Annotated in this window: 100 protein-coding genes and 1 pseudogene (1 of these 101 running past the window's edge); 40 read left to right on the plus strand and 61 right to left on the minus strand. The window is 71.6% G+C overall.

Annotated features, from left to right (window positions below):
- Window positions 1-165: 165 nt before the first annotated feature.
- Window positions 166-636: pseudogene (locus ODJ79_RS47240) on the plus strand (cellulose-binding domain-containing protein); the annotation flags it as partial.
- 2252 nt (window positions 637-2888) lie between these two features.
- Window positions 2889-3341: a hypothetical protein gene (locus tag ODJ79_RS29240; protein WP_263026821.1), complete on the plus strand. Its 453-nt coding sequence runs from the start codon at window positions 2889-2891 to the stop codon at window positions 3339-3341.
- Between the two features lie 23 nt (window positions 3342-3364).
- On the opposite strand, the gene ODJ79_RS29245 is transcribed toward ODJ79_RS29240, so the two are convergent.
- Window positions 3365-3976 (minus strand): TetR/AcrR family transcriptional regulator, encoded by a 612-nt coding sequence (locus tag ODJ79_RS29245; protein WP_263026822.1) that lies wholly within the window; start codon window positions 3974-3976, stop codon window positions 3365-3367.
- 97 nt (window positions 3977-4073) lie between these two features.
- Between ODJ79_RS29245 and ODJ79_RS29250 the strand changes: the two genes are divergently transcribed.
- From ODJ79_RS29250 to ODJ79_RS29285, 8 genes are read left to right on the plus strand one after another with little or no spacing between them, the layout of a single operon-like run.
- Window positions 4074-5402: a cytochrome P450 gene (locus tag ODJ79_RS29250; protein ID WP_263026823.1), complete on the plus strand. Its 1329-nt coding sequence runs from the start codon at window positions 4074-4076 to the stop codon at window positions 5400-5402.
- Between the two features lie 9 nt (window positions 5403-5411).
- Window positions 5412-6995: a succinic semialdehyde dehydrogenase gene (locus tag ODJ79_RS29255; protein ID WP_263026824.1), complete on the plus strand. Its 1584-nt coding sequence runs from the start codon at window positions 5412-5414 to the stop codon at window positions 6993-6995.
- Window positions 6996-7005: 10 nt separating this feature from the next.
- Window positions 7006-8190 (plus strand): acyl-CoA dehydrogenase family protein, encoded by a 1185-nt coding sequence (locus ODJ79_RS29260; protein WP_263026825.1) that lies wholly within the window; start codon window positions 7006-7008, stop codon window positions 8188-8190.
- Window positions 8180-9214, plus strand: a complete 1035-nt coding sequence (locus ODJ79_RS29265; protein WP_263026826.1) for an acyl-CoA dehydrogenase family protein — start codon at window positions 8180-8182, stop codon at window positions 9212-9214. Before ODJ79_RS29260 ends, ODJ79_RS29265 begins: the two co-directional genes overlap by 11 nt.
- On the plus strand, window positions 9211-10704 hold the full coding sequence (locus ODJ79_RS29270) for a class I adenylate-forming enzyme family protein (RefSeq protein WP_263026827.1): 1494 nt from the start codon (window positions 9211-9213) through the stop codon (window positions 10702-10704). The genes ODJ79_RS29265 and ODJ79_RS29270 overlap by 4 nt, the downstream gene beginning before the upstream one ends.
- 2 nt (window positions 10705-10706) lie before the next feature.
- Window positions 10707-11549: an SDR family oxidoreductase gene (locus ODJ79_RS29275; protein WP_263026828.1), complete on the plus strand. Its 843-nt coding sequence runs from the start codon at window positions 10707-10709 to the stop codon at window positions 11547-11549.
- Window positions 11550-11584: 35 nt separating this feature from the next.
- The gene (locus ODJ79_RS29280) at window positions 11585-12802 is read left to right on the plus strand and encodes a cytochrome P450 (RefSeq protein ID WP_263026829.1); all 1218 of its coding nucleotides are present in this window, start codon (window positions 11585-11587) and stop codon (window positions 12800-12802) included.
- A 57-nt stretch (window positions 12803-12859) separates the two neighbouring features.
- Window positions 12860-14410 carry a M4 family metallopeptidase gene (locus tag ODJ79_RS29285; protein ID WP_263026830.1) on the plus strand — a complete coding sequence of 517 codons (1551 nt, stop codon included), beginning with the start codon at window positions 12860-12862 and terminating at the stop codon, window positions 14408-14410.
- A gap of 3 nt (window positions 14411-14413) precedes the next feature.
- Here ODJ79_RS29285 and ODJ79_RS29290 read toward each other — a convergent pair whose 3' ends face one another.
- Genes ODJ79_RS29290 through ODJ79_RS29340 form a run of 11 tightly spaced genes read right to left on the minus strand, consistent with a single transcriptional unit; the run spans window position 14414 to window position 27608 of the window.
- Complete coding sequence (locus ODJ79_RS29290) at window positions 14414-14947, minus strand: sarcosine oxidase subunit gamma (RefSeq protein ID WP_263026831.1); 534 nt, start codon at window positions 14945-14947, stop codon at window positions 14414-14416.
- On the minus strand, window positions 14940-17573 hold the full coding sequence (locus ODJ79_RS29295) for a 2Fe-2S iron-sulfur cluster-binding protein (RefSeq protein WP_263026832.1): 2634 nt from the start codon (window positions 17571-17573) through the stop codon (window positions 14940-14942). The genes ODJ79_RS29290 and ODJ79_RS29295 overlap by 8 nt, the downstream gene beginning before the upstream one ends.
- On the minus strand, window positions 17570-17815 hold the full coding sequence (locus ODJ79_RS29300) for a sarcosine oxidase subunit delta (protein ID WP_263026833.1): 246 nt from the start codon (window positions 17813-17815) through the stop codon (window positions 17570-17572). The genes ODJ79_RS29295 and ODJ79_RS29300 overlap by 4 nt, the downstream gene beginning before the upstream one ends.
- A gap of 15 nt (window positions 17816-17830) precedes the next feature.
- A complete protein-coding gene (locus ODJ79_RS29305; RefSeq protein ID WP_263026834.1) occupies window positions 17831-19042 on the minus strand; it encodes a sarcosine oxidase subunit beta family protein in 1212 nt (403 codons plus the stop codon).
- Window positions 19024-20001: an ABC transporter substrate-binding protein gene (locus ODJ79_RS29310; RefSeq protein ID WP_263026835.1), complete on the minus strand. Its 978-nt coding sequence runs from the start codon at window positions 19999-20001 to the stop codon at window positions 19024-19026. Before ODJ79_RS29310 ends, ODJ79_RS29305 begins: the two co-directional genes overlap by 19 nt.
- Entirely contained in the window at window positions 19998-21968 is a 1971-nt protein-coding gene (locus tag ODJ79_RS29315; RefSeq protein WP_263026836.1) for an ABC transporter permease, read from the minus strand. Before ODJ79_RS29315 ends, ODJ79_RS29310 begins: the two co-directional genes overlap by 4 nt.
- Window positions 21968-22987 (minus strand): glycine betaine/L-proline ABC transporter ATP-binding protein, encoded by a 1020-nt coding sequence (locus tag ODJ79_RS29320; protein WP_263026837.1) that lies wholly within the window; start codon window positions 22985-22987, stop codon window positions 21968-21970. Before ODJ79_RS29320 ends, ODJ79_RS29315 begins: the two co-directional genes overlap by 1 nt.
- Before the next feature lie 19 nt (window positions 22988-23006).
- Window positions 23007-24464 carry an aldehyde dehydrogenase family protein gene (locus ODJ79_RS29325; RefSeq protein WP_263026838.1) on the minus strand — a complete coding sequence of 486 codons (1458 nt, stop codon included), beginning with the start codon at window positions 24462-24464 and terminating at the stop codon, window positions 23007-23009.
- Window positions 24461-26119, minus strand: coding sequence for a choline dehydrogenase (gene betA, locus ODJ79_RS29330; protein WP_263026839.1), 1659 nt, complete (start codon window positions 26117-26119; stop codon window positions 24461-24463). The genes ODJ79_RS29325 and betA overlap by 4 nt, the downstream gene beginning before the upstream one ends.
- Window positions 26116-26421 (minus strand): bifunctional 3-phenylpropionate/cinnamic acid dioxygenase ferredoxin subunit, encoded by a 306-nt coding sequence (locus ODJ79_RS29335; protein WP_263026840.1) that lies wholly within the window; start codon window positions 26419-26421, stop codon window positions 26116-26118. Before ODJ79_RS29335 ends, betA begins: the two co-directional genes overlap by 4 nt.
- Window positions 26422-26441: 20 nt before the next feature.
- On the minus strand, window positions 26442-27608 hold the full coding sequence (locus ODJ79_RS29340) for an NAD(P)/FAD-dependent oxidoreductase (RefSeq protein WP_263026841.1): 1167 nt from the start codon (window positions 27606-27608) through the stop codon (window positions 26442-26444).
- Between the two features lie 112 nt (window positions 27609-27720).
- Between ODJ79_RS29340 and ODJ79_RS29345 the strand changes: the two genes are divergently transcribed.
- From ODJ79_RS29345 to ODJ79_RS29365, 5 genes are all read left to right on the plus strand, one after another.
- Window positions 27721-28491 (plus strand): IclR family transcriptional regulator, encoded by a 771-nt coding sequence (locus tag ODJ79_RS29345; protein ID WP_263026842.1) that lies wholly within the window; start codon window positions 27721-27723, stop codon window positions 28489-28491.
- A 74-nt stretch (window positions 28492-28565) separates the two neighbouring features.
- Complete coding sequence (locus ODJ79_RS29350; RefSeq protein ID WP_263026843.1) at window positions 28566-30965, plus strand: FAD-dependent oxidoreductase; 2400 nt, start codon at window positions 28566-28568, stop codon at window positions 30963-30965.
- A 14-nt stretch (window positions 30966-30979) separates the two neighbouring features.
- On the plus strand, window positions 30980-32110 hold the full coding sequence (locus ODJ79_RS29355; RefSeq protein WP_263026844.1) for an aromatic ring-hydroxylating oxygenase subunit alpha: 1131 nt from the start codon (window positions 30980-30982) through the stop codon (window positions 32108-32110).
- Window positions 32111-32131: 21 nt separating this feature from the next.
- Window positions 32132-32761, plus strand: coding sequence for a DUF1697 domain-containing protein (locus tag ODJ79_RS29360; RefSeq protein WP_263026845.1), 630 nt, complete (start codon window positions 32132-32134; stop codon window positions 32759-32761).
- Window positions 32762-32835: 74 nt separating this feature from the next.
- Complete coding sequence (locus ODJ79_RS29365; RefSeq protein WP_263026846.1) at window positions 32836-34152, plus strand: hypothetical protein; 1317 nt, start codon at window positions 32836-32838, stop codon at window positions 34150-34152.
- A gap of 291 nt (window positions 34153-34443) precedes the next feature.
- Here the strand turns inward: ODJ79_RS29365 and ODJ79_RS29370 are convergent, their stop codons facing one another.
- The 12 genes from ODJ79_RS29370 to ODJ79_RS29425 form a co-directional block, all read right to left on the minus strand.
- Window positions 34444-34893, minus strand: a complete 450-nt coding sequence (locus ODJ79_RS29370) for a BON domain-containing protein (RefSeq protein ID WP_263026847.1) — start codon at window positions 34891-34893, stop codon at window positions 34444-34446.
- 40 nt (window positions 34894-34933) lie between these two features.
- Window positions 34934-35971: an ABC transporter ATP-binding protein gene (locus ODJ79_RS29375; RefSeq protein WP_263026848.1), complete on the minus strand. Its 1038-nt coding sequence runs from the start codon at window positions 35969-35971 to the stop codon at window positions 34934-34936.
- Between the two features lie 3 nt (window positions 35972-35974).
- Window positions 35975-36787, minus strand: coding sequence for an ABC transporter permease (locus tag ODJ79_RS29380; RefSeq protein WP_263026849.1), 813 nt, complete (start codon window positions 36785-36787; stop codon window positions 35975-35977).
- Entirely contained in the window at window positions 36775-37620 is an 846-nt protein-coding gene (locus ODJ79_RS29385) for an ABC transporter permease (RefSeq protein ID WP_263026850.1), read from the minus strand. Before ODJ79_RS29385 ends, ODJ79_RS29380 begins: the two co-directional genes overlap by 13 nt.
- 2 nt (window positions 37621-37622) lie before the next feature.
- Entirely contained in the window at window positions 37623-38750 is a 1128-nt protein-coding gene (locus ODJ79_RS29390; RefSeq protein WP_263026851.1) for an ABC transporter substrate-binding protein, read from the minus strand.
- 91 nt (window positions 38751-38841) lie between these two features.
- Complete coding sequence (locus ODJ79_RS29395) at window positions 38842-39333, minus strand: hypothetical protein (RefSeq protein ID WP_263026852.1); 492 nt, start codon at window positions 39331-39333, stop codon at window positions 38842-38844.
- A gap of 15 nt (window positions 39334-39348) precedes the next feature.
- Window positions 39349-40605, minus strand: a complete 1257-nt coding sequence (locus ODJ79_RS29400; protein WP_263026853.1) for a WXG100 family type VII secretion target — start codon at window positions 40603-40605, stop codon at window positions 39349-39351.
- The gene (locus ODJ79_RS29405; RefSeq protein WP_263026854.1) at window positions 40602-40901 is read right to left on the minus strand and encodes a DUF6317 family protein; all 300 of its coding nucleotides are present in this window, start codon (window positions 40899-40901) and stop codon (window positions 40602-40604) included. The genes ODJ79_RS29400 and ODJ79_RS29405 overlap by 4 nt, the downstream gene beginning before the upstream one ends.
- On the minus strand, window positions 40901-41215 hold the full coding sequence (locus ODJ79_RS29410) for an SAV_915 family protein (RefSeq protein ID WP_263026855.1): 315 nt from the start codon (window positions 41213-41215) through the stop codon (window positions 40901-40903). The genes ODJ79_RS29405 and ODJ79_RS29410 overlap by 1 nt, the downstream gene beginning before the upstream one ends.
- A gap of 87 nt (window positions 41216-41302) precedes the next feature.
- A complete protein-coding gene (locus ODJ79_RS29415) occupies window positions 41303-42838 on the minus strand; it encodes a CocE/NonD family hydrolase (RefSeq protein ID WP_263026856.1) in 1536 nt (511 codons plus the stop codon).
- 145 nt (window positions 42839-42983) lie between these two features.
- Complete coding sequence (locus ODJ79_RS29420) at window positions 42984-44948, minus strand: Hsp70 family protein (protein ID WP_263026857.1); 1965 nt, start codon at window positions 44946-44948, stop codon at window positions 42984-42986.
- A 102-nt stretch (window positions 44949-45050) separates the two neighbouring features.
- On the minus strand, window positions 45051-45449 hold the full coding sequence (locus ODJ79_RS29425; protein ID WP_263026858.1) for a winged helix-turn-helix transcriptional regulator: 399 nt from the start codon (window positions 45447-45449) through the stop codon (window positions 45051-45053).
- Between the two features lie 108 nt (window positions 45450-45557).
- On the opposite strand from ODJ79_RS29425, the gene ODJ79_RS29430 reads away from it, so the two are divergent.
- A complete protein-coding gene (locus ODJ79_RS29430) occupies window positions 45558-46472 on the plus strand; it encodes an NADP-dependent oxidoreductase (protein ID WP_263026859.1) in 915 nt (304 codons plus the stop codon).
- A 3-nt stretch (window positions 46473-46475) separates the two neighbouring features.
- Here ODJ79_RS29430 and ODJ79_RS29435 read toward each other — a convergent pair whose 3' ends face one another.
- Entirely contained in the window at window positions 46476-47504 is a 1029-nt protein-coding gene (locus ODJ79_RS29435) for a nuclear transport factor 2 family protein (RefSeq protein ID WP_263026860.1), read from the minus strand.
- Between the two features lie 104 nt (window positions 47505-47608).
- On the opposite strand from ODJ79_RS29435, the gene ODJ79_RS29440 reads away from it, so the two are divergent.
- Together ODJ79_RS29440 and ODJ79_RS29445 are read left to right on the plus strand one after the other, a co-directional pair.
- Window positions 47609-48508, plus strand: a complete 900-nt coding sequence (locus ODJ79_RS29440; RefSeq protein WP_263026861.1) for a LysR family transcriptional regulator — start codon at window positions 47609-47611, stop codon at window positions 48506-48508.
- Entirely contained in the window at window positions 48505-49104 is a 600-nt protein-coding gene (locus ODJ79_RS29445) for a nucleotidyltransferase family protein (RefSeq protein WP_263026862.1), read from the plus strand. Before ODJ79_RS29440 ends, ODJ79_RS29445 begins: the two co-directional genes overlap by 4 nt.
- A gap of 194 nt (window positions 49105-49298) precedes the next feature.
- Here ODJ79_RS29445 and ODJ79_RS29450 read toward each other — a convergent pair whose 3' ends face one another.
- The 7 genes from ODJ79_RS29450 to ODJ79_RS29480 all read right to left on the minus strand — a co-directional run bounded on the left by ODJ79_RS29450 (window position 49299) and on the right by ODJ79_RS29480 (window position 55842).
- Entirely contained in the window at window positions 49299-50300 is a 1002-nt protein-coding gene (locus ODJ79_RS29450; RefSeq protein WP_263026863.1) for an ABC transporter substrate-binding protein, read from the minus strand.
- Window positions 50294-50893, minus strand: a complete 600-nt coding sequence (locus tag ODJ79_RS29455; protein ID WP_411267382.1) for a GTP-binding protein — start codon at window positions 50891-50893, stop codon at window positions 50294-50296. The genes ODJ79_RS29450 and ODJ79_RS29455 overlap by 7 nt, the downstream gene beginning before the upstream one ends.
- Window positions 50874-51242 (minus strand): DUF742 domain-containing protein, encoded by a 369-nt coding sequence (locus ODJ79_RS29460; RefSeq protein ID WP_317620716.1) that lies wholly within the window; start codon window positions 51240-51242, stop codon window positions 50874-50876. Before ODJ79_RS29460 ends, ODJ79_RS29455 begins: the two co-directional genes overlap by 20 nt.
- Before the next feature lie 47 nt (window positions 51243-51289).
- Window positions 51290-51715 carry a roadblock/LC7 domain-containing protein gene (locus ODJ79_RS29465; protein ID WP_263026866.1) on the minus strand — a complete coding sequence of 142 codons (426 nt, stop codon included), beginning with the start codon at window positions 51713-51715 and terminating at the stop codon, window positions 51290-51292.
- 36 nt (window positions 51716-51751) lie between these two features.
- On the minus strand, window positions 51752-54259 hold the full coding sequence (locus ODJ79_RS29470) for a nitrate- and nitrite sensing domain-containing protein (protein WP_263026867.1): 2508 nt from the start codon (window positions 54257-54259) through the stop codon (window positions 51752-51754).
- A 498-nt stretch (window positions 54260-54757) separates the two neighbouring features.
- Complete coding sequence (locus tag ODJ79_RS29475; RefSeq protein ID WP_263026868.1) at window positions 54758-54985, minus strand: hypothetical protein; 228 nt, start codon at window positions 54983-54985, stop codon at window positions 54758-54760.
- Window positions 54986-55014: 29 nt separating this feature from the next.
- The gene (locus ODJ79_RS29480; protein ID WP_263026869.1) at window positions 55015-55842 is read right to left on the minus strand and encodes an MBL fold metallo-hydrolase; all 828 of its coding nucleotides are present in this window, start codon (window positions 55840-55842) and stop codon (window positions 55015-55017) included.
- A gap of 131 nt (window positions 55843-55973) precedes the next feature.
- Between ODJ79_RS29480 and ODJ79_RS29485 the strand changes: the two genes are divergently transcribed.
- Window positions 55974-56288 (plus strand): hypothetical protein, encoded by a 315-nt coding sequence (locus ODJ79_RS29485; RefSeq protein ID WP_263026870.1) that lies wholly within the window; start codon window positions 55974-55976, stop codon window positions 56286-56288.
- Window positions 56289-56416: 128 nt separating this feature from the next.
- On the opposite strand, the gene ODJ79_RS29490 is transcribed toward ODJ79_RS29485, so the two are convergent.
- The gene (locus ODJ79_RS29490) at window positions 56417-57205 is read right to left on the minus strand and encodes a pectate lyase (RefSeq protein WP_263026871.1); all 789 of its coding nucleotides are present in this window, start codon (window positions 57203-57205) and stop codon (window positions 56417-56419) included.
- 287 nt (window positions 57206-57492) lie between these two features.
- Between ODJ79_RS29490 and ODJ79_RS29495 the strand changes: the two genes are divergently transcribed.
- Complete coding sequence (locus ODJ79_RS29495) at window positions 57493-58158, plus strand: esterase/lipase family protein (RefSeq protein ID WP_263026872.1); 666 nt, start codon at window positions 57493-57495, stop codon at window positions 58156-58158.
- A gap of 33 nt (window positions 58159-58191) precedes the next feature.
- Here the strand turns inward: ODJ79_RS29495 and ODJ79_RS29500 are convergent, their stop codons facing one another.
- The gene (locus ODJ79_RS29500; RefSeq protein WP_263026873.1) at window positions 58192-59844 is read right to left on the minus strand and encodes a fatty acid--CoA ligase; all 1653 of its coding nucleotides are present in this window, start codon (window positions 59842-59844) and stop codon (window positions 58192-58194) included.
- 54 nt (window positions 59845-59898) lie between these two features.
- On the opposite strand from ODJ79_RS29500, the gene ODJ79_RS29505 reads away from it, so the two are divergent.
- The 7 genes from ODJ79_RS29505 to ODJ79_RS29535 all read left to right on the plus strand — a co-directional run bounded on the left by ODJ79_RS29505 (window position 59899) and on the right by ODJ79_RS29535 (window position 67658).
- Complete coding sequence (locus ODJ79_RS29505) at window positions 59899-60564, plus strand: DNA alkylation repair protein (RefSeq protein WP_263026874.1); 666 nt, start codon at window positions 59899-59901, stop codon at window positions 60562-60564.
- Between the two features lie 128 nt (window positions 60565-60692).
- Window positions 60693-61940 (plus strand): acyltransferase family protein, encoded by a 1248-nt coding sequence (locus ODJ79_RS29510; RefSeq protein WP_263026875.1) that lies wholly within the window; start codon window positions 60693-60695, stop codon window positions 61938-61940.
- 84 nt (window positions 61941-62024) lie between these two features.
- Window positions 62025-63260 (plus strand): carbohydrate-binding protein, encoded by a 1236-nt coding sequence (locus ODJ79_RS29515; protein ID WP_263026876.1) that lies wholly within the window; start codon window positions 62025-62027, stop codon window positions 63258-63260.
- Window positions 63261-63298: 38 nt separating this feature from the next.
- A complete protein-coding gene (locus ODJ79_RS29520; protein ID WP_263026877.1) occupies window positions 63299-64153 on the plus strand; it encodes an SCO6745 family protein in 855 nt (284 codons plus the stop codon).
- A gap of 118 nt (window positions 64154-64271) precedes the next feature.
- Window positions 64272-64475, plus strand: coding sequence for a hypothetical protein (locus tag ODJ79_RS29525; RefSeq protein WP_263026878.1), 204 nt, complete (start codon window positions 64272-64274; stop codon window positions 64473-64475).
- Window positions 64442-67198, plus strand: a complete 2757-nt coding sequence (locus ODJ79_RS29530; protein WP_263026879.1) for an ATP-binding protein — start codon at window positions 64442-64444, stop codon at window positions 67196-67198. Before ODJ79_RS29525 ends, ODJ79_RS29530 begins: the two co-directional genes overlap by 34 nt.
- Window positions 67199-67202: 4 nt before the next feature.
- Window positions 67203-67658 carry a hypothetical protein gene (locus tag ODJ79_RS29535; protein WP_263026880.1) on the plus strand — a complete coding sequence of 152 codons (456 nt, stop codon included), beginning with the start codon at window positions 67203-67205 and terminating at the stop codon, window positions 67656-67658.
- Here the strand turns inward: ODJ79_RS29535 and ODJ79_RS29540 are convergent.
- The 4 genes from ODJ79_RS29540 to ODJ79_RS29555 form a co-directional block, all read right to left on the minus strand.
- Complete coding sequence (locus ODJ79_RS29540) at window positions 67625-71329, minus strand: 5'-nucleotidase C-terminal domain-containing protein (protein WP_263026881.1); 3705 nt, start codon at window positions 71327-71329, stop codon at window positions 67625-67627. The genes ODJ79_RS29535 and ODJ79_RS29540 overlap by 34 nt on opposite strands.
- Before the next feature lie 82 nt (window positions 71330-71411).
- Window positions 71412-71978 (minus strand): dihydrofolate reductase family protein, encoded by a 567-nt coding sequence (locus tag ODJ79_RS29545; RefSeq protein WP_263026882.1) that lies wholly within the window; start codon window positions 71976-71978, stop codon window positions 71412-71414.
- A gap of 103 nt (window positions 71979-72081) precedes the next feature.
- Complete coding sequence (locus ODJ79_RS29550) at window positions 72082-73008, minus strand: sigma-70 family RNA polymerase sigma factor (protein WP_411267380.1); 927 nt, start codon at window positions 73006-73008, stop codon at window positions 72082-72084.
- 28 nt (window positions 73009-73036) lie between these two features.
- On the minus strand, window positions 73037-74461 hold the full coding sequence (locus ODJ79_RS29555; RefSeq protein WP_263026884.1) for an NAD(P)/FAD-dependent oxidoreductase: 1425 nt from the start codon (window positions 74459-74461) through the stop codon (window positions 73037-73039).
- Window positions 74462-74542: 81 nt separating this feature from the next.
- Here ODJ79_RS29555 and ODJ79_RS29560 point away from each other — a divergent pair, with 81 nt between their 5' ends.
- The gene (locus tag ODJ79_RS29560; RefSeq protein ID WP_263026885.1) at window positions 74543-75262 is read left to right on the plus strand and encodes a TetR/AcrR family transcriptional regulator; all 720 of its coding nucleotides are present in this window, start codon (window positions 74543-74545) and stop codon (window positions 75260-75262) included.
- Here the strand turns inward: ODJ79_RS29560 and ODJ79_RS29565 are convergent.
- The 6 genes from ODJ79_RS29565 to ODJ79_RS29590 all read right to left on the minus strand — a co-directional run bounded on the left by ODJ79_RS29565 (window position 75213) and on the right by ODJ79_RS29590 (window position 80526).
- The gene (locus ODJ79_RS29565; protein WP_263026886.1) at window positions 75213-75878 is read right to left on the minus strand and encodes a response regulator; all 666 of its coding nucleotides are present in this window, start codon (window positions 75876-75878) and stop codon (window positions 75213-75215) included. The two genes, ODJ79_RS29560 and ODJ79_RS29565, sit on opposite strands and share 50 nt — an antisense overlap.
- Window positions 75879-75894: 16 nt before the next feature.
- Window positions 75895-77157 carry a sensor histidine kinase gene (locus ODJ79_RS29570; protein ID WP_263026887.1) on the minus strand — a complete coding sequence of 421 codons (1263 nt, stop codon included), beginning with the start codon at window positions 77155-77157 and terminating at the stop codon, window positions 75895-75897.
- A 135-nt stretch (window positions 77158-77292) separates the two neighbouring features.
- A complete protein-coding gene (locus ODJ79_RS29575; protein ID WP_263026888.1) occupies window positions 77293-78138 on the minus strand; it encodes an ABC transporter permease in 846 nt (281 codons plus the stop codon).
- Complete coding sequence (locus ODJ79_RS29580; protein WP_263026889.1) at window positions 78135-79061, minus strand: ABC transporter ATP-binding protein; 927 nt, start codon at window positions 79059-79061, stop codon at window positions 78135-78137. The genes ODJ79_RS29575 and ODJ79_RS29580 overlap by 4 nt, the downstream gene beginning before the upstream one ends.
- 24 nt (window positions 79062-79085) lie before the next feature.
- Complete coding sequence (locus ODJ79_RS29585; RefSeq protein ID WP_263026890.1) at window positions 79086-79637, minus strand: hypothetical protein; 552 nt, start codon at window positions 79635-79637, stop codon at window positions 79086-79088.
- A gap of 97 nt (window positions 79638-79734) precedes the next feature.
- Complete coding sequence (locus ODJ79_RS29590) at window positions 79735-80526, minus strand: SDR family NAD(P)-dependent oxidoreductase (RefSeq protein ID WP_263026891.1); 792 nt, start codon at window positions 80524-80526, stop codon at window positions 79735-79737.
- A 118-nt stretch (window positions 80527-80644) separates the two neighbouring features.
- Here ODJ79_RS29590 and ODJ79_RS29595 point away from each other — a divergent pair, with 118 nt between their 5' ends.
- Window positions 80645-81556 (plus strand): RNA polymerase subunit sigma-70, encoded by a 912-nt coding sequence (locus ODJ79_RS29595; RefSeq protein WP_263026892.1) that lies wholly within the window; start codon window positions 80645-80647, stop codon window positions 81554-81556.
- Here the strand turns inward: ODJ79_RS29595 and ODJ79_RS29600 are convergent.
- Genes ODJ79_RS29600 through ODJ79_RS29615 form a run of 4 tightly spaced genes read right to left on the minus strand, consistent with a single transcriptional unit; the run spans window position 81546 to window position 84158 of the window.
- Window positions 81546-82343: a VOC family protein gene (locus tag ODJ79_RS29600; RefSeq protein ID WP_263026893.1), complete on the minus strand. Its 798-nt coding sequence runs from the start codon at window positions 82341-82343 to the stop codon at window positions 81546-81548. The two genes, ODJ79_RS29595 and ODJ79_RS29600, sit on opposite strands and share 11 nt — an antisense overlap.
- On the minus strand, window positions 82340-83131 hold the full coding sequence (locus ODJ79_RS29605; protein ID WP_317620713.1) for a helix-turn-helix domain-containing protein: 792 nt from the start codon (window positions 83129-83131) through the stop codon (window positions 82340-82342). Before ODJ79_RS29605 ends, ODJ79_RS29600 begins: the two co-directional genes overlap by 4 nt.
- Window positions 83101-83667, minus strand: a complete 567-nt coding sequence (locus ODJ79_RS29610; protein WP_263026895.1) for a GNAT family N-acetyltransferase — start codon at window positions 83665-83667, stop codon at window positions 83101-83103. Before ODJ79_RS29610 ends, ODJ79_RS29605 begins: the two co-directional genes overlap by 31 nt.
- 14 nt (window positions 83668-83681) lie before the next feature.
- A complete protein-coding gene (locus ODJ79_RS29615) occupies window positions 83682-84158 on the minus strand; it encodes a YdeI/OmpD-associated family protein (RefSeq protein ID WP_263026896.1) in 477 nt (158 codons plus the stop codon).
- A gap of 174 nt (window positions 84159-84332) precedes the next feature.
- Here ODJ79_RS29615 and ODJ79_RS29620 point away from each other — a divergent pair, with 174 nt between their 5' ends.
- Window positions 84333-85334, plus strand: a complete 1002-nt coding sequence (locus tag ODJ79_RS29620) for an NAD(P)H-dependent glycerol-3-phosphate dehydrogenase (RefSeq protein ID WP_263026897.1) — start codon at window positions 84333-84335, stop codon at window positions 85332-85334.
- Window positions 85335-85349: 15 nt separating this feature from the next.
- Here the strand turns inward: ODJ79_RS29620 and ODJ79_RS29625 are convergent, their stop codons facing one another.
- Together ODJ79_RS29625 and ODJ79_RS29630 are read right to left on the minus strand one after the other, a co-directional pair.
- A complete protein-coding gene (locus ODJ79_RS29625) occupies window positions 85350-86180 on the minus strand; it encodes a GNAT family N-acetyltransferase (protein WP_263026898.1) in 831 nt (276 codons plus the stop codon).
- Window positions 86181-86228: 48 nt separating this feature from the next.
- Window positions 86229-87320: a glycoside hydrolase family 16 protein gene (locus tag ODJ79_RS29630; protein ID WP_263026899.1), complete on the minus strand. Its 1092-nt coding sequence runs from the start codon at window positions 87318-87320 to the stop codon at window positions 86229-86231.
- 272 nt (window positions 87321-87592) lie between these two features.
- On the opposite strand from ODJ79_RS29630, the gene ODJ79_RS29635 reads away from it, so the two are divergent.
- Genes ODJ79_RS29635 through ODJ79_RS29655 form a run of 4 tightly spaced genes read left to right on the plus strand, consistent with a single transcriptional unit; the run spans window position 87593 to window position 94795 of the window.
- Window positions 87593-89020, plus strand: a complete 1428-nt coding sequence (locus ODJ79_RS29635; protein WP_263026900.1) for a pyridoxal phosphate-dependent decarboxylase family protein — start codon at window positions 87593-87595, stop codon at window positions 89018-89020.
- Window positions 89020-90300: a lysine N(6)-hydroxylase/L-ornithine N(5)-oxygenase family protein gene (locus ODJ79_RS29640; RefSeq protein WP_263026901.1), complete on the plus strand. Its 1281-nt coding sequence runs from the start codon at window positions 89020-89022 to the stop codon at window positions 90298-90300. The genes ODJ79_RS29635 and ODJ79_RS29640 overlap by 1 nt, the downstream gene beginning before the upstream one ends.
- Window positions 90297-92501 carry a GNAT family N-acetyltransferase gene (locus tag ODJ79_RS29650; RefSeq protein WP_317620714.1) on the plus strand — a complete coding sequence of 735 codons (2205 nt, stop codon included), beginning with the start codon at window positions 90297-90299 and terminating at the stop codon, window positions 92499-92501. Before ODJ79_RS29640 ends, ODJ79_RS29650 begins: the two co-directional genes overlap by 4 nt.
- Window positions 92498-94795, plus strand: coding sequence for a GNAT family N-acetyltransferase (locus ODJ79_RS29655; RefSeq protein WP_263026902.1), 2298 nt, complete (start codon window positions 92498-92500; stop codon window positions 94793-94795). The genes ODJ79_RS29650 and ODJ79_RS29655 overlap by 4 nt, the downstream gene beginning before the upstream one ends.
- A 19-nt stretch (window positions 94796-94814) precedes the next feature.
- Here ODJ79_RS29655 and ODJ79_RS29660 read toward each other — a convergent pair whose 3' ends face one another.
- Both ODJ79_RS29660 and ODJ79_RS29665 read right to left on the minus strand, forming a co-directional pair.
- Entirely contained in the window at window positions 94815-95492 is a 678-nt protein-coding gene (locus tag ODJ79_RS29660) for a hypothetical protein (RefSeq protein WP_263026903.1), read from the minus strand.
- Between the two features lie 390 nt (window positions 95493-95882).
- On the minus strand, window positions 95883-101219 hold the full coding sequence (locus tag ODJ79_RS29665; RefSeq protein WP_263026904.1) for a diguanylate cyclase: 5337 nt from the start codon (window positions 101217-101219) through the stop codon (window positions 95883-95885).
- A 131-nt stretch (window positions 101220-101350) separates the two neighbouring features.
- Between ODJ79_RS29665 and ODJ79_RS29670 the strand changes: the two genes are divergently transcribed.
- Window positions 101351-102172, plus strand: a complete 822-nt coding sequence (locus ODJ79_RS29670) for an alpha/beta fold hydrolase (RefSeq protein WP_263026905.1) — start codon at window positions 101351-101353, stop codon at window positions 102170-102172.
- A 35-nt stretch (window positions 102173-102207) separates the two neighbouring features.
- On the opposite strand, the gene ODJ79_RS29675 is transcribed toward ODJ79_RS29670, so the two are convergent.
- From ODJ79_RS29675 to ODJ79_RS29685, 3 genes are all read right to left on the minus strand, one after another.
- Window positions 102208-103296 (minus strand): hypothetical protein, encoded by a 1089-nt coding sequence (locus ODJ79_RS29675; protein WP_263026906.1) that lies wholly within the window; start codon window positions 103294-103296, stop codon window positions 102208-102210.
- Between the two features lie 133 nt (window positions 103297-103429).
- Complete coding sequence (locus tag ODJ79_RS29680) at window positions 103430-103753, minus strand: TfoX/Sxy family protein (RefSeq protein ID WP_263026907.1); 324 nt, start codon at window positions 103751-103753, stop codon at window positions 103430-103432.
- Between the two features lie 9 nt (window positions 103754-103762).
- On the minus strand, window positions 103763-104443 hold the full coding sequence (locus tag ODJ79_RS29685) for a transcriptional regulator (protein WP_263026908.1): 681 nt from the start codon (window positions 104441-104443) through the stop codon (window positions 103763-103765).
- A gap of 90 nt (window positions 104444-104533) precedes the next feature.
- On the opposite strand from ODJ79_RS29685, the gene ODJ79_RS29690 reads away from it, so the two are divergent.
- A complete protein-coding gene (locus tag ODJ79_RS29690) occupies window positions 104534-104935 on the plus strand; it encodes a hypothetical protein (protein WP_263026909.1) in 402 nt (133 codons plus the stop codon).
- 66 nt (window positions 104936-105001) lie between these two features.
- Window positions 105002-105574, plus strand: a complete 573-nt coding sequence (locus ODJ79_RS29695) for a hypothetical protein (RefSeq protein WP_263026910.1) — start codon at window positions 105002-105004, stop codon at window positions 105572-105574.
- A gap of 1 nt (window position 105575) precedes the next feature.
- On the opposite strand, the gene ODJ79_RS29700 is transcribed toward ODJ79_RS29695, so the two are convergent.
- On the minus strand, window positions 105576-107012 hold the full coding sequence (locus tag ODJ79_RS29700; protein WP_263026911.1) for a GGDEF domain-containing protein: 1437 nt from the start codon (window positions 107010-107012) through the stop codon (window positions 105576-105578).
- Window positions 107013-107071: 59 nt separating this feature from the next.
- Window positions 107072-107446, minus strand: a complete 375-nt coding sequence (locus ODJ79_RS29705; protein ID WP_263026912.1) for a response regulator transcription factor — start codon at window positions 107444-107446, stop codon at window positions 107072-107074.
- A gap of 205 nt (window positions 107447-107651) precedes the next feature.
- Here ODJ79_RS29705 and ODJ79_RS29710 point away from each other — a divergent pair, with 205 nt between their 5' ends.
- The 3 genes from ODJ79_RS29710 to ODJ79_RS29720 all read left to right on the plus strand — a co-directional run bounded on the left by ODJ79_RS29710 (window position 107652) and on the right by ODJ79_RS29720 (window position 110325).
- On the plus strand, window positions 107652-107873 hold the full coding sequence (locus ODJ79_RS29710) for a hypothetical protein (protein WP_263026913.1): 222 nt from the start codon (window positions 107652-107654) through the stop codon (window positions 107871-107873).
- A gap of 215 nt (window positions 107874-108088) precedes the next feature.
- On the plus strand, window positions 108089-109906 hold the full coding sequence (locus ODJ79_RS29715; protein ID WP_317620715.1) for an anthranilate synthase family protein: 1818 nt from the start codon (window positions 108089-108091) through the stop codon (window positions 109904-109906).
- A 137-nt stretch (window positions 109907-110043) separates the two neighbouring features.
- Window positions 110044-110325 carry a hypothetical protein gene (locus ODJ79_RS29720; RefSeq protein WP_263026915.1) on the plus strand — a complete coding sequence of 94 codons (282 nt, stop codon included), beginning with the start codon at window positions 110044-110046 and terminating at the stop codon, window positions 110323-110325.
- 2 nt (window positions 110326-110327) lie between these two features.
- On the opposite strand, the gene ODJ79_RS29725 is transcribed toward ODJ79_RS29720, so the two are convergent.
- The 4 genes in view from ODJ79_RS29725 to ODJ79_RS29740 are tightly spaced (at most 17 nt apart) and all read right to left on the minus strand, a layout consistent with a single transcriptional unit that may run on beyond the window.
- Window positions 110328-110714 (minus strand): hypothetical protein, encoded by a 387-nt coding sequence (locus ODJ79_RS29725; RefSeq protein WP_263026916.1) that lies wholly within the window; start codon window positions 110712-110714, stop codon window positions 110328-110330.
- 17 nt (window positions 110715-110731) lie between these two features.
- The gene (locus ODJ79_RS29730) at window positions 110732-111565 is read right to left on the minus strand and encodes a heavy metal-binding domain-containing protein (protein ID WP_263026917.1); all 834 of its coding nucleotides are present in this window, start codon (window positions 111563-111565) and stop codon (window positions 110732-110734) included.
- Window positions 111562-112470 carry a heavy metal-binding domain-containing protein gene (locus tag ODJ79_RS29735; RefSeq protein ID WP_263026918.1) on the minus strand — a complete coding sequence of 303 codons (909 nt, stop codon included), beginning with the start codon at window positions 112468-112470 and terminating at the stop codon, window positions 111562-111564. Before ODJ79_RS29735 ends, ODJ79_RS29730 begins: the two co-directional genes overlap by 4 nt.
- Before the next feature lie 8 nt (window positions 112471-112478).
- On the minus strand, window positions 112479-112820 hold the final stretch of the coding sequence (locus ODJ79_RS29740; RefSeq protein WP_263026919.1) for an NAD(P)-dependent alcohol dehydrogenase. It continues 648 nt past the right edge of the window; only the last 342 of its 990 coding nucleotides appear in the window; its start codon lies beyond the right edge, outside the window; its stop codon occupies window positions 112479-112481.

Here is a 112820-nt window from a genome sequence, read left to right on the forward strand (position 1 = left end):
TGACCGAAAGTTTTCGGCAATCGGGCGGCTTCGCGCAACACGGCGATGCCGCCCGATCGCTATTTGCGGCTCAACCACTCTATTGATGATCATAGATGTGAGGTACCTTTCCGAAAAGGATTTCGGGAGGGGATCGACATGGCGAAGAGACGGCGCGTACTGGCGATGCTGCTCGCGGCCGGGCTCGGCACGACCCTCGCGGCCACGACGATGACCGCCCACGCCGCCGCGGCCGGCTGCCAGGTGGCGTACGCGGTCAGCTCGCAGTGGCAGGGCGGCTTCGGCGCCTCCGTGACGGTCACCAACCTCGGCGACCCGATCAGCGGGTGGACCCTGCGGTGGTCGTTCGGCGCCGGGCAGACCGTCACCCAGGCCTGGAACGCCACCGTGACGCAGTCCGGCGCGGCGGTCACCGCGGTCAGCATGGGCTACAACGCGGCGCTGGCCACCGGGGCGAGCACCTCGTTCGGCTTCAACGGCGCCTGGACCGGGTCGAACCCGGTGCCGACCGCCTTCGCCCTCAACGGCGTCGCCTGCACCGGCAGCACGACCACCACTCCCCCGACGACGATGCCGACAACGCCGACAACGACGCCGACCACCGCGCCGACGACGCCGCCCCCGGCGAGCGGCTCCTATCAGGGCCTGCCGGCCGTGGCGCCGAACGGCTGTCACAACGCGAGCCTGCCCCGCTCGTACGGCACCAACTTCAAGACCCCGTCCGACCCGTACGGGCAGGGCTACTCGAACCAGACCGCGATCGGCTGGGACGGCAACTACTGGCCGGCCTTCGAGTATCTCTCCGGCTCGTTCTTCGCCCGGGGTGTGAACAGCACGTACAACGCCGGCGGCACGACGATCTGCGGCGCCATGTATTCGTTCAGCGCCTACACGTACGGCGGTAACCCCGGCGCGCAGTCGGTGCAGTGGACCCAGGACGCGGGCTACCTGCCGGCCATGAAGACCACCCGCACCTCCGGGACCGTCGGCATCGCCATCAAGGACTTCGCCGACGAGGTGACCATCGGCGGCAACCCGTTCGTGCTGGTCTACGCCCGGGTCTCGATCACCAACAACGGCTCGTCGCCGGTCACCGTGCCGCCCGGCGGGAGCGGCCCGAATCTCCTGCGCCTGACGAGCTCCTCGCTCGACACCGTCGCGCCGGGCGCGACGAGCAACCACGACTTCGTCGTGGCGATCGACAACTTCGGTACGGGCGCCGCCCTGCCGACCGGGAGCACGCTGCAGGCGGGCGCGCCGGCATACGACACCGCGTACAGCCGGATGGTCTCGTATTGGAACGGCCGCCTGGCCGAGACCAACAGCTTCACGCTGCCGGACGTCGCGCTGCCGAACACCGGAGGCCTGGCCAACCCGGGCACCGCCATGGTCAACGCCTACCGGGCCGGCACCATCTACAACCTGATGATGCAGGTCGGGATGGCCGAGTTCAGCGCCGCGAACAACTACGCCTGGCTGCTCAACCACGACGTGCCGGGCGAGTTGACCGCGAAGTTCGAGACCGGCGACTTCCACGACGCGCAGAACCTGTTGCTCACCGCCCGCATCTCGGAGGCGACGAACTTCGACGAGGTCGGCGCGAACTGGTACTGGGACGGCGTCTGGAAGACGATGGGCGCGTGGGCGCAATACCTGGCCCAGACCGGCGACACCGCGTTCGTCAGCCAGTTCTTCCACGACGACGCCACCGGCAGCAGCGCGTGGGGGCCGAGCCTCTACACCATCGCGCGCAACCGATACCCCGTCCAGCTGGCGTCCGACGGCACCCTGGCGACCAACTTCGACAACGACTCCACCGGGCGCTGGCTGTTCAGCAACTTCTCGGCGTTGCAGATGCTGGCCTCGTACCGCTACATCGCCGGCCGGATCGGCGAGAGCGCGGAGGCGACCTGGGCGGACACCGCGTACAACAGCCTGCTGTCCGCCCTGAACACGGTGGTCGGGCGCAACCAGAGCACGAACGGCTTCAGCTACCTGCCGTGCGAGGTGGACAAGCCGAACACCGCCAACCGGTGTGCCACCTACAACGACGCCAACTGGGCCTCCCCGGGCTGGGTCGGGCAGAACCAGTGGTCGACCATGCTGGCCGGCGGAAGCCTGACCGGCATCATGGGCGATCCCGGCCAGATCGACCGGATGTACGCGTGGGGCTTCGCCCGGCTCTCCTCGAACGGCCTGCCGTACCCGACGTTCGGCGCGTTCAACGGCTACTCGACCGCGTACAACACCGCGTACGCGTCGGACGGCCTGTTCTCGAACAACTACCGCGACCTGCCGATCACCAGCTACGCCTGGCAGATCAAGACCACCACCGGCGGCCCGAACGCGTGGTGGGAGGCGAACGGCAGCGGCCCGAGCTCGGCCAACCCGTGGATCGGCAGCCACGCCGGCCCTCAGTTCGGCGCCTGCCCGTACGGGTGGCCGATCTCGGCCCAGCAGCAGGGCCTGCTGCAGTCGATCGCGGCCCGGGCGCTGAACGGGACGGTCCACGTGGGTCGCGGCGTGCCGAACGGCTGGATCACGGCCGGTCAGACGATCGCGGTGGCCAACCTGACCAACACCTACAACGTCACCTCCGGCGCCCGGTCGACGTACGGAGTGTCGATCCAGGTGACCAAGCCGGGCACCGGCCGGGTCGTCACGGTGACCCTGTCGGGCAGCGTCCCCGGCGGCGTCCAGATCCAGCTGCCGATCTTCCTGAGCGTCGGTGTCTCGTCGGTCACCGGTGGCAGCTACGACGCGACCACCCACACGGTGACGGCCGGCTCGGGCGCCACCACGATCGCGGTGACCCTGGCGTCCTGACCGGGGGGTGAGCCCGGTTGGTATCGTGCGCCTCCGACATTCTGATCATGGGGGAGACATCGATGTACCGGACTCGGATCGTCCTTTTGGGAGTTGCGGTCGCGGCGCTGGCCGGCTGCGACCCGCAACCCGGCTCGGCACCATCCGCAACCAAGGCGGCGCCCGCGGCCACCACGGCCACGAGCGCCGCCCCGGCGAACGACGCGGCCACCACGAAGGCCTGCGCCGACATCAAGCAGGACCTCAAGGACAACGCCACCAAGATTGCCAAGGCCCAGAAGATCGGGCCGCCGGCCGGGCACATCGCGGTCAGCGCCCAGTGGTTCGCCGGCTCGGCCGCCGTCATCGCGCATTCCATCGGCGCGAACGACACGGTCGGCGCCGCCGCCGACAAGGTGCAGAAGATCATGGCGGACCTGGCCGAGGAGACCAACAAGTCCGGCAACGCCAAGCCCAGCACGGCGAAGCTGGACGCCGCCGTCAAGGAGCTGACCGCGGCCTGCTCGGCGGCGTGACTTCAGCGGTGGATACCGTGATTTCAGCGGTAGATACCCAGTAGCGCCCGCGACGCGGCCTCGACAATCTCGTCCGTCGAGGCCGCGAGCGTGCCGTCCAGCCAGGCGGTGATCAGCTCGGCCATGCCGCCGATGAAGAGCATGCCGCCGATCTCGTCCTCGTTCGCGCTGCGGCCGGGCGAGCCGAGGAGCTTGCGCGACTCGACCGCCGACTGGTGGGCGAGGTGGCGCAGCAGCTCGGTGCGCCGCCGCCGCAGGGCCGGCACGGCCACCGACTCCACGATGGCGACCCGGCCCTTCCGCGGGTCGTCGAGCAGCAGCTGCATGAACGCCCGCACCGAGGCGTGCACCCGGGCCGCCGGGTCGTCGCCGGCGGCCTCGGCGGCCGCGCGGCTGGTCTGCTCGATCTCGGCGCCGATCTCGTCCATGACCGCCTCGAGCAGCGCGTCCAGCCCGGCGAAGCTCTCGTAGAAGTAGCGCTCGCTCAGGCCCGCCTCGGCGCAGACGGCGGTCATCGTCGTTCGCGTCGCCGGGTCGGCCCAGACCGTGAGGCCGGCGGCGAGCAGCCGGGAGCGCCGCTCGGCCGCCCGGTCGGCGGCGCTGACGCCCTTGTAGATCCCGGACTGCACCGCCATGAGGCCCACGATGCCACATGCCCGACGGGAAGGTTGACAGGAGGCCCTTCCCGAATAACGCTGAGCGGGAGCGAGGTGAGCCATGACGGTCAGCGCCTTGGAAACCAGACCCCTCCCGGTCCAGCGCCGCGAGGACCGTGGCCTGCCCTGGATCGGCCAGCTGCTCGCCTACCAGCGCGACCCGATCGGGCTCTACCGGCGGCATTGGGAGCACTACGGCCCAGTCGCACCGTCGCGCATGCTCGGCAAGGACACGGCGATGCTGCTCGGCCCGGACGCCTGCGGCGAGGCGCTGCAGAACCGGGACAAGGCGTTCGCCAACGAGCCGGCCTGGTCGCAGCTGGTCGGCCCGTTCTTCCACCGTGGACTGATGCTCATCGACTTCGACGACCACCACGACCATCGGCTGATCATGCAGGAGGCGTTCACCCGGCCCCGGCTGGACGGCTACACCCGGCGGCTGCACCCGGCCATCGAGCGCGGCCTGGCGAGCTGGCCGGCGGGCCGGGAGCTCCGGGCGCACTGGCGTCTCAAGCAGCTCACCCTCGACATCGCGGCCGACCTGTTCATGGGCGGCGCCCGGGACACCGGCAAGGCCGAGATGGACCGGGTCAACCAGGCGTTCATCACCTGCGTGCAGGCCGCGGCGGGGATCGTCCGGGCCGACGTGCCGCTCACCCGCTGGGGCCGGGCCTACCGCGCCCGCAAGGTGCTGGAGAGCTTCCTCCGCGGATACCTACCGGCCAAGCGGGCAACGGTGACCGACGACATCTTCTCGGTGCTCTGTCACATCGAGACCGAGGACGGCGCCCGCTTCACCGACGACGACGTCATCAACCACATGATCTTCCTGATGATGGCGGCGCACGACACGTCGACCATCACCACCTCGACGATGCTGCACTACCTCGGCCAGCACCCGGCATGGCAGGAACGCTGCCGGGCCGAGTCGATGGCCCTCGGGCCGGCCCCCGAGCGGGCCGAGCTCGAGTCGCTCGTCTCGATCGACCTGGTCATGCGCGAGGCGCTGCGCCTGCGGGCGCCGGTGCCGGTGCTGGTCCGGTACACCGTCAAGGACACCGTCGTGCAGGGCGTCCGCATCCCGGCCGACACCTTCTGCTCGCTCGGCATCCAGTTCACCCACCTGATGGAGGAGTACTGGACCAACCCGATGGTCTTCGACCCGGAACGCTTCGGGCCCGAGCGCCGCGAGGACCGCTCGCACCGGTTCGCCTGGGAGCCGTTCGGCGGCGGCGTGCACAAGTGCATCGGGCTCCACTTCGCCGGCCTCGAGGTCAAGGCGATCATGCACCGGCTGCTGCGCGGGTACCACTGGAGCGTCGACCCCGGGTACGTACCGCCGCTGGACAACCACTCGCTGCCGTTCCCCAAGGACGGTCAGCCGATCGTCCTGGTCCGGAACTGAGGGCCGAGCATGGTCACCGGACCGGTCAGCGCCCACCGCCCGGCCTGGCTGACCGACGCCCGGCTCGCCTCGCTGCGGCGCTGGGTCGCCGTTCCCGCCTCCGGCGGCGCCGGCACGACCACGGCGATCGCGCCGTACGACGCCCTGCCGACCGTCGGAGTCCCGGCCGGCACGCCGGACGACGTCGAAGCCGCGGCCGCCCGGGCCCGCGCGGCGCAGGAGCCGTGGGCCGGCCTGTCGTACGGCGCCCGCGCGCAGGTCGTGCTCCGCTTCCACGACCTGCTCGTCGAGCGGCAGGACGAGGTGCTCGACCTGATCCAGTGGGAGATGGGCAAGGCCCGCTTCCACGCCTGGCAGGAGGTCCTGCTGCTGGGCACGGTGGCCCGCCACTACGCCCGGCACGGGCAGACCTACCTCGAGGACCGGTCCGTCCGCCCGGCGATCCCGGTGGTCACCCGGGCCCGGGAGCTGCGCATCCCCAAGGGCGTCGTCGGGATCGTGTCGCCGTGGAACTACCCGCTCTTCCTCGGCGTCGGCGACCTGATCCCGGCGCTGCTCGCCGGGAACGCCGCCGTCAGCAAGGCGGACGAGCAGACGCCGCTCACCCTGCTGTGGGCCCGGGCCCTGCTGGCCGAGGCGGGGCTGCCGGAGAACGTCTGGCAGGTCGTCTCCGGCGACGGGCCGACGATCGGCGCGGCCGTCGTCGACAACGTCGACTACCTCTGCTTCACCGGCTCCACCGAAACCGGCCGGGTGGTGGCCGAGCGCGCCGGGCGTCGCCTGATCGGAGCCTCACTCGAACTGGGCGGCAAGAACCCCTTGATCGTACGGGCGGACGCCGACCTTGATCTTGCGGCCCGTGGCACCGCCGACGCCGCCTTCGCCAACAGCGGCCAGATGTGCATCCACATCGAACGCGTGATCGTGCACGTGGACGTGTACGACGCCTTCACCGCGGCGCTGCTGGCCGCCACCAGCGCGCAACGGCTGGGCCAGGGCCTCGGCTTCGGCTACGACGTCGGCCCGCTGGCCGGGCAGGCCCAGCTGGACAGGGTCAGCGCGCACGTGCGGGACGCGGTCGCGAAGGGCGCCACCGTGCTGGCCGGCGGCCGGGCCCGGCCCGACATCGGCCCGTACGCCTACCAGCCGACCGTCCTGGCCGACGTCACCGACGACATGGACGTCTGCCTCGGCGAGACCTTCGGGCCCGTCGTCGCGCTGCACCGGGTGACCGACGACGCGGCCGCGATCGCCGCCGCCAACCGCGGCCGCCACGGCCTGTCCGCCGGCATCTTCAGCCGGGACACCGCCACGGCGCAGGCGATGGCCCGCCGGATCCGGGCCCGCGCGGTCAACATCAACGACGGGGCCGGCCTCGCCATCGGCACGGTGGAGGCGCCGATGGGTGGGCGTGGCGACAGCGGTCTGGGCCGCCGGCACGGTGCCGAGGGCATTCGCAAGTACACCGACGCGCAGACCGTGGCCGTCTCCCGTCTCGGCCCGGTCGGACCGCCGCCGCACCGGCCGGTGGAGTCCTTTGTGGCGCTGGGCAACAGGCAACTACGGCTGCTGCGGCGGCTCGGGATCCGGTGAAGGGACCGTTATGGACTTCGACGACACCGTGGACGAGGCGGCCTGGCGCGCCGAGGTGCGCTCGTTCCTGGAGCGGCACGCGGACGAGCAGCGCGAGGACCCGCGGGCCTGGCAGGCCACCCTGTACGACGCCGGGTTCGTCGGCGTCACCTGGCCGGTCGAGGCCGGCGGCCGCGGTGGCACCCCGATGCAGCAGGCGATCGTCGACCAGGAGATGGACCGGCTCGGCCTCCCCCGTCTGATCAACCTGATCGGCATCGGCATGTGCGGCCCGACCGTGATCATGCACGGCAGCGACCGGCAGAAGGAGCGCTACCTCCGGCGGCTGCTGCGGGCCGACGACCTCTGGTGCCAGCTGTTCAGCGAGCCGTCCGCCGGCAGCGACCTGGCCGCGCTGCGGACCCGGGCCGTCCGGGGCGCGGACGGCGACTGGCGGATCGACGGGCAGAAGGTGTGGACGACGCTCGCGCACCTGGCCGACTACGGGATCCTGCTCACCCGTACCGATCCGGACGTTCCCAAACACCGTGGCCTGACGATGTTCGTGGTCGACCTGAAGGCGCCCGGCGTCACCGTCCGGCCGCTGCGGCAGATGAACGGCGAGGCGCACTTCAACGAGGTGTTCTTCGACGACGTGGTGGTGCCGGACGCCGAGCGGCTCGGCGAGGCCGGCGACGGCTGGCGGGTGGCGCTGACGACGCTGATGAGCGAGCGACTCTCGCTCGGTGGCGGCGGCACCTCGATCGGGCCGAAGCCCGAGACGGTGGCCCGGCACGTCGCCGAGCACCTCGGCGCGCTCTCCGCCGACCGGCAGGTGCTGGCCCGTCAGCAGCTGGGCCGCGGGTACGTCGCCGCGCTCGGCGCCCGCTACACCGGTTACCGCCAGCTCTCCAAGCTCAGCCGCGGCGAGCTGCCCGGGCCGGAGGCGTCGGCCGGGAAGTTGAGCGGCACCCGGTCGGCGCGCGATCTGGCCGACCTCGCGGTGCGCGTGCTCGGTGCCGACGCCCGCGTCGCGGCCACCCGGGACGGCGACGACACCTGGCAGACCGTGCAGGCGGTGCTGCCCGGCATGGCCATCGCCGGCGGCAGCGACCAGGTGCTGCGCAACATCATCGGCGAGCGGGTCCTCGGTCTGCCCGCCGAACCGCGGGCCGACAAGGGCGTCACCTTCAGGGAGAGCCTCAATGAACTTTGACCTGGATCAGGAGCACCTGGACCTGGCCGAGGGCGCCCGGGAGTTCCTGGCGGCCGCGGCCTCCTCCCCGGCGGCGGCCCGGGCGGCGCTCGACGAGGGCACCACCTCGGCCGGCGGCTCCGGCAACGCCGCCCGGCCGGCGCCCGCTCAGCCCGCCGTCCGGCCGGGGCGTGCGGAGCTGGTCAAGAGCGGTTTTGCGACGATCACGGTGCCGGAGAGCGCCGGCGGGGGCGGCGGCAGTGTCCTTCAGCTCGCCGTGGTGGCCGAGCAGGCCGGGCGGGTGCTCGCCGGCCCGTCGCTGGTGAGCTTCGCCCGCTCGGCCGCGCTCCTGGCCGGCGACCCGGACCGGCTGGCCGGCCTCGCGGACGGCAGCCTGGCCGTCGCGGTGGTCGACGACGGCGGCCCGGTCCTGGACGCGATCGGCGCCGACACCTTCCTGGCCCGGCGCGGCGGCGCCCTGGTCTGCGGGCCGGGCACGGTCACCGCCCGGGAGCCGATCGACCCGACCCGCGGCCTCGGCGACGTCACCCTGGGCGAGACCGTCGTGCTGGCGCCGGACGCCGCCGAGCTATGGCAGCGAGGTGAGCGCGTCGGGCGCACGATCCTCGCCGCCGAGGGTCTGGGCGCCGCCGCCCGCCTGCTGGAGATGGGCGTCGACTATGCGAAGCAGCGGCCGGCGTTCGGACGCCTGATCGGCTCGTACCAGGCCGTCAAGCACCTGCTCGTCGACGTGTACGTCGAGGTGGAGCAGCTGCGCTCGCTGGTCTGGTGGGCCGCCTGGGCCGCCGACCGCGCGCCCGCGGAGCTGCCCCTGGCCGCGGCCGCCGCCAAGGCCGCGGCGGCCACCACCCTCGAGCACGCGGCCGAGGCGGTGATCCAGGTGCACGGCGGCATCGGGTTCACCTGGGAGCACGACGCACATCTGTACTGGCGACGGGCCAAGGTGGACCGGTTCCTCCTCGGCGACGACGTGGCGGCCTTCGACGAGGTGGCCCGGCTGGCGATGGAGGCGGCGACGCGATGAGCGATCCTGGTGAGCACAACCTGGCCGTCCTCGCCGAGCGGGCGTTCGAGCGCCTCGGCGACTACGAGTCACTGCTCTTCGAGGGCAAGTGGGTGACCTCGGCCGAGATCCACGAGCGGTCGGCCCGGGTCGCCGGCGGACTACGCGCGGACGGGGTCCGCCCCGGCGACCGGGTGGTCGTGATGACGATGAACGCCCCCGAGGTGTTCATCTCCTACCGGGCGATCTGGCGGGCCGGCGCGGTGGCGACCCCGGTGATCTTCCTGCAGAGCGAGCCGGAACTGCGGCACATCCTCACCGATTCCGGCGCCACCGCGGCGATCATCAGCCCGGAACTCGTCCCGCTGTTCTCCGCCGCCGCCGACGGGCTGGACATCCGGCGGTACGTCATCGGCGACGACTACGCGAAGCTCGAGGCCGGTCCGCCGGCCGGGATCGAGCCGCGCGCGGACGACGACCTCGCGGCGCTCCTCTACACCGGGGGCACCACCGGCCGGGCGAAGGGCGTCATGCTCAGCCATCGCGGGCTGTGGGAGTGCGGCCACGCCCTGCACGCGGCCGCCGAGACGTCGGCCGCGACCCGGTCCTTGCTGCCGTTGCCGCTGTCGCACGCGTACGGCCTGATCGTCTCGATCGCCGAGCTGCACTCCGAGCGCCGCCGGGTCTCGGTGCTCCAGCGGTGGTTCGACCCGGTCGGCTGGCTGGACCTGGTGGCCGAGCACCGGTTGGAGACCAGCCCGGTCGTCCCCGCGATGCTGCAACTGCTGCTCGCCCAGCCGCGCGGCGACCGCGACCTGTCCTCGCTGCTGTACTTCGGCGCGGGTGGCGCGACCCTCCCGCCCGCGGTCCGGGTCGCCGCCGAGGAGGCGTTCGGCGTGACCGTCCTGCAGGGCTACGGCTGCACGGAGTCCAGCGGGGTGATCTCGTCGGAGACCATGACCGAACACCGGCCCGGCAGCGTCGGCAAGGCGATTTCGCAGGTCGAGGTGGCCATCGTCGACCTGGACGGAAACGCCGTGCCGGCGGGCGTGGACGGCGAGATCTGCGCCCGCGGCCCGGGCCTGATGCACGGCTACTGGAACGATCCCGACCTGACCGCGCGAACCCTGCGGGACGGATGGCTGCACACCGGCGACATCGGGCATCTCGACGAGGACGGCTACCTGTACATCGTGGACCGGATGAAGGACCTGATCATCCGGGGCGGCTTCAACGTCTTCCCGCGCGACGTCGAGGACGTGCTGCTCGAACACCCGGCGGTGCAGCTCGCCGCCTGCGTGGGCCGGCCGGACGAGGAGCACGGCGAGGAGGTGGTCGCCGTCGTGCAGCTCGTGCCGGGCCGGGAGGTCAGCGGCGCCGAGCTCGTCGAGTTCTGCCGGGCCCGGATGGCGAAATACAAATACCCCCGGGAGGTCACGGTGCTGCCCGCGGTCCCGCTGACCAGCGTCGGAAAGATCAATCGCAAGGCCGTACGGGACATGGTGAGGTAGCGATGAGCCGGAAGATCTCCGGAATGGCCGTGCTCGTCACCGGTGGCGCACGGGGCATCGGCCGGGCCACCGCCGAGCGCCTGGCCCGGCTCGGGGCCTCGGTCGCGATCGGCGACCTCGACGCCGACCTGGCGGCCACGGTCGCCGCGCCGTTCGGTGACCGGGTCACGGCCGCCCGGCTGGACGTCACCGATCCGGCCTCGTGGCGGGAGTTCCTGACCGAGGTCGGCCACCTGGGCCCGTGGGACGCGCTGGTCAACAACGCCGGCATCATGCCGCTCGGCTCGCTGCTCAAGGAGCCCGATCAGCTCACCCGGGCCATCTTCGACGTCAACGTGTTCGGGGTGATCAACGGGACGAAGGCGGTGGCGCCCGGGATGGTCGACCGCGGCCACGGCCACATCGTCAACGTGGCCTCGGCGGTGGGACGCCTCGCGGTCGCGAACGGGGCCAGCTACTCGGCCTCGAAGTTCGCCGTGGTCGGGTTCAGCGAGGCCATGCGGGCCGAGCTGGCCCCGGCCGGCGTCGACGTCACGCTCATCCTGCCGACCGTGGTGCAGACCGAGCTCTCCGCCGGGGTCCCGGCGGCGCGGGGTGTGAAACCGGTCACCCCCGAGGACGTGGCCAAGGTGATCGAACTTGCCCTGCGGAAGCCGCGCGCCGAGCTCTGGGTGCCTCGTTGGGTGCAGGGTCCGACAAAGGTCACGCAGGCCATGCCGCGTCGGGTGGCGGCCGCGCTGGACAGGCTCTCGGACGCCGGGAAGGTCCTGAGCCAGGCCGACCCGGTCGCCCGGCAGGCGTACGAGGAGCGCGCCCGGCGCGCCGTGGACGGGCATCCGACATAGATGTCGATCACTCGACTGGGTCAGAATCAACCACCATGAGCGAGCAAGCCGCGACCGTACGCGAATACGATCTGTTCACGCCCGAGGCGATGGCGAGTCCGGACGCGTTCCTGCACCGGGTGCGCGCCGAGAGTCCCCTCGCCTGGCTGCCCCGGCTCGATGCCTACCTGCTGACCCGGTACGCGGACGTCAGCGCGGCGCTGCGGGACAGGCGGATGGAGTCCGCCGACATGTCCCGGACCCTGCAGTGCCTGACGCCCGCGGAGCAGGAGGAGCTGGCCCCGATCCGCCGATCCATCGAGATGTGGATGGGGCACACCGTCCCGGCCGACCACGTCCGCTTCCAGAAGCTGCTCAAGCGCTACTTCACCCCGGCGATGGTCGACCGGCTGCGGCCGCGGGTGCGCGAGTTCACCCACGAGCTCCTCGGCGCGGTCGCCCCGAAAGGGCAGATGGACGTCGTCCACGACCTGGCGTACCCGCTGCCCGCGAACGTGATCGCCGAGATGCTCGGGATGCCGGTCAGCGACCGCGAGCAACTGCAGGCGTGGTCGCGCGACATCATCCCGGTCTTCGGCGACGGCGACGTCCAGCAACTGCGCGTGGCGCAGCGCAGCATCGTCGAGATGGAGGACTACCTGCGGGTCATCGCCGCCGAACGGCGCCGGCGTCCGGGCGAGGACGTGCTGAGCACGTTCATGGCCGCCGAGGCCGAGGGCGTCGTCACCGAGGACGAGGCGGTCGCCAACTGCGTACTGCTGCTCTTCGCCGGCCACGAGACCACCGCGAACCTGATCGCCAACGGCCTGGTTCTGCTCTTCGAGAACCCCGGCCAGATGACCCGGCTCCGGGAAAATCCCGATCTCATGCCGCTCGCCGTCGAGGAGATGCTGCGCTGCGACGGCCCGGTCGGCGTCATCGGCCGGGTCACCACCGAACCCGTCGACCTGGCCGGCCACCCGGTGCCGGCCGGCAAGCACGTCTATCTCGCGCTGATGGCCGCGAACCGCGACCCGGCGGTCTTCGCCGACCCGGACGTCGTCGACATCGGGCGCGAACGCAGCCGCGTCCTCAGCTTCGGCATGGGCACCTACTACTGCCTGGGCGCGGCGCTCGCCCGGATGGAGACCGACGAGTGCCTGCGGATCCTGCTGGACCGGTGCCCCGACCTCCGGCCCGCCTATCGGACACCGGACCGGCAGCCCAGCATGCCGATCGGCCACCGGCTCGGCTCGCTGCCGGTCGCCTTTTGATCCGAGGACCCGCGGGGTCCGTATTGATGGGTGCTGTCCCCATAAGGAGCACCCGCCGTGAACCGACGAATCCCCCTGATCATCGTGCTGGCGACCGCTACCGCCGGGTCGTTGACGATGGCCATCCTGTCCCATTCGGCCTCCGCGCAGCAGACCCCCACCGCTCCGGTCGACGCGGTCAAGCTGGCGAGGACGACGGCCGAGAGAGTGGTCGCCGGCCGCCCGCAGCTGCTGCGTGCCAGCAAGTGGGACGCCTATCAGCAGCAACAGGTGGTCAGTTACCACAACCTGAACTACGTCCCCTACACCCGGTCCTACAAGGGCGTGCCGGTTGCGGGCGGTGACTTCGTCGTGCAGACGACCGCCGCCGGCGAGGCGATCTACACCTCGGTGGCGCAGTCCGCCGAGATCGGTGACCTGTCGACGAGCCCGCGGCTGACCGCCGGCCAGGCCACCCGGATCGCGAAGGCGCAGCTCAAGACGGTGACCGGGGTGGAGGAGACCACGCTGGTGGTGGACGCGCTGGCCAGCCCGGCCCGGCTGGCCTGGTCGGCCACCGTGAACGGCACCGGCGCCCGGGGGCTCAGCCGCCTGACCGTGCTCGTCGACGCCCTGACCGGCGACGTGCTGAAGAAGACCGAGCACGTCACCGAGGCGACCGCGTCCGGGCAGGGCGCCATCTACGGCGCCGTCCAGTTCGAGACCACCCAGCGGGGCCAGCGGTTCTCCATGCGCGACCCGCAGGTGCCGACGCTGGTGTGCCAGGACGCGGCGAACAACCGCACGTTCACCAGCCGCAACAACCAGTTCGGCAACGGCGACGGCACCAACCGCGAGACCGGCTGCGTGGACGCCTTCTTCATGGCGCAGCAGCAGATCGCGATGCTGGCCCAGTGGCTGAACCGCAACGGCCAGGACGGCCGGGGCGGCTCCTTCCCGCTGCGCGTCGGCCTCCAGGACGAGAACGCGTTCTTCGACGGCACCCAGGTGCAGATCGGCTTCAACGTCAAGGGCGAGTTCCTCGGCTCGGCCGACGTGGTCGGGCACGAGCTGGGTCACTCGGTCGACGCCACCACCCCCGGCGGCATCTCCGGCGGGAACACCTCGGAGTTCGTCGCGGACACCTTCGGCGCGTCCACCGAGGCGTTCATCAACAGCCCGCTCGACCCGCCGGACTTCACCGTCGGCGAGGAGGTCAACCTGCTCGGCACCGGGGCGATCCGCGACATGCGCAACCCGGCCGCGCTCGGCAGCGACAACTGCTTCTCCGACCAGACCGCGCGGGAAGAGGTGCACGACGCCGCCGGCCCGGGCAACCACTGGTTCTTCCTGGTCTCCCAGGGCACCGGCGGCAACGGCCAGGGCGCCAGCCCGACCTGCAACAACAGCACGGTGACCGGCCTCGGCATCGAGAACGCCATGAAGATCATGTACGGCGCGATGCTGCTGAAGAACTCGAACTCGTCGTACCCGCAGTACCGGGTCCTGACGCTGCAGTCGGCCAAGACCCTGTTCCCGGGCAGCTGCACCCAGTTCGACACGGTCAAGGCGGCGTGGGACGCGGTCGCGGTGCCGCCCCAGAACGGCGAGCCGACCTGTAACGGGTAGGGCTCAGCCGGTGGTGTACTCGATGCACGCGTCCCGCAACCAGTCGGCCAGGTGGGCCGCGTAGGAGGCCCGGACGAGCACCCGGAAGCCCGGGTCGCGCCGGAGCAGCACCACCGGCGCGTGCGCGAGCTCGGTCTGCACGCAGTCGCCGGGCGCGAACACGCTCGGGTGCAGGTCGATGGCGCACCCCCCGGCCAGCAGGTCGCGGACCGCGGGGCCGCCGAGGTCCAGGGTGGTGCGCTGAGCGGAGACGTCCACGACGGACGCGTGCTCGGCGCCCACCGCGGCCCGCAGCCGCCCGGTCAGCCGCTGCTCGGCGCCGGGCGGCCCGACGACGAGCCACTCGTCGGGGCCGAGCCAGAGGAGGTCGGCGTCGTCCCATCGAGCACTCGTGCACGGCCGGGACGGCAACGGGAGGCCGGCCGCGGCGTCCGGGCTCACTCGCAGGGCGAGCTGGGTGAGGAACGGCACCTCGGCCATCGTGATCGGGCCGGTCACCTCGGCGAGGCCGGCCAACGGGGATCTCCGCTCAGCCATCGCGCCGCGCCCCCTCCGGGTCGTAGAGAACGGCGCCGGTGATCGTCACCGGCACCAGGTCGTCGCCGAGCGGCGCGTAGACCCGCTCACCGATCCGGTCCCGGCCATTCCGGATCAGCGCGAGCGCGAACGGGCGGCCCAGCGCGGCGCTGTGGTACGAGGACGTCACATGCCCCAGCGCCGGCAGCGACGACGGCGCCACCACGAGGTGGGCACCCTCGGGCAGCAGGGTCCGCCCGTCGTCGGGGAGCAGGCCGACCAGCTGCTTGCGGTCGCTCCGGGCGGTGTCCGCCCGGGTGAACGAACGCTTGCCGATGAAGTCGGCCTTCTTCTTCGAGACCGCCCACCCCAGACCGAGGTCGTACGGGGTGACCGTCCCGTCGGTGTCCTGCCCGATGATCGGGTATCCCTTCTCGGCGCGGAGCACGTGCATGGTCTCCGTCCCGTACGGCGTGATGCCGTGCCCGGCGCCCGCGGCGAGCACCGCCTCCCACAGCGCCACCGCGTCCCACCAGCTCACGTTCAGCTCGTAGGCCAGCTCGCCGGAGAAGCTGATCCGGCAGATTCGGCCGGGAAGGCCGGCGATGTCGGTGTCCCGCCAGGTCATGAACCCGAAGCCGGCCCGGCTCACGTCGAGGCCGGGGGCGAGCGCGGCAACCACGTCCCGGGAGCGCGGCCCGACCACCGCGGCGGTGGCCCACTGCTCGGTCACCGAGGTGCAGTGCACGCGCAGCTCCGGCCACTCGGTCTGCAGCCACTCCTCCATCCAGTCCAGCACCGCGGCGGCGTTGCCGGTCGTCGTGGTCACCAGGAACCGGTCCTCGGCGAGCCGGCTGACCGTCCCGTCGTCGAGCACCATCCCGTCCGGCCGGCACATCACGCCGTACCGGATGAAGCCGACCTCGAGCGTGCTCATCATGTTCGTGTACAGGCGGTCGAGCAGCACGGCCGCGTCCGGCCCACCCACTTCGATCTTGCCGAGGGTGGAGGCGTCCATCATCGCCACGCCCTCGCGGGCGGCCCGGCACTCGCGGAGCACCGCGGTGTGCATGTCCTCGCCGTCGCGCGGGTAGTACCACGGCCGTTTCCACTGGCCGACGTTCTCGAACGGCGCGCCCTGCGCGACGTGCCACTCGTGCAGGGCGGTCACCCGCACCGGGTCGTAGCGCATGCCCCGGTCGCGGCCGGCCAGCGCGGCGAAGCTGACCGGCGCGTACGGCGGCCGGAACGTGGTCGTGCCCAGCTCACCCACCTCGACGCCGAGCAGGCCCGCGACCACGCCGCTGGTCAGCGTGCCGGAGGTCTTGCCCTGGTCGTGCGCGGTGCCCGCGGTGGTGTACCGCTTGACGTGCTCGACCGAGCGCATGCCGGTGCCGGTGGCCCGCTCGATGTCGGCGACGGTCACGTCCCGCTGCAGGTCGACGAAGTGGGTGGCGTAGTCGGCCCCCGGCAGCGTCCAGACGGTGATGCCGGGCGTCGCCGGCGGCTCGACGACCCGCACGTTCTGCCGGCAGTCCCCGGCCGGGCGGAAGGCGCCCCGGTCCTCGTCGTAGGCGAGCGTCCCGCCGGCCTGGCTGTACAGCGCGACCACGGGGTTCCAGCCGCCCGACACCAGCAAGAGATCCGCCTCGAGATGCTGAGCGGTCTCAAGGCGGGTGAGGGTCACCGAGGAAACCCGTTCCTCCCCCAGCACCCGGGAAACGGCATAGCCGTTCAAAATCTCGATCCCGCGTTCGGCACAGCGTTGAGCCCACGCCGGGCTGCCCCCGGGCCGCAGGTCGGCGACCGCCGCGATCTCCACGCCGGCCGCGTGCAGGTCCAGCGCGGCGGCGTACGCGCTGTCGTTGGTGGTCATCACGACCGCGCGCCGGCCCGGACGGACGCCGTACCGGTTGACGTAGGTGCGGGCGGCCCCGGCCAGCATGACGCCGGGCCGGTCGTTGTCGGCGAACGCCAGCGAGCGCTCGTGGGCGCCGGTGGCGAGCACGACCTCCCGGGCGCGAATACGCCAGATCCGCTCCCGGGACAGGTGCGCCGGCGCGGACCGGCCGAGGTGGTTGGTGCGTCGCTCGACCGCGACGACGTAGTTGTCGTCGTAATAACCGAAGGCGGTGGTACGGCTGAGGAAGTGCACCGCGGGGTCGAGGTCGGGCACGCCCAGCGGCGGCCGCTCGTCGACGAGGATGACGCGGGCGCCGGCGGACGCGGCCGACGAGGCCTCGGCCAGCCCGGCCGGGCCGGCGCCGACGACGAGAACGTCGCAGTGCGCGTGCCTGGTGTCGTAGCGGGCCGGGTCGGGCTCGGCGGCCAACCGGCCCCGGCCGCTCAGTCCACGGGCGACCAGCCCGTCGTAGAGCTCGACGACCGTGGCCGGCAGCATCGGCTCCGGGAACGGCTCCTCGATCTGCACCAGCGCGTTCGGCTCCTCCACGCCGGCCGCGAAGATGCCCCGTGGCCGGCCGAGCCGGATGCTGGTCCCGGTCCGGTGCACGCCGTTGGCCAGCAGCGCCGAGGCCAGGGTGTCCCCCGCGTACCCCTCGTAGTCCTGCCCGTCGAACCGGAAGCGCAGCACCCGGCTGCGATCGACCAGCCCGCCCGCGGCCGTCCGGAACTCCTGGCCGGTCATGAGGCGACGATCTGGTTGGTCACGGTGTCGCGCACCAGGGTGAACCAGCGGCGGCAGCCCGCACGGTGACTCCACCGCTCGGCGAACGGGCCCTTCGGGTTGTCCCGGAAGAACAGGTACCGGGCCCACTCGGCGTCGGAGAGCGCGCCGGGATCGGCGGGGTAGGCCACGCCGGCCTGCCCGCCGTAGTGGAACTCGGACTCGTCCCGGGGACCGCACCAGGGGCAGGGGATGAGCATCATTGTTCGTCCTATGTATCAGTGGGCGACCGCGGCCGCGCCGTGCTCGTCGACGAGGGCGCCGGTGGTGAACCGGTCCAGGCTGAACGGCGCGTTCAGCGGGTGCGGCGAACCGTGCGCGACGGTGTGCGCGTAGCACCAGCCCACGCCGGGCGTCGCCTTGAAGCCGCCGGTGCCCCAGCCGCAGTTGAGATACAACCCGTCGACCGGGGTCAGGCCGACGATCGGGGACGCGTCCGGCGTGACGTCCACGATGCCGCCCCAGGTCCGCAGCAGGTGGGCGCGGGCGAAGACCGGGAACAGCTCCAGCGCCGCCGACATCTGCCGCTCGATGATGTGGAACGCGCCGCGCTGCCCGTACCCGTTGTAGCTGTCGATGCCGGCGCCCATCACCAGCTCGCCCTTGTGCGCCTGGCTGACGTAGACGTGCACGGCGTTCGACATGACCACGGTCGGGTGCACCGGCTCGAGCAGCTCGGAGACGAGCGCCTGCAGCGGGTGGCTCTGCAGGGGCAGCGGGATGCCGGCCATGGCGGCCACCACCGAGGTGTGTCCGGCCGCGCTGAGCGCGACCCGGCCGGCCCCGATGGTGCCCCGCGTCGTCTCCACCCCGGTGACCCGCCCGCCGGTCACGGACAGGCCGGTCACCTCGCAATGCTGGATCAGGTCGACGCCGAGCGCGTCGGCCGCCCGCGCGAAACCCCAGGCGACGTAGTCGTGCTTGGCGATGCCCGCGCGGGGCTGGTAGGTGGCACCGAGCACCGGGTAGCGCACGTCCGGCGAGATGTTGACGATCGGGCAGACCTCCTTGACCTGCCCCGGGTCGAGCCACTCCGCGTCGACGCCGTTGAGCCGGTTGGCGTGCACCCGGCGCACGCTGTCCCGGACGTCCTGCGGGCTGTGCGCGAGGTTGAGCACGCCCCGCTGGCTGAACAGGATCTCGTAGTCGAGCTCCTCCTCGAGCCCCTCCCAGAGCTTGAGCGCGTGCTCGTAGATGCCGGCGCTCTCGTCCCACAGGTAGTTGGACCGGATGATCGTGGTGTTGCGGGCCATGTTGCCGCCGGCCAGCCAGCCGCGTTCCAGCACCGCCACGTTCGTGATCCCGTGGTTCTTGGCGAGGTAGTACGCGGTGGCCAGGCCGTGCCCCCCGCCGCCCACGATCACAACATCGTAGGCGGCGCGGGGCTCGGGGTTGCGCCAGAGCCGACCGGTCAGCTCTGGGCCAACCATGCCTTGACCTTGTCCGGGTTGGCGTCCACCCACTTCTTCGCCGCGTCCTCGTCGCTCATCTTGTCCTCGGCGATGTACTTGGACACCGTGTTCTGGTCGTCGTTGGTCCAGTTGAACGCCTTGACCAGCTTGTAGGCGGGGCCGTTGGCGTCGGCGAACTTCTTGCTGACGATCTTGTCGAGGTCGTACTTCGGGTAGTCGCAGGCGACCTTGGCGGCGTCCGCGTCGCAGCCGGTGGTGTACGGGGGCAGGTTGACCTTGACGAGCTTGACCTCGGAGAGGAACCACTGCGGCTCGTAGAAGTAGCCGAGCAGCGGCGTCTTCTTCGCCTCCGCCTGCCGGAACGCCTGGATCAGCGCGGGCTCGCTACCGGCGTACACCACCTTGAAGTTGAGCTTGAGGTTCTTGACCAGGGCCTCGTCGTTGGTCACGTAGGACGGGTCGCCGTCGAGCAGCTGACCCTTGCCGCCGGACTCCGAGGTCTTGAACATCGACGCGTACTTGTTGAGGTTCTTCGAGTCGGTGATGTCGGGGTACTGGGTGGCCATCCACGGCGGCACGTACCAGCCGATGACGCCCTCGTTGCCGGTCTGGCCGGCCTCCACCGCCGTCTTCTGCTCCTCGATGTACTTCTTCTTGAGGTCGTCGTGGCCCCAGTTCTCCAGGATGGCGTCCACCTCACCGGTGCCGAAGCCCTGCCAGGAGACCTCCTCCTTGAGGTCCTTCTTGTTCACCGTGCAGCCGAGCTTCGTCTTGGCGAGGTACGCGACGACCGCGGCATCGGCCTCGTACCCGACCCACGGGTTGACGGCGAGGTTGAAGGTTCCGCAGTTGGCCGCCTGCGCGGACGAGCCACCGCCGGCATTGTTATCGCCCACCTTCGCGCCGCCGCAGGCGGTGAGCGCGAGGGTGAGGGTGGCGGCCACGACGAAGCGGCCGGATCTCGAGATGGGAATCATGGTTTTCGTCCTCCGTGACGGGGGTTATCAGCGCGGGCGATGCGGTCGAGCATGATGCCGAGGAGCACGATGGCCACCCCGGCGGCGAGTCCCTTGCCGTACAGCTCTCCTTGGGAGAAGCCGGCCACCACGTCGTAGCCGAGCGCGCCGGCCCCGACGAGCCCGCCGACCACGACCATGGAGAGCACATAGATCAAACCCTGGTTCGCCGCGAGTGTCAGCGACTGGCGCGCCATCGGCAGCTGCACCTTGGTGATCAGCTGCCAGGTGCTCGACCCCGCGGCGGTCGCGGCCTCGACCGTGGTGGGCGACACGCCGCGTACGCCATCGGCAATGATCTTGATCGCGACCGGCGCCGCGAAGACCACGGCCGCGACGATCGCGGTGAACCGGGTGGCCGCGAACAGTGCCAGGAAGGGCACCAGGTAGACGAAGGCCGGCATGGTCTGGCCGGCGTCGAGGAGGGGCCGGATGATCCGGTCCACGTGCCGGTTGCGTCCGATCCAGACCCCGAAGACCACGCCGAGCACCATCACCAGCAGGGTGGCCACGATGGTCATGGCCAGGGTGGTCATGCTGTCCTGCCACAACCCGGTGCCGACCAGCAGCCCGATGCAGATCGTCGTGGTGACCGCGGCGCGCCGGCTGCCCAGCAGCGCCGCCAGCACGATGGCCGCCGCGCCCACCAGCCACCACGGCGACTCGGTCAGCAGGGCCTGAAGCGGATCGACCAGCACCACGGTGACCGTGTTCTTGAGCGCCTGGGTCACCGTGGTCAGGTTGTCCTGCGCCCAGGTGGTCACGGTGTCGGCGCCCCGGGCCAGGGCGCTGCCGACGCCGGCGTCGTCCGGGAACTCCGCCGCCCACACGTACGTGTAGGACAGGTAGCAGCAGACCAGGGCCAGCACGCCGAGCAGCACCCGGACCGGCAGGCGGAAGCGGCTGGGCCGGCCGGCCCGGTCGACCCGGGCGGCCGCCGCGGTGGTGACCCGGTCCAGCACGATGGCCAGCACCACGATCGCGAGGCCGGCGTTGAACGCGGTGCCCACGTCCAGCGTCTGCAACGCCTTGACCACCGTCTTGCCGAGGCCGGGCGCGTCGATCAGGGCCGCGATGGTGACCATCGACAGGGCCGCCATGATCGTCTGGTTGACGCCGAGGACGATGGTGCGCTTCGACATCGGCAACAGCACCCCGGTGAGCGTCTGCCACCGGGTCGCCCCGAGCGACGCGGTCGCCTCGATCGGCGTCGCGGGCACCGACCGGATGCCGTGCGCGGTGATCCGGATGGCCGGCGGCATCGCGTAGATCAGCGTCGCGATCACCGCCGAGGCCGGTCCGATCAGGAACAGCAGGGTCAGCGGCGCCAGGTAGACGAAGGTGGGCATCGTCTGCATGAAGTCCAGGACCGGGGTGACCAGCCGGTTGAACCGGTCGGAGAGCCCCGCCCAGATCCCCAGCGGAATGCCGAGCAGCAGCGAGATCGCGACGGCGGTCAGGGTGAGCGCGAGGGTGTCCATGCTCTCCTGCCAGAGCCCCTGCAGGCCGAGGAACACGAACCCGCCCGCGGCCAGCAGCGCGATCCGCCAGCCGGCGAAGACCCAGGAGACGTACGCCACCACGGCGACCACCCCGAGCCAGCCCAGCACCGGCACCGGCCGGCCGTACGACGGCTGGGACAGCAGCGCCTGGACGAAGGTGGCGAAGCCGTCCACGACGGCCCGGATCTCGTTGACGAAGTACAGGAAGATCGGACTGCTGTTGCGGTTGGCGCCGACGGTGTCGTTCACGTCGTTCAGCCAGCGGTGCAGCGGGGTGAGGTCGGCGGGCGACAGGGCGAGCGTGTCGCGCCCGCGGACCAGCGGCCAGAGCGCCACCCAGACCGCCAGGACCGCGGCCGCCTGCACCGGCGTGCTCAACCGCCGCAGCGAACGGGCTCGTGGCGCCGCGGCCGTGGTCGTGCTCATCAGGCACCGGCCAGCACGGCAAAGATGTCGTCGCCGGTGACGACCCCGAGCAGCTTCCCGTCCTCGACGATCTTCACCGGTTTCCCCGCGTCCAGCACCGGGCGCGCGGCCTCGATCACCACCAGGTCCGGGCTCAGCTCCGGGCCGTCGAGCGGCTCGTCCGACCCCGGCGGCCGCATGATCCAGCGCAGCGTGAGCACCTGCGAGCGAGGGATGTCTTGGACGAAGTCGCGGACGTAGTCGTCGGCGGGGGCGCCGACCAGATCGGCGCCGGTGCCGCACTGCACCGTCATGCCGTCGCGCATGATGAGGATCCGGTCGCCGAGCTTCAACGCCTCGGACAGGTCGTGAGTGATGAAGACCATCGTCTTGCCGACCTCGCGGTGCAGCCGGATGACCTCGTTCTGCATGTCCCGGCGGATCAGCGGGTCCAGGGCCGAGAACGGCTCGTCGAAGAAGAGCACGTCCGGGTCGACGGCCAGCGCCCGGGCCAGCCCGACGCGCTGCTGCATGCCGCCGGACAACTGGTCGGGGTAGGAGTTCTCGTACCCGCCGAGGCCGACCAGCTCGATGACCTCCATGGCGCGGCGGGTCCGCTCCGCCCGGCCGGTGCCCCGGATCTCCAGACCGTAGGCGACGTTGTCGACGACCCGCCGGTACGGCAGCAGGCCGAAGTGCTGAAAGACCATCGAGAACTTCCGCCGGCGCAGCTCGCGCAGCCGCTTGCGGTCCGCGTGCAGGATGTCCTCGCCCTCGAAGACCACCTCGCCGGCGGTCGGCTCCACCAGCCGGGTGAGGCAGCGCACCAGGGTCGACTTGCCGGAGCCGGACAGCCCCATGACCACGAAGACCTCACCCGGCGCGACGTCGAACGAGATGTCGCGCACCGCCGCGGTGCAGCCGGCCCGGTCCAGCAGCTCCCGCCGGGAGAGTGCACTGAGCTCGGGCGACGCCGGCACCTGCGCGGCCTTGGGCCCGAACACCTTCCACAGGTCGCGGACCGAGATCACCCGGCTCATGAGAAACGCTCCAAAAGGGCTAGCCGCGGAACCAGCGCTGCGGCCGGGGGTCGATGTTCTGCCAGATGTGCTTGATCTCGCGATACTCGTCCAGGCCGGTCGGGCCGAGCTCCCGGCCGGTCCCGGATTGCCGGAAACCGCCCCACTCGGCCTGCGGCACGTATGGATGGTAGTCGTTGATCCAAATTGTGCCGTGGCGGAGTCGCCCGGCGATTCGCTGCGCCTTGCCCGCGTCCTGGGTCCAGACCGCGCCGGCCAGGCCGTAGTGGGTGTCGTTGGCGATGCGCACCGCGTCATCCTCCCCGGTAAACGTTTCCACCGTGAGCACCGGACCGAACGACTCCTCGCGCACCACGCTCATCCCCGCCCGGCACCGGTCGAGCACCGTCGGCCGGTAATAGAAGCCCGGCCCGGACGGCCGCCGTCCGCCGCAGCGCAGCACCGCCCCCTCGGCGACACCGGCCGCGACGTAACCCTCCACTTTGGCCAGATGCGCCGCCGAGATCAGCGGTCCGGTCTCCGCGTCGGGATCGAACGGGCCGCCCAGCCGGATCCGCTCGGCTCCGGCCACGACCGCGTCGACGAACGCGTCGTGCAGGGACTCCTCGACGATCAGCCGTGCACCGGCCGAGCAGACCTGCCCGGAGTGCAGGAAGACGGCGGTGAGCGCGAAGTCGACCGCGGTCTCGAAGTCGGCGTCGGCGAAGACCACGTTCGGGTTCTTGCCGCCGAGCTCCAGGCACACCCGCTTCACCGTGCCGGCGGCGGCCGCCATCAGGGCGCGCCCGGTCGCCAGACCACCGGTGAAGGAGATCAGATCCACGTCCGGGTGTACGCCGAGGGGCGCACCGACCTCGGCGCCGGCGCCCAGGACCAGGTTGGCGACGCCGGGCGGCAGCCCCGCCTCGTCGAGCAGCCGCATCAGGTGCACGGCCGTGGACGGGGTCAGCTCGCTGGGCTTCAGGACGAACGTGTTGCCGGCCGCCAGCGCCGGGGCGACCTTCCACGAGGTCTGCAGCAGCGGATAGTTCCACGGCGTGATGAGCCCGCACACCCCGACCGGCTCGTGCACGATCCGGCTGATCGCGTCCGTCCGGCCGGTGTCGATGACCCGCCCGGCCTCGGTCGCCGCGATCCCCGCGTAATAGCGGAAGCAGGCGGCGACGTCGTCCATGTCGTACTCGCTCTCGACCAGCCGCTTGCCGGTGTCGAGCGACTCCGCCCGGGCGAGCTCCGCCCGGTCCCGCGCGATCAGGCCGGCCACCCGGGACAGCAGCGCGGCCCGCTCGATCGCCGGGGTGCCCGGCCAGGGCCCGTCGTCGAAGGCCCGCCGGGCGGCGGCGACGGCCGCCAGGGTGTCCGCGGGGCCGGCCTCGGCGACCGTGGCGACCAGGCTTCCGTCGGCGGGACAGCGGATCTCCCGCTGGCCGCCCGCCGCGGGTTCGCGCCACTCGCCGCCGATCAGGAGGTCCTTCATCGGCGCCCCTCCTCGGCGTGCCGGTAGAACGCGACCGGATTCGGCGCCAGCGGGGTGTTTCCCAGGATCAGGTCCGCGGCCTTCTCGGCGACCATCATCACCGGAGCGTAGATGTTGCCGTTGGTGACGTACGGCAGGACCGAGGCGTCGACGACGCGCAGCCCGTCGAGGCCGTGCACCCGCATGCTCGCCGGGTCCACGACGGACATGTCGTCGACACCCATCCGGGCCGTGCAGGAGGGATGCAGCGCCGTCTCCCCCTCCCGGGCCACCCAGTCGAGAATCTCCGCATCGGTCTGCACCGCCGGCCCCGGCGAGATCTCGCCGCCGTTGAACGGCTCCAGGGCGGGCTGGTTGAGGATCTTGCGGGAGACCCGGACGGCCTCGACCCACTCGCGACGGTCCTGCTCGGTGGAGAGGTAGTTGAACCGCAGGGCCGGATGCACCCGCGGATCCCGGCTGACGATCTTCACCGAGCCGCGGGCGTCGGAGTACATCGGACCGACGTGCACCTGGTAGCCGTGGCCGCCGGCCGGTGCGGAGCCGTCGTAGCGCACCGCGATCGGCAGGAAGTGGAACATCAGGTTGGGGTAGCCGACCTCGTCGTTGCTGCGGACGAACCCGCCCGCCTCGAAATGGTTGGTCGCACCCGGTCCGCGGCGCAGGAACAGCCACTGGGCCCCGATCCACGGCCGGTGGCGCCATTTCAGGTAGGGCTGCATCGACACCGGTTGGGTGCAGGCGTACTGGACGTACACCTCGAGATGGTCTTGAAGGTTCTCGCCGACGCCGGGGAGGTCGTGCACCGGCGTGACGCCCAGCTCGGACAGCTCGCCGGCGTTGCCGACCCCGGAGAGCTGCAGCAGCTGCGGCGAGTTGATCGCGCCGCCGCAGAGGATCACTTCCCCCGCGTACGCCCGGCGCGGAGCACCACGGCCGTGCGCGTACTCGACGCCGACCGCCCGCGTGCCCTCGAACAGCACCCGGGTGACGAAGGCCCGCGTGCGCACGGTGAGGTTCGGCCGCCGCATCACCGGGTGCAGATAGGCCCGCGCCGCCGACAGCCGCCGCCCGCGCCGGATCGTCCGGTCGAAGAGCCCGAAGCCCTCCTGCTGCTCGCCGTTGACGTCGTCGGTGGCGGGATAGCCGGCCTGCCGGGTCGCCGCCAGCATCGCCTGGAAGATCGGGTTGGTGCCGGGGCCACGCTCCAGCACGAGCGGGCCGTCGTGGCCGCGGAACCGGTCGTCCGGACCGGCCGCGAGGCACGACTCCATCCGCTGGAAGTACGGCAGGCAGTGCGCGTAGTCCCAGGTCTCCATGCCGGGATCGGCGGCCCACCGCTGGTAGTCCAGCGGGTTGCCGCGCTGGAAGATCATGCCGTTGATGCTGCTCGACCCGCCCAGCACCTTGCCGCGGGCGTGGTAGATCCGCCGGCCCCGCATGTGCGGCTCGGGCTCGGACTCGTACTTCCAGTCGTAGAGCCGGTTGCCGATCGGAAAGGTCAGCGCCGCCGGCATGTGGATGTAGACGTCCCACGGGTAGTCGGACCGCCCCGCCTCCAGCACGAGAACCTTGGTGGCGGGGTCGGCGGAGAGCCGGTTGGCCAGGGCGCAGCCGGCCGAGCCGCCGCCGACGATGACGAAGTCGTACCTCATGAGACCGCCACGTGGATCACGCCGTCGATCACTTCGGCTCGATGGGTACGGATCGGCTTCTTCGCCGGGGGCGCATCCACCTGCCCGGTCCGCAGGTCGAACCGGGAGGCGTGCAGCGGACACTCGACCTCGGCGCCCTCGAGCCAGCCGTCGGCCAGCGAGGCGTCCTGATGCGTGCAGGTGTCGTCGACGGCGTAGACCTCGCCGTCCTCGGTGTGGAAGATGGCCACCGGCGGATCGACCGCCCACCGGTACGCCTCACCACGGGGGATGGCGTCGAGCGGGCAGACGGGTCGCAACATCGGGGCTCCAGGCTGGCGGGTCAGGGCGCGGCGGTGGGGATCGGCGCGCGCAACTGGCGGCGCCACCGGGTGAAGAGCTTGGGCTGGTTCATGCCGAGCACGGCGACCGGTTGCCCGTCGCGCTCGTAGACGGCCAGGAAACTGCGCTGCCCGGTGTCGCCCTCGACGACCCGCACGGCGTCGCCGTCCTCGCGGTGCCCGGCGAACTGGATGCGGACGCCGTATTGGTCGGACCAGAAGTAGGGGATCTCGGGCCGCTCCGGCGGGCGCCGGCCCCCGCCGGCCAGCAGCGTCGCCACCGCGGTCGCGGGCTGCTCGAACGCGTGGGTCCAGTGCTCGACCCGGATGGCCCGGCCCGCGTACCGGTTGAAGGAGGTCGCGCAGTCGCCGGTGGCGACGACGTTGGGCAGGTTGGTCGCGCCCGACTCGTCGGTGACCACGCCGTCGGCGATCGCCAGCCCGGAGCCGGCCAGCCACTCCACATTGGGCCGGGCGCCGATCCCGACCAGCACGACATCGGCCGGCAACCGGGCGCCGTCGGCGAGCTCGACCGCCTCTTTTCTCAGGCCCGCGACCGGGACGCCGGTAAGCAGCCGTACGCCGTGGTCGCCGTGCAGACCGGCGCACACCGCGCCCATCTCGGCGCCGAGCGGCCCGGCGAGCGGGGCCGGGAGCGCCTCGACGACGGTGACCTCAAGACCGAGAGAGCGCGCGCTGGAGGCGACCTCGGCGCCGATGAAGCCGGCCCCGACGACCACCAGCCGCCGGCCGGGCCGGAGAGCGGCGCGCAGGGCGATCGCGTCGTCGAGGGTGCGCAGCGTGTGCACCTCGGCCAGGCCGTCGGTCGCCGGCAGCCGCCGGGCCCGCGCGCCGGTCGCCACGATCACGCCGTCGGCCCGGATCTCCGCGCCGTCGTCGAGCACGATGCGGCGGTTGCCGGGGTCGAGCCGGGCGGCCGGCGTGCCGAGCCGCCACCGCACGTCCAGGTCCTCGGCCGGGTCGGCCAGCGCCAGATCCGCCATCGAGCAGTCCCCGGTCAGGAACGCCTTCGACAGCGGCGGACGGTCGTACGGCTCATGCCGCTCCGCCCCGATGACCACGATCTCGCCCTCGAACGACTGGCGGCGCAGGGCACGCGCGGCGGCGAAGCCCGCGACGGCGGACCCGACGATCGCGATCCTGAGCACGTCACCGCCCCCATTGTTTCGTTGTGCAACACGAAACAGATCTTGAGATACGCAACAGCGTGCCCGCCGGAAGAGGGATAGTCAAGGCACGATCGTGGCTTATTGTTGCGCCATGAGCAACCAGTCCGGAACGGCGGTGGTCCAGTCCGTCGACCGCGCGCTCAGCATCCTGGAGATCCTGGCCCGCCGGAAGGACGCCGGCGTCACCGAGATCGGCCGGGAGCTCGGCGTGCACAAGTCCACCGCGTTCCGTCTGCTCGCCGCCCTGGAGACCCGCGGCTTCGTCGAGCAGACCGAGGACCGCGGCAGCTACCGCCTCGGCTTCGGCATCGTCCGGCTGGCCGGCGCGATCACCGCGCAGCTCGACCTGAACCGGCAGGGCCAGGACGCCTGCGAACGGCTCGCCGCGGACCTGGGCGACACCGTCAACCTGGCGATCCTCGACGGCCGCCGGGCCGTGAACATCAGCCAGAGCCGGGGCGCGGCGGCCGTGGCCAGCCACAACTGGATCGGCCAGCAGACTCCCCTGCACGCCACCTCCAGCGGCAAGGTCCTGCTGGCCTTCGGCCGGACGAGCGTCCTGGCGTCGGTCTTCGCCGAGCCCCTCGAGCGGTTCACCGACGCGACCGTCACCGACGTGGCGGCGCTCGCCGCCGAACTGGACCGGATCCGGGACGCCGGGTGGGCCTGCACCGCGGAGGAGTACGAGGTCGGCCTCAACGCCGTCGCCGCGCCGGTCCGCGGCGCCGACGGCTCGGTGGTGGCGGCGCTCAGCGTCTCCGGCCCGGCCTACCGGCTGGCCAACGACGCCTTTCCCGGCATCGCGCGGCGCGTGATCGAGGCGGCCGACGAGGTGAGCGAGCGGATGGGTTACGTCCGCTGAAAACCAGGGTGTTGTGTTGAGCGCAACGCGCATCGTACGGTGCAACTCTGGCCGTTGCGACGGAGTGTGTGCTCATGACCAGATCCCCCCGGGTAGTCATCATCGGCGCCGGCGTCGTCGGCAGCGCACTCGCGGACGAGGTGACCGAGCGCGGCTGGACCGATGTCACGGTCGTCGACCAGGGCGAGCTGTTCGCCACCGGCGGTTCCTCCTCGCACGCACCGGGCCTGGTGTTCCAGACGAACCCGTCGAAGACCATGACCGAGTTCGCCGCCTACACCGTCCACAAGCTCCACGGCCTGGGCTGCTTCCGGCAGGTCGGCGGGCTCGAGGTCGCCACCACCGAGGCCCGCTGGACCGACCTGCGCCGCAAGCACGGCTGGGCCACCTCGTGGGGCGTCGAGGCCACGCTGCTCGACCCGGACGAGTGCGCCGAACGGCACCCGCTGCTCGACCCGGCGACGATCCACGGCGGCTATTTCGTGGCCACCGACGGGCTGGCCGACGCGGTAGGCGCGGTGGAGGCCCAGGCCCGCCGGGCCATCGACCGCGGCGCCCGCTTCCTCGGCGGCCACACCGTCACCGGAATCGCCCGGGAGAACGGCCGGGTCACCGGCGTCGAGACCGACCGCGGCGACATTCCGGCGGAGATCGTGGTCTGCGCGGCCGGCTTCTGGGGACCGCGGATCGGCCGCCTGGTCGACCTCACCGTTCCGCTGCTGCCGCTGGCCCACCAATACGCCAAGACCGGGCCGGTCGCCGACCTGACCGGCACGCCGATCCTGCGCCACCAGGATCAAGATCTCTACTTCCGCGAGTACGGCGACCGGGTCGGCATCGGCTACTACGGGCACCGCCCGATGCCGGTCGACCCCGACGACGTCCCCTCCCCCGCCGACGCCCCGGTGATGCCGAGCATTCTGCCGTTCACCGAGGACGACTTCGCCCCGGCCTGGCGGGAGAGCGTCGCCCTGCTGCCCGGCCTGGCCGGCACCAAGGTGGAGGAGGGCATCAACGGCATCTTCTCGTTCACCCCCGACGGTTTCCCGATCATGGGCGAGCACCCCGGACTGAGCGGCTTCTGGGTGGCCGAGGCGGTCTGGGTGACCCACTCGGCCGGCGTCGCCCGCGCGATGGCCCAGTGGCTGGTCGACGGGCAACCTTCGACGGACGTGCACGAGTGCGACCTGAACCGCTTCGAGCAGGTCCACCTGGCGCCCGACTACATCGAGCAGCGCGGCAAGCAGAACTTCATCGAGGTGTACGACATCATCCACCCGCTGCAGCCGATGGAGCGCCCGCGACCGCTGCGCACCAGCCCGTTCTACCCCCGCCAGCGGGAGCTCGGCGCATTCTTCCTGGAGGGCACCGGCTGGGAGCGGCCTTACTGGTACGAGGCGAACGTCGCCCTGCCCGCCCCCGTCCCGCCGCGCGACGCGTGGTCGGCACGATACTGGTCGCCGATCGCCGCGGCCGAGGCCATCGCGACCCGCGAGCGGGTGGCCATGTACGACATGACGCCGCTGAAGCGCTTCGAGGTCAGCGGCCCCGGCGCGCTCGCCTTCCTGCAACGGCTCACCACCAACAACCTGGCCAAGTCGGTCGGATCCGTCACGTACACGCTGATGCTCGGCCACGACGGCGGCGTCCGCAGCGACCTGACCGTGGCCCGCCTCGCCGAGAATGTCTTCCAGGTCGGCGCCAACGGCCCCCTCGACGAGGACTGGATGCGGCGCCACCTGCCCGCCGACGGGGTCTCGGTCCGCGACATCACCGCCGGCACCTGCTGCATCGGCGTCTGGGGTCCCCTCGCCCGCGACCTCGTCCAGCCGCTGACCCGGACGGACTTCTCGCACGCCGCCCTCAAGTACTTCCGGGGCACGAGCGCCTACCTCGGCGAGGTTCCGGTCACCGCGCTGCGCCTGTCCTACGTCGGTGAGCTGGGCTGGGAGCTCTACACCTCCGCCGACCTGGGGCTCAAGCTCTGGGACACGCTCTGGCAGGCAGGCCAGGAGCACGGCGTCGTCGCGGCCGGGCGCAGCGCCTTCAACAGCCTCCGGCTGGAGAAGGGCTACCGCGCCTGGGGGATCGACATGACCACCGAGCACGATCCGTACGAGGCGGGCCTCGGCTTCGCGGTCCGGATGGAGAAGGGCGATTTCATCGGCCGCGCCGCGATCGCGGGCCGCTCCGAGCAGACGTCCCGGCGCCGGCTCACCTGCCTGACCCTCGACGACCCGGCCGCCGTGGTGATGGGCAAGGAACCGGTGTTCGCCGACGGCTCCCCGGTCGGCTACGTCACGAGCGCCTCGTACGGCTACAGCATCGGCCGGACCGTGGCCTACGCCTGGCTCCCGGGCGCGCTGGCGGCCCCCGGCACCGCCCTGGCCGTCGAGTACTTCGGCGAGCGGCTGCCGGCGACCGTGCAGGCGGAGCCCCTGTTCGACCCCACCATGGAACGCATCCGCCGCTAACGCGAGGTGTCATCGTGACCGCTGTCAGCCTGCCCCCGAGCCTGATTCCGACCCTCCCCGGGCGCTACTACACCGATCCCGAGATCTTCGCCCGGGAGCAGTCACGGATCTTCGAAACCATGTGGTTCTGCGCGGCCCGCTCCAGCGACCTGCCCAACCCCGGCAGCTTCCGCTCGGCCCGGGTCGGCCGGGAGAGCGTGCTGGTGGTCCGCGGCCGCGACGGCGCGCTGCGGGCCTTCCTGAACATCTGCCGGCACCGCGGGGCCACCCTCTGCACGCAGGAGAGCGGCGAGGTCAAGCGCGCCTTCCAGTGCATGTACCACGCCTGGACCTACGGGCTGGACGGCAAGCTGATCGCCGCACCCAACCTCACCAAGATGCCGGACCTCGACCGCACCGAGTACGGGCTGGTCCGCGTGCACCTGCGGGAATGGCTGGGCTATGCCTGGGTCTGCCTGGCCGACGAACCCCCGTCGTTCGAGACGGACGTGATGGGCGCGGTCACCGAACGCCTCGGCACGGCGACCGCGGTCGACGCGTACGGCATCGAAGGTCTCTCCGTCGGCAAGCGCATCACCTACGACGTACGGGCCAACTGGAAGTTGATCGTCGAGAACTTCATGGAGTGCTACCACTGCGCCACGATCCACCCCGAACTGACCGAGGTGCTCCCGGAGTTCGCCGGCGGCTACGCCGCGCAGTACTACGTCGGCCACGGCGCCGAGTTCGGCGAGGAGATCAACGGCTTCACGGTCGACGGCTCCGAAGGCTTCGCCAAGCTGCCCGGCGTCACCGACGAGCAGGACCGGCGGTACTACGCCGCCACCATCAAACCGCAGGTCTTCCTGAACCTGGTCCCCGACCACATCATCTTCCACCGGATGTATCCCCTGGCGGCCGACCGCACCGTCGTCGAATGCGACTGGCTCTACTCGGCCGACGTGGTGGCGTCGGACAGGGACATCTCGCGCTCGGTGGAGCTGTTCCACCGGGTCAACCTCCAGGACTTCGAAGCCTGCGAACGCTGCCAGCCGTCGATGAGCTCCCGCGCCTACGCCCGGGGCGGCGTCCTGGTCCCCTCCGAACACCACATCGGAGCGTTCCACGACTGGGTCACCGATCGGATCGGCCGCGCGGAGCAATAAATCACTTCGGCCGTCGGTACCATGGGCGAGGTGACGACCTTCCTGGTCCTTCTACGCGGCATCAACGTCGGCGGCAAGAACAAGGTTGCCATGGCGGATCTCAAGACATGCCTGGAAGGGCTGGGCCTTCGCGACGTCTCCACCTTTATCGTCAGCGGCAACGTCGTCCTGACCTCGGACCGGAACGCCGACGAGATCGCCGCCCAGATCGAAACGGCGCTCCCCCAGGCCTTCTCGCTCGACAGCGAGCTCATCAAGGTCCTGGTCCTCACCCGTGACCAGCTCCAGGCCGTCGTGGATCACCGGCCGAAGGGCTTCGGCGACCAGCCGGACAAATACCACAGCGACGCCATTTTCTTGATCGGCGTCGAGTCGGCCGAGGTGATGCCGATCTTCCACCCGCGCGAGGGCGTCGACCGCGTCTGGCCGGGCAAGGGCGTCGTCTATTCGGAGCGCCTGAGCGCGCAGCGCACCAAGAGCCGGCTGAGCGCGATGATGGCGTCGCCGCTCTACCAGTCGATGACCATTCGCAGCTGGAACACCACGGTCAAGTTGCTTGAACTGCTCAATGCCAGAGACACCCACGAGGACGGCTGCTTGGCCGAGCCCGACCTGGCCCTTCGGCCGGGAAGCTCTCCTTCATCCGGGTGATCCGGGCCGCCCTCATTCCCGGGCGTCCGAGGCCACGTCACAAACGGCGGCTGTCGTACTATGATCCCACGCTCGTGACGAGATTCCGGGCACGGGGGTTGAATCCCGATTCACTGCTGCTCCTGTCGTTGATCGCGGTAGCGGCACTTCTCCGGTTTTCCGGACGCCACTGGGTAGCGGGGGATTTCAGCGTTTTCATCCAGCCGTGGAGCCGGTACATCGCCGCCCACGGCTACTTCGCCGCGTTGAGCGACAACTTCGCCGACTACAACGTTCCCTACCTCTACCTGCTCACCCTGCTCACCTGGCTGCACACGCATACCTCCATCTCCCTGCTGTACCTGGTCAAGGGCCTGTCGATGGTGTTCGACGTGGTGCTCGCCTACTACGCCGCCCGGATCGTCGGACTGCGCTGGGCCGACCGCCGGATCGCGGCGCTGGGCGGCCTGGTGGTGCTGCTCCTGCCGACCGTCGTGATCAACAGCTCGTACTGGGCCCAGTGCGACTCGATCTACACCGCGTTCACCGTGGCCGGGCTGTACTACCTGCTGCGTGACCGGCTCTGGCTGTCCATGCTCTTCTTCGGGCTGGCGATCGCCTTCAAACTGCAGGCGATCTTCGTCTTCCCCCTGCTTCTGGTGCTGCTGCTGGCCGGCCGGATCAAACTGCGCCACCTGACGGTCATTCCGGCCGTCTATCTGACCCTGGCCATTCCGGCCTGGCTGGCCGGCCGCCCGCTCCGCGACCTCGTGCTGATCTACGCGGATCAGAGCGCCGAATATCAGGCGCTGTCGAAGCACGCGCCGACCCTCTTCGCGTTCATCAAGCCGGCGGCGGGGGTGCTCCCCTACTTCCGCAGCGCCGGCGTGCTGTTCACCGCGGCGGCCGTCCTGGTGCTGGCCTACGTGGTGGTGCTGCGCCGGATCCCGCTCGACCGGCTGCGGATCGTGCTGCTGGCCACGACCTACAGCATCCTGGTGCCGTTCCTGCTGCCCGGCATGCACGAACGCTACTTCATGCAGGCCGAGGTGCTCACCGTGATCGCGGCGCTGTACCTGCCGCGGAAGCTGTGGCCGGTCCCGCTTCTGGTGCAGGTCGCCTCGCTGATGTGTTACGTGCCCTACTTCCTGGATCCGAAGCATCCGAAGAACCCGATGCCGGAGCCGGTGAACTACCAGCTGTTGGCGGTGCTGATGCTGGCCGCCCTGCTGATCACCGGTGCGAACCTGCTGCGCCCGGATCAGCCGGCGCCACCACGAACAGAGCCGGCGGTGCCACCACGACCGGAACCGGCGGCGCCACCACGAACGGAACCGGCGGCCCGCCCGGTGCCGGAGCAGCGGTCACCCGAGACGACGGTTGCGGTACTGCAGCCGCCGGTCGTGATCTGAGCTCGGGACCCTCGGAAACAGCCGAGAGCCGGGGCCAGTGGCAGGACTTCCGCGCCGCGCTGGCGGAGCGGTACGGGCAGGACCGGGCGGCGCGCATGATCTGCGCGCTCACCCGGGACGATCCGGTCAGCCAGTGCCTTCGTCCGATGGGAGCGGCCGACGTCGGCCACCGCTCACGGAGCCGCACCGCGAGCCTCGGCATCCTGATCGTCGGTGGTGCGTCCTTCGCTCTGGTGGCCGGCGCGCTGATGCTGCGCGGGCAGCGCCGTGGCGCGAACAGGCGGATGCCCCTCAGACGTCGCTGAGGGGTGGGTTCAGGAAGATGTCGTTCTGCACGTCGACCACGCCGGGCACGTTGCCGGCGATGCGGACTGCCTCCTCGCGCTCGTGCTCCCGGTCGACCGTGCCGCTCAGCAGCACGGTGCCGTCGTCGACGGACGCGTCGACGGTGCCCGGGACCATGCCGTTGAGGCTGAGCGCGTGCAGCACGTCGGCGCGCAACTCGGCGTCGGCCCGCCGGTGCTCGGTCAGCAGGCGTACGTCGATGATGTTGTCGACGGCGGTGACCCCGTCGACGCGTTCGGCCGCCTTCTGCGCCTCCCGCTTCTGCCAGAAGCTGCCGACCGTCCCCCGCAGCAGAATCTCCCCGCCGTCGGCCACCACGTCGATCAGCGAGCTGTCCACCTTGGGATCGTCGGACAGCTCGGCGGCAACGTTCTGAGCCAGTTCCTCATCGGTCACCCCGGTTACGTTACTCAAAACCGGCCCGCCGGGCGGGAACCTACGAGAGCACCACCGGCACGGGCCGGAGCTCGACGCGGACCGGCGCGCCCACCGGCAACTCGGCGAGGCGGCCGCCGGTCACCTGGGCCACCACCAGCTGGTCGCCGAGCCCGACGGTGACCCGGCTGGTCGGGCCGAGGAAGCTCACCGACAGCACCCGGCCCGGACCCTCGGCCTCCGGCGTCACCTCGACGGCCTCCGGCCGCACCAGAGCCGTCACCGACGGCTCGGAAGGGCCTGCCCCCGGCGGCGACACCAGGGGCAGCCGGGTGCCGAGGACGATCACGCCGTCGCCGTCGAGGCGGCCCGGCAGGCGGTTGCTCAGGCCCACGAAATCCGCCACGAACGCGGTGGCCGGCTTCTGATAGACGTCGGCCGGCGTGCCCAGCTGCTCGAGCTTGCCGGCCCGCATCACGCCGACCCGGTCGGCGACCGAGAGCGCCTCCTCCTGGTCGTGCGTCACGAAGAGCGTGGTGGTGCCGACCTCGGTCTGGATCCGCTTGATCTCGTCGCGCAGCTGGACGCGCACCTTGGCGTCGAGGGCCGACAACGGCTCGTCGAGCAGCAGCACCTGTGGCCGGATGGCGAGGGCACGGGCCAGCGCCACCCGCTGTTGCTGGCCGCCGGAGAGCTGATGCGGCAAGCGGTCCGCGAGCGTGCCCAGCCCGACCAGGTCGAGCATCTCGGCGGCCCGGCCGGCAGTGCGCCTGCGGCCGCGCAGCTTCAGCCCGAACTCGACGTTGGCCAGGGCGGTGAGGTGCGGGAAGAGGCTGTACGCCTGGAACACCATGCCCATGTCGCGCTGGTTGGCCGGCCGCGCGGTGACGTCCGCGCCGCCGACCAGCACCTGCCCGGAGTCGGCGTCTTCCAGCCCGGCCAGCACCCGTAGCGCGGTGGTCTTCCCGCAGCCGGACGGCCCGAGCAGCGCGACCAGTTCGCCCGGCTCGATCGCCAGGTCGAGCCCGTCGAGCGCGTGCAGGCCGCCGAAGGTCTTGTGCAGTTCCTTCAGCCGGACGGCCACACCGGACTCGTTCACGCGTTACTCCTTGCGAGTAGAGACAGGCGCCACGCCGCGCCGGCCGCCGAGCAGCGACAGCAGCAGGAGCAGGACGAACGCCAGCAACAGCGCCGCCAGCGAGACGGCCACCGACATCGTGGCGCTGCTCTTGCCGAGGAAGTTGATGGCGACCTGCACGTTGGTGCGGTTGAGCAGCGAGGCGACGGTGAACTCGCCGAGCACCAGCGCCACCGTCAGGAAGGCCGCGGAGAGCACCGCCGAGCGAATGTTCGGCAGCACCACCCGCCACATCACCGTCGTCCAGCCCGCGCCGAGGCTGCGGGCGGCCTCGGCGAGCGTGCGCACGTCGATCGCGGACAGGCCGGCGTCGATCGCGCGATAGGCATAGGGCAGAACCAGGATGGTGTACGCGAAGACCAGAGTCAGCGACGAGCCACCGAGGAAGTACGTGACCCACGCGTACACCGGGGCCAGCCCCACCACCAGGACGATCGCCGGGATGGTCAGCGGGAGCAGGCAGATGAACTCGACGAACCGCCGCAGCCGGGGCAGCCGGATCCGGACCCAGATCGCGGTCGGCACCAGCAGCACCAGCATCAGCAGCGAGGTGAGCGCCGCCTGCCCGAGCGAGGCGATGATGCCGGCCGACAGGTCCGGGTAGGTCGCGCTGAGCCGGGGCCAGTCGACGAGCAGCCGCCACGTCCCGCCGCCGCCCCGCGTCGTGAACTCGACCATCGCGAACAGCGGCAGCAGGAAGAAAACGCCGAGCACGACCAGCACCGTCCAGCGGAACGCCCGCTGCCGGCGGGCCCGGCGCGCCCTCAGCCCAGCCATCGCGCGGTTCTCCGCTGCAGGAGCGCGTACAGCGACATCACCACGGACACCACGACGACCATGCCGAGCGCCATCGCCTTGCCGAGGTTCTGCTGGCCGAGCACCACCTCACTGGTCAGCGCCGTGCGGATCTGCAACGGGATGATCGGGTTGCCCTGGCTCACCAGGGCGGCCGCCGTCGCGTACGCGGAAAAGGCGTTGGCGAAAAGCAGCAGCGTGGAGCCGAGGAACGCGGGGGCGAGCAGCGGACCCGCCACCCGGGTCCAGTACTGCCGGGTGGAGCCGCCCAGGCTCTCGGTCGCCTCCCGCCACTGCGGGCGGATGCCGTCGAGCGCCGGCAGGAACACGATCACCATGAGCGGGATCTGGAAGTACGTGTAGACGAGCGCGAGGCCCGGCAACTCGAACAGCCAGACCCCGCCCGCGTAGATGTCGATGCCGAGGTGATCACGCAGGAACACCGTGACGAAGCCGGACAGGCCGATGGTGGCGAGGAACGCGAACGCGAGGGTGACCCCGCCGAACTGGGCGAGCACGCCGGACGCGGCGGTGACCACCCGCCGCAGCACCCCGCCGGGCCGGGCGGTCACCAGCGCGTACGCCAGCAACGCGCCCAGCACGGCGCCGATCGCCGCGGTGACCGCGGACAGCACGATGCTGCGGCCGAAGGCGGCCAGGATGTACTGGTCGCCGAGCGCCGACAGGTTGGCCGTCGTGAAGCCGCCGTCGCCGGCGAACGCGCCGATCACGACGACCAGGGTGGGCACGACCAGAAAGATCGCGACGTACGCGAAGAACGGGACCGTGCCCAGCAGGCTGCGGGCGTTGCGCATGGTCAGCCGATGGCCTTCTGCCAGTTCGCCGCCAGGTAGTCCTTCGCCTTCTTGGTCTGGTCCTCGGTCAGGAACACCGGCGTGCCCTCGACCTTGGGCAGGGCCGCGAACGCGGTCGCGTCGATCGTGCCGGCCTTCTGCATGGCGTCGGCGCGAACCGGCCGGGCGCTGCCCTTGAGCCAGAGGTTCTGGCCCTGGTCGGAGTAGAGGAACTCCTCCCACAGCCGGGCGGCGGCCGGGTGCGGGGCGCCCTTGTTGATGGCCTGCACGTAGTACGAGCCGAGCACCGCGTTCGGCAGAACGACCGTCTTCCAGTCCATCTTGCCCTTGAGCTTGGCGCCCTGGGCGACGTTCAGATAGTCCCAGTCGAAGACGACGGGCGTCTGGCCCGACTCGACGGTGGCCGAGGTCGGATCGACCGGCAGGAAGTTGCCGGCCTTCTTCAGCTTGCCGAAGAAGTCGACGCCGGGCGCGATGTCGTCGGCGGAGCCGCCGCTGCCGAGCGAGGCCATCATGACGCCGGAGAACGCCGCGCCGGCCTGCGTCGGGTCGCCGTTGAGCGCGACCTTGCCCTTGTACTCCGGCTTGAGCAGATCGGCGACGCTCGTCGGTGCCGGGACCTTTGCGCTGTCGTACCCGATCGACATGTAGCCGCCGTAGTCGTTGACCCAGGTCCCGTTGGCGTCCTTGAGGGTGGCCGGGATGTCGCCGAAGGTGGCCACCTGGTACGGCGCGAACATCGCTGTGTTGGCCGACGCGACCGCGCCGCCGAGGTCGAAGACGTCCGGCGCGCCGCCCTGGCCCTTGAGCTGGTTGGCGGCGTTGATCTCGTCCTGGCTGGACCCGTCCGGCTGCGCCGAGTTGACCTTGATCCCGTACTTGTCGCCGAACGTCTTGATGATCTCGCCGTAGTTCGCCCAGTCCGGCGGGAGCGCGATGACGTTGAGCTGTCCCTCCTTCTTGGCCGCCGCGACCAGCGCGTCCATCCCGCCGAGGGCGGCGGCGCTGGTGGCGGTGGCCGCGCCGGAGGAGTTCGACTCGGTCTTCTTCTCGGGCGGCGAGCACGCCGCGAGCGAGGCAAATGTCGTGGCAGCCAGCAGAGCGGCCGCGGTACGCCCAAGAGTTCGCACGATTACCCCTTCCCGGCGGCGGCACCCGCCGCCTGAAGTGGATCGTGGAGACACCGAGTGAAGGGACGGCGACGCTGAGGCATCGATAAGGTCACGAGGTGGTTGAGGGCTTGCTCATCTCGCGGGCGCGGCGTTCGCCGATGAAGTCACGGCCGAACATGGCCAGCAGGATCGTCAGGACCAACCCCGTTCCGTACGGTGCGAGCACCAGCGCCAGCAGGCCGTTCGGGAAGAACGTGCCGGGACCGCCGGCCCGGTCGTCGAGGGGGGCCGCGGCGATCTTGCGAAGTCCGGATCGGACGCCGGCTACCGCGGTCAGGTCGTAGACGACGGCCAGGGCGATCCGGACGGCGTCGTCGCCGTCGCCGACGATGCCGATGGTGAAACCGACCGCCATACCGCCCACCAGGGCGAGCGCCAGCACCATGAGGACGACCGCACCGACCCGGCGGCGCCAGTAGGCGGGCCCGCGGGCCTGCCAGGTCTGGCCGAGGAACGGGACCGGGATGACGCCGTCGTGCAGCCGGGCCTCGAGGCGCAGCCGGGCGTCACGTTCGTCGGCGGGTTTGCTGGCTTTGCTCATGGACGTCAGCTCTCGTCAGAACAGGTTCTTCACACCGTGCCAGAGGCTCTCGGCGGCTTCCTTCGGGTGTTGGATGTCGTGCCCGACCTTGTGGTACATGCCGACGACGTCCTGGTCCCAGGTGGCCTTGCCGCTGTCGGCGAAGCCCTCGCCGACGCCGACCACCCAGCCGTCCTCGGTGATGTGCTCGGTCCAGTGTCCCTCGTGACCGGCCTCGTAGCCGAAGGCGCCCACCCCGTACGAGGTGAACGGCGCGAGCACCGGCCCCACGTACGGGATGCAGTCGGTGGCCATCCCGGTGCCGATCGCCGCCGCGTTCGAGCCGCCGTCCACCAGCATCGCGTGCGTCCAGGACCAGCCCTTCTCGTGGTCCTCCTTCGCCTGCGCCCAGGTGGCGAACCCGCCGAGCACCACGTCGACCGCCGGCACGCCGTCGAGCATCCGGGACAGCTTCCCGCCGTCCTGCAGCACGCCGAGGCCGTCCGCGATGTCGCCCAGCGAGCTGCCCAGGAAGTGCCCGCCCTTGAAGTGGCCGGCCAGCTTCTCGGCGGCCGACAGGTCGGTGGTCAGCAGCTTGCGTTCGGCGCGCATCTCGGCCAGCTCGGCGGTCAGCGCCTTCTTCTCCGGCGAGCCCGCCGGCGTGTGCTTTCGGGTGTACTGGGTGTCCTTGTAGCGACGGTTGAAGGCGTCCAGCTTGCCCTTGGCGTCCGCGGCGTACTCGTTCGGCAGCGCGTAGTAGCCCTTCAGGGACGCGGCCAGGATCGCGACGTCGGCCGACTTCAGGAACGAGGTGGGCTCGCCGGCGATGGCGGCGGCGATCTCGTGCAGCATGTCGCTCGCCTCGTCCCGGGCGTCCTGGGCGGCCTGAACCGCTGCGGCCCGGTCGGTCGAGTACCGCTTCATCGCCGCCAGGACCGGCTCGGTGTAGACGCCGGGCGGCACCGAGCCGTCGGCCGCGACCGGCACCTTGGCGTCGAGCGCGTCCGAGACCGCCTGGTCGAGTTGACGCTGCGCCGCTTCGAGGCCGGAGGCGAGCGTGCCGAGTACCGTGCCGGCCAGCTTGACGCAGCTGCCGAGTTGAATCACCGCGGCGGCGTCCTGCTCCCAGGCGCCCTTGAACTCCTCGGCCGCCGAGCCGGACCAGCCGGCGTCGCCGATCAGCTGGTCGACCCGCTTGCTCAGCGCCTCCGCGCTGCCGTGCATCTCCTCGACCACCCCGGTCAGCGAGCCGGCGACCCGGTGCAGGCCGCCGATGTCCCCGGCGATCCTCATGCCTCTCCGATCACCTTGTTGTAGAGCGCGACCACGTCCGAGTCGTTCTCCTTGTAGTCGTCGTGGCACTCGCGCAGCTTGGTGCCGTGCTCGCCCATGGCCTTGCTGATCCCGGCGTTCAGCGACGCGAACAGCGACAGCACCGCCGCGATCCCCGCGTCGACCGTCGCGTCGCCCCCGTCGACCGGGGGCGGCGCCATCCGCGGCCGCAGGCCGGCGAACTCGCCCGACTCGCTGCTGAACGCCCCGGCCAGGTCGCCCAGATCGCCGTAGACGACCTGATATCCCGCGCCCATCACTCCTCCTCCGCCGCGTGCCGGACGTCCTGGCCCGACCAGCGCCAGATGTCGCCGGCGTAGACCGGATCGACCTCGATGTGGTCGACACCCTGGGTGCGCAGCCACACCACGAAGGCGTACATCGGCACGCCCACCCAGGGCTGGAACGGGCCGAGGGTCCGCACCAGGTTTCCGACCGAGCTGAAGGCGAGCGCCACCCGCTCACCGGACTCGGCGAGCCGTCGCAGCTCGACCGCCGGTTCCCGGTCGCCACCCTCGCGCACCGGCCGGGCCGGCACGAACACCACGTCGGCGTCTCCCGGAAGCTCCATCGATCACCACCCCCGCCGATTTCCACCGCACGGTATCAACGACGCGCAGCGCCGTCCGCCCTGCTCGGCGGCGGGGTGAGGTGGGCGTCAGGCGATGGGCACGTCCAGCCACGATTGGCTACCGAAAGTAATCGTGGAGTCGCTGGTATTGGCGTCCAGGTACAGCGGGTCCTTGGTGTCGACGACCAGGGCGAGGCGGTGGCCGGCCGGAAGGTCGTACGCGGTGGCCTGCAGCGGCAGGTCGAGGGTGGCGGGAGAGGCCGGCCAGGTGGTCGGGGCATGCGAGAACAGCCTGCCGAAGCCGAGCGCATTCACGTCGTAGAGGTACGCGATGACCGTGCCCGCCGGCCGCGTGGAGCTCACCGGCGCGTGCAGGCGGGGCACTCCCCGGATCTTCCAGCCATCGGCCGGCGCGGCGCCGGACAGCCACACCCCGGCGTCGTGGCGCGACACCGCCGGCAGCCACGCGATCGGCGGGATGCCGGTCAGACCCTCGAGCCCGTTGGTCAGCAGGGCCGTCCCGCCGTCGGCGACGGTGTCGTCGCCGGCCTGGATCGGCCAGGTCCACGTGCTACCCGCCGACGCCTGGCCCAGACCGCCGGTGGCCCGCCAGCCGTGCGGCACGCCGAGCGGGTCGCGGTCGACGTGCTCGGTCACGTGCGCCCAGTCGGGGTAGTACTCGACCGCGTCGGAGTTGTGCGGGCGGAGCACGACGCCGGGTTCCGCGCCGGCACCGGTGTCGATGCCGCGCAGGTACTGGTCGAACCAGAGCCGCACGCTGGTCCACACGTGGTTCTGGATGCCGGTCAGGCCGGGAAGCTCCACGGTGGCGTGGTCGCCGGGCGCGAGTTCGAGGCGTTTCGGCGTGCGCAGCGCGGTGTAGAAGTCGATCATCTGGTTGGCCGGGAAGACGCTGTCGCCGAAGCTGTGCGCGATGAGGACCGCCGGGTTGTTGCGGTTGATCGCGTCCATCGAGTATCGGACGGACCGTTCCCGCGCCCACTGCTCGCGGCCCTCGACGTTGCGGTTGGCCCAGTAGTCGGCCAGGATCCGGTTCATCTCCGGCGACGGGCGCCCGAGGAGCCGGCCCGTGGTCTGCAGGAACCACGCCGACTGTGCCCGGCGGGTGTTCTCGCCGGTCATCGAGGCGACCAGGTCGGCCCATCCGCTGAGCGAGCCCACCGCGCGGATCCGCGGGTCGTGCGCGGCGGCGAGCAGGCTGATCCCGCCGCCGTAGGACATTCCGACGATGCCGATCCGCTGCGGATCGACGCGGGTGTGCGCGATGAGCCAGTCGACCGCGGTCGATGCGTCCGCGACGTCCTTCGGGCCGGCCACGTCGATCGTGCCGCCGGAGAGCCAGAACCCGCGCGTGGTGTACGACAGGACGACGTACCCGGCCTCGGCGAACTGCTTCTCCTGCGCGAGGTACTGGAGGTCGTTGAGCGCCCAGCTGGCCACGAACACGATGCCGGGATGGGTGCCCGGGGTGGCCGGCTCGATCACGTTGGATTTGAGCGCCACCCCATCGGCGGCGGTGATGTCGTTGAAGCGGAAACCGGTGGTCGGCCCGTCGGCGGCGCGCGCCGCAGCCGGGGCGACCGCCACCACCAAGGACGTCAAGAGCAGCGAGAGTACGACTACAAGACGGCGCATCGACGATTCCCGTTCCCCTAAAGTTACCGGACGGTAACAGGGTTCGGTAGGCTATCGACATATGGCTATGGCGAGACCACAAAGTACGCAAATGATGAACAAATAGGAGAAATCAGTAGCGTTGGATGGGGATGCAGTTGCCCGTGTGGTAACTGCCGTCGTAAGCCTTCGCGAGCCCGTGCCCGCTGTCGGCGATGCGGGCACACACCTTCTCGGCGTCGCCGATGGCCTGGAAGTCGGGGTCCGAGGTCTTGCGCACCGAAGGCTGCTGGTCCTCGAAGTAGTACTTGCTGTGTTTGACGACCTGGCTGCCCATTGTCGACTCGTCCGGGCTGGCGCCGTCGCCTCCGTAGATGTGCAGGTGGAAGCCGTTCTTGATGTCCGGGCGACTGCCGTGCCACTCCGCCTGGTACCAGACGGTGAACGTGTTGCCGTGCAGGGTGGCCTTGGTCAGGCAGACCCAGCGGGCGCTCATCTTCATCTCGGCGGTGCACTTCTCGTCCGCGGCGAAGGCTGCGGCCCGCTGAGCGACGGGAGCAGATGACGGGACCGCCGCCGCGGCCGTCACCTTCGGGCCGCGCGGCCGGGTCAGCGCCCAGGCGGTGCCGCCGGTAGCCAGCACCAGAACGGCGGCCGCCGCGGCGGCGAGTGCCGTGACCCGTCGACGGGCCGGCTTCGCGGGCTGCGCCGGTGGCCATGCGGGCGGCGCGGCGACCGGGTCGGCCCCCATCGCCGGGCCGACCGGGGCGCGGCCCGCGAAACCGGCCGCCGGCACCAAGGGCCGCCTCGGGAGCGTGGGGCCGGCGGCGAGCGCCGCACCGGTCGTCGGCGTCTGGCCGACCGATTGGGCAAGCACGGGGACCTCGCCGGTCGACTCGGACAGCGCCTCAGCAGAGGCCGGCGTCCTCGCGACCTCCGGGAGCCGCGCGACCACCGTGCTCGCCGCGACCTCCGGGAGCGGCGAGGCCGCCGGGCTCGCCGCGACGTCCGTGAGCGTGGGGGCGGCCGGGCTCGCCGATGCCGGAGCGGTCCCGGTGATCGCGCTGCCCGCCTGCCAGGCCGCGCCGAGCGCGACCGCGTGGTCGGGACTGGCGTTGACCTGGACCGGGCGGCCCAACCCGGAGCTGACCATCTGCGCGACGATCGGCATCCGCGAGGAGCCACCCACCAGCAGCACCGACCCCAACGACTGCGGCGTGTACCCGGCGGAGCGGACCGTCCGGCGCAAGGCCTCGATCGAATCCGCCAGCAGCGGTCGGACCAGCGCCTCCAGCTCGGCTCGAGTCAGCCGGACCTCCCCGCCCGCGCCCGACAGCGGCACCGGGATCACCGCGTCCGTGTCGGCGGAGAGCGCCTCCTTGGCCTGGACGCACTCGGCGCGCAACCGCGCGGCGGCGGGTTCGTTCGGGTCGAGCGCGCCGCCGGCCGACGCGGTGACGTGGGCGAAGATCGCGTCGTCGAGCTCGATGCCGCCGAGGCGCTCGTTCGCCTCCGGCTCACCGGTCAGGTCGAAGCCGTCCGAGGTCTTGCGCAGCACCGCCGCCTCGAAGATCCCGCCGCCCAGGTCGTAGACGGCCACCACCGCACCCGGTCCCAGCCGCTTCTGCTGAGCGTGGAAGCACGCCGCCGCCTGCGGCTCGGTGCTGAACCGGACCGGACCGTCGAGGTCGGCGAGACGGACCACCTGGTGCAGCAGATCCATCTTGTACGGTCCCCAGGCCGCCGGATGCGTGATGCAGACCGACGCCGGCGGGCCGCCTTCGCGGGCGGACACCAGGTCAAGCACCGACCGCAGCAGCCGGGCGGTCAGCGCCGTGGCCGAGTACGGTGCGCCGCCCAGCAGGATCGGGGCGGTGTCGCCCAGACGCCGCTTGAGCTGCCGGACGACCCGGTCCGGCTCGCTGAGCCCGCGGCGGCTCGCGGCCTCCCCGGTCAGGATCTCACCGTCGGTACGCAGGAACACGGCCGACGGGATCGCCGCCGATCGACTGCCCAGGGAGACCATCTCCACACGACCGTCCCGCCAGACTGCGGCGGAGGTGTACGTGGTTCCGAGGTCGATACCGACTGCATACATCGCAAGCGCTCCCGAAGTCGACGAGTTGATCGGTGGGCGTCAAAGCACCAGTCAGCCCGTATGAGGAACGCCAACCCCGGCGCCGGGGTTCAGAAGCGAGCCTTACGACCCCGCGTCGAATCGGGCGCGAGCCTGAAAGACGCGGTCCATGTGGGTCTCTGCCCAGGTCTTGATCGCGAGCATCACCGGGAGCAGCTCGCGGCCGAGCGGGGTGAGCTCGTAATCGACCCGGACCGGCACCGACGCGGTCACGGCGCGCGAGAGCAGACCGTCGCGTTCCAGCGTGCGCAGCGTCTGGGTGAGCATTTTCTGGCTGACGCCGGCGATGCGCCGGGCGAGCTCGCTGTGCCGGTGCGGACCGTCGGCGAGGGCCGCGATCACCAGCGCCGCCCATTTGTCGGTGAGCGTGCTCAGCAGTTCCCGGGTCGGGCAGCCCGCCAGGAACGCGTCGTAGTCGCGTTTGGCCTGCTCGCGGCGTTGTCCAGCAGTCGTCGTCACCATCTGCCACCCCTCGCTGGTGCCTTAGGCACTTCCAGGTACCTACTTTCTCACGGTGCCCAAGGGCACCTACGGTGAACGAGCTCATGACGTTCAGCGGAGGGTACGGCGATGCGCGCAGTCAGCTATGCACAGTTCGGCGGGCCGGAGGTCTTGCAGGTGACGGACCTGCCGGTGCCGCAGCCGGGTCCGGGTCAGGTGCGGGTACGGGTGGCCGCGTCCGCCGTACACCCGGTTGATCTCATGATTCGCGCCGGTCGGTTCCCGGCGCCCCTACCGGCCGATCTGCCGTACGTCCCCGGGTGGGACGTGGTCGGCACGGTCGACGCGGTGGGACCCTCCGTCGCGGAGCTCACGGTGAACGACGAGGTGATCGGCTTCTCGCCCTGGCTGCGCACCGCCGTCGGCGCCCACGCGGAGTACGTGGTCCTCGAGGCCGGATGGCTGACCGCCGTGCCCGCCGGCATTCCCGCCGAAGAGGCCGCGCCGCTGCCGACCAACGGCCTCACCGCCGCGCAGTCCCTCGACCTGCTCGCGCTCCCGGCCGGCTCGTCCGTGCTCGTCACCGGCGCCGCGGGCCAGGTCGGCGGGTTCACCCTGGCGCTGGCCCGGGTCGCCGGCCTGCACGCCACCGGGCTGGCGGGCCCCGGCGACCGAGAGTTCGTCGAGTCGCAGGGCGCGGCGTTCGTGCCCCGCTCGGACGGTCCGATCCCGGTGGCGGCCGGCGGCTTCGACGCGGTCGTCGACCTCGCGGTGCTCGGCCCGTCGCTGATGGACCTGGTCCGGGACGGCGGCGGGTACGTGGCCGCCTCTCCCCCGCTGCGCCCGGAGCCGACGAGGGGGATCCGGACGTTCGCGCTGAGCGTGGAGCCCGACGGCGCCCGGCTGGCCGAGCTGGTGAAACTGGCGGAGAGCGGCGAGATCCCGCTGCGGGTCGCCGGCGTCCACTCGTTCACCGACTCGGCGGCGGCCCACAACCGGCTGGCCCAGGGCGGAGTCCGCGGCGGCGTAGTGATCGTTCCGTAGTGCCTACGTCGCGGATCGGCTCAGCCAGTACGCCCGGAACTCGGTGAACCGGCCGTCGGCCACCGCGACCACGTTGGTGCCGTGCATGTGGACCGGTTCTCCCGCCGGGTTCCGGCCCTCGGCCCGCCACTCCAGCGCGGCACGCGGTCCGGCGGGGAAATCGCCGACCAGGTCCACTCGCAACTCGGGCAGCGCGGCCAGATTCGCCGCGTAGTACGGCCGGATCGCGTCCCGGCCGCGCAGCTCCCGGCCGTCCGGCGCGACGAACCGGGCGTCCTCGGCGAAATGGTCGAGGATGGCGTCGAGATCGCGCCGGCCCTCGGCCCCGAAGTACGAGGCGGTGACCTGAGCGGGCGTGGCGGCAAGGGCGTGCAGCATCGCGGCCGCGACCCCGGCGGCGCTGGCGGGGTTCTGCCCGGTGACGAGCCGGCCGTCGCGCACCACCCACGGCTGGAAGTCGGGGGCGCCGGTGTGCCGCGCGCCCCGCTCGATCAGCCGCGTCTGCAGCGGGAACGGCACGACGTCGGTCAGCCCCACCGCCCGCTCCTCGCTGTCGGTGAACGCCGCCACGTCCCTGCCGGCGACGAGGAGCGAGCCGTCGGACAGCCGTAGGTCGACCAGGGCCGCCGGGCCGTGGCAGACCGCGCCGACGACGCCGCCCCGCTCGTACACGGTGCGCCCGAGCGTGGCGAGCGCGGCCGAACCGGGGAAGTCCCACATCGTGCCGTGGCCGCCCGCGTAGAGGATGGCGGCGTAGTCGGCGCCGTCGACCTCGTCGGGGGTCGGCGTCGCGGCGAGCTGGGCGGCGATGTGCGGGTCGTCGAGGAACGCCGCCTGCACCGGGTCGGCGCGGTCCTCGCCGTCGCGCGGTGGCTCGCCGCCCCGCACCGAGACGAGGTCGACGGCGTACCCGGCGTCGGTGAACACCCGCCACGGGTGGGCGGCCTCGGCGACGTAGAAGCCGGTGGCGCGGCCGCTCGCGCCGAGCTCGGCGTGGCTGGTCAGCGCGATGAGGATCTTGCCGGTGTGCATCGGGTTCCCTTCGGTGTACGGGCGTTGCCGAAGCCAAGGTTGGCGCTGCGGACGCCGATCACACAAATGAAGATCTTTACCGCTGCCATCAGTATGGTGATGGCATGGTCTCGCTCGACCTGCTGCGCACCTTCCTCGCCGTGTACCGGGAGGGCTCCCTCACCCGGGCCGCGCGCCGGCTCGGGCTGTCCCAGCCGGCGGTCACGATCCAGCTGCGCCTGCTGGAGGAGCGGCTGGGCCGGCCGCTGTTCACCCGGTTGCCCCGGGGCGTGGCGCCGACCCCGGCCGCCGACCTGCTGGCCCGCCGGATCGCCGACCCGCTCGACCAGCTCGCCGCGTTCGCCGCCGCCGGCCTCGACGAGCCGGCCGACTCGTTCGGCGGGATCGTGCACCTCGGCGCGCCGGTCGAGCTCGTCACGGCCCGGGTGCTGCCCGCCCTCGCCGACCTGGTCGGCCGGGGCCTGGAGCTACGGGTCACCATCGGCGTCTCCGACGAGCTGCTGCAGGGCCTGCGCTCGGGCGCGCTCGACCTGGCGGTGCTGACCGCCCGCCCGCGCCGTCGCGGCCTGCGCGCCGAGCCGCTGCTGGACGAGGAGTTCGCGCTGGTCGCCGCGGAGCCGTGGACGACTCGCCTGGCCGGTGCCGACGACCTCGCGGCGGCGCTCGCGGCGGCGCCGCTCATCGCGTACGCCGAGGAGCTGCCGATCGTCCGGCGGTACTGGCAGAGCGTCTTCGAGGTCCGCCCGGCGCTCCAGGCGGCCCTGGTGGTGCCCAACCTGCACGCCGTGCTCGCCGCGGTCCGCGCCGGTGCCGGGTACAGCGTGCTGCCCACCTACCTGTGCGCCGACGACCTGGCCGCGAACCGGCTGACCGTCCTGCACGAGCCCCCGGTCCCACCGCTGAACACGCTGTTCTTGGCCAGCCGCGCCGACACCGCACTGACCGGCGCGGTCAATGCCGTACGGGAACGACTCCTGACCCGGCTGGTTGACTGGCCCGCATGATCGGTCGCCTGGCCCTGGACGAACAACTCGTCGCGCTCGAGTCCGCGCTGTCGCGCAACAGCATCCTGCTGGAGGTCCTGAACCGCGCCGCCGGCCTCGAGCTGCCGGACTGGTACCTGACCGCCGGCTGCCTGGTCCAGACCGTGTGGAACGTGGTCACGAACCGGCCGGCCACCAGCGGCATCAAGGACTACGACCTGTTCTACTTCGACCGCGGCGACCTCTCCTGGACCGCCGAGGACCGGGTGATCGAGGCCGCCCGGCAGGCCTTTGCGGACCTTCCCGCCGAGGTCGAGGTCCGTAACGAGGCGCGGGTTCATCTCTGGTACGAGCAGAAGTTCGGCACCGCCTGCCCGCCGTACGACTCCACCGAGGCGGCGATCGACTCGTTCGCGGCCACGACCTGCTGCCTCGGCGTACGCCTGGAAGCGGGCGGACGGTGGCGCATCTACGCGCCGCACGGCCTTGCCGACGTGTTCAACCTCGTCGTACGGCCGAATCCGGTGCTCGCCCCGAAAGCCGTCTACGAGGCCAAGACCGCCCGCTGGCGCCGGCAGTGGCCCGAGCTCACGGTGATGAAATGGCCCGAGGCGTGAAGCGGCGCCATCGCGACCCGGGCTGCCGCGCCCGGCTCGAGCGGCGGCACGGGCGGCTCCGACGGCCCCGGCCTCCCGATCACCGGCGCCCCGACCGTCCTGATCGCGGCAGCCGGCGGCGCGCTGGTCCTGCTCGGCATAGCCTTCGCGGTTGCCGGCCGCCTGCGCCGCCGCCCCTCCCAGGGCTGAGCCGTTCAGGACGCCGGCAGCCACTTCTGCCAGGTGCTGGCGTGCGCGTCGACCCAGCGTTTGGCGGCCGCGTCCGCCGAGAGCTTCTGCTCGGTCATGTCCCGGGCCACCGCGTTCTGGTCGGCGTTGGTCCACTGGAAGTTCCGGACCAGGGTGGCGGCCGGGTTGCCGGAGTTCACGAACGCGCTGCGCCCGATCTTGTCGAGGTCGTACGGCTGGTAGTCGCACGCGACCTTCTCGGGGTCGGCGTCGCAGCCGGGCTTGTACAGCGGCAGCGGGATGTGCACCAGCTTGATCTCGGAGAGCAGCCACTGCGGCTCGTAGAAGTAGCCGATCAGCGCCGTACGGTCGCTCTCGGCCTTGCGGAAGGCGGCGATCAGCTTGTCCTCGCTGCCCGCGTACACCACCGTGAAGTCGAGGCCGAGGTTCTTGATCAGCGCGGCGTCGTTGGTGACGAACGACGGGTCGCCGTCCAGGAACTGGCCCTTCTCGCCCGACTTGGCGGTGCGGAACAGATGGGCGTACTTGTTGAGGTTCTTCCAGTTCGTGATGTCCGGGTACTTCTTGACCATCCACGGTGGCAGGTACCAGCCGATGATGCCCTTGTTGCCGGTGAGGCCGAGCTCGACGGCCACTTTCTGGTCGTCGATGTACTTCTTCTTGAGGTCGTCGTGGCCCCAGGTCTCGAGAATCACGTCGACGCTGCCGTCGACGATGCCCGTCCAGGAGTCGGTCTCGGTGAGGTCCTTGACCACCACCTTGCAGCCGAGCTTCTGCTTCATCAGGTACGCCATCACCGCCGTGTTGGCCGCGTAACCGGCCCACGGGTTGTTCGCGATGGTCACCGTCCCGCACGCGACGCCGTGCGGCACTCCCGGCGGCGCGCTGATCGCCGCCGTGCTGCCGCAGCCGGCCAGCGCCGCCAGTCCCAGCACGGCGGCGGCCTTCCGCACCAGCCGGGCCGGCCATCCATCGAGGAATGGTCGCCTGCTGCCGAAGGTCACCATGCTGCTGCCTGCTCCCTGTTCAGTCGCTTCGCCAGGACCTCCTCGGTGAGCGCGACCAGCACGCCCTTGACCGACTCGCGGTCGCGCGCGTCGCACTCCACCAGCGGGGCCGAGTCCGAGATGCCGAGAGCGTCCTGGATCTCGTCCATGGCGAACCGGCGGGAGTAGTCGAAGCGGTTGATGCCGATGATGAACGGGATCTCGTGCTCCTCGAAGTAGTCGATCGCCGGGAACGAGTCTTCGATCCGCTGGGTGTCCACCAGCACGATCGCGCCGAGCGCGCCGTCCACCAGGTCGTCCCAGAGGAAGGCGAACCGGTCCTGCCCGGGGGTGCCGAACAGGTAAAGAAGCAGCGCATCGTCCAAGGTGATACGGCCGAAGTCGAGCGCGACGGTGGTGGTGACCTTGCCGGCGACCGCCGACGTGTCGTCGATGCCGATCGACTTCTCGGTCATCTCGGCCTCGGTCACCAGCGGCTCGATCTCGGAGATCGCACCGACGAAGGTGGTCTTGCCGACGCCGAAGCCGCCACTGACGACGACCTTGACGGCGACCGGCGTGAGCTGCGACTCCCTAGAGCGCCCGGACACGATCCCTGATCCTTTCGATCAACGCGGTGGAGATTTCGCCCGACTGCTCCTCAACCTTCAGGTAGCCCTCGGCGATCAGGTCAGCGACGATGACCCGGGCGACGCCGAGGGGGGCACCGAGGCCCACCGCGACGTCCGCCACCGACATCGGCTGCTGGCAAAGCTCGACGATGCGCCGGGACTCGAACCGCAGCGGGGCCGACAGGGCGGCCGGTGCCGCCCGCAACAACGTCTCGATCCGCAGCCCGTCCTGCAACGGCCTGGTGCGGCCGCCGGTCAGCATGAAGGGGCGCACGACCGGATCCTCGTCCGGCACGTAGGCCGACGACTCGGCAGCATGTCGCCCGGGCATGGGCGCGCCCGCATACGGGACCATGTCCGGGCCCCACGGCAAGTCGCTCATCGGGGCAGGTATTGCCTGGACTCTGCGATCAGCGCCGGCGTGAGCAGGCCACCGAATCGCTCGGCCAACAGCGAGATCTCGTAGCCGACGAGACCCACGTCGCTGTTCCCCTCGGCGACCACCCCCAGGCAGCTGCCGCCGGCGATCACGGAGACCAGCAGGAAGCCGCGCCTCATCTCGATCATGATGAGCTTCAGCCCGTCGAAGTCGTAGCGCCGCGACGCGCTGCGGGCCAGGCTGGCGAGGCTCGACACGATGGCGGCCAGTTGGTCGGCCTCGGCCCGGCCCAGGCCGTCCGAGCTGGCGATCAGCAGGCCGTCCGACGACACCGCCACGGCATCGCGAACCCCGTCGGTCTGGTGCACGAAGTTGCCGAGCAGCCAGTTGAACTGGTGCCGGTCGGCCGAGGTGTCAACGCTCATGGATCATCCTTAGCGGGGGCGTACGTGCGGGGGCGGTCACAGTTGGCCGGCTGTCTCGGTGCTGCCACGCTGCACACCGTCGCGGAATGCGGTCAGCCGGGATCGCACGGCCTCCGGCGTATCGCTGACCGCGGTCGGCTGCTCGGCCGTGGCGGAGGCCGCCGCCACGGCCGTCCGGGCCCCGGTGCGCGGCGCCTTCGGGGTGCGTTTGCGCAGTCCGTTGGGCGTCCGCTCGGCTTCGTCGTCGACCGCCGGGGGTGGCGGTTCGAAGGAGTGCAGACTCATCACCTCACCCGGCGCCGGTGGCGACGCCCCGTCCAGCACCACATATTCGATCTTGCTCGGCCGCAGCCGCCGCCCCCCGGCGATCCGCGGGCCGGCCGGTGCGGGACCGGTCGGTGCCAGGCCGACCGGGGCGGGGCCGGCCGGGGCCGGGCTGACCGGGGCAGGGCTGTGGCCCGGTGGGAGCCGTAGGGCGTCCGGCCGGCGCGGGTCGATCTCGGCGGACGCTCGGTCCGGGCTCGCCGGACGGCGTTGCCGCGGCACCGCCCCGCCGGAGGCCGGGTCCGAGGCGACCGCGTCGATCGGCGACACCAGCTCGGCGGGCAGCCCGATCCGGGCCGTCACGCCGGTCACCGGCGACGGCGTCAGCTGGACCTCGACGCCCATCTCGACGGCGAGCCGGCCGACCACGTAGTGGCCGAGGTACCGGGCAGGCGCCGTGATGAAGTCGCCCTCGCCGCGCAGCCGCTGGTTGGCCCGCTCCAGATCGTCCGGGCTCAACCCGACACCCTGGTCGCTCACCGCGATCAGGTAGCTGCCGTTGATCAACCGCCCGTGGATCTCCACGTCGACGTCCGGAGGGGAGAAGGCGAGACCGTTCTCGATCAGCTCGGCGAGCATGTGCGCGATGCCGCTCGCCACGGCTCCGGGGATCATGGCCTCGTCCACCCGGCGCAGCGTCACCCGGCGGTACTCCTCCACCTCGGACACCGCGGCGCGGATGACGTCGGTGATCGGCAGCGGGCGGGACCACTGCCGCGGGCTGGCGGCGCCGACGAGAACCAGCAGGCTCTCCGCGTTCCGCCGCATGCGGGTGGCCAGGTGGTCGAGCTCGAACAGGTTGGCCAGGCCGTTGGGGTTGGTCTCCTCCCGCTCGAGGCGGGTGATGAAGCCGAGCTGACGGCGCAGCAGGTTCTGGTTGCGGCGGCCGAGGTTGGCCAGCGACTCGGCGGTCGAGCGCCGCAACTGCGCCTGCTCGGTCGCCAGGGCGTACGCGGTGGCCTGCACCCGGTCGAACGCGTCGGCCACCAGCCGGACCTCGTCGCTCGCGCCGCGGGACACCCGCACGGGCCCCGGCGGAGACCCTTCGTCGCCGGCAACCGCGCGGCGCACCGCCTCGGGCAGCTGCTCGCCGGCCAGTCGGTTCGCCTCACCGGCCAGCGAGGCCAGCGGCCCGGCCACCGAGCGGGAGGCGATCGTGGCCAGGTAGATCGAGCCGGCGATGCAGATCAGCACGGCGCCGAGCAGCACGCCCATTCGCGCGGTCGCCTGCTTCTGCAGGGTGCCGGCGCGGGCCGTCATGACGGAGCCGACGTGCCGCTCGAGGGTGAGCATGTCGTCCAGCACCGTGGTCAGCGCCGACCACCAGGACTGCGGGTTGACCTGCAGGTAGCCGCCGTCGTTGGAGCCGAGCGCGACCCGCTCGAAGTAGCCGGACTCGCGGGCGGCGCCGGTGTCGAACACGTAGTCGCGGCCGGCCTTCTCCGACGCGGTCGCGTACCTGTCGAAGGCGGCGAGTGCCGCGTTCTTGTTCGAGGTCATCGTCACGAACTGCAGGAACTCGCCGGTCTTGAAACCGCTCGCCGAGAAGACACCGTTGAGGAACGCCCGCTCCTGGGCGGTCGCCTCCTTGACCTCGCTGAGCGCCCTCAGCGCGGACGCGCCGCGCCGCAGCTCCGTGTCGGTCGAGCTGTCCAGCCCGTAGTCGACATTGCTGAGCTCGGCGATCCGCTGGGTGTAGAAGGCGAAGGTGGCGGCCCGACCGGCGGCGCCGGTGTCGGTGCCGGCCCGGACGGCGGAGAGGCCGTCGAGCTGACGTACCGCGGAGGCCACCCGATCCTCGACGGCGCCGCCGTCGGCGATCAGCTTCTCGACCGCGGCGCGCCGTGCGTCGACCCGCTGCCGTTCCGGGGCCATCTCGCTCTTGAAGCCGCCGTTGCCGCCGAGCAGGCCGGCGGTCAGGCCACGCTCGGTCTGCAGTTCCTGGATCAGATCCTGGACCGCGAGGTCCAGGGTCACGGCGCGGGCCGTGGCCGCGGCGCCACGATAGTTCTCGACCTCGCCGACCGCGATGACGGTGAGCAGGACAAGGGCGGCCGCGACCGGCAGCGCCAGCGTCCGCACGATCCGCCGGTGGATCGTGCGGGAGCGCGGCCGGCGCCCGAAGTTGTCCGGCGGTGGCGCGGCGTCGCCCGCGACCTGCGGGATGGCAGCAGTGATCTCGGACGGGCCGGCGGTGAGTGCCGCTGGGCTGCCGCTCATCCCGCGACCCCCGCGGGAGAGTGGCAGAGTGCGACGATCAGGTCGGCGTCCGAGTGTCCTCGGGCGGGCAAGCGATCAGCTCCTCTGTCGACTGGCGGCTTGGCGGCTCCCGCAACGCCCACCCGGCGTGGGGTTTACACGCAAGTCGATGTACTACGAGCGGTGCGGCCCACGCGATGGGCCGCGTCGGTCACCGGGGCGGGCGGACAGGTCAGTGGCGGGAACAGGATGCCGCAGTGAGGTTACGGCACAATGTCGTCGATGGACGTTGTCGTTCTACTTTTCCCCCGGAAGCGCGGTCTCGCGGCGCGGCCATTTCGCTCCCATTGTCGAGAGTAGAACGTTTCGCGTTGGCGCCCGATATGATCGACGCTCGGCCGAGCGCGGTCAACACCTTGATCTAGGAATTTCACTGATGTGCCATCTCGACCATCGCGGGAAGAGTCACCGATAGCGGTCGCGTAACTTCTCCACGTGTATGCCCGGCGGGCTTCGCCGTCAGCCCTCGGCGGGGGCGGTCGGCAACCTGTCGCGGATGAGGTCCATCACCGACGAGTCGGTCAGGGTGGTCACGTCGCGGTCACCCCGGGCAGCGGACTGGTCATGATGGCGCCGGTCTCGGCCTGCCACCGGGTGTCGACCACCGGGCAGCGGTCGCAGCGCCCGCAACTCGGCCTCGGCCGCCAGCAGCACGGCACACAGCGTCGCCAGGACCGGGACCGCCATGCGTCATGCCTACCACCGGTCGGCTCCTCCTACCGACCGGCGGCCAGGCGGTGGGCCTGCCCGTGGTGCAGGTCGCTCACCCACTCCCAGCCGGACTGGGCCGAGGGGCCGATCCGCGGGTCGTCGGGCTCGCGGCCGGCCCGCAGGGCGAGCACGTACGCGCGGTCCCGCTCGATCCGCTCGCGCACCTGACCGGCGCCGCCGACCGACCCGTGGCCGGGGACGACGATCTCGGCGCCGGCCGCCACGCCCTCGATCAGCCGCAGCGCCGCGAGGTAGTCCTCGACCGGGTCGGCACCGGCCAGGTCGGCGCCGGCCAGGTCGAGCATCGGGACCAGGACGTCGGAGAGCATGTCGCCGGCGACGAGCACCCCGTGCTCCTCGACGAACAGCGCCGCGTGGCCCGGCGCGTGTGCTCGATGCTCGACGATCCGGACTTCGGGACCGTCCCAGGGAACCCGCGCCGCCCCGGCGGGCAGGGCGGTGACCAGGCCGTAAAGGTCCAGCGGAACCTTCCCGGCGATCTCCGTCTCGGCCAGGTGCTCGGCAATGCGGGCCTTCGCCTCCGGATCGGACAGCTCTTCCCGGACGGCGGCGGCGCAGCGGGCCGTGCCGTACCGGGGCGCCTGGCCGAGCCGTTCGTGCCAGACCAGGTGATCCCAATGTGGATGCGTCGAGAAGCCGGCCACGACGGTCCGGCCCGCCGCGGCCAAATCGTTCGCGAGGCAGGTCAGCTCGTGCTCCTGCAGGCCGGGGTCGACGAGCAACACGCCGGCCCGGCCCTGCACGACGATGGTGTTGCTCCGGAGGAACTCGCTCTCGTGCACCAGCACGCCGTCCGCAACCTGTGTCAGCATCGGCTCGCCTCCCGGATCGCGTAGTGGTGCATCGTGACGCCCTGCTTGAACAATCGGTGCTCGATCAGGTCGAGCTCGATCGGCATGTCCCAGTCGTCGAACAGCGGCCGGCCGAAGCCGAGGATCGCCGGGTGGGTGAAGAGATCCTCACCCGCGGCACCGCGGCGCGCGGGCAGCGCGCCCGCTACAGCCTCACCGAGGCCGGCATCCGGACCCTGCCGGTCCTCTATGCGCTCGGCAACTGGGGCCTCGACTGGCGCCCGGGCACCGAGGAGCTGCAGGTCCGGCAGCGCATCATGCGCGACGCGGGCCCGGCGTTCGTCGACGAGCTCATGGACGAGCTGCGGGTGCGGCATCTCGACGCCCCGCCGAAGCCGCACGACGGGCCGGGCCCCTTCGAGCGCCTGAACGCCGCCTACGCCGCCGAGCGGGAACGCCGCGACTAGATCGCGTCGTCAGATCTTCGCGTCGTTCGCCAAGGCGGCCGCGGCCCCGGCCGGGGAGGGACCATCGCGACGCCCAACCCGTACCCAAGCATGGGTGGGAATTTCCTGGTCCCCTCCGGGCGCGACGGCTACTGGTAGTGGATGTCGGAACTGCTGTACTTGCAGTACGTGCCGTCCGCGCCCGAGCCGTTCTTGGGCGGCTCGGCGCCGGTGCTGTTGCCGATGTACTTCTGGCAGATCACGATCTTCTTGCTGGAGTCCTTGAGGATCGTGACGTTGCTGAACGTCGCGGTGTCGCCGTAGTTGGTGTTGATGCCGGCGAGCGCGCCGCCCTTGTAGGTCGCGGTCACGTTGCGGATGATCACGGTGCGCTTCGACTGGCCCGACTTGCAGTTGCCGCACGAGCGGTACAGCTTGCCGAAGTCCTCGACCTGGAACCCGTCGATGATCACCGTGCCGCCGGTGGTGCCGTTGTGCTGGATCACCTTGTCCGCGGCGTGCAGCGCGCCACCGCCGAGGATCGTCATGGTTGCGCCGCTCGACTTCGGCTTGAACGTCGCGGCGTCCTCGCCGACGTCCTCCCACCAGACGTTCTGCAGGGTGCAGGTCGCCTCGCAGTGCACGCCGTCGGAGGCCGGGCTGCCGAGGATGACGTTCTTCAGCGTGCCGCCGTTCGGCAGGTCGAACAGCGGGTCCTCGCCCTCGGCCTGACCGCCGCTGCCCAGGTCACCGGTGCCGTAGTAGCGCTTCATGCCACCGTCGAAGGTGCCGCTGACCACCTTCGTGGCGCTGAGCGCGATGGAGCCGGTGTTCGCCGGCACGGTCGTGGCGGAGGCGTCGGTAGCCGACAGGACCATCGCCGCGGCGACCGCCGCGACGGTGCCCAGCGCACACCACAGTTTCTTGGACTTACGCATGATCTCTCCGGGGATGTAGGCACTCACAGTTACCATCGACCGGCCGTCGGCCCCGAACGTTAACCAAAGACATCGATGTTCGCAAGTGTTTCGCTGCTTTGGGAATGCGCTTTCCTCAGGCAGTTTGCAGATCATGGCGATGATCTGCGGATACGTGTCGCCGATTTGCTGCAACTACCGTCCGCTGTCACGCCGCCGAGGGCGAAATAGACCACTGGCGATTTCACCGATGCGTAACATCTATTAATGCACTGACGATGCAGAGACCCCGAACACCTGGAGGTTTCATGCGTCGCCTCGTCGTTCTCCTCACCGCACTGCTGTCCGCGCTCGCGCTCAGCCCGGCCCCGCCCGCGGCCGCCGCGCCCGGGACTCCGGTGGTCTTCGTGCACGGTTACACCGGCAACGCCTCGAACTGGACCACCGCGATGGCGGTCTTCCAGGCCGGCGGCTATTCGAGCAGCCAGCTGTTCGCGTACGAGTACAACTCGTACGGGAACAACATCACCAACGCCCAGGGGCTGGCCAGCTACGTCAGCCAGGTCCGGGCCCGCACCGGCGCCGCCCAGGTCGACATCGTCAACCACTCGATGGGCGGCCTGGTCAGCCTCTGGTATCTCAAGCAGCTGGGCGGCGCCCAGTACGTCCGGCACCTCGCCTCGATCGCCGGCGCCAACCACGGCACCACGTACGCGAGCGCCTGCCTGATCTACGTCACCTGCCAGCAGATGTATCCCGGGTCGTCGTTCATCACCACGCTGAGCGCGGGCGACGAGACCCCGGGCAGCACCCGGTACGCGACCTGGTACTCGCCGTGCGACGGCATCATCATCCCGTACACGAGCACGGTGTTGAGCGGTGCCACCAACAACTACGTGGCGTGCCAGACCCACATCGGCTACCTGACCGACACGGTCACGCTCACCGCGGTCAGATCGTTCCTGGCGAGCTGACCCCATTTCCCGCGAGTGAGGCCGCGCTCGGCCTCACTCGCGGGTGTCGACCACCTCAAGCTCTCCGCCTGCGTAGCCGGCCCGCAGCCGCTTCTTGTCGAACTTGCCGACGCTCGTCTTCGGCACCTGCTCGATGAAGGCCCAGCGCTCGGGCACCTGCCAGTGCGCGGTCCGGTCCTCGAGGAACCGCCGGAGCTCGTCGACCGTGACGGCGGCACCGTCCCGGACGACCACCGTCGCCAGTGGACGCTCACCCCACTTGTCGTCGGGCACGCCGACCACGCATGCCTCCAGCACCGCCGGGTGGCCCATCAGGGCGTTCTCCAGCTCCACCGAGCTGATCCACTCGCCGCCGGACTTGATGACGTCCTTGGCGCGGTCGCTCAGCACGATGTAGCCGTCGGCCGACAGGGTGCCCACGTCGCCGGTGCGCAACCAGCCGTCGTGGAACTTGGCCGGGTCGGGGCCGCCCTCGCCGAGGTACTCATTGGTGATCCACGGTCCGCGGACCTCGACCTCGCCGACCGCCTTGCCGTCGGCCGGCAGGCTCTCCCCCATCGGCCCGACGATCCGGGCGTCGACCGACGCCGGCACCCGGCCCTGGGTGTAGCGGTAGGCCCAGGCCTCGGGGCCGCTCAGGCCCGCCGGCGCGCGGGCGACCGAGCCGAGCGGCGACATCTCGGTCATGCCCCAGGCATGGATGACCTGGATGCCGTACCGCTCGTCGAAGGCGTGCATCAGCGACGGCGGGCAGGCCGAGCCGCCGATCACGACCTCCCGGATCGAGGAGACGTCGGCCGGGTTGGCGTCGAGGTGGGCCAGCAGGTCGGTGAAGATCGTCGGCACCGCGCCCGCAAACGTCGGCCTCTCCGCCTCGATCATCGCCGCGATCGGGGCGGCCTGCAGGAACCGGTCGGTCATCACGATCGAGGCGCCGACCATGAAGGCCGCGTACGGCAGACCCCAGGCCATCGCGTGGAACATCGGCACGATCGCCAGGACCCGCGAATGCGGGCCGAGCGAGAACATCTCGGCCGAGGGCACCTGCAGGGAGTGCAGATAGATCGAGCGATGAGAGTACGCGACGCCCTTGGGGTTCCCGGTCGTCCCGGAGGTGTAGCACAACGCGGCGGCGTCGTTCTCGTCCAGCACCGGCCAGTCGAACTGATCGGGCTTGCCGGCCAGCAACTCGTCCCAGCGGTGCACGGCAACCCGGTCGCCTCCGCTGTGACGCAACGGGCCGACGTCGCCGTCCCCGACCACCACCACGTGCCGGACCGTCGACAGCTTGTCGAGCACACCGGCCAGCAGCGGGATCAGCGTGCTGTCCACGATGACGACCCGGTCCTCGGCGTGGTTGGCGATGTAGGCCAGCTGCTCGGGGAACAGCCGCAGGTTCAGCGTGTGCAACACCGCACCCATGCTGGGTACGGCGAGGTAGGCGATCAGGTGCTCGGCGTTGTTCCACATCAGGGTGGCGACCCGCTCGTCGCCGGTGATCCCGAGGTCGTCCCGGAGGGCGTGGGCGAGCTGCGCGCTCTTGCGCCCGACCTCGCCGTAGCTCATCCGGCGCGGGGCGGCATCCGGCCCCGCCCAGGTCACCACCTCGGCGGCGCTGTGCACCGACCGGCCGTGCTGAAGAATTCGCGACACCTGAAGCGGGGTGGGCATCATCGTGCTGCGCATGCCGCAACGGTAATGTGTGCCAGGTCACAATGGCTAGGTCGGCCGGGAGGCTAGGTGGCGGAGACGACGGTCGCCGAGGTGATGGCCGAGCTGGCCGGCCTCGAAGACCCCCGGGCCCGGGAGGTCAACGAACGACACGGCGACGATCACGGGGTGAACCTCGGCAGCCTGCGCGCGGTGGCCAAGCGGCTGAAGGTCCAGCAGGACCTGGCGTGCGAGCTGTGGCAGACGGGCGACACGGCGGCCCGCCTGCTGGCGACCCTGATCTGCCGCCCGAAGGCCTTCGCGGCCGCCGACCTGGACGCGATGCTGCGCCAGGCGCGCACCCCCAAGGTCCGTGACTGGCTGGTGAACTACGTGGTGAAGAAGAGCCCGCACGCTGATTCGCTGCGCGTGGCCTGGCTGGCCGACGCCGATCCGCTGGTGGCGAGCGCGGGGTGGGCACTGACCGCCGACTGCGTGGTGCGCAAGCCCGAGGTGCTCGACCTCGACGCCCTGCTCGACGTCATCGAGGCGGAGATGAAAGACGCCCCGGATTCGTTGCAGTGGGCCATGAACACGTGCCTGGCGCAGATCGGCATCGAGCACCCGGGCTTGCGCGCCCGCGCCGTCGACATCGGCGAGCGCCTGGCGGTCCTGAAGGACTATCCAACCCCGAAGAACTGCACCTCCCCGTACGCTCCGACCTGGATCGCCGAGATGGTCCGTCGCCGGCCGTGACACTACGAAGTGGAGCCGCCGAGCATCGGCCCATGAGCCGCGCATCAACAATCAGCGCCGCTCCTTGAACCGTTGGCCGCTGTGCCACGTGTTTCCGCGTGGTGTCGTCGGACGTGGGGGACGGTTCCGTGACAGAACGACCGGAGCGTGGCCGGGTGGCGGGGCTGGACGGCCTGCGTGGCCTGGCCGCGATCTACGTGCTCCTGTTCCACTCGTGGCTGCTGGCCTTCCGGTATTTTCCCCGTAACACCGGCCCGGCTTACCTGACCTGGGCGATGTACGGTCGGCTGAGCGTTGTTTTCTTCCTGGCCCTCTCCGGCTTCTCGCTGGCGCTGTCCCCTGCGGGCAACCAATGGCGGCTGGGCGGAGCGGCCCGGTTCCTACGCCGGCGGGCCTGGCGGATCCTCCCGGCCTACTGGGTGGCGCTCGCGTTCAGCCTGGCGGTCGCCCTGTTCATCGTGCCGGCCACCCACTACGGTCCACCGAACCACCGGTCGCTGGCGGTCTTCGGCCTGCTGCTGCAGGATTTCGTCAAGGCCCGAACACCGAACGGTGCCTTCTGGTCGGTCGCCGTCGAGGTCGAGCTTTACCTGCTCTTCCCGGTGTTCCTGCTGATCCGTCGCCGGCTCGGGGCGCTCGTGCTGCTCGCCGTGGTCACCGTGCCGGTGCTGCTGGCAGGCTTGGCCGCCCCGCACTCGAACCCGCCCGAGGGCGACACCGGACTGACCTGGCACCTGGCCCCGGTCTTCGCCGCCGGCCTGGTCGCCGCCGGGGTGGTCACCGCCTCGACCCGGCTCCGCGCGCTGCCCTGGTTGTGGTTGGCCGCGGCGGCCTGCGCCCCGGTGCTACTGACGATCTATGCCAAGGGATCCTACTGGACCGGCCACCACTACTTCTGGATCGACCTCGCGATCGCACCCGGCCTGACGATGCTGATCTTGGCCGTCGCCACCGACCCCACCGGCGCGCTGACCCGCCTGCTGTCGAGCCGGCTGCTGGCCGGCCTGGGGAAGATCTCCTACAGCCTGTACCTGATCCACCTGCCGATCCTCACCGTCCTCGCGAAGAAGGTGGCGCCGCACCACGTCGAGCGCGGCCCGCACACGTACGCCTTCCTGGTCGTGGCCGGCCTGCCACTTTCGCTGCTGGCGGCCTGGCTCCTCGCCACCGCCTTCGAGATCCCGTTTCAGCGCCATCGCTCCTGGCGCGCCTTGCCGGCCGCCGCCCACCGCACGCTCGCGGCCGTTGCCGGCGTGCACGTCGCTCTCCTGCGCAGCCTGCGGCGCCCGCCGTTCCGGCCGGGATTCGCACCGGCCTCCGTACCGGATGACCTACCGGATCCACAGCCGGAAGGAGCGCCGGCCCGCGTCGGCTGAGCAGACGAAAACTTTTAACATTGTTGACAGTTGTTCATAGCATCCATCACGCTCGATGAAATCGCTCGGGCCGAAGGAGTCGCGATGAAGCATCTGCACCGCTGGGTGGCGCTGGTCGCGGGCGCCGTGACCGTTGCTGCCGGAATCATGACCGCACCCGCCGTCTTCGCCGCCACGCCGACCGGGGCAGCGGCGGTCGCGGTGGCCTGCTCGGCGCCCGCGTGGGCCGAGGGCACCGCCTACGCCGTCGGCGCCCTGGTGACCTACAACGGGCGCCTCTACCGGGCCCGGGTCGCGCACACCCCGCCGGTCGGCGCCGGGTGGAACCCGGTGGCCGCCGCCTCGCTCTGGGAGGACCTCGGCGCCTGCGACGGCACGACGCCGCCGACCACCTCCCCGACCACCCCGCCCACCACCTCACCCACCACGCAGCCGCCGGCGAGCGGCGGGCTCGCCCATGCCCCGTACGTCGACATGGGCGCCTGGCCGACGCCCAGCCTCACCACCATGGTGACCAGCGGCAACCTCAAGAACGTGACGCTGGCGTTCATCACCGCCTCCGCCTGCAAGGCCATGTGGTTCAACGCGTACGACCCGCGGCAGGCCTGGGCGAAGGACCAGATCGACGCGGTCCGCGCCCGCGGCGGCGACGTGAAGATCTCGTTCGGTGGCGCCACCGGCATCGAGCTGGCCCAGGCGTGCACCAGCGTCTCCGCGTTGCAGGCCGAATATCAGGCCGTGGTCAGCGCGTACGCCTTGAAGTACATCGACCTGGACATCGAGGGCGCGGCGACCGCGGACACCGCCTCGGTGACCCGCCGCTCGCAGGCGCTGGCCGCCCTGCAGCGGGCCAACCCGGGACTGCGGGTGTCGTTCACGCTGCCGGTGCTGCCCGAGGGTCTGACCGCCGACGGGCTCAACGTGGTGCGCTCGGCCCGGGATGCCGGGGTCAACGTGGACCTGGTCAACGTGATGGCGATGGACTACTACCGCACCGGCGACTACGGGGACTTCGCGGTGCAGGCGGCCAACTCGACCTTCGCGCAGGTGAAATCGCTGTACCCGGACCGTACGGACGCTCAGGTCTGGAAGATGGTCGGCGTGACACCGATGCTGGGCGCGAACGACGACGGCCACATCTACGACCAGGCCGACGCCCGGCAGCTGGTCAGCTTCGCCCAGGGCAAGCATCTGGGCATGCTCAGCTTCTGGGAGCTGGGCCGGGACAAGAACGCCTGCACCGGGGCGCTGTACATGTGCACCAACATCCCGCAGCAGCCGTACGAGTTCAGCAAGATCTTTGCCGGGTACGCCGGCTGAGGCTTGACCGGGGGCGGCGACGGCATTTGGCTACCGCCATGATTGCCGCGCGCCGCCTCTGGTCCCTCTTCGAGCCCCTGCACGCCGTCACCTACTTCACGCCGCAGGCCGCCTCGGCCTTCGAGGCGGCCGGGCTCACCGGCTTCTGGCGGCGCTACTTCGCCGGGCGGGCCGCGGCGCTCGGCGCGGTCGGGCCGGGGCCGGTCACCGCCGCGTTCTTCGGGTTCGCGCCGGCCATGGTGACCCGCGCGTTCCCGGGCGTCTGGGCACGCATCACGCCGCCGGCGGCGCTGGCGGCACGCGCGGACGGCGCGCGGGCGGCACTGTCCGAACTGTTCGCCGGCCTGCCGCCGGCCACCGTGGCCGAGGCCGCCGACCTGCTCGCGGCGGCGGCGCGGCAGGTGGACCTGCCGGGCCGGGTGCTGGCCGGGGCGTACGCGGATCTGCCCTGGCCGCAGGACCCGGTCGGCCGGCTCTGGCACGCCGCCACCGTGCTGCGCGAGCACCGCGGCGACGGGCACGTGGCCGCCCTGCTCACCGCGGGTGTGGACGGCGCCGAGTCGCTGGTCTGGCGGGTCGGTGTGGACGGTGGACGGCTGCGCGAGGTGACCCAGCCGGCCCGCGGCTGGACCGACGAGGAGTGGGACGACGCCGCCGGCCGGTTGGCGAAGCGTGGCTGGCTGACCGCCGGCGGCACGGCCACGGCCGCGGGGCGGGACGCGTACGACGAGGTGGAGGCGCTGACCGACCGGCTGGCGGCCGGCCCGTGGCAGCGGCTCGGCGACGCGGACACCGAGCGCTGCGCCGCCCTGCTGGCCCCGCTGGCCGAGCGGGCCTGGGCCGCCCTGCCGGACGACAACCCGATCCCCCTACGCCGGCCGGTCCGCGAGTAGGTATGCCTAGGGCACCTTCCTCCGGATCGCCCGGTCAAGATAGGTAAGCGCTCCCGATGTTGGAAAGGCCTGGTCGACCGAGGATTGGTACATCAGCGGTTGACGAAGGAGACAGGCCATGTTGCTACACCCCGACCTCATGCTCACCCTGGCGAACCAGCGGAACCGCGAGCTGATCGACGAGGCCACGCGGAGGCGTCTGCTCGCCAACGCCCGGACGGCCCGCTGGGGTCGCCGGGCGCGGAAAGCGCCGGCGGTACGCGGCCGGCCCGCCGGTAGGCTGGCCCCGTGCGAGCCATCCGCGGTGGTGCCAGCCCGGTGATGATCGGGCGAGAAGGCGAGCTGCGCCGGTTGGCGCGGCTCGCCTCGGCGCGTGAGCCCGCGGTGGCGATCATCGCGGGCGAACCGGGCATCGGGAAGACGCGGCTGGTGCACGAGCTGCTGGCGACCCTGCCGCCGACGACCGTGGTGCTGGTCGGGCAGGCCGAACCGGGCTCGCTGTCCCGGCCGTACGAGGTGCTGCTGGACGCGATCGACGGCCGGCCCGAGGTCGACGAGGAGCAGCTGGCCGCGCTCGAGGACCCGCGGCGCAGCCCGATCGAGCGGTTGCACACCGGGCTGGCGATCGTGGCCGACCTGATCGGCGACTCCCCCGCGGTCATCGTCTTCGAGGATCTGCACTGGGCCGACTCGGAGAGCGCGGCGCTGTTCGAGCGGATCGCCGACCAGCACGGGCCGCGGCTGCTGATCGGCACGTACCGGCCGGACGAGGTGACCACCCGGCAGCCGGTGGCCGGGCTGCTGGCCCGGATGGAGCGGCGGCACACGGTCACGCACGTACGGCTGGATCGTCTCACCCCCGCGCAGACGGCGGCGATGCTGGCGGCGGCGACCGGCGCCCCGGCACCGCTGCGTGCCGCGACCGCGCTGCACCACCGCACCGGCGGCAACCCGTTCTTCCTCGAGGAGCTGCTGCGTGCGCTGCCCGGCTACGACGCCGAGGCGCTGGTCGAGCAGCCGCTGCCGTGGAGCCTCGCCGACGTGCTGCGCCGCCAGGTGGAAGACCTCGAACCGGTCAGCCACCGGGTGGTCGAGGCGGCCGCCGTGCTCGGCCACCGCATCCCGTTCGACCTGCTCGCCGACGTGACCGGCACCGGCGAGGACGAGCTGATCACGGTGCTGCGCGACCTGGTCTCCCGGGGCGTGCTGGTCGAGTCCGGAGAGGACGAGTTCGCGTTCCGGCACGCGCTGGTACGCGAGGCGATCGCCGACCAGATGCTCGCCCGGCAGCGCCGCCGGCTGCACGAGGCCGCGCTGGAGGTGCTGCTGCGCCGGGGCGGGACCGAGGAGGGCGCCTCCGACCCGGCCTTGGTGGCGCACCATGCCCGCGGCGCCGGCCGGTACGACGACATGATCGACGCGGCCCGCCGGGGCACCGCGCTCTACCTGTCGATCGGGTCGGCCTATCAGGCGCTGCAGCTGGCCGAGATGGGCCTCGACGAGGCGCCCGACGACACCGAGTTGCTCGCCGGGGCGGCGCAGGCGGCGTGGCTGGCCGGCCTGCTCGACGACGCGCTGCGCTACGGCCGGCGGTGGCGCGACCTGGCCGGCACCAGCACCGAGCGGGCCGAGTCGCTCTACCTACTGGTCCGGATCGCCTGGGAGTCCCGGGCGACGGACGAGATGCGCGCCCTGACCAAGGACATCGAAACGCTGATCGCCCAGCTGCCGCCGGGCGCCGACCAGGCGCGGGCGATGACCGCGATCGCGCGGTCGTCGTACCTGCGCGACGACCCGGACGCCGCCGTGCTCTGGGCCGACCGCGCGCTGACCCTGGCCGACCGGTTCGACCTGCCGGCCATCCGGCTCGCCGCGTCGCTGGAGAAGGGCGCGGCGCTCGGCGAGCGCCCGCAGACCGCCGCCCAGGGCCGGCAGATCCTCTCCGCGCTGGTGGACGACGCGGAGAAGGCGGGCGAGTGGGTGCTGGCCGCCCACGCGCTCAACAACCTGGTGCAGGGCGAACCGCCGACCTCACCGGACGAGCACGCCGAGACCCTGGAACGGATGCGGGTGGACGCCGAGCGGGCCGGCTTCGAGTCGCTCGCGGTGGCCACCTACTTCCAGGGCCGGGCGCGGCTGGCGTGGCGCGCCGGTGACCTGCGCGCGGCGATCGCCACCCTGGAGGAAGGCCGCGAGCAGGACCGTGGGCTGCGGCGCCGGGGCCGCTGGGCCGACTTTCACGGCGTCTTCCTGGCCGGGGCCTATCTGGAGGCCGGCGAGCTGGACCGGGCCGAGCGGGTCATCGCCGACCTGGCGACGGTGCCCAACAACGCACCGACCACGATTCCCGGCCTCGCGTTCCACCTCGCCTGCCGCCGCCACGACCGGCCGCGCATCGAGTCGACCCTGGACGAGTTCCTCCGGGCCCAGACCGAGGAGGCGTGGCGCAGCGGCGATCGGGCGCACGACCTGATCTCGGCGGCGCTGGAGGGCGGCCTGCCGCTGCCGCGGCTCGACCGGATGGCCGCCGAGCTGCTCGACGCCGACGTGTGGGATGCCTTCCGTACGCTGGTGGACGCCCAGCTCGCCGAGGCGCACGGCCGGCACGCCGAGGCGCTGGCCGGCTATCTGTCGATCACCGAGGCGCACATCCTCGGGCCGGCCATCCGCGGCACGGTCCGGGTCGGTGCGGCCCGATGCCTGCTCGCGACCGACCGGCGCGAGGAGGCCGCCGCTCAGGTCGAGGCGGCCGCGGCGCTGCTGGCCGAGTGGCGCGGCTGGCGGGTCGCCCAGCTCGACCAGGTCCGCGCCCGGCTCGGGCTGGCCCCGGTGGACGCCCCGCCGGCGGTCACCGGCCCGGCCGCGCTGACTCCCCGCGAGCGCGAGGTCGCGGTGCTGGTCGGCGACGGGCTGACCAACGCCGAGCTGGCCCGGCGGCTGTACATCTCGCCGAAGACGGCCGCCATCCACGTCTCGAACATTCTGCGCAAGCTGGGCGTCGCCTCGCGTACCGAGGTGGCCGACCTGATCGGACGGCCAGGCTGAGGGCATGGAGGCCCAGACCCGGGTCGCCGCCATCGGCCTCGTGCTGCACCCCACCAAGCTGGTCGACACGTCGGTGGACTCGGTTCTCGCGTTCGCGCGGGCCCGATCGGTGCGGGTGTGCGGCGACTGCATCGAACACAGCCCATCGGCACAGGCCGGTGAGAACCACGACCGGCTCGCCTCCGAAGCGGCGTTCGCCTGCTCTGCGGCTCGCCCCCGATCCCTGCCGGCTCCGGCAGGACGACCCGGCACCGCTCAGCCGCGTCGTGCTCTGCCGCCTGCGCTGGGACCCTCGCACCCGCCACACATGCAACGACGCACCAAGGAAGGCATCCATAGGAGCATCCACGCAACCGACCAACTCGTCGTCGTCCGGCGCCCGCCGGGCGCGGCCGGTCACGGCCGGCCCGGCGGGGAAACGGTGCGTCAGCCGACGGCGATGCGGCCGTCGGTGGTGTAGGTGAACGGGTTGGGGAGGGTGCCGACGTACCAGACCAGCGGCACCAGCTCGGCGTCGGCGGTCTGGACGACGTTGCTCGCGCCCTGCAGGACGGTGAAGCCGTCGCCGCCGCCCATCATGAACGAGTTGGCGGTGCCGGTGTAGGAGACCGACGTGTCGTTCGGGATCGGGGTGCTGGTGTCGCCGGCCGCGCCCAGCCACACCCCGGTGATCTTGCCGGCGGAGTAGGTGAAGTGCAGGCCGGAGATCTGCATGATCCCGCCGGTGCCGGGCGCGAGCTGCTGCGCCAGCAGGTCCCACACCTGTTTGCCGGTCAGCGTGAACGTGTCGACGTAGTCGTCCTGGAACGGCTGCATCGTGAACAGGTCGCCGTAGGTCACCTCGCCGGCCGTCAGCCCGGCCCGGATGCTGCCGGTGTTGACGAACGCGAGCTGCGTCTTGGTGTAGAGCCGCTGCGAGTCGGCGACCAGGTCACCGGCCGGCGACTCGCCGGCCGGGGTGGACCCGCCGTCCCGCTGGGAGGGGACGTCGGCGGCGGCGTGGCCGATCACCTGCTGGGTGACCGGGTTCGTCGCGGTCACCGCGTCGTCGACGATCTTCTGTACGGCCGGGTCGGGCTGGACGGCCGGCGCGGACGGGTCGGTGGACAGCGGCGGGATGTTCTCCCAGACCGGGAGCACCGAGCCCCAGGTCGCCGCGATCGTGCCGGCGTGCCGGTCGAGCAGCAGGTGCACCCGGTCGAACGCCCGGGTGAAGGAGGACGCCTGGATGACCAGCGCGTGCCCGACCCGGGTGTCCACGACCGTATGGCTGTGCCCGCTGATCAGCACGGAGACGGCCGGGTCGAGGTTCGCCGCGATGGTCTTGATCCGGTCGCCGACCGTGCCGACCGGGTAGCCGGTCTGCACGCCGCCTTCGTGGATGACCACCACGAAGGCCCGCACGCCCTTTGTCTTCAGCGCCGCGACCTGCCCGTTGATGGCGGTGGCCTCGTCGGTGAAGTGGACACCGGTGGTCGCGCCGGTCGTGGTGATCGTCGGCGTGGTGATCGTGGTGGCGCCGATGAAGGCGACCGGTACCCCGGCGATGCGCTTGATCGCGTACGGCTGAAGTAGTGGTTTTCCGGTTTTGTCGCTGATCACGTTGGCGTCGACGACCGGGAAGTTCAGCTTGTCGAAGGTGATCGACGGGTCGATCGTGGACACCCCGCCGTTGATCTGCCGGAGCATCTCGGTGACCCCGCGGTCGAACTCGTGGTTGCCGAGCGTCCCGACGTCGATGCCCATCTCGTTGAGCGCGTCCAGCGTCGGCTTGTCGCGCAGCAGCCCGGACGCCGGCGGGCTGGCGCCCACCATGTCACCGGCCTCGATTGTCACAGTGTCGCGAGAATCAGCGGCCTTCAGGTAGGTGGCGAGCGTTGCGATCCCGCCCGCGGTGTCCTTCACACCGGTGTACGGGTCGGTGTAGGTGAGCCCGTCGTGGGTCAGGTTGCCGTGCACGTCGTTGATCCCGAGGAGCTGCCCGGTGGCGTACCGGGAACCGCCCTTGATAATCGAGGTGAGCACGCTGCCCTGGGCCTGCAGCGGCGGATCGAACCCGCCCAGCACGGCCAGGGTCGGGGCGAGGTCGACCGCGCGCACCCCGCGGACCGCCGGGACGTGCGCGATGTCCGGGCCGCCGGCCACGAACGTGGCGTGCATGTTGATGTTGTGCGCCAGGTCGACGTCGTCCGGCAGGTACCCGTGCTGGCCGAAGAACTTCGACGGCGCGACGATCGTGCCGACGGTGGCGCCGTCGAACTCGTACGGCACCTTGGTGACCACCACGACGTCGCCGGAGCGGGTCGGGTTGAGCGAGTCGCTGCCGTCCACGTCGGCCAGCTCGGCCTTGGTCAGCACCTTCTCGACCACCGGCTTACCGGTTGCCGGGTCCTTGAGGTCCCGGTACGCCGCGACGATCTTGTCGACGGTCGCCTGATAGTCGGCCTGAGCCAGCACGCCGTCCGGGTTGCGGCCCTTGAGGGCCAGGTAGATCTGCGCGGTGCCGCCCGCCCAGCAGGCCTTCGCGATCGTCTTGCCGGGCTGGCCGGCCGCCGCCGGCCGGCAGTTGCCGGTCTGCTCGACGTCCTGCAGGCCGAGCTGCTTGAGCACCAGCGGCGAGTCGACCGCGTACCACTGCGGGGCGAAGCCGTGGTCGCTGGAGGCGAGGATGTCCGGGTCGTGCAGAACCGAGCGGACGAAGCCGAGCCGGGCGTCGGCCGAATGGTAGGCGCCGCGCAGGTAGCCCTCGCGCTCGGCGAGCCGGTGGTCGCGCGGCCCGCTGCCGGCGACCCGGTCGAAGTACGGGTTCGCGCTGCCGTCCGGCGCCACCGGGGTGAGCAGGCCGAGGATCTGGTGGCTCACCTCGTCGGTCTGGTCGGTGCCGGCCAGCAGCACCTCGGTGTCCGGCTGCAGCGTCTTCAAGACATAACTGAAGACCGCGAGGTCGTACGCCTGATTGAGGCCCACGGTCTGGGCGTACCAGGTGTCCTCGTCGATCAGGCCGGCCTCCTCGGGCGCGAAGTCGCCGAAGATCGCCGGAGGCAGGTTGTCGGCGATGTACTTGGCGAGCCTGTCCTCGCCCGGTGCGCCCGCGGGCAGCGCGGTGCACGCCGCGGTCGCGCAGTGCGCGTTGGGCCGGGTGACCGAGGTGAAGTAGAGGCCGAAGCTGGACAGGTCGCTCGCCAGGTTCGTCACGTCGACGTAGAAGCCGGCGCTCTCCCCGGCGGCCGCGCCGATCAGGCCGTCCGCGCCGGTCAGCTTGACCGGGCTGTAGGTGCGGGGCGTCAGGGTGGCCGCCGCCTTGCTGCCGTCCTTGGCCGCCGCGGCGGGGACCATCACGACCTTGTCGTAGCCACGGCTGCCGCTCGCGTACACGTAAAGGTCGAAGGTTCTGGTGGGGTTGAGCGCCGCGGAGGTCGAGGTGACCGTCAGCGTGGTCTGCTCGGCCGGCCTGCCGCTGCTGGCCGGCACGTTCGTCCAGCCGGTCGCCGGGGTGAACGCGGCGACCTGGTAGGACAGCCCGAAGCCGGCGGCGCTGGTCTGCTTGGCCGGGTTGAGCGGGTATTCCAGCAGGCCGCGCTGCGAGTAGAAGGTGGCGTAGTCGACGGTCGGGCCGCTGATGTTGGCGTTCAGGCCGCCGGTCCACTCCAGCTGGGCGACCTTCTTGCCGGCCAGCTCGGCGCTCGACGCGACCGACTGGGCCTCGAGCACGTTGGTCGGGTCGCTGCCCGGGCTGGCGCCGTTGCCGTGGAACGCGAACGACGTCGACGTGGTGAACGGCTGCCGGTTGTCGAAGAACGTGTTGTTGGTGCTGCCGTGCACGCCCGGCCAGGCGCCGGTGGCCATCGTGTACCAGCCCTGGCCGGTGTTCGGCGGGAAGCCCTGGGTCAGGCCGTTCGCCCCGGTCGCGCCGCCGCGCATGAGCGAGGCGTAGGCCGGCATCTGGCCCAGCGCGGCGTACCCCTGCATCAGGTCGGGGCGCATGCCGTCGGAGCTGAAGAGCACCACCGGGGTCTCGCCGGGCGAGTGGTGGGCCGCGGCCGGGCCGCCGGTGGCCGCCACGCCGACCGCGGTGAGCGCGACGGTCAGCACGGCGGCCAGCGGCGGAGAAAGAAATCGTCTGTTGACCATTTCGCACCTTTTGTTCATCTCATGCGGTGGCACGAGTCGAATGTGGCGATCGACCCCACTCTTACCACCGCATGGATGCCGGTCAACGACTCTCGGACGAACTGCGGCCGTATCGGGCGTACACCGCCGGTCCCACCTGCTCGATCTCCCGGAGCTGCAGGGTGGTGGGCCGCTCGGCGGACGGGAACAGGTGTTTCCCGGCGCCGAGGACGATCGGGAAGGTGATCAGGCGGTACTCGTCGATCAGGTCGTGCGCCATCAGCAGGTGGGCCAGGCCGCGGCTGCCGGTCACGACGACGTCCCGGCTCTCCCGCTTGACCGTGTCGACGACATCGCCCTCGACGAGGCGGGAGTTGGCCCAGGCCGACGCGTCGGTCAGGGTGCGCGACGCGACCAATTTCGGGATCGCGTTCATCCGCCGGGAGAACGGGTCGTCGCGGGTCGGCCAGAGCCGGCCGAACGCCTGCCACGTGCGGCGGCCCAGCAGCATGACCCCGGAGTCGAAGAGCGGGCCGAGGCGGAACTTGTCACCGGCGACGGCCTCCGGGCCGAACTGGAACATCCAGCCGCCGGCCGGCGTGCCTTCGGCGCCGTCCGGGTCGGTGACGATGCCGTCGAGGGTGGTGAAGGCGAGGTAGATGACGCTCACGATGGGTGGTCCTTTCGCTCGATGCTCACCGGTAGGTACCGGCGGCACCGGGCGAACGCGTCGCCCGATGCTCAGCGGTACGTACCGGCGGCACCGGGCGAACTCATCGCCGTGGCCGAGGAATTTCGGTCGGCAGGTCGAAGGTGGCGAAGACGGCCGGGTCGGCGAACACGACGTTGCGCGCGACCAGGCCGCCGAGCACGGTGAGGACCTGCAGCGTGTGCAGCCGATGCCCGCCGCCGGGCTGCGGGCTGTACGCGGCCAGCGCCGGTTGCCCGTTGGCGGTGAGCCGGAGCATCAGCCAGCCCGGCCCGCGCATCTCGAAGACCCGCTCGATGAACCGGCCGTAGCGGTCGCGGCCGCGGAACCAGAGCGGGACCGGCGGCATCTCGAGGACGGCCTGGTCGGTGAGCAGCCGGACCAGGCGGGGGACGTCGGCCGCCTCGAACGCCTCGACATAGCGGTCGACCGCCGCGCGTACCTCGGGATCGTCCGGCTCGGGCATCTCGTCGAGACCGTCCGCGCCGGCCAGGGCGGCCCGGGCCCGCTGCAGCGAGCTGTTCACCGCGGGCACCGTGGTCTCCAACTGGGCGGCGACCTCGGCCGCGCTGAACTCCAGCACCTCACGGAGCACGAGCACCGCCCGCTGCTTGGCGGGCAGCGTCTGCATCGCCGCGACCAGGGCGAGCCGCAGGTCGGCGCGGGCATCGGCGTCGACCCGGGCGTCCGGGAACGGCTGCAGCCACGGGATGTCCAGCGCCGGGGTGAGCGGCGCCTGGACGTCCCGGCTCTCCGCGACCAGGCCCGACGGCAACGGCCGCCGGGCGCCGCCCTCGAGCGCGGTCAGGCACACGTTGGTGGCGATGCGGTAAAGCCAGGTCCGCACCGAGGCGCGGGCCGGGTCGTACCGCTCGCGGGCCTTCCAGGCTCGCAGCATCGTCTCCTGCACCAGGTCCTCGGCCTCGTGGAACGAGCCGAGCATCCGGTAGCAGTAGGCGATCAGCTCACCGCGGTGGGCCTCGAAGTCCATTCCGTCATCCTGGCGCACCGTCGTGGCCTCAGGAATCGAAGGAGAAGCCCAGTCGATTGGCCGTTTTGAGGATTATGCCGTCCCGCCCGCCGTTGCGGTCGGCCCGGGCGATCGCCCGGCGGATGAGCTGCACGGCCGGGTAGAGCAGGGGCTCCGGCGGGATCGGCAGCGGGCGCCTGGTGGCCATCCGCAGCCGGGTTCGGGCGGTTTCCCGGCCGGCCAGCAGGTCGAGCATCACCGCGCCGGCGAAGCGGGTGGCCGCCACGCCGAGACCGGTGAATCCGCTGCTGTACGCGACCTTGCCGCCCATCGCGAGGCCCTGGAACGCGGCCAGCTGGGTGGACATGTCGATCATGCCGCCCCAGGCGTGCGTGAACCGGATGTCGCCCAGCTGCGGGAAGGTCCGCAGGAAGTGGTCGGCGAGCCGGTCGAACGTCTCGGGCCGCTGGTCGTGGTCCGGCACGATGGCGCCGCCGCGGTGGTAGACGACGTCGTAGCCGCCCCACAGGATCCGGTTGTCGGCGGTCTTGCGGTAGTAGTGGAACTGCCGCGAGGCGTCCGAGATGCCGAACGGGCGCTGCCAGCCGATCTCCGCCAGCTGCGCGCCGGTGAGCGGCTCGGTCATCAGCACGTAGTCGTAGACCGGCAGCGTCAGCATCCGGTTGCGCTTGAGCAGCGACGGGAAGCCGTTGGTGGCCAGCACGACCTGCCGGGCGCGGATGATGCCGTTGTCGGTGCGGGCCCGCACGGCGCAGCCCTGGTTGGTGAGCGCGGTGACCGGCGTGTGCTCGAAGATGCGTACGCCCAGCTTCTTGCACGCGGCCTTGAGGCCCCACACCAGCTTGGCCGGATGGACCAGCGCGACCCCGTCGGAGTGGAAGAGGCCGGCCCGGTAGAGCGGCGAGCGGACCAGCTCGGTCAGCTGGTCGCGGTCGTAGAAAACACCGCCCTCAGCGGCTGCGCGGCGCAGCGCCTCGACCTGGTGCGGCTCGGTCGCCACCGACAGGCCGCCGCCCCGCTGGTACTCGGCGTCGATGCCATGCCGCAGCAGGCTGTCGTGGAACTCCCGGAAGTTCTCCGCGGCCAGGCCACCGAGCACGTCGAGGTCCTCGGCGAAGTAGCGGCGGCCGTTCTCCGGTCCGTGGGTGAGGCTGGCCTCGACGAAGCCGCCGTTGCGGCCGCTGGCCGCCCAGCCGATCTCGGCGCTCTCCACCAGCACGACGTCGCGGCCCGGATTCTGCTCTTTTGCCTGGAGCGCGGTCCACAGCCCGCAGTAGCCGCCGCCGATCACCAGCAGGTCGGTCTCGGTCGTCCCGGTGAACCACGGCGCGGTCGCCGGACGGCCCGGGTCCTCCAGCCAGAACGGGGTGTGCGCCGCGTCGGCCAGTGCCGCGCGGATGCGCCTCTCGTCGGTCCGGACATCGAGATCGTAGGCCGGTGTTGCCGCCCGCATGCTGATCCTCCCTGGTCAGAACTCCAGGGAAACGCCGCGCTACAGTTAAGTCAATGCGTTGACATAAGGAATGCTGGTGCGATGGCGACAACGAGAGCAACCTCACCGCGGGTCCGGCGGCGGCCCACCCGGGCCGGCGTGGTGCTGGACCCCGACATGATCATCAACGCCGCGCTGCGGCTGATCGAGGCGCCCGGCGGCAACGCGCTGACCGTCCGGCGGCTCGGCGTCGAACTGGGCGCCGACCCATCCGCCATCTACCGATATTTCCGAAACATTGATGCATTGGTGATCGCCATCTCCGACCGGCTGCTCAGCGAGACCCTCGACGAGTTCGTGCCCCGGCCGCACTGGGCGGACTCGCTGCGGGCGCTGGCCGAGGGGATCTACCGGACGATGCTGCGGCATCCTCGGCTGGCTCTGCTGGGCGCGGTCCGGTTCACCGCCGGCCCCAACGAGCTGCGCGCCGCCGAGATCGGGATCGGTCTGCTGATCGGCGCGGGCTTCGCCGGGTCGGCGGCGGTCCGGCACTATCGCGACCTGATCGAGGCGGTCTGGGCGATGGCCGCGATCGCGGCCAGCGAGATGACCCCGGAGCAGGAGCGGGCGGAGGAGCGGGCGCTCGCCCGGGCCTACGCCACGTTGTCTGCTTCGGAATATCCAAACCTTGCCGGTGTACGGGCCGAGCTGCCCGCGATGTCCGACCCCGCCTTTCCCGGGGTGCTCGACAAGTTGATCGCGGCGCTCGAGCTCAGCCGGGCTGCTGCGGGCGAGTCAGGCCCAGGTCATAGGCGAGGATGACGGCCTGGATCCGGTCCCGGGCACCAATCTTTGCAAGCACCCGGCCGACGTGGGTCTTGACCGTCGACTCGGAGAGCACCAGCCGCTCGGCGATCTCGCCGTTGGTCCAGCCGCGCCCGATGGCGATCAAGATCTCGCGTTCCCGGTCGGTCAGCGTGCCGAGCCGCGGGTCGGTGGTCCGCTGCCCGCCGCCGAGGTGATGGGCGAAGGCGTCGAGCAGCCGGCGGGTCAGCGCGGGCGCGATCACCGCGTCGCCCGCGGCGACCGCCCGGATGCCGGCCAGCAGCTCCTCCGGGTAGGCGTCCTTGAGCAGGAAGCCGCTGGCGCCGGCCCGGAGCGCGGCGTGCACGTACTCGTCCAGGTCGAACGTGGTCAGCATGAGGATGCGCGACCGGCCGCCCTCGGCCACGATCCGCCGGGTGGCCTCGATGCCGTCCAGGCCGGGCATCCGTACGTCCATCAGCACCACGTCCGGGCGCAGCTCGGTGGTCTGGCGCACCGCCTCGGCGCCGTTGCCGGCCTCGCCGATCACCTCGGTGTCGGGGTTGCTCTCCAGCAGCATCCGGAAGCCGAGGCGTTGCAGCGGTTGGTCGTCGGCGATCAGCACGGTGATCATTCGGGTTCGGCGGTCCTCAGGAGATATCGGTCAGATCCAGCTCGGCGGCCACGGACCAGCCACCGCCGGGAACCGGCCCGGCCGTGACCGTTCCACCGTAGAGGGCGGCGCGCTCGCGCATGCCCACGACGCCGTGACCTTCCCCGGTGGAGGGTACGGGCGGATCGCCGCCGGGCGGCCCGGTGTCCCGCACGGTGATCCGCAGCCGGCGGCCCTCGGCCCGCAGCTCCAGCCGGATCCGGGTGTGCGGGCCGGCGTGCTTGAGCGCGTTGGTCAGCGCCTCCTGCACGATCCGGTACGCGGCCAGCTGCACGCCCACGTCGAGGGTGTCGACCGCCCCGGTGCTCCGGTACTCGACCTGCGGACCGGCGGCGCGGATCTGCCGGCACAGCGGGTCCAGGTCGGCGATGCCCGGTTGCGGGGCGAGGCTGGGCTCGTCGGTCTGCTCGCGCAGGACGCCGAGCATGCGGCGCAGCTCGGCGAGCGAGTCGCGGCCGGCGTCCCCGATCAGCCGCAGCGCCTCCTTGCCGCGCTCCGGCGAGGTGTCCGACGCGTACGCGCCGCCGTCGGCCAGCGTGATGATCACCGAGAGGCTGTGGCCGAGGATGTCGTGCATCTCGCGGGCGACCCGGGCGCGCTCGTTCGCCGCCGCGAGCCGGCTGCGCTGGTCGCGTTCGATCTCGAGCTGGACGGCCCGCTCACGCAGGACAGCCAGTTGGGCGCGGCGGATCCGGACCGCGAAGCCAAGCGCCACGGCGGCGGTGCCGAAGACGCCGACGACGAAGAGCACGTCCCACACCGACACGTAGCCGGCGAGCCGCAACACGATCACGACCACCGCCGCGGCCAGCCCCGGCACCGCCCAGACCAGGCGATTCAGCCGGCCGTGCAGCACCAGGCTGTAGACCGCGACCAGCACGGCGACGTCGGCGCGCAGCAGGATGCCAGCGGCCCACTCGGCCACGAACACCGCCAGGACGGCGTAGAACGCGGCCAGCGGGGCGCGGCGCCGCCACCAGAGCGGCACGATCAGCGCCAGCTGCAGCAGCAGCATCTGCGCCGTCGGCAGGTGGGTTAGGGTGATCGGCTCGTCCGGATGGCCGTGGTCGTGATGGAGGTCCGGCGCGCCGAACAGCAGGAAGATCACCAGGACCACGGCGGTGTCCAGCGCCCACCGATGCCCCGCGTCCCACTGCCGCAGCCGGCGCCCGGCCCGGAACAACCGGTCCACGACCGGGTGCCCGACCAGTACGCCGGCCGCGTTGTCGTCGCCACTCACGGATTCATCCTGCCGCCTCGTTCAGGCGTCCGAGCGGATCATTCATCGTGCCGCCTTGTTCAGGCGTCCGAGCGGATCATTCATCGTGCCGCCTTGTTCAGGCGTCCGAGCGGATCATTCATCGTGCCGCCTTGTTCAGGCGTCCGAGCGGATCAGCCGGTACGCGGCGCCGCCGAGCGCGAGGGCCGTCCAGCCGAGCAGGACCAGCAGCCCGGTGCCGGACGTCAGCGTCCCCGCGGCGTGGTGCAGGCTGTAGATCGACTCGCCGGCGTTGCTGGGCAGGTACGGCGTGAGGTCGGTCTGCCAGGACTTCGGCAGCAGCGACATCAGGCCGGGCACCAGCAGGAACGTGCCGACCAGCGCGGAGATGCCGCCCGCGGTCGAGCGCAGCAGGGTGCCGAGCGCGACGCCGATGACGCCGACCAGCCCCAGATAGACCCCCACGCCGAGCAGCCCGCGCAGCACGCCGCCGTCGGAGAGGCTCATCGAGTTCGCGGCGCCGGTGAGCACCCCGTTGCTGATCAGGAAGCCGACCACGGCGCCGGCGGCCCCGGTGACGAACGCCAGCACCCCGTACACCGCGGCCTTGGACCAGAGCACCGGCAGGCGGCGCGGTACCGCCGCGAGGGTCGACCGGATCATGCCGGTGGTGTATTCGCCGGAGGCGGTCAGCACGCCCAGGACGCCCAGCGCGATCAGGGCGAACGGCACGCCGAAGAGCGCGAGGCTGTACGACGTGGCGTCGGCGAAGTCCGGGTCCATCGGCCGGCCGGAGTCCAGCATCGACTTGTAGCGGAACGCGGCGATGGTGCCGAAGGCGAGCAGGAACAGCAGCCCGAGGCCGAGCGTGATCCAGGTCGAGCGCAGCGACCACAGCTTGGCCCACTCCGAGCGCAGCACCCGGCGGCCGGTGACCTTGAGTGGGGTGGTGGGCCGCGCGGGTGCGAGGTCGGCGGGCCGGGTGTCGGCGACGATGCTCATGCCGCCCTCGCCGGGGTGCTCTCGGCGTGGTATTCGACCGATTCCTTGGTGAGATCCATGAAGGCCTCCTCGAGCGAGACGGATCTGGCGGTGAGTTCGAACAGTGCGAGGCCGTGCTCGGCCGCCTTGAGCCCGATGGCGCGGGCCGACAGGCCGGTCACGCTCAGCTGCTCCGAGCCGGGCTGCCCGGTGATCTCGACGCCCGGCCCGGCCAGCACCCGGCGCAGCTGCGCGGGGTCGGCGGCGGCCACCACGACGGTGTCGCCGCCGGCCTGCCGGACCAGCTCCCGCACGGTGGTGTCGGCCAGCACCCGGCCCCGGCCGACGACGATCAGATGGTCGGCGACCAGCGCCATCTCGCTCATCAGGTGCGACGAGACGAAGACTGTCCGGCCCTCGGCCGCCAGCCCGGTGAGCAGGTTGCGGATCCACAGCACGCCCTCCGGGTCGAGCCCGTTGACCGGCTCGTCCAGCATGATCGTCTGCGGGTCGCCGAGCAGCGCCGCGGCGATGCCCAGGCGCTGGCCCATGCCGAGCGAGAAGGCGCCGGCCCGCTTGCGGGCCACCGACTGCAAGCCGGTCAGCCCGATCACCTCGGTCACCCGGGACCGCGAGATGCCATGCGTGTACGCGAGGGCCATCAGGTGGTCGAACGCCGAGCGCCCAGGGTGGATCGACCGGGCCTCGAGCAGCGCGCCGACCTCGTGCAGCGGGGCGGCGTGCCGGGCGTACCGCCGGCCGTTCACGGTGACCGTGCCGGCGGTGGGCTCGTCCAGGCCGATGATCATGCGCATCGTCGTTGACTTGCCGGCGCCGTTCGGCCCCAGAAACCCGGTCACCGCCCCCGGCCGAACCGTGAAGTCCACCCCGTCGACGGCGGTCTTGTCGCCGTACCGCTTGGTCAGCTGTCTTGCCTCGATCATCGTTCCCCCCTTGGGCGTCGTGGCTCAAACGCTAGGTGGGGTGGGGCGGCGTTCCGTCGTACCGCGGTCCGATCTTCGGCCCGGGCGTGGTACCGCGGTACTACGGGCCGCCCCGATGAACGGCCAGTGCAGCGGGTCGCCCGCCTGCCTCAGCACCTTGGCGATCCAGGCCGTCGCCTCCGGCACGTCGTAGTTGCCGGCGTGCGGCTGGCGTCCGCCGGCGAGCGCCCCGCCGCCGCTGGTGCCGTTGACCACGATCCGCTCGGCGCTGCCCGGCATCCGCGCATCGTTGAGCCGCAGATAGCGGACCGCGGCCTTGGCGTCGACCACCGCGGCCGGCGCCTTGCCCGGCCAGTCGCCGCCGGCCCCGACCAGCCCGCGGCTGCGGTTGGCGACGTCGACGTAGACGTAGCCGGCCTTGAGCGCGGCACCGACGTTCGAGGTGGAGCTGGCGTACGAGGCGCCGTCGGTGATGCCGGCGCGAATATAGCTGGCCGTCCAGCCCGCGTTGTTGACCGCGAAGTAGATCGGCGCCCGCTGGTTGCCGACGGCCGACGGCGGCACGAAGACGTTCATGCTCTGGTAGCCGCAGGCGGTGTTGCTGATCGTGGTGGTCGTCCCGCCGAAGCCGGGCTGCTGGGCGGCCGCCGCGATCGGCCGGGCATCATCTCTGTCAGTCGGCGAGGGAGCCGCCGCTGACGTTCAGGGCGGTCCCGGTCATCGCCCCGGCGTCGGAAGAGGCGAGGAACACCGCCGCGCCGGCCACCTCGGCGAGCGTGGGCAGCCGTCCGAGCAGGGTCCGTTCGGCCATCATGGCGGTGAACTCCTGCGTCGTGATGCCCAGTGCCTGCGCGTGCAGGCCGAAGACCACGTCGATGGTGCCGGTTTCCGGAATGCCGTCGGGTCGCAGGCACACGACCCGGACCCCGCGTGGGCCGAGCTCGGCGGCAAGGCCCCGGGTCAGCGCCTCGACCCCGGCCCAGGACGGGCCCATGCCGCCGATCAGCGGTGCGGCCATCCGGTTGGGGGCGGCGGTCAGGGTGATGATGACCCCCGAGCCGCGCTGCGCCATGTGCCGTCCGGCCACCTGCGCGGTCAGGAAATGCGACGTCAGGTAGGTGTGGATCGGTGCCGTGAACCGTTCCAGGTCCAGGTCGACCAGTGCGGTCCCCTGCACGCCGGGCTGGGGCAGGCCGATCGCGTTGAACGAGATGTCGATGCCGCCGTGCCGGGCGACCACGTCCGCGGCGTGCTCGCTGATCGCCGCCGCATCCATGGCGTCGACCTGGGCGGCCTCGGCGACCCCTCCGTTGGTGCTGATGTCCTTCGCGACCGCTTCCACGGCGTCAAGGGTGCGGCCGGTGAGGAACACCTTCGCGCCTTCGCGGGCGAAGGCGCGGGCCACCGCAGCGCCGATCGCGCCGCCGGCGCCGTAGATGATCGCTTTGTTGTTGTCGAGTCGCATGTCTGCCTCCGATGTCGGTTGGACGCCGATACAGACCGGGACCGGGCGCGGAATTCGGCAGCGCCGGGTGATGAATTCCGCGGGTCCGGCAGGTCTGTACAGCGAGAGGAGGCTGACCATGCACACCGTCACGATGAACCCGCCGCAGCTGGAGTCCTTCCGCGGTGAGTTGCTGGCCTACTGCTATCGCATGCTCGGCTCGGTGCACGAGGCCCAGGACCTGGTGCAGGAGACCTATCTGCGGGCGTGGCGATCGCGGGACACCTTCCAGGGGCGGGCCTCGGTGCGCACGTACCTGTACCGGATCGCCACCAACGTCTGCCTCACCGCCCTGCAGCAGCGGGCCCGGCGCGCGATGCCCTCCGACCTGAGCGCGTCGGATCAGCAATGGCTGCAGCCGATCCCCGACGCGCTGCTGAGCACCGGCACCGATCCGGCCGACGTCCTTCAGGCACGCACCGGTATCCGGTTCGCGTTCATCGCCGCGTTGCAGCACCTGTCGCCGATCCGGCGAGCCGCGCTGATCCTGCGCGACGTGCTGTCCTGGCCCGCGGCGGAGGTGGCCGAAGCCCTGAACACCACACCAGCGGCCGTGAACAGCGCCCTGTTACGCGCGCGGACGCAGATCGCCCAGGTCGCACCCATTGTCGAAACCGTCGTCGAACCCGCCGAGCCGCATCGGCGTGCGCTTCTCGACCGCTACGTCGCCGCCTTCGCCGACGCCGACATCACCGCACTCGTGCACCTGCTCCGCGCCGACATCGCCGTGGAGATGCCCCCCGAGCCGCAATGGCTGCGCGGGCGTACGGCGGTCGCGCAGTTCTTCGCCGACCACGTGCTGTCCACACCCGGCGAGTTCCGCATGGCCACGACCATGGCGAACGGGCAACCGGCGTTCCTGGCACACCGGCGCGCTCACGACGGCACCTACCGGCCGCACGCGGTACACGTTCTCGCCCTCGACACCTCGGGTGTCGCGCACATCGCCGTGTTCCGCGAGCCCGCCGTCTGTGCGCTGTTCACCCGTTGATCGGCTCGTACGCCTCGCCGTCCGGGCTGGCCACCACGACGGTGTACCCGTCGGGGTCGCGCAGCCAGATCTCACGATGGCCGGGCCCGTTGCCCTGGCCCTCAGGCGGGTTGCGGTGCGGTGGGCGTACCACGGTCGCCTTCAACCGCTCGGCGCGGGCGACGACGCCGTCGAAGTCGGACGTGTCACCGAACCACAGCAGTACGCCGTTCCCGACCTGGCCGCCCGGGTCAGCGACGGGCCCGTGGTGATGCTCGGTCCGGATGTTGTGCAGCTGCAGGACGAGGTGTCCGTCGGCGAGCAGCCGTTCGTACTCGGGGCCGCCGTGGTCGCTGCGCAGGCCGAGCAATTCCTGGTACCAGCGACTGGAGCTTTCCACGTCCGGTACGGCGATCATGGTCTGCGACCGGGTGGTACGGGCGAGCACCACGATGCCGATCCGGTTCCCTGCCGGGTCGTCGACCTCCACGAGCCAGCGCTCCCCGTTGTCGAGCTGGGGCCGGCCGTGCACGGTGCCACCGTTGTCGGCCACTGTCTGAAGGGTGGGCCAGAGGTCGTCGGCGCAGATCCAGAGGACCGGGCCGGCGGAGCCGGCGGGCCTGAGGTCGGTGGTCCACTGCCCGATGATTCCGGGTGCCTCGAAGCTGCCGTGCCCCGGGTCGACGGACCAGCCGAACACGGCCTGGTAGAAGGCTGCCGACCGGGCCACCTCGAGCGCCGGCAGCTGCAGATATCCGACCTGGCCACGCGGTGGCGGGACTCTGCGGTGGATGTCGGGTCGGGTCATGTCGGTCTCCTCCGTCGGTCGGGCCTCGACCCGGACGCCGGGATGTCGGCGACCAGTAGTCGTTGGGCGGTTTGGGCGAACCAGTTCTGGTACCGATCCACGGTCCAGTGGCGGTGCCGGACCAGCCGGTCGAACACCGCCGGCTCCATCAGCAGCCACATGCTGTCCACGGCGTCCTGCCGGGTGAGCTCCTCGCGCAGGTCGGCCTTGCCGGCCAGGGCATCGACGATCCACCCGGCGGTGATCGCCCGCTGCTGGATCATCTGCTCGGTCAGCTCGGCGAGCTCGGGGTCTTTGGCCGACCCTTCGAAGGCGGCCAGGACCAAACCGGCGGAGCGGGCCTGGGCGCCCCCGACCGTCCGCGCCACGATCGCGAGGAGCTCGCCGGCACTGGTGGCCGCGGTGGCCGCGCTGGTCCAGCTCCGGTCGAGCATGGGCACCGCCTCGTCGTCACCGGCGATCGCCACGTCGATCGCCGCCTTGAGCAGCCGCGTCTTGGTGCCGAACAACAGCTCCACCGTCGGCACGGACACGCCTGCCTCGGCCGCGATCGCGCGGATGGTCGCGCCCGCGTACCCACCCGCCACAAACGCCGAGCCGGCGGCCTCGAGGATCCGTCGCCTGGTGCGCCGCGCTCCCTCCTCCCGGCGATTCGATCGGTAAGAGCGGGTCGCTTTGTCTTCGGTAGAGCCCACCGCACCAGAATTTACTATGGCTAACCCATAGTCAATCACGCCACCCGGACACCGCCGGCGGATCAGACCGTGCGGCGCATGACCCAGCGCCACTTTGCGATCTTCCGGACCCGGGTGAAGCCGTATCGCGTATACAGCTCCTCCGGGCCGGTGTGCAGGTAAGCCCCGCGCTGCGGCGGACGCTGCTCGGTCTGCTCGGGATAGGCCTCCACGACACCGCCGCCGGCCTGCCGGATCGCGTCCAGGGCGGCGGCGACCGCGGCGGCGGCGACGCCCTTGCCGCGGTCCTTCGCGTTGGTGAAGATGCAGCCGATGCGCCAGTCCGGCGGGGCGTCGGTCCCCTGCTCGTACGTCCGCCGATTCTTGATGGTGGGAAGCTCCGCCGGCGGCCCGAACTGACACCAGCCGACGCAACGGTCGCCGTCGTAGACGAGCACCTGGTGAACGGTTCCGCCCAGCACGTGCCGGCGCTTCGCCTCGCGGTTCCCCTCCGGGGTGTGCCCCTCGCCGACACCTTCCGGGTGGAAGCCCATGCACCAGCAACCGCCCCACACGCCGTTGTTGGCCTGCACGAGCGTGGCGAAGTCGGCCCAGGTCTCCGGCGTGAGCATCCGGGTCACCAACGTCATCCGTGCAGTATCGCCTAGGTACGCGGGCGCTGCTTCTGCCCGGTTTCCAGCAGACGGATCATCTCGGCGATGCGGACCGGGCGTTGGTCGGGCCGGCGTTTGGTGGCGTCGATCCAGCGCAGGTAGGCGCGGCGGTAGAACTGCGCGAGGGAGTCGAAGAAGGCGCCGGCCTCGGGGCTCGCCGCCAGGGCCGCGGCGATGTCGTCGGACAGGTCGGCGCGTTGCGGACCCTCCGGCGTGATCTCGACGGTGACGCTGTCGCCGGGGGCCAGGCCGCAGTCACGCAACCAGGCCGGGCCGAGGGTGAGGGCGTGGCCGTCCGCGGCGGTGGTGACCGCGCCGCGCACCCGCACACCGTTGACCGTGCCGCCCACCAGATGACGATTCTTGCGTCCCCAGGCGGCGTCCGGGTCGAAGGGCACGGGAACCAGGACCTGACCGCGGGGCGCGGCGATCACCGTGGCGGTGAACTGACGGCTGATCCCTGCCATCGGGTCAGACTACCCACCGGAGACGCGCGACGCGGCGACGGCCGATGATGCCGGATGTCGGTCCACATGGGCGAAAGTCGCTGTCGAACGCTTACCGGGCCGGGATGGCAGCCTATTCTCAATTCGCATCCAGAAGCCGCCCGTCCAGGGGTGCGCGCCGGGTAAGGGGGAACCATGCGGATCGCCGTGCTGGGTGCGGGCTCTTGGGGTACCACGGTCGCGTCCGTGCTCACCCGCCGGGATCACGAGTCGCTGATCTGGGCGCGCAGCCCCGCCGCGGCGGACGAGATCAACGCCAAGCACAGCAACGAGCGTTATCTCCAGGGCTTTCAGCTTCCGGCCCGGCTTCGGGCCACCGCGGATCTCGCCGAGGCGGCGGCCCACGCGGAGTTGCTCGTCGTCGGCGTGCCGACCGGCGCCTTCCGCGACACCCTGGAGCAGGTCCGGCCGGAGCTGCATCCCTGGATCCCGGTGGTGAGCCTGAGCAAGGGCCTGGAGCGCGATTCCCTGCTGCGGATGACCGAAGTGATCAAAGAGGTGCTTCCGGGGCACCCGGCCGCCGCGCTCACCGGTCCCAATATCGCCAAGGAGATCATGTCGGGCATGGCGGCGGCCACGGTGATCGCAACGGAGGATCTCACCGTCGCCGCCGAGATCCAGCGGGTGTTCCGCCGCGGCCTGCTACGCGTGTACACCAACCACGATGTGATCGGCTGCGAGGTCGGTGGGGCGCTGAAGAACGTGGTGGCGATCGCTACCGGCATCGCCCAGGGCCTGGGCGTCGGTGACAACACCCGGGCCGGGGTGATCTCCCGCGGGCTTGCCGAGCTGACCACGCTCGCGGTGGCCATGGGCGGCGAGCCGAACACGCTCGCCGGGCTGGCCGGGATGGGTGACCTGGTGGCGACGTGCATCAGCCCGCACAGCCGCAACCGGCACGTCGGCGAGCAGCTCGGCCGCGGGCGGAGCCTGGAGGACATCCTCGCCGAGATGGGGCAGGTCGCCGAGGGCGTCAAGACCGTGCACGCCGCCGTGCGGCTGGCCGACCATCATGGGTTGGCGATGCCCATCACCCGGACGATCCACCGGGTCATCATCGGCGAGATCACCGCCCAGCGGGCCTACGCCGGCCTGCTGCGCAGCCACCCGGCCGGGCACGAGTCCGAACCGGGGTGACGAAGGCGGGAGCCGTCACGGCAGGGCGTAGTAGTCCTCGGTGATCACCGGGCGGAAGCCGATCGACGTGTAGAGGTGCAGGGCGCGGTCGTTGTCGGTCTCCACTTCCAGGTGGACCGTGGTGGCGCCGTCGGCGCGGGCCGTGCGGCACAGCCGGTGCAGCACGTCGCGCCCGATGCCGCGGCCCTGGTGGTCGGGGTGGATCGCGAAGCCATAGATGCCGGCTCGGTCGCCCTCGGGGTGCAGCCGGGCGGTGCCGATCAACCGGCCGTCGCGTTCGACCACGAGCGTGTGCGGGCCGCTGCCGGCGGCCTCGGGTGGCTCCCAGTCGAATCCCCGGCGCAGGATCTCGAGTACGGCCGGCTGGTCGGCGGGTGCCGCGGCGCGCACGGTGATGCCGGGGTCGGCGGGCACCTCGGCCGGTTCGCCGAGCAGCTCGAGGGCGTGCTCGCTGTGCTCGAGGCTGCCGCCCCGCCGCAGCGCGAGCGATCGGCCCGCGGCCGAGGGCCGGGGCACGATCAGCAGCACCGAGTCGTGCTCGCGCTGCCGGCACAGCTGCTGCCCGGCATCCAGCAGCGCGGTGCCGATCCCCCGCCGCCGCGCGGCGGGGTCGACCATGCCGGCCAGTTCGAGGGTGGGCGCGCTGTGCGCATAGATGCCCAGGAAGCCGAGCAACCGCTCGCCGTCCCACCAGAGGACGTCCTCGACGTCCTGCCCGGAGCGGTTACGCAGCGAGCCCCACTCCAATTTCAGCCGGCCGCCGTCGGCGGCGACCACCCGGCGTTCCAGATCCGCGATGGCGTCGAGGGCCGCCGTGGACAGCCCGGTACTGAGTTCGACCACCATGCCACCCCATCACGCGGGTCAAGCGGATTTCGAAAACGCCCGGGAGGTTCAGCCTGCCTTGGCGTAGACCGCCAGGTAGTCGATTTTCATCTCGCCGCCGGAGACGGTGTCCCCGTTCGGGCCGCCGCCGAACGCGGCCGGGAAGCCGCCGCCCATCGCCAGGTCGAAGATGATGAAGAACCCATGGTCGACGGCCCTGCTCCAGGTGGTGGCGTCCACCCGGGTCTGCCTCAGCGTGAAGTAGTTGCGGCCGTCCAGGTACCAGCGGATCTGCTCCGGCGACACGGAACGGTCGATCTCCACGGCGTACGTGTGGAAGCCGGTCCGGCAGCCGCCGCACGCCTGCTCGCCGCTGCCGAGGCCGGACGACTCGCCGCACGGGCCGCCGGGGTTGACGCCGCAGTGCAGGGTGCCGAAGACCGACGAGCGTCCGTTGACGTCCTCGAGGATGTCCACCTCGCCGATCGCCGGCCAGGTGCCGCCGGCGCGCAGGCCGTTGCCGAGCATCCAGAACGCCGGCCAGTACCCGGCGCCGTTGGACCGGGTGACGTCGGGCTGCCGGATGGACGCCTCCATCCGCACCACGCCGCCCTTGGCCGCGCCGAACGACGCCGACTCGGTCTCGAAGCGACCGGACGTCCAGCCGCTGCCCGGGTCGGAGCCGCTGTGCAGCGCCCGCAGCACCAGGTGACCCTGCCCGTCGTGGAAGACGTTCCTGGTGCTGTCGGTCATCGTCTCGATCTCGCCGGTGCCGAACTTGCTGCCCGGCCCGGTGTCGTACCGGTACCTCGACCGGTTCAGCCCGGTCCCGGCCGCGCCGTCGAACGAGTCGTAGAACGTGGTCGCGAACCCGCCCGGCTTCGTGGTGGTCGCCGGTTTCGCGCGGGCCGCCGGGGACTTCGAGGTTGTGGTGGCGGGCTTGGCCGCGGATGAGTGCGAAGCGGCCGCACGCGCGGACCCGCTCACGGTGACACGCGGCGCCGGAGCGGCGACCGGCGAGCCGTCGTCGCTCCGGCTGACCGCGAACGCGGCGACCGCACCGAGGAGGACGACCACCGCGGCGGCGGCCCCGACGATCGCCGCGCGGGAGACCGGCGCGGCATGCCGCCCACCCGTACCGGGCGGGCTGGGCTCGTCCATGTCTCTCCTCGCGTCGATGGCCGGGCAAAACGTCGATGGCCGGGCAAAGCTAGCCACCGTTGCGGCAAGAACGGCAACCTTCCCGACCGTTTTTCCAAGATCTGCACCGCGCCGGAGAAAACCGTTACGGCTCTTCGTGGGACCGCTTTCCCGCTGCTTAGCAGGGTCTTAAGCAGAAGATCCACGAACCCGGGTTCCGCTCCGCGGGCCGACCCGCTAGCCTGCTGTCAGTTAGGTGAGGCTAACCTTAGGAGGCGGCCTTGGAGGGATCCGTGTCCCCGCATCTGTTCTCGGGGTCCACTCTGGACGCGTACACGTCCGCGGTCTGGCACGCGTCGGCGCTGCTCGCCGACCGGGTCAAGGCGGTGCGGCAGCCGTATTCCGGCGCGTCCGTCGCGGACCTGCGGGACCAGGTCGACGCCGTGGACCTGGACCGCCCGCTGGGCGACACCGGGGCGGCGCTGCACGAGGTCGCCCGGCTGTACCTGGACAACGCCGTCTGGTTCCACGAGCCGACCTACGTGGCCCACCTGAACTGCCCGGTGGCCATCCCCGCGCTCAGCGCCGAGGTGCTGATCGCCGCGGTCAACTCGTCGGTGGACACCTGGGATCAGAGCACGGCGGGCACGCTGATCGAGCAGCGCCTGATCGACTGGACGGCCGGCCGGATCGGCTTCGGCCCGGGCGCGGACGGCGTCTTCACCAGCGGCGGCACCCAGTCCAACCTCCAGGCGCTCCTGCTGGCCAGGGAGGAGACGCGCGGGGGAAAGATCTTCGCGACCGCCGAGAGCCACTTCAGCGTCGGCAAGTCGGCCGGCATCCTCGGCCTGGCGCGCGACGCGGTGGTCGGCGTCGCGACCGACGGCGACGGGCGGATGGATCCGGTCGCGCTGGCCGCCGCCATCGAGGAGGCGGGCGGCGTCCCGATGGCCGTCGTCGCCACCGCCGGCACCACCGACCTCGGCCGGATCGACCCGATCGACGCCATCGCCGACGTCTGCGAACGGCACAACGTCTGGCTGCACGTCGACGCCGCGTACGGCTGTGGCCTGCTGGCCTCGCGGCGCCGCCGGCACCTGCTCGACGGCATCGAGCGGGCCGACTCGGTGACCGTGGACTTCCACAAGAGCTTCTTCCAGCCGGTCAGCTCCAGCGCGATCGTGGTACGCCGGGGCGAGACGCTGCGCCGGATCGCGGTGCACGCCGACTACCTGAATCCGCGCACCGCGACCGTGCCCAACCAGGTGGACAAGAGCCTGCAGACCACCCGGCGGCTGGACGCGCTCAAGCTCTGGATGACGCTGCGCACGCTGGGCTCGGACCGGATCGGCGAGATGTTCGACGCGGTGGTCGACCGGGCCCACGAGGCCTACCTCCACCTGCTCGACGACCCGGATTTCGAGGCGCTGACCGCGCCGACGCTGAGCACGCTGCTGTTCCGTTTCCGACCGGCCGGGCTGAGCGTGACCGACTGCGACGAGCTGATGCCCCGGCTGCGGCAGCGGCTGTTCCACGGCGGCCGGGCGATCGTGGCGGGTACGAAGATCGGCGGCCACTACTGGCTGAAGTTCACCCTGCTCAACCCGAACACCACGATGGACGACCTGCGCGACGTGCTGGACCTGATCCGGGAGATCGGCCGGGACATGACCGGCCCCGCGACAAAAGATCCCGTGGCAAATGCGGCGGTGCTGGCCTGATGCGTACGCACGACTTCGCCGCGATCGGCGTCGGCCCGTTCAACCTCGGGCTCGCCGCGCTCACCGCCGACCTGCCCGGCCTGGACGGTGTCTTCCTCGAGCAGCGCGCCGGCTTCGACTGGCATCCGGGGCTGATGCTCGACGGTGTGACGATCCAGGTCCCGTTCCTCGCCGACCTGGTCACGATGGCCGACCCGACCTCGCGCTTCTCCTTCCTCAACTACCTCAAGCAGGCCGGCCGGCTGTATCCGTTCTACATCCGGGAGAGCTTCTATCCGCTGCGCGCCGAGTACAACGCGTACTGCAAGTGGGTCGCGGCCCAACTGCCCGCCATCCGGTGGGGTGCCCGGGTGGAGACGATCACCCACGACGGCGACCACTACGAGGTGCACACACCGGGCGAGACTTTCCGCGTACGCAAGCTGGTGTTGGGAATTGGCACTTCGCCCCGGGTTCCGGCGGTGGTGGACCAGGGGCCCTACGTGCACAGCGCCGACTATCTGCCGAACAAGCGGCGGCTGCAGGCCCTCGACTCGATCACCGTGGTGGGCAGCGGGCAGAGCGCCGCGGAGATCTACCACGACCTGCTCGGCGAGATCGAGACGTACGGGTACCACCTGTCCTGGCTGACCCGGTCGCCGCGGTTCTTCCCGATGGAGTACACCAAGCTGACCCTGGAGATGACCTCGCCGGAGTACATCCGGTACCACCACGGCCTGCCGCTGCGCACCCGCGACCGGCTCGGCCGCGAGCAGCGCAACCTCTACAAGGGAATCAGCGGCAACCTGGTCGACGCCATCTACGAGACGCTCTACACCAAGAGCCTGGCCGGTCCGGTGCCGACCACCCTCTTGACCGGCGCCGAGCTGGAAGGGGTGATCTGGGACGAAGAGAAGTACACGCTGGCGCTGCACCACGCCGAACAGGGCCGCTCGTTCACCGCCACCACCCAGGGCCTGGTGCTGGCCACCGGGTACGCGCCGCGGGTGCCGGCCTTCCTCGACCCGGTGCGCGACCGGATCCGGTGGGACGAACGCGGGCGCTTCGACGTCGCCGTCGACTACTCCGTCGATCACCAAGGCACCGAGATCTTCGTGCAGAACGCGGAGGAGCACACGCACAGCCTGACCGCCCCCGACCTGGGTATGGGCGCCTACCGCAACTCAGTGATCATCAAGGCGCTTACCGGTCGCGAGGTCTACCCGATCGAGGACCGGATCGCGTTCCAGCAGTTCGGCGCGCCGACCGCCGACCTTTCCCGGGCCCTGGTGACCTCATGAGACTCGTACCGCTGGATCTTGATCGCGACCTGGACCGGCTGCACGCGTGGGTGACCCACCCGCGCTCGCATTTCTGGGGCCTGCAAGGAGCAACCCCTTCCCGGGTACGGGAGGAGTACGCCCGAATCGCCGCCAACCCGCATCACCACGCGTGGCTCGGTCGCGACATCGATGGCACTCCCCTGTTCCTGGCCGAAACCTACGACCCCGCACACAGCGACCTGGCCGAGCACTATCCGGTGCAGCCCGGGGATCTCGGCATGCACGTGCTGGTCGCGCCGCCCACCACGCCGCGGTCCGGGGTGACCTCGGCGGTGATGCGCGCGGTGCTGGACTTCTGCTTCGCCGACCCGCGGATCGAGCGGGTGGTGGTCGAGCCGGACGTGCGCAACGCGGCGATCGCCCGGAAGAACGCCGAGGTGGGCTTCGTCGAGGAGCGGCAGATCCGGCTGGCCGGCAAGGTGGCCCGGCTCAGCTTCTGCACCCGCGGCGGGTACGAGATGAGCACGCCGCACCTGAACCCGGCCGCGATCGAGTACGCGCACCGCAGGCTGATCGCCAAGGCCCTCGCCGAGTTCCGCCACGAGCGATTGATCTCGTTCCGGGAGGAGGGCGACGGCTTCCGGTTCGGGGAGATCACGTTCCGGGCCCGGCGGTTCGCGATGGAGCACTGGGTGGTCGACCCGGACTCGCTGCGCGGCCCGCTGGACGCGCTGGACCTGATCACCGGGATGCGGGAGTCCCTCGGCATCCCGGAGAAGCTGCTCGGCACGTACCTCGAGGAGATCTCGGCGACGCTGGCCGGCACCGCCTGGAAGCACCACCACCGGCGGGAGACCGCCGAGGAGCTGGTGCACGCCGACTTCCCGACGATCGAGGCGGCGATGACCGAGGGCCACCCCGGCTTCGTCGCCAACAACGGGCGGATCGGCTTCGGGCTGCGCGACCACGAGACGTACGCACCGGAGGCCGGTCGGCCGGTGCGGCTGCGGTGGGTGGCTCTTTTGCGCAGCGAAAGCCTCTTCGTGTCGTCCCAGCCGGAAGTGGATCACTATCTGGCCGAGCTGGGCGCCGAGACGCTCGACCGGTTCGAGCGGCGGTTGCGGGACCTGGGGCTGGACCCGGCCGACTACCGATATCTGCCGGTGCACCCGTGGCAGTGGGAGCACAAGATCGCCGTCACCTTCGCGCCGGACGTGGCCCGGCGGGCGATCGTGCCGCTCGGCGAGGGTCCGGACCGGTACCGGGCGCAGCAGTCGATCCGGACCTTCTTCAACGTGGACCGGCCGACGCGGCACTATGTGAAGACCGCGATCGCCGTGCAGAACATGGGGTTCCTGCGCGGGTTGTCGCCCAGGTACATGCGGGCCACGCCGCCGATCAACGAGTGGGTGGCCGGACTGGTCGAGGGCGACGACGAGCTGCGGGACTGCGGCTTCGGGGTGCTGCGGGAGCTGGCGTCGATCGGGTACACCGGGGACGCGTACCACCGGGGCGGGACGCCCTCGGCGTACACGAAAATGCTCGCCGCTCTTTGGCGCGAAAGCCCGGTGCCCAGGCTCGCCCCGGGTGAGCGACTGGCCACCATGGCCAGCCTGCTGCACCGGGACCGGCACGGGGACGCGCTGGTCACCGCCCTGATCAAGGCGTCCAGGGTGGCGCCGGCCGAGTGGGTCGCCGCCTACCTGCGCGCGTATCTGCGGCCGATCGTCCACTGCCTGCTGGCGCACGACCTGGCGTTCATGCCGCACGGCGAGAACCTGATCCTCGTGCTGGCGGACCACGTGCCACGCCGGGTGTTCATGAAGGACATCGGCGAGGAGGTGGCGGTGATGAACGACCAGCCGCTGCCGCCCGAGGTGGAGCGGATCCGGATCGACGTCACCGACGAGATCAAGGAGCTCGCGCTGTTCACCGACGTGTTCGACGGGTTCCTGCGGCACCTCGCCGGGATCCTCGACATCGACGGGGTGCTGCCGTCGCGGGAATTTTGGGGGCTGGTGGGCGACTGCGTGCGCGGGCACGCCGAGGACCACCCGTCCCTGGCCGGGCGGCTCGACCTCGTCCGGCCCACCTTCCGGCACTCCTGCCTGAACCGGCTGCAGCTGCGCAACACGCTGCAGATGGTGGACCTCACCGACCAGGCCGGCTCGCTCATCTTCGCCGGTGAGCTGGACAACCCGATCGCCCGCACCCCATGAGCGTGCGACGGGACGCGTACGGGATCCCGCACCTGCGGGCCGGCTCGGTCGACGAGCTGGCCTACCTGCAGGGGCGGGTGACCGCCGAGGACCGTGGGCAGCAGATCGAGGTTGAACGGCGCCGCTCCGAGGGGCTGCTGGCTGAGATCGCCGGTCCCCCCGAGCTGCCATGGGATCGTTTTGCTCGGCGGGTCCGGCTCGACGACACCGCCCGGCGCTGCTTCGACACGCTCGACACCGGGACGAAGAGCTGGCTGCGGGCGTACACCGAAGGAGTCCGGGCCGGCGGCGTCGAGTGGCAGCCGTGGTCGTCGCTCGGCGTCTTCCAGGTGCAGCACATCCTGTTCGGCACGTTCCCGACCAAGATGTGGCGCGCGCACGTCGAGCGCACGCTCGGCCCGTCCGCCTGCGACTGGTTCGCGATCGAGGGGCCGTCCGCCTCGGGCAGCAACGCCTGGGCGGTGCCCGGCCTGATCGCCGGCGACCCGCACCGGCTGCTCGAACTGCCCGGGGTCTACCAGCAGATCCGGCTGGAGTGCCCGGAGTTCGACGTGGCCGGGCTGACCTTCCCGGGCGTGCCCGGCGTGCAGCACTTCGGGCACGCCGGCGGGGTGGCCTGGGCGGTCACCAACGCGATGGCCGACTACCAGGACCTCTACCGCGAACAGCTGCGGCGGACCGAGACCGGCGTCGAAGCCCTGGGTCCCTCCGGCTGGGAGCCTGCCTTCCGGTCCTCGGAAACCATCCCGGTACGCGGTGCTGCCCCGGTGGTCGTGGAGATCGTCGAGACCGCCCGGGGCCCGATCATCGACGGCAACCTGAGCCTGCGCACCCCCGCGCGCGCCGCCTCCGATCTGGGCTTCGGCGCTCTGTTGCCGCTGCTGCGCGCGAAGACCGCCGACGACGTGGCCGACGCCCTGGCCGGCTGGGTCGAGCCGGTCAACAGCGTCCTGGTCGCCGACTCCACCGGCCGGGTGCTGCAGCTGGCGGCCGGCCGGGTGCCGGTCCGCGACGACCGCAACCGGCGCGTGCCGGTCCCGGCCTGGAAGTCCCGGCACGCGTGGCGGGACGGCTGGGCGCCGATGGCCCGCACCGAGGTGACCAGCGCCGTCAACGCCAACGACCGGCGCCCCGACACCGCACCGCACGGCGTCGACTTCTCGCCACCGGGCCGGGCCCGGCGGATCCGCGAGCTGCTGGACTCCGGCGCCTCGCCGGAGCGCATCCAGATGGACACGGCGATGCCCGCCGACACTCTCTCCTCCGGGCGCCAGAGTGCGCTGGCGCGTGCCCTGTGCGAGCTGCCGGCACTCGCGCCGCTGTTCTCGCCTTCCCGCCACGACCCGCTGTTCGCGCCCTGGACCGACCCGCGCGTCCGAATCGGGCTGTCCGTCGACGGCGTGCTGGCCGGGCTCGGGCTGGACCCGTCCGACCTGGTGCCGGAGCCGGGGCCGGCGTCGCGGTGGGGCGCCCGGCACCGGCTGCATCCGATCGTGCTGCCCGGCCTGACCGCCTCGGTTCCGCGCGTCGAACTGTCCGGCTCGACCGATTCGGTGCTGTGCACGGCGAGCATCCCCGGCGTCAGCGACGAGTGCTGGCGCGGCCCGGTCGCCCGCTACGTCTGGGACCTCACCGACCGCCGGCGCAGCCGCTGGATCGTGCCGTTCGGCGCCTCCGGCTCGCCCGGCTCCGCGCACTTCCTCGACCAGTTGCCGCACTGGTCGGCCGGCTCGCTGATCCCCGTCTTCGAGGAGCAAACCATGATTGTGTACGCCGAGAAACTGCCCGGCCTGGGCGAGCTGACCCTGGTCCCGCTCGACCCGGCGGCCCACGCTTCCCTGGTGCACGGCTGGGTGATCCGGCCGCGCAACCGGTTCTGGGGCATGGGCGACCACACGGTCGACCAGGTGCGGGAGATCTACGAGTTCGTCGACGGCCTGCCGACCCACCACGCGTTCCTGATCCGGATCGACGAGGCGCCGATCGGCATCTTCCAGACGTACGAGCCGGCCCACGACCCGATCGCCGAGTGTTACGACGTACGGCCGGGCGACTTCGGCATCCACCTCATGCTCGACGGTGGCGACCTGGTCCTGCCGCACCTGAGCACGGTCGCCATCCCGGCCCTGATCCGGTACGCGTTCGAGGACCCGGCCCACCTCCGGCTGGTCGCCGAGCCCGACATCCGCAACGAGAAGGCGATCAGCCGGTTCCAGCGGCACGGCTTCGAGCTCGGATCGGAGATCGACCTCGGGCACAAGCGGGCCCGTCTGGGGTTCCTGACCCGCTCCTAGTCACGCCCGGCGGCGCGTGTCAGTGCAGCAGCCGGGATTCCTGGGTCAGCAGCGTTTCGAGGCGCTTGGGGTCGTTCGGCGGCAGCGCGTAAAAGTCGATCATCGCGACCAGGTCGCCGCCGACCACCACGCCCTTCGACCGAATGCGCCCGTACTTGTCCGGCTCGGCCTGGATCTGCATGACCGCCCCGTCGGCGCCCGGCACCGGCTTGGGGTCGCTCCACCCGACCAGTACGCCCGACTCCCCCATGATCTGCGCGAAGTCGGCGGCGTTCTCGGCGCCCAGGAACTGGAACAGGCGGACGTCGACGATCGTGCCCTTGCTGTCGATCCACCGGTGGGCGTAGCCCCGCTGGAACAGGTACCGGCCGAGGACCGCCTTGAACGCGGGCAGGTTGTCGCTCGCCGTGTCGAGGTCGGGCAGCTCCTGTTCGGAGGGCTTGTTCTGCCACTTACGGGCACCCGGCGGCACCGGGACGAGGTACCGCGCCAGGCTGCCGGTGTGCGCGGGGATCGGCGAGGCGCTCGGCTCCGCGGAGGGCGGTGCGGCCGGATCTCCGGTCGCCGCCGGCTCTCCGGTCGCCGCCGGCTCTCCGGTCGCCGCCGGTTCTCCGGTCGCCGCCGAGTCCTTCGCGTGGCGGCTCGCGACATAGCCGACGGCGCCGAGCCCGAGGCAGGCGAGCAGGAGAAACGCCACGGCCGAGGCGATGATCCAGACCGCCCGGTTCGACCGGCGCGGCGGGGGCGGCGGTCCGTACGGTGGCCAGCCCGGGGCCGCCTGCCACGGCGCACCCGGACCCGGCGCCGGATAGCCGGGCGGTGGCGTCCAAGCCGGCGGCGCGGGCGTGGACCCCGCCGGCGCGGGCGTGGACCCCGGCGGCGCGGAAGTGGACCCCGGCGGCGCTGGCGTGGACCCCGCCGGCCAGGGAGTAGGCACCGGCGGCATGGGCGCGGACCCCGGTGGAATGGGCGCGGGGAAGGATGGCAGGCCCTCGGCGGGGGGCTCGCCGTCGACCGGATTCGATGGCACGGCCGCCAGTTTGATGATCTACACCGGGCACCGCAACCCGGTTGCGGCGGCCACGGTTCAGGGTGCGACGCAGACGCGATCCCGGCCGGTCTGTTTGGCCTGGTAGAGGGCGGCGTCGGCGCGCGCCAGCAGCCGCTGCAGGTCTTGCGGCGGGCCGTCGGTGCAGGCCAGGCCGACGCTGATGGTGACCGGCAGCGGTCCGGCCTCGGTGGGGATCACGTGGCTGGAGACGGCCAGGTGCAGTCGACCGGCCAGGTCCGCGGCCGGCACGGTGGTCTGCGGGGTGACCACGGCGAACTCCTCGCCGCCGTACCGGCCCAGGACGTCGCCGTCGCCCAGCGTGGCGCGCAGCCGCTGGGCCACGACCCGGATCACCTCGTCGCCGACCGGGTGGCCGTAGGTGTCGTTGATGCGCTTGAAGTGGTCGATGTCGACCATGATGGCGGCGACCGGGCGGCCCTGCTCGCGCGCCGTGGCCACCCGGCGCTCGGCCTCGCCGAAGAAGTGGTTGCGGTTGTACAGGCCGGTCAGGCCGTCCACGGTGGCCATCCGGCGCACCTGGCTGAAGAGCATGGCGTTCTCGTACGCCGTCATGCCCTGCCCGGCGATCGCGGCGGCCATCTGGATCTGTGCCTCGGTCATCACGCCCTCGCCGGTCGCGCCGACCAGCAGGATGCCGAACGGGCCGCCGCGCTGGGCGACCTGGGTGGCCCACCACAGGCGCGGGGTGCCGAGCAGGCCGCCGAACGGTGGCCGGTCACCCGGGAACACCGAGCGGGCGCGCGGGCCGCCGGCCAGATCGAGAAGGTCGGCGGGCACCGACGGCAGCGGGGTGCCCACCGGGGCGGTGGCGCCCTGCGCCGCGGCGACCACCAGCCCGTGCGTGCCGACCCGGCTGAGCAGCACGGCCGTGTCGCCGCCAAGGGTACGGATCAGGCTGGCCAGCAGGCGGCGCATCACCTCGTCCGGGTCGAGCGACGAGCTCTGGTCGGCCATCGCGGCGCGCAGCGTCTCGGCCACGTCCCGCTGGCGCCGGGCGGCCTGCACCGCGACCTCCAGCTGGGCGGCGCGGGCGGTCTCCAGGGACACCGCGACGTGATTGGTGATCGCCTTGAGGATGTCGACGTCGTCGCCGGTGAAGACGCCCTTGGCGATCCGGCTGTCCAGATAGACCACGCCGCGCAGCTGGTTGTTGAAGCGCAGCGGGGCGATCATGATGCTGCGCAGGCCGTGCACCTGGACGCTGTGCGAGCCGAGCGCCACGCCCTCCTCGCTGCCGGTCACCACCAGCGGCTCGCCGGAGTGCCGCACCCGGTCGACCAGCGTGGTGCTGTAGCCGGTGAGCTCGTGGATGTCGTTGCCCTGCGCGTCTCGCCCGACGTGCGGGACCAGTTCCCGCCGTTCAAGATCTAAGAAGAAGAGGTACGCCCGCTCGGCGCCCAGGATCCGCAGCGTCTCGTCGAGCGCCACCCGGGCCAGCGCGCTCGGGTCGAGCACGGTCGCCGACGCGAGGCTGACCTGCTGCAGCGCCTCCAGCCGCCGCTGGTAGCGACCGAGGTCGGCGCCGGGCGAGCCCTGGCCGCCGGCGCCGGCACTGGAGATGGTGATCTCGCCGGCCTGGGTGGAGGCGTGCCGGCCCACCCGGAACTCGTCGGCGATCCAGCGGATCCGATGCGGCCACTCCTGCTCGACCGCGATCATCTGGGCGAGCTTGGCCTGTTGCACGGCCGCCGTCGCCTGGTCGAGGGCGGCCAGCGCGCGGGCGCGGACCCGGGCCGCCTCGTACGCGATCAGCGGCGCGTCCAGCGAGACCAGCTCGGCCTCGACCCCGGCCAGGGTGCGCTGCGCGTCGGCCGGCCGGCCGGTGAGGACCTCCAGGTCGGCCCGGGCAACCAGATGGAAGCCGCGCAGCACCCTGGTGTCGGCCACCTTCCCGAGCCCGGCCACGGCGGCCTCGGCGGCGGCCCGCTCGGCCGAGCGGCGCTCTCCGGTCGCGGCGGCAAGCTCGGCCGAGCGGCGCTCTGCGGTCGCGGCCCGCAGGCGCGCGAGCCGGCCGAACGCCTCGAAGACGTAGTAGACGCGCTGCTCGGGGACCATCGTCTTCGGTTTCAGCCCGAGCGCCGCGAACTCGGTGGTCAGCTGCTCGAACGGCTCGTCGATCCGGCCCCGCTCGACCAGGGCGATCATCCGCGCCCCGTACAGGTTGATCCGTTGCAAGGGGTTGTCGGGGTTGGCCCGCAGGAACCGGCGCAGCGCCTCGATCCGGGCCTCCGCCTCGTCGGCGTGGCCGCGCAGCGCGGCGATGACGGCGGCGACCGCGCCGATCGCCGCGCCCTCGGCCTCCGCCTGCCCGAGCCGGGCCCGGCCGCGGCGGTACCACTCCTCGGCCTCGGCGGTGCAGCCGCGCTTGAAGTACTGCATGCAGACGGTGGACACACCGGTCAGGTAGTCGCCCAGCTCGAACCAGCGCTCGTGCTCGATCAGCGCCTGGCTCCAGACCTTCGTCTGCTCGTCGTGGCCGCCCATGTAGGCGCCCGCGCCGCGTTTCCACTCGACGAAGCTGACCAGCTCCGGGTCGCCGATGCCGGCCGCGACCTCGGCGGCCCGGTCGTAGAGGCCGGCCGCCAACTTCCGCCGACCGGCCACGTCGGCGATCACCCCGAGGCCGGCCATGTGCTGGGCGTACTCCCGGCCCGGCCCGAGCCGGTTGATCGGGTACAGCACGCGAAGGCTCATGATGGCGCGCATCGACCGGCGCATCCGCATGGACAGTGCCAGGGTGCCGACGTCGGAGAGAACCGCCTCCAGCCGGAAGCGCTCACGGTCGCGGCCGCGAGCTCCGCCGAAGCCGATCTTGGTGGCCCCCACGAAGAGTCCGAGCAGCACCGACCATAGGGTGGTAAAGCAGAGGGCCAGCCCGCTCCGCGGCAGCGGCCGGCCCAGCTCGGCGAGACCGCGGCGGACCGCCTTGAAGGCCTGGTCCGGATTCCATGCGCTGTTGTGGACCATCGCCGCCTGGGCGAGGATGCCGGCCCGGCCGAGCCGGTCGGGCTCCGCGCGCAGCGCTTGGTCGAGGTGCTGGTGCGCCTCCTCGAACCGGCCGGAGCGGCCGCAGCTCATGCCGAGCGCGAGGAAGAAGTCGACCGGCGGCGTGACGCCGGCGTCGGCCGCCGCCCGCGCCGCCACCTCGAGGAACTCGCGGGCCTCGGCCGGGGCGTGCTCGGCCAGGGCCAGCCGGCCGGCCGCGAAGCCGCTGAAGTACACCCGCTGCGGGCGCCGGCGGGTCTCGCCGCGCGCGTAGTGCCGGGCGACCGCGTACACGTAACGGGGGTCGCCGGGCGCCGCCGCGTCCAGCACCTCCGCGATGCGTTGGTGCAGGCTGCGCAGGGCGGCCGCGTCCAGGCCGACCAGCAGCGCCTCCCGGATCCGGTCGTGCAGGAAGCGGTACCCGTCGGTCCCGGTGGCGGTGACCAGCCGGCGCGACTCCGCCTCGGCGAGCAGCATGCGGGCTCGGCGCGGGTCGATGTCGGAGACCGCCGCGACCAGTTCGGACGGGAACCACCGGCCGCCCGCGGCTCCGGCGGCCAGCAGCCGGCGGCTGTCCTCGCCAAGGCCGTCGATGCGCTGCAGCACCAGGTCGACCGCGTCGCCGGACAGCTCGAGCCGGTCCAGCCCGGCCCGGTCCAGGTGCCAGCCACCCCACGAGGGGGTCACCAGGCCGGCGTCGAGGACCGCCCGGACGTACTCGCCGATCGTGAACGGGTTGCCGCCGGCCCGGGCCGCCAGCTCCGCGATGTGCTCGTCGGGCAGCCCGATGGCGCCCAGATGCTCGCGGACGAGCTGCTCCACCGACTCCTGCTCGAGCGAGCCGAGCGGGATCCGGGTGTCCAGCGTGGCGTCCATGTCGCCGCTGAACCGGTCGAGCGCGGCGGTGCTGCCCACGTCGTCCCGGCTGGTGGCGATGACCAGCAGCGGGGTGACCGGCAGCCGGCTGGTCACCCGCTGCAGCACCCGCCGGGTCGGCTCGTCCAGCCACTGCACGTCGTCGATGTGCAGGACGGCGCCCTGGTACTCGTCGGCCATCCCGATCAGGAACGCCGCGACCGCGTTGACGAACTGCTCGTGCCGGTTCTGCTCGCCGATCGCCGGTGCCTGCACCAGGTCGGCCAGCACCGGGGAGAGCGCGCGCAGCAGCGATCCGCCGCGACCGGCGGCCCGGCGGACCCGCTCGACGGCGACGTCGCGCTCGCCGGCCGGCAACCGGTTGACCCAGCTCAGGTGCCGCTCGACCGCGCCGCGCAGGGGCGCCAGCGGTACCGGGTCGTCCGCGACGCACTTGCCGAACAGGATGAGGTCACCGTCCGAGGCGACCGCATTGGTCAGCTCCTGGACCAGCCGGGTCTTGCCCGCACCGGCCGGGCCCTCGACGATCACCGCGCCGCCGCCGCCGTCGCGGGCCCGCAGCCAGCGGTGCGCGAGGGTGATCACCTCGTCGTCCCGGCCGACCAGGCGCGCCTCGCCGGTCGGCTGGGCGCCGCGCCGGCCGGAGTCCACCGGGAAGACGGCGCCCGGCCGCTCGGCCAGCCGGCGCAGGTCGCCGAGCAGGTTCTCGCCGCTCTGGTACCGGTCGTCCGGGTCCTTGGCCAGCAGCGTCGTGACGATCGCGGCCATCGTGCCGGACAGCTCCGGCGCGAGCGCCCGCGGGTCGGGGATCGGAGCGGTGGCGTGCAGCCGGATCAGCTCGCCCGCGTCCTGCGAGGAATACGGAACCTGGCCGGTGATGCACTCGTACAGCAGGACACCCAGCGCGTAGAGGTCGGAGCGGCCGTCGATCGGGCGCTTGAGCATGCCGGTCTGCTCGGGCGCGCTGTACAGCAGCGTCCCGGCGACCCGGTCGTCGTGCGCCCCGCCGCGCGCCGCGAGTCCAAAGTCGATCAAACGGCCGACGCCGGTCGGCTCGACGATCACGTTGTCCGGTTTGACATCCCGGTGCACCAGGCCGGACCGGTGCGCCGCGGCGAGCGGCTCGGCGAGGTCGATGGCCATCCGGACCACGGTCGGCTCGTCCAGCCGGCCGTGGCGCAGGGTCTGTGACAGCGGGTGACCGTCGATGTACTCGAGGATCAGGTACGGCCCGTTGGTGGTCAGGCCGACCTCGAAGATCCGCGGGAGCAGCGGGTGACCGACCGAGCCGAGGAGGGCGGCCTCCCGGCGTACGGCGGTCAGGGACGCCGCATCCGCCGAGGTCAGGACCTTGAGCGTGTACTCCGCGCCGCGCCGGCGGACCCGGTAGACGACGGTGTCGGCCCCGCGCCCGAGCTGCGAGATCACCTCCAGGTCGGAGAGGGACCCCGGCGTGGTACCGAAGATCGCGGTCAACGTGTCCTTTCCCATTCACGCGGGCTAATCGGAAGCTACGCCGCGTTCCTGGGTGATGCCACCGGCCGTTGGTGCGGACCGTGTCACTGGTTACTACGACGTGCATATTGACCGGTCGTCGACCGAACTTCTGGTAAACAGCGAGGGTGACGTATGTGTGGTCGGCGGTCGGCACCGTCGAGGTTAACGGTGTCCGGCTCGGCTGCCGAGAGGCCGGCGACCCCGATGGCACCCCGGTGGTGCTGCTGCACGGCAGCGGCAGCAGCGCGGGCACCTGGGACCGGTTTGCCGCCCGGCTGCGCGGTCGCCGGACGATCGCGATCGACCTGCGCGGGCACGCGACCAGCGCCCGGACCAGGGGGTACGCGCTGGCGAGCATCCGCGACGACGTCCTGGGCCTGATCGAGGCGCTGCGGCTGCGGGACACCGTCCTGATCGGGCACTCGGTCGGCGGGTACGCGGCGCTGGCCGCCGCGCTGGAGGCACCGGAGCTGATCGGCCGGCTGGTCCTGGAGGACCTGGCGGCGCCGCCGAAGGCGCCCGGTTCGACCACCCGGATCAACCCGGTGCAGGCGCTCGGCGCGGTGGCGGGCATTCTCGGCAGCGGGTGTGACTATCAGTTACGAGCGGTCGCGTCGCTGCTGCGCCAGCTGTCCCGCCCGGACCCGGCGTGGTGGGCACGGCTCGGCGAGGTCTCGCAGCCGACCCTGATCCTGTCCGGCGGGCCGGCCAGCTGCATCCCGCCGCACCGGCTGGCCGAGGTGACGGCCGCGATCCCGAACGCCCGGCTCGCCACGATCCCGGTCGGCCACCGAGTGCACAGCCTCGCCCCGGCCGAGTTCGCCGACGAGGTGCTCACCTTCCTGGCCCAAACCGAGCCGGCGATCGCGCCCGCGCCCGTCATGGCCAAGCCGGCGGTCGCCGCCTTCCGCGCCGACGAGTCAGCGCCGGCTGCCGAGGCGGCGTGACGGCTGATCCGGCACGCCGCCTCGGCTGACCGCTCTCAGCCCTGGCCGTTGCGGTGCCTGCGGCCGCCGTTGCCGGCCGCCTTGGAGGCGGACGCCGACGGGCTCGCGGCGGCGCCACCATTCGCAGCGCCACCGTTGTTGGCCGCACCACCGTTGTTGGCCCCACCACCGTTGTTGGCCCCACCACCGTTGTTCGCCGCGCCACCGTTGTTCGCCGCACCGCCGTTGTTGGCCGCACCGCCGTTGTTGGCCGCACCGCCGTTGTTCGCCGCACCGCCGTTGTTCGCCGCACCACCGTTGTTCGCCGCACCACCGTTGTTGGCCGCACCGCCGTTGCCGGCGGACGGGGTCATGGTGGCGATGAAGGCGCCGACGTTGTTGCCGTCGGCGACGTTGCCCAGCGTGTTGAACGCGTTCTTGGAAATCTTGACGCACACCGAGTTGGCGTCGACGCCGTTGTTGGCCGCGGCCTTGACGTTGACCCGGGCCACGGACGCCGCGGGGTTGGTGGACGCGGTCGCGCCGGCCCCGCCTGCCGCCGAGCCGCTGCCCGCCGCCGAGCCCTTGCCTGCCGCCGAGCCGCTGCCCGTCGCGCCGCTGCCTGCCGCGCCGGTGCCTGCCGCTGGGCTCTTGGCCGGCCGGTGGTGGCGACGGTGCTTGGTGCCCTTGCCCCCGCCCGCCGAGGCGGAGCCGGTCGGGTTGGCCGTCGCCGTGGCGCCGGCCGACGGGTCACCGGTGGCGGGCGCGCCCGCCGACGGGTCACCGGTCGCCGGCGCGCTGGTCGCCGGCGCGCTGGTCGCCGGGTCGGTGGCCGGCGCCGTGGTGGCCGCCGCCGCGGTGATCGGGCCGCTGACCGTCACGTCGACCGCCCGGCCGGCGCTGGTCAGGTGCAGCGCGGTGCCGACCGGGAAGACGTCGGACAGCGCCGAGTTCGCGTCTGCCGCCGCGGCCGCGTCCTGGACCACGATGCAGGTGACCGACGAGTTGCCGCCGCCCTGGGTCGCCGCCAGGCTGATGCCCGTGCCGGCCGCGAGCACGCCGACGGTCGCCGAGATCAGCACGGCCTTGCCGGACATCTTCCGCCCCGTACGCGGGGGACCGCCCCGGCGGTACTTCCTCTTCATGGCGTCAAACCCCTCCTTCGGGGAACTCCTTGGCGCCACGGATTACGGACCGGGAACTCGCGCGAGTTCAACGATCTTTTGAATTGACAATCACCTAAATGACTCCACCTTCGTGAGCATTCAACTTAGACGTTCATCTTCCTTCCCCGGCATGCTCGAGTGCCTCCCGCGCCAGCGCCGACCAGGAAAGATCGGCCGGCTCGTCCAGCGTGAACCACTCCTTCATCGGGGTGCCCTTGTTCGCATCGAAATGGCGCCCCTCCCCCGCCGCGACCAACTCGGCAACCCGGGCCTTCGACAGCTTTACCACCAAATGGCCGCGAACCAGCATCGCAAAGATCTTGCCGCGATATTTCAGCGCCGACGACCCGAACCCACGCCCGGGCGACGGCGGGCTGACGCCCTCGATCCCGACGAGCTCGTCGACCAACCGCTCGAACCGCTCCTCCACCGTCATGGCGGCACGCTACTGCGACCCTCCGACATTTTCCGGAAGCAGCCGTACGCAGCAGCGCCCCGGCCGCGGATCGAGCACCGCCCGCATCCCGGTCTCGCCGGCCCCGTCCGCGACGCCGCGCAGCAGCTCGAGATTCACACCGCAGACCAGCTCGGTGTGCCGCCGGGCGAGCCGGTGGAACGGGCAGTTGCGCAGGTACACCGCCCCGGCGTCGTCGCCGCCCGGCTCGTACCCGGCCGTCGCCAGCGCCGATCCCAGGTCGCCCGCCGCGGCGCCGATCGCGTGGCCCGCGTCGTATGCGGTCCGGCTCAGCACCTCGCGCACCTCGGCGCCGGTCGCGATCGAGTCGGACACCGCCGTGGCCAGCAGGTCGCCCACCACGTCGTAGTGCCGCTCCGGCACCGACACCGCCACCTCGTCGTCGGCCCGGCGGTAGAGCTTGGCCGGCCGGCCCGCGCCCGGCCCGCCGCGCCCGGGCGGCCGGCGGAACTCGAACTCCAGCAGCCCCTGCTCGGCCAGCCGGTCGAGGTGCAGGGCGGCGATCCGGCGGCTGACGCCGAGCGCCTCGGCCGCCGCGTCCCGCCCGACCGGTTCGCCCGAGGCCGCGACCAGGTCGAACACCGCCTTGCGCACCGGATCGTCGAGGGCGGCCAGGGCGGCGACACGGTCCGGGAACGAGCGAGGGGCCATGGAGCGAGTGTAAAGCACGAACATCTTGACTTTAGAGAGCCGGCTTTCTAACGTACGGAAAATGGGTTTTTAGAAGGACGGAGAAAGCTGATGGCCACCGACACGCGGCTCGCCGCGATCCGCACCGCCACCCCGGCCCAGCAGGCGTTCATGCTGCTGCGCACGGTCTTCACGGTGGCGCCGATCCTGTTCGGACTGGACAAGTTCGCCAACCTGCTGACCGACTGGCCGGGATACCTCGCGCCCTGGGTCGACAAGCTGATCCCCGGTACGGCACAGCAGTTCATGTACGTCGTCGGCGTCCTCGAGATCATGGCCGGCATCCTGGTCGCCGTGCACCCGCGGATCGGCGCGGCGGTGGTCGCCCTGTGGCTGGCCGGCATCATCACCAACCTGCTGATCCTCGGCAACTACTACGACGTGGCCCTGCGCGACTTCGGACTGTTGGTCGCGGCGCTCGCTCTCAACCGGTTGGCCACACCGAACCGGTAGCGACGCCGATGGCGCGGGCCGCCGTCCGTCCACTAGCTTCTACATCTTGTAGGAGTGGGAGGGGTCGTGACGGCGCTCGGGGACGTGCTGCTGGTGTTGCTGGCCGACCGTGGCGGCACGGCTCATGACATCCAGCGGCGGCACGCCGCCACCTTCGGGTCCGATCAGAGCGTCGACATCGCCCGGGTGACCTGGACGCTGACCCGGCAGGAACGGCTCGGGCTGGTGCGCTCGGCGGCCTCGCCCGCGCACCCGCGGCAACGACACTGGGAGCCGACCGAGGAGGGCAGCCGGCGGCAGCGCATGTGGATGCTGCGGATGCCGGCCGACTTCAGCGCCGAGGACGTGCGCACCCGGGTGTTGCTGGCGATCGAGGCGACCGACCGGGCCACCTTCGAGATGGTCCTGTCGGTCTGCCTGGCGCAGATCGAGCTGACCCGCCTGCGAGCCGGCCCGGGGCCGCCCGACGCTGCGCTCACCGCGGAGGCGGCCCGGGCCGAACTGGCCGACGCGGGGCTCGCCGCCGAGGTCACCTGGCTGCAAACTCTGCGCCTGCGCCGGCGCGAACGGGACCGCGAGCGCGAGCGGGAACTGACCGAGGCGACGCACGCCGAGCCCGCCACCGGCGGACCGGCCTGAGTCAGTTCAGCGCGGGCTCCCGATCGGCGGTGCGGTGGGCGGCCTTCTGTTCGTACATCGCCGCGTCGGCCCGGCCGATCAGCGCGTCCCGGTCGAGCCCGGAACCACGGCGTACGCTCGCCGCGCCCGCCGACACCCCCACCCGTACCGAGGTCGCACCCATCTCGATCGGCAGGCCCACCACCTCGGCGGCCCGGGACGGCAGGTCGCCGGGACCGCCGGAGCAACGCAGCACCAGGAACTCGTCGCCGCCGATCCGCCCCACGACGTCGTCCGGACCGACCGCGCCGGTCAGCCGGGATGCCACCGTACGCAGCACCGCGTCACCGGCCTGATGCCCGTGCCGGTCGTTGATCGGCTTGAACCCGTCCAGGTCGAGCAGCAGGACGGTCACCTCGTCGAGCTCGCCGCGCTCCAGCGCCGCCAGCGCCCGGTCGATCTCGGCCACCACGTGCCGCCGGTTGTGCAGGCCGGTCAGCTCGTCGTGGTGCGCGTAGTGGGCCAGGGTCCGCTCGGCCCGGCTGCGCAGCAGCGACATCTGCCGCAGCCGCAACAGCACCAGCGGCACGGCCAGCATGGTCCCGACCGGCAGCAGCACCGCGGCCGTCGCGTCGCCGCGCATCAACTGGATCGCCGCGATCAGCGGGTTGGCGCAGAGGGCGGCGCCCATCCAGAGCAGCGGCGGATTCCCGGTCACCTCGCGACCGGGCCGGTCCGGGTTCGTGATCATCGGCGCGGCCGGGTGCGCCGCGGAGGCCGCGATCGCCAGGTACGCGATCATCAGCAGCACCGCCGTGCCCACCGCACTGCCGTGCGAGCCGGTGAGCACCGCGCTGACGTGCCCGCCGAGCGTGGCCGCGCTGCACACCATCATGTACGCGATCGGCCCGCGCGCCCGGGTGGCCCGCCGCCGGATCCGTACGAGGCAACCGAGCACCGCGGCCAGCATGGCGACGTCGGCCAGGAACAGCATCTCGCCGCGCGGGGTGGCCGCCCCGGTGAGCCGCGGCGCGATCAGCCAGACCCAGGCCGGCCCGGCCACGCACACTCCGAACAGCGCCGCGTCGAGCAGCCCCGCGAAGTCGTTGGCGCCGTGTTTGCGCAGCACACCGCCGGCGCCGGCCAGGAAGAGCAGGTGCGCGGCGGCGATCGCGAAGTCGGCAGCCCGGCCCTCGGCCCGGCCGTAGTGGTGGCCGGACACCCAGTCCGACCAGATCGCCGTGCTGACCGTGAGCAGCACCAGGCCGGCGGTCGCGGTCATCCAGGGGCGGCGGTCGGGCAGATGGCCGGTCGCGAGTGCCCCGGCGAACGTGGCGATCGGAACGAGGGTGACCAGCAAGTAGATCAGAGGGCGCAGGTGCGGACCCGAGATCGCGTACGCGATGCCGGCCGTCGCCGCGGTCAGCAGAAAGCCCGCATGCACCGCCCGCCTGGTCATCCCTCTCCCCTCACCGGAACGCCTGCACATCGGCGCGGGCGGACGCGGGTTGAGGAGATTCAGGTTCGAGCCCTGCTCAGCAGCGACTGGATGCGGGAGACGAGCTCGCGCGGGCTGAACGGTTTGGTCACGTAGTCGTCGGCGCCGGCGCTGAACCCGCCCTCGACGTCCTGCTCCTGCACCCGGGCGGTGAGCATGATGATCAGCATGCCGGCCGTGGCGCGGTCGGCGCGCAGCATCCGGCACACCTCGATCCCGGAGAGCCCGGGCATCGAGACGTCCAGCACGGCGAGGGTGGGCAACCGGGCGCGGGCCTGTTCGAGGGCCGTCTGCCCGTCCTCGACCGCGATCACCTCGAGCCCGGCCTGCTCGAGCTTGAACGCCACCAGGTCACGGATGTCGGCGTCGTCGTCGGCGACCAGCACCACGGTCACGGCTACTCCTCGGTCGATAGCACCCTTCCATGCACCATATCGCCTTATTTCAGCCTTTCGCGGCCTGTCCGCGAATGCCGGGGCAACCCAGCTGCAACCTCTCCGCATCGCCGTTGCAGCTCCGGCCCGGTGTCCTGCTTCTCAGCACTGATGAATGCATCACACCGAAGCCACTACCCACCGGTTGGAGGATCCGATGACCGCGATGATCGACGACATCCGCACCGAAGCACTCTTCGTATCGGACCTGCAGTCTTCCCAGCATCCGACGGCCGAGCTGATCCGCGCGGTGGTGAGCGCGATGGTCGACCGGCTCGGCGAGGCCCGCTGCGCCGAACTGGTGGCTCAGGAGTTCGGCGAGCACCCCGACTGCGCCCTGCCCCGGATGCAGTGGGCACGCTCCGCGATCCAGATCGCCTTCTCCTGAAGCATGAAGCCTGGCGCGTGGCGGGGTGGCGCCGCAGCCGCCCCGCCCCTTAGGCTCCTGGCATGCACGCGCGATTGAGCATGTGGTGGCCCGCCTCACCGGCGGCCACACTCCCCCGCGCGTAACCCACACCGCGGCCGCCTCCCCGAGGCGGCCGCTCTCGTGTGATGGCCCTCCGCCTCGGCCGGCAGCCCCAGCCCAGGAAGAGGACAGCCATGCAGCCCTTCGCCCTGCTCCACCGGGACGGCGCCGACCACGTCGAGGTGCTCACCGGGGACGTGCTCACCGTCCGTACGCTCGACGAGATCCCGCTGGTCAAAGACCGACCGACCCTCGCGGTGATCCCCTATCGGCAGATCGCCGAGCGCGGCTTCGACTGCGTCGACGACGGCGTCCCGCTGGAATGCCTCCTCGTCGACTCGCGAACCACCGCGCCGCTCGCCGATTTCCCGGCCGGCCCGCTGCGGCTTCGCCCGGGCGGGTTCGACCTGTCCGACGAGGAGTACGGCGAGATCGTCGAGACCGTCCTGCGCGACGAGATCGGTCACGGCGAGGGCGCCAACTTCGTGATCCACCGCGTCTACCAGGCCACGGTCGACGGCGACCCGGTGGCCGCCGCCAGGGCCGCGTTCGGCCGCCTGCTCGCCGCCGAGCAGGGCACCTACTGGACGTTCCTGGTGCACACCGGCAGCCGTACGCTGGTCGGCGCCACCCCCGAGCGGCACGTCAGCGTCGCCGACGGGATCACCATGATGAACCCGATCAGCGGCACGTTCCGGCACGGCTCGGGTCGCCTGATCGACTTCCTCGCCGACCCCAAGGAGGTCGAGGAGCTCTACATGGTGCTCGACGAGGAGCTGAAGATGATGGCTACCGTCGCCGAGCACGGCGGCCAGGTCGCCGGCCCGTACCTCAAGCAGATGGCGCACCTGACCCACACCGAGTACCTGCTGGCCGGCCGCGGCTCGCTGGACGTGCGCGAGGTGCTGCGCGAGACGATGTTCGCGCCGACCGTGACCGGCAGCCCGATCGAGAACGCCTGCCGGGTGATCGCCCGCCACGAGCGCCGGGGCCGCCGCTACTACGCCGGTGTGCTGGCCCTGCTCGACCACGACGACCAGGGCCGGCAGTCGCTGGACGCGCCGATCCTGATCCGCACCGCCGAGATCACCCCGGACGGCACGCTGCGGGTGCCGGTCGGCGCCACCCTGGTGCGGCATTCCACCGCCGCCGGGGAGGTGGCCGAGACGCACACCAAAGCGGCGGGGATCCTGGCCGCTCTCGGCGCGTCCGGGCACGCTGCCGCGCCCGTACGCCCGGAAGCGGAGTCGCCGGAGATCCGCGCGGCACTGGCCGCGCGCAACGACCACCTGGCGCGATTCTGGCTCGACTCCCGCGAGCCCGGCGCGCTCACCGTGCCCGCACTGGCCGGCCGGACCGCGCTGATCGTCGACGGCGAGGACACCTTCACCGCGATGCTCGCCCACCAGCTCAAGGCGCTCGGCCTGCGGGTCACGGTCGTGCCGTGGCAGTCGGCCGTCGCCCGCACCCCGATCGAGCCCGACCTGGTCGTGGTCGGCCCCGGCCCGGGCGACCCGGACGACCTGGCCGACCCGAAGATGGCGGCGATGCGCGACCTGGTCGCCGACCTGCTCGCCGCCCGCCGCCCGGTGCTCGGCGTCTGCCTGGGCCACGAGATCCTGGCCGTGCTGCTCGGGCTGCGGATGCACCGGCGGGACTCGCCGTACCAGGGGCTGGCCCGCGACGTCGAGGTCTTCGGGCGGGAGCGCCGGGTCGGCTTCTACTCCAGCTTCGCCGCGGTGGCCGACGCCGACCGGATCGACTCGCCGTGCGGCCCGGTGGAGATCTCCCGCGACCCGGCCGACGGCACGGTGCACGCGCTGCGCGGGCACGGCTTCGCCGGGGTGCAGTTCCACCCCGAGTCGGTGCTGAGCCGGGACGGCGTGGCCATCCTCGCCGAGCTGCTGCCGATAGTGACGGCGGGCGCGATTAGCCCAGCCACGAACGGGTAGCGAAGGAACAACCGGTGGTTCAAGAGGATCGAGAGCCTCCGCTTGGACCACCGGCCCGCCGCGGCCGACCCCTGCGGAGTTTCCGGCGCGACGCGGATGGGTATCCGCGTCGCGCCGTCCTACGAAGAGGGGGAACGATGGCGGAGCCGCAGGTGACGTTGGACGCGACCAGCCTCAGCCCGGTCGAGGAGAAGCTGCGCGAGCCCCTGCAGGAACAGCTGACGTCGGCGCTGCGGGCCGCGACCGAGACGACCAGGCAGGCGTACGCCGGGGAGCCGGTCGACGAGGTCGCGGCGGTCCTGCTGCGGCGTACCAAATCGGGCCTGCACCCCGACATCGCCGACGGGTTCCACCCGGACCCGGCCCAGCTGCGCCAGGTCGCCGAGACGATCGTCGCCGAGGCCCGCCCCCGCGACTAGCCTCAGCCGAGCAGTTTGGTGAGCGCATCCCGGGCCGCCGCCGAGCTGCCGGCCAGCCTCGACAGCAACCCGGCCAGCGCGACCAGCCAGTCGTCCACGCCGACCGTGCTGCGCTTGATGGTCACGCCGCGGACGATCTGGTGTACCTCGGCGTGCACGCCGTGCGTCTCCTGCCTCAGCAGCAGCATCTCGTCGGGCGTCCGGATGGTCAGCGCCACCGGCGTGCCCGGCCGCCCGTTCATCCGGTCGGCCAGCGAGCGTTTGCGCTCCACCTCGACCATCTCGGGCGGCAGCGCGTCGCCGAGGACCGTGGTCAGCACCCGGGTGTACGACTCGACGTCGGCACGGTCGGCGCGCAGGGCGGCGGCGATCAGATGAAGGTCCCCCATGGGACCCAGACCGGCGGTCATCGGTCGGTCAACGGCAGCACGAGCTGCGGTTTGGCGATGACGTGGTCGGCGCGCAGCGGGCGCACGGCCGTGCCGATCGCGAAGAACTCGGTGGTGTGCCCGCCCCAGCGGTGCGAGTTGGAGAGCATCTGCACGCCGACGATGCCCTCGGCGCCGAGCTGTTCCGCCTCCGCCTGCATGCGGCTCATCGCCAGCTCGCGGGCGTCGTACAGGGCCTCGGTGTACTGCGGGATCTCGACGTTCTGCCCGATGTTGCCCATCGCCTGCCAGAACCGCTGGTGTGCGATGTGGTAGACGCAGGTGCCCATGGTCATGCCGAGCGGGGCGTAGCCGGCCTGGATCAGCGTCCAGAAGTCCTGCCCGGACAGGTCGCTGGTGAACGGCTGGTGGTGCCGGTTGCGCCAGGTGCCGCCCGAGTCGGGCGGCGAGTCGGCCTTGACCGCGGTGCCGATCGCGATGAACTCGGCCAGCTCGGAGCCGAACTCCTTGAACTCGATGTCCAGCCGCACCCCGACGATGCCGTCGGCGCCGAGCGCGTCGGCCTCGGCCTCCATCCGGGTCATCGCCAGTTCCCGGGCGTGGTACATCGCCTGGGAGAGCTGGTCGAGCTCGCGGTTCTGGCTCCATCGGCCGAACTGGATGCCGACGTGGTAGATGCTCGAGCCGAGCACCAGGCCGAGCGGCCGGAAACCGGCCTCGCGGACCAGCAGGAACTCGTTGACGCTCAGGTCGGAGGTGAACAGGCTGGTCGACTGCCCGGGCCGCATCTGCGCCAGCCGGCGCATGGCATCGTCGGGTACGCCGGAGACGGCGGGGGTGTTCACGGTCATCGCATGCTCCGCAGCGGCAGGATGGTGAGACTGCTGGTGGTGGACCGGCGCCCGGTCCGGTAGTGAACGATCGCGTTGCCGGTGACGATGCACTCCGCGGCGTGGTCGGTGTGGTTCTCGCCGGCCTCCACCTTCCACATCCTCGACCGGATGCCCGACATCAGTGCGGCGTCCGCGCCGAGGGCGGCCACCCGAGCGGCGAAGTCGTCGCGGGCGGCGGCCCGGACGTGGGTGATCAGCTCGGTGTAACCGGAGACCTCGATGTTGCCGGCGAACGGGCTGAGCGCGGTGTTGGTGCGCCAGTCGTCGTGGCGTACGGCGATGGCCAGCCCGAAGATGATCCCGGCCGGCACCCAGCCCGCGTCGAGCAGCTTGGCGAGGTCCTGCGCGGCGAGGTCGGTGGTGAAGGGCCGCTCGGGACGCTGCCGGCCGCGCGAGCGGACCGCGGTGCCGAGCGCCATGAACTCGTGCTTCTGCCCCTCCATCCGCTCCTCGGTGAGCCGCACCCCGACCACGCCGTCGGCGCCGAGCGCGGCGGCCTCCGCACGCATCCGGCCGAGCGCGGTGTTCCGGCCGTGGCGGATCGCCTTCGCGTACGGCTCGTAGCCGGACCAGCGCGTCGGCCGGGCCACCGCGACCGGCTCGCCGGGCAGCGGGCCGCCGAAGAAGCCGCGGTTCGGGCCGCCCCAGCCCGGCTGCCAGCCGCAGCCGCCCCAGCCGCGCCAGCCGATCTGCATCACCGTCGTGCCGAGCACCTCGCCGACCGCGTCGAAGCCGGCCACCTCGAGCCCGGCCAGCCCGTCCGCCGACAACAGCGACGTGCGGACCCCGTCGGCCGCGGCCCGCTCGACCCGCGCCCGGGCCACGGGAGGCAACCCGCGCCCGTCCCAACCGTCAACCGTCACGTTTCCAGTCATACGCCGGTCGCGCCAGCGGCGGGGTCTCGGCCCGCGGCCGGGCTGACCACAACCTTGCCGAGGGCCCGTCCCGCGCCGACGTACGCCAGCGCCTCGGGCGTCTCTTCCAGGGCGAACGTGCGGTCGATCCGGATCTCGACCTCGCCCGCGAGGCAACGGTCGGCTATCGGACCGAAGCGGTCCGGCCCCGGCCGGACGCCGAGCACGCCGATGCGCCGGCCACTGAGCCGCCCGACCACCCAGCCGAGCGTGAGCACCCGCAGCACGGTCGGAACCGGGCCGCCCACGCACCGATAACGTCCGCCGGGCGCCAGCGCCCGGCGGTAGGCGAAGACCGA

It is taken from the genome of Actinoplanes sp. KI2, assembly GCF_025630775.1.
GTDB lineage: Bacteria > Actinomycetota > Actinomycetes > Mycobacteriales > Micromonosporaceae > Actinoplanes.

What these genes read in the sequence shown, in the direction of transcription:
- ODJ79_RS29240 (WP_263026821.1), top strand. Translation starts at nt 2,889, where the DNA reads ATGTACCGGACTCGGATCGTCCTTTTGGGAGTTGCGGTCGCGGCGCTG.
- ODJ79_RS29245 (WP_263026822.1), bottom strand. Translation starts at nt 3,976, where the DNA reads ATGGCGGTGCAGTCCGGGATCTACAAGGGCGTCAGCGCCGCCGACCGG.
- ODJ79_RS29255 (WP_263026824.1), top strand. Translation starts at nt 5,412, where the DNA reads ATGGTCACCGGACCGGTCAGCGCCCACCGCCCGGCCTGGCTGACCGAC.
- ODJ79_RS29260 (WP_263026825.1), top strand. Translation starts at nt 7,006, where the DNA reads ATGGACTTCGACGACACCGTGGACGAGGCGGCCTGGCGCGCCGAGGTG.
- ODJ79_RS29265 (WP_263026826.1), top strand. Translation starts at nt 8,180, where the DNA reads ATGAACTTTGACCTGGATCAGGAGCACCTGGACCTGGCCGAGGGCGCC.
- ODJ79_RS29270 (WP_263026827.1), top strand. Translation starts at nt 9,211, where the DNA reads ATGAGCGATCCTGGTGAGCACAACCTGGCCGTCCTCGCCGAGCGGGCG.
- ODJ79_RS29275 (WP_263026828.1), top strand. Translation starts at nt 10,707, where the DNA reads ATGAGCCGGAAGATCTCCGGAATGGCCGTGCTCGTCACCGGTGGCGCA.
- ODJ79_RS29280 (WP_263026829.1), top strand. Translation starts at nt 11,585, where the DNA reads ATGAGCGAGCAAGCCGCGACCGTACGCGAATACGATCTGTTCACGCCC.
- ODJ79_RS29290 (WP_263026831.1), bottom strand. Translation starts at nt 14,947, where the DNA reads ATGGCTGAGCGGAGATCCCCGTTGGCCGGCCTCGCCGAGGTGACCGGC.
- ODJ79_RS29295 (WP_263026832.1), bottom strand. Translation starts at nt 17,573, where the DNA reads ATGACCGGCCAGGAGTTCCGGACGGCCGCGGGCGGGCTGGTCGATCGC.
- ODJ79_RS29300 (WP_263026833.1), bottom strand. Translation starts at nt 17,815, where the DNA reads ATGATGCTCATCCCCTGCCCCTGGTGCGGTCCCCGGGACGAGTCCGAG.
- ODJ79_RS29305 (WP_263026834.1), bottom strand. Translation starts at nt 19,042, where the DNA reads ATGGTTGGCCCAGAGCTGACCGGTCGGCTCTGGCGCAACCCCGAGCCC.
- ODJ79_RS29310 (WP_263026835.1), bottom strand. Translation starts at nt 20,001, where the DNA reads ATGATTCCCATCTCGAGATCCGGCCGCTTCGTCGTGGCCGCCACCCTC.
- ODJ79_RS29315 (WP_263026836.1), bottom strand. Translation starts at nt 21,968, where the DNA reads ATGAGCACGACCACGGCCGCGGCGCCACGAGCCCGTTCGCTGCGGCGG.
- ODJ79_RS29320 (WP_263026837.1), bottom strand. Translation starts at nt 22,987, where the DNA reads ATGAGCCGGGTGATCTCGGTCCGCGACCTGTGGAAGGTGTTCGGGCCC.
- ODJ79_RS29325 (WP_263026838.1), bottom strand. Translation starts at nt 24,464, where the DNA reads ATGAAGGACCTCCTGATCGGCGGCGAGTGGCGCGAACCCGCGGCGGGC.
- betA (WP_263026839.1), bottom strand. Translation starts at nt 26,119, where the DNA reads ATGAGGTACGACTTCGTCATCGTCGGCGGCGGCTCGGCCGGCTGCGCC.
- ODJ79_RS29335 (WP_263026840.1), bottom strand. Translation starts at nt 26,421, where the DNA reads ATGTTGCGACCCGTCTGCCCGCTCGACGCCATCCCCCGTGGTGAGGCG.
- ODJ79_RS29345 (WP_263026842.1), top strand. Translation starts at nt 27,721, where the DNA reads ATGAGCAACCAGTCCGGAACGGCGGTGGTCCAGTCCGTCGACCGCGCG.
- ODJ79_RS29350 (WP_263026843.1), top strand. Translation starts at nt 28,566, where the DNA reads ATGACCAGATCCCCCCGGGTAGTCATCATCGGCGCCGGCGTCGTCGGC.
- ODJ79_RS29360 (WP_263026845.1), top strand. Translation starts at nt 32,132, where the DNA reads ATGGGCGAGGTGACGACCTTCCTGGTCCTTCTACGCGGCATCAACGTC.
- ODJ79_RS29380 (WP_263026849.1), bottom strand. Translation starts at nt 36,787, where the DNA reads ATGGCTGGGCTGAGGGCGCGCCGGGCCCGCCGGCAGCGGGCGTTCCGC.
- ODJ79_RS29385 (WP_263026850.1), bottom strand. Translation starts at nt 37,620, where the DNA reads ATGCGCAACGCCCGCAGCCTGCTGGGCACGGTCCCGTTCTTCGCGTAC.
- ODJ79_RS29395 (WP_263026852.1), bottom strand. Translation starts at nt 39,333, where the DNA reads ATGAGCAAAGCCAGCAAACCCGCCGACGAACGTGACGCCCGGCTGCGC.
- ODJ79_RS29400 (WP_263026853.1), bottom strand. Translation starts at nt 40,605, where the DNA reads ATGAGGATCGCCGGGGACATCGGCGGCCTGCACCGGGTCGCCGGCTCG.
- ODJ79_RS29405 (WP_263026854.1), bottom strand. Translation starts at nt 40,901, where the DNA reads ATGGGCGCGGGATATCAGGTCGTCTACGGCGATCTGGGCGACCTGGCC.
- ODJ79_RS29410 (WP_263026855.1), bottom strand. Translation starts at nt 41,215, where the DNA reads ATGGAGCTTCCGGGAGACGCCGACGTGGTGTTCGTGCCGGCCCGGCCG.
- ODJ79_RS29420 (WP_263026857.1), bottom strand. Translation starts at nt 44,948, where the DNA reads ATGTATGCAGTCGGTATCGACCTCGGAACCACGTACACCTCCGCCGCA.
- ODJ79_RS29425 (WP_263026858.1), bottom strand. Translation starts at nt 45,449, where the DNA reads ATGGTGACGACGACTGCTGGACAACGCCGCGAGCAGGCCAAACGCGAC.
- ODJ79_RS29430 (WP_263026859.1), top strand. Translation starts at nt 45,558, where the DNA reads ATGCGCGCAGTCAGCTATGCACAGTTCGGCGGGCCGGAGGTCTTGCAG.
- ODJ79_RS29435 (WP_263026860.1), bottom strand. Translation starts at nt 47,504, where the DNA reads ATGCACACCGGCAAGATCCTCATCGCGCTGACCAGCCACGCCGAGCTC.
- ODJ79_RS29440 (WP_263026861.1), top strand. Translation starts at nt 47,609, where the DNA reads ATGGTCTCGCTCGACCTGCTGCGCACCTTCCTCGCCGTGTACCGGGAG.
- ODJ79_RS29445 (WP_263026862.1), top strand. Translation starts at nt 48,505, where the DNA reads ATGATCGGTCGCCTGGCCCTGGACGAACAACTCGTCGCGCTCGAGTCC.
- ODJ79_RS29450 (WP_263026863.1), bottom strand. Translation starts at nt 50,300, where the DNA reads ATGGTGACCTTCGGCAGCAGGCGACCATTCCTCGATGGATGGCCGGCC.
- ODJ79_RS29460 (WP_317620716.1), bottom strand. Translation starts at nt 51,242, where the DNA reads ATGCCCGGGCGACATGCTGCCGAGTCGTCGGCCTACGTGCCGGACGAG.
- ODJ79_RS29465 (WP_263026866.1), bottom strand. Translation starts at nt 51,715, where the DNA reads ATGAGCGTTGACACCTCGGCCGACCGGCACCAGTTCAACTGGCTGCTC.
- ODJ79_RS29470 (WP_263026867.1), bottom strand. Translation starts at nt 54,259, where the DNA reads ATGAGCGGCAGCCCAGCGGCACTCACCGCCGGCCCGTCCGAGATCACT.
- ODJ79_RS29475 (WP_263026868.1), bottom strand. Translation starts at nt 54,985, where the DNA reads ATGGCGGTCCCGGTCCTGGCGACGCTGTGTGCCGTGCTGCTGGCGGCC.
- ODJ79_RS29480 (WP_263026869.1), bottom strand. Translation starts at nt 55,842, where the DNA reads ATGCTGACACAGGTTGCGGACGGCGTGCTGGTGCACGAGAGCGAGTTC.
- ODJ79_RS29490 (WP_263026871.1), bottom strand. Translation starts at nt 57,205, where the DNA reads ATGCGTAAGTCCAAGAAACTGTGGTGTGCGCTGGGCACCGTCGCGGCG.
- ODJ79_RS29495 (WP_263026872.1), top strand. Translation starts at nt 57,493, where the DNA reads ATGCGTCGCCTCGTCGTTCTCCTCACCGCACTGCTGTCCGCGCTCGCG.
- ODJ79_RS29500 (WP_263026873.1), bottom strand. Translation starts at nt 59,844, where the DNA reads ATGCGCAGCACGATGATGCCCACCCCGCTTCAGGTGTCGCGAATTCTT.
- ODJ79_RS29515 (WP_263026876.1), top strand. Translation starts at nt 62,025, where the DNA reads ATGAAGCATCTGCACCGCTGGGTGGCGCTGGTCGCGGGCGCCGTGACC.
- ODJ79_RS29520 (WP_263026877.1), top strand. Translation starts at nt 63,299, where the DNA reads ATGATTGCCGCGCGCCGCCTCTGGTCCCTCTTCGAGCCCCTGCACGCC.
- ODJ79_RS29525 (WP_263026878.1), top strand. Translation starts at nt 64,272, where the DNA reads ATGTTGCTACACCCCGACCTCATGCTCACCCTGGCGAACCAGCGGAAC.
- ODJ79_RS29535 (WP_263026880.1), top strand. Translation starts at nt 67,203, where the DNA reads ATGGAGGCCCAGACCCGGGTCGCCGCCATCGGCCTCGTGCTGCACCCC.
- ODJ79_RS29540 (WP_263026881.1), bottom strand. Translation starts at nt 71,329, where the DNA reads ATGGTCAACAGACGATTTCTTTCTCCGCCGCTGGCCGCCGTGCTGACC.
- ODJ79_RS29550 (WP_411267380.1), bottom strand. Translation starts at nt 73,008, where the DNA reads ATGGACTTCGAGGCCCACCGCGGTGAGCTGATCGCCTACTGCTACCGG.
- ODJ79_RS29555 (WP_263026884.1), bottom strand. Translation starts at nt 74,461, where the DNA reads ATGCGGGCGGCAACACCGGCCTACGATCTCGATGTCCGGACCGACGAG.
- ODJ79_RS29560 (WP_263026885.1), top strand. Translation starts at nt 74,543, where the DNA reads ATGGCGACAACGAGAGCAACCTCACCGCGGGTCCGGCGGCGGCCCACC.
- ODJ79_RS29565 (WP_263026886.1), bottom strand. Translation starts at nt 75,878, where the DNA reads ATGATCACCGTGCTGATCGCCGACGACCAACCGCTGCAACGCCTCGGC.
- ODJ79_RS29575 (WP_263026888.1), bottom strand. Translation starts at nt 78,138, where the DNA reads ATGAGCATCGTCGCCGACACCCGGCCCGCCGACCTCGCACCCGCGCGG.
- ODJ79_RS29580 (WP_263026889.1), bottom strand. Translation starts at nt 79,061, where the DNA reads ATGATCGAGGCAAGACAGCTGACCAAGCGGTACGGCGACAAGACCGCC.
- ODJ79_RS29585 (WP_263026890.1), bottom strand. Translation starts at nt 79,637, where the DNA reads ATGAACGTCTTCGTGCCGCCGTCGGCCGTCGGCAACCAGCGGGCGCCG.
- ODJ79_RS29590 (WP_263026891.1), bottom strand. Translation starts at nt 80,526, where the DNA reads ATGCGACTCGACAACAACAAAGCGATCATCTACGGCGCCGGCGGCGCG.
- ODJ79_RS29595 (WP_263026892.1), top strand. Translation starts at nt 80,645, where the DNA reads ATGCACACCGTCACGATGAACCCGCCGCAGCTGGAGTCCTTCCGCGGT.
- ODJ79_RS29600 (WP_263026893.1), bottom strand. Translation starts at nt 82,343, where the DNA reads ATGACCCGACCCGACATCCACCGCAGAGTCCCGCCACCGCGTGGCCAG.
- ODJ79_RS29610 (WP_263026895.1), bottom strand. Translation starts at nt 83,667, where the DNA reads ATGACGTTGGTGACCCGGATGCTCACGCCGGAGACCTGGGCCGACTTC.
- ODJ79_RS29615 (WP_263026896.1), bottom strand. Translation starts at nt 84,158, where the DNA reads ATGGCAGGGATCAGCCGTCAGTTCACCGCCACGGTGATCGCCGCGCCC.
- ODJ79_RS29620 (WP_263026897.1), top strand. Translation starts at nt 84,333, where the DNA reads ATGCGGATCGCCGTGCTGGGTGCGGGCTCTTGGGGTACCACGGTCGCG.
- ODJ79_RS29625 (WP_263026898.1), bottom strand. Translation starts at nt 86,180, where the DNA reads ATGGTGGTCGAACTCAGTACCGGGCTGTCCACGGCGGCCCTCGACGCC.
- ODJ79_RS29630 (WP_263026899.1), bottom strand. Translation starts at nt 87,320, where the DNA reads ATGGACGAGCCCAGCCCGCCCGGTACGGGTGGGCGGCATGCCGCGCCG.
- ODJ79_RS29640 (WP_263026901.1), top strand. Translation starts at nt 89,020, where the DNA reads ATGCGTACGCACGACTTCGCCGCGATCGGCGTCGGCCCGTTCAACCTC.
- ODJ79_RS29650 (WP_317620714.1), top strand. Translation starts at nt 90,297, where the DNA reads ATGAGACTCGTACCGCTGGATCTTGATCGCGACCTGGACCGGCTGCAC.
- ODJ79_RS29655 (WP_263026902.1), top strand. Translation starts at nt 92,498, where the DNA reads ATGAGCGTGCGACGGGACGCGTACGGGATCCCGCACCTGCGGGCCGGC.
- ODJ79_RS29665 (WP_263026904.1), bottom strand. Translation starts at nt 101,219, where the DNA reads ATGGGAAAGGACACGTTGACCGCGATCTTCGGTACCACGCCGGGGTCC.
- ODJ79_RS29675 (WP_263026906.1), bottom strand. Translation starts at nt 103,296, where the DNA reads ATGAAGAGGAAGTACCGCCGGGGCGGTCCCCCGCGTACGGGGCGGAAG.
- ODJ79_RS29680 (WP_263026907.1), bottom strand. Translation starts at nt 103,753, where the DNA reads ATGACGGTGGAGGAGCGGTTCGAGCGGTTGGTCGACGAGCTCGTCGGG.
- ODJ79_RS29685 (WP_263026908.1), bottom strand. Translation starts at nt 104,443, where the DNA reads ATGGCCCCTCGCTCGTTCCCGGACCGTGTCGCCGCCCTGGCCGCCCTC.
- ODJ79_RS29690 (WP_263026909.1), top strand. Translation starts at nt 104,534, where the DNA reads ATGGCCACCGACACGCGGCTCGCCGCGATCCGCACCGCCACCCCGGCC.
- ODJ79_RS29700 (WP_263026911.1), bottom strand. Translation starts at nt 107,012, where the DNA reads ATGACCAGGCGGGCGGTGCATGCGGGCTTTCTGCTGACCGCGGCGACG.
- ODJ79_RS29710 (WP_263026913.1), top strand. Translation starts at nt 107,652, where the DNA reads ATGATCGACGACATCCGCACCGAAGCACTCTTCGTATCGGACCTGCAG.
- ODJ79_RS29715 (WP_317620715.1), top strand. Translation starts at nt 108,089, where the DNA reads ATGCAGCCCTTCGCCCTGCTCCACCGGGACGGCGCCGACCACGTCGAG.
- ODJ79_RS29720 (WP_263026915.1), top strand. Translation starts at nt 110,044, where the DNA reads ATGGCGGAGCCGCAGGTGACGTTGGACGCGACCAGCCTCAGCCCGGTC.
- ODJ79_RS29725 (WP_263026916.1), bottom strand. Translation starts at nt 110,714, where the DNA reads ATGGGGGACCTTCATCTGATCGCCGCCGCCCTGCGCGCCGACCGTGCC.
- ODJ79_RS29730 (WP_263026917.1), bottom strand. Translation starts at nt 111,565, where the DNA reads ATGACCGTGAACACCCCCGCCGTCTCCGGCGTACCCGACGATGCCATG.